Here is a 114,639-nt window from a genome sequence, read left to right on the forward strand (position 1 = left end):
GTCGGAGAACATCGTACGTTCAACTCACTTCAATTTTTCACTATGTGGGACGCAGGACGATTCTTTCACGTCTGTCGGTGATGATACGCGCCTTTACCCGGCGCGCCTTGCGCGGGCGCAAACACGCGAAAGCCCCGCCAGACGCCGGTTTCCGGCCTGTTGCGTAAACGAAACAAAGGGTGCCGCAAACCCGCGTAAAACCGGCCTTTTCCTTTGCCGGCCACAGTGAATTTGTTACATTACGTCCAACTTCTCGCGAAGTTGATTAGCAAGGACGTTATCACTAGTGACCTTGTTAAACAAATCTCACAATCCTTTGGAGATCACTCAATGAAAAAGTCGCTTCTCGCTCTGGGTGTGCTCGGCGCATTCGCTGGCGCTGCTCACGCACAAAGCAGCGTGACCCTGTACGGTATCATCGACGCTGGCCTGACGTACGTTAACAAGACGGGCGGCTCGCTGACCGGCACCGGCAACACCAGCAAGAACTTCTACTTCAACAACGGCAACCTGCAAGGTTCGCGTTGGGGCCTGAAGGGCGCTGAAGACCTCGGTGGCGGTCTGAAGGCAATCTTCGTGCTGGAAAACGGCTTCAACCTGGGTAACGGCACGCTGGGCCAAAACGGTCGCATGTTTGGTCGTCAAGCCTATGTGGGTCTGAGCAGCGCTACGGCCGGCACGGTGACGATCGGTCGTCAATACGACTCCGTGGTTGACTTCGTTGGCCCGTACGCTTCGGGTAGCCAATGGGCGACGTACGCAGGTGCTCACCCGTTCGATAACGACAACCTGAACAACTCGTTCCGGATCAACAACTCGATCAAGTACACGACCGCCAACTACAACGGCTTCAGCGCTGGCGCTCTGTATGGCTTCTCCAACTCGGCCAACAATGGTTCGACGGGTTCGGGCTTCGCAAACAACCGTGCATGGTCGTTTGGTTTGGGTTACGCCAACGGCCCGCTGTCGTTGGGCGCTGGCTACTTGTACCTCGGCTCGCCGGGCAGCAACTCCTCGGGCGTGATCGCAACGCCGCTCACCGGTTCGGCTGACACCACGACGGCTATGACGGCCGGTGGCGCTAGCGATAAGGCATGGATCGCCTCGGCAGGCGGTTCGTACGCGTTTGGTCCGGCAACGCTGGGTCTGGTGTACAGCCACAGCGCCTACAACTACGTTGGCGGCGGTAGCTGGAAGTTCGACAACGTCGAACTCAACGGCAAGTACATGCTGACGCCGGCCCTGCAACTGGGCGCATCGTACACGTACACTTGGTCGACCCTGAACGTGGCATCGGGCAACGCCTCGCCGAAGTACCACCAAGTCAACCTTGGCGTCGACTACTTCCTGTCGAAGCGCACGGATACGTACCTGGTGGGTCTGTGGCAACACGCCAACAACGATGCCCCGGGCGGCGCAAACCTGAACGGTGGTATCGGCTTCTCGAACAGCACGAATCAGTTCGCTGTTACGGCTGGTATCCGTCACAAGTTCTAAGCTGACAGCTCCTGTCACTTAGGCTTTGACGAAAGGGCACCTTCGGGTGCCCTTTTTTATTGGTCGGACGACTTTGCCATTAGCGATTGGAGTGCGTCGTAAGCTAGACGGCCAGCTCGTAGCTCCCCCATCTTGACCCGATGTTTATTTCAAACCTAAAATTTCCATATTGTAAATTTCCATTGCACCGACCATGAGCCTCACCGACTCGGATTCTCTCGATCTCGAAACGCGCGCCCACGATCGTGAGCACGACGCGCTGCGCCTGTGGCTGCGGCTGCTCACCTGCACCACCATGATCGAGACAGACATCCGCTCGCGGTTGCGCCAGGAGTTCGATTGCACGCTGCCGCGCTTCGATTTGCTCGCGCAGCTCGACCGCCATCCCGAAGGGTTGAAGATGGGTGAGTTGAGCAAGCGGATGATGGTCACCGGTGGGAACGTGACGGGCATCACCGATCAGTTGGAGAAGGAAGGCTGGGTGACGCGCGAGACAGTCGTCAACGATCGGCGCGCCTTTCTCATCAAGCTCACGCCGCGCGGCAAGAAGGCATTTTCCAATATGGCTCAGGCCCACGAGCAGTGGATCGAGCAGCGGTTCGGGCAGTTGCCGGAAGACAGACGGCAGCAGCTTTACGGTTTGCTGGGCGATCTCAAATCGGTGATCGGCTGAGATAACCCTATCCGGTCCAAGCGCAGTAAACACAGCCGGCTGGGAATGTCCGCCGTGAGGCAAGGGTTGCGACGGACGTGACGGCGTCAGACTATGTCACAGGTCAGTGCAGGGTGACACCCGCTCGCCCATTCTCAGTCCCGCATTTCTCGCTTTCAGCGATTCTCCTCAAGGTGCCCGTCCCACTGGCCCAACTAGCCCCCCCCTAGTCTTGCTTCCCCCTGCCACCGCTCGTTATCGTCCAGCCTGTATCGGCGTATCGAGCTGCGCTCTTGCCGCCAACGCCGCTGGCGTTCGATCCAACGCGGTGAGTGCGGCGTTGCGCTCGGCTTCCGGTCGTTTCGACATGGCTTTGACCGCGACATAGAATTTTGGCAAATCGTCGTGCTCCTGCGCGAGCAGCGCCATGAACGCAGGGACCCACCGGTTATAGGCCACGAAAGAGCCGATTTTCGCGTTATTCAGGTCACTGGCGAACCATGGATCGAAGCCCTTGTATCCTCCCCACGATGCCTTTATGGCGTCGTAGTCCGCGCGCATCGCGGCGAACAAGGCATCTTTCTGCGCGATCTTGTCGGCATCCGGCACGGCGCTGGCGTACAGCGCTTCCAGACGTTTCCGATAGCCGTCGACCAGCTTGCGGAATTGCCGCCGATGCGCATCGTAACGCCCATACTCGATGGCGGCGTCGGGATGCTCGCTTAACCAACGACGCACGCCCACGGTCTCCACTGTCACGGCAAACGACTCGTTGAACGCAGTGTCTCCCCGGACGAACAGAATCTGATGCGCGAGTTCGTGGAAGATCATGCGGGCAACTTCCGCGCGCGGGAGATAGATAAAGGTATTGAGCAGCGGATCGTCGAAATATCCGAGCGTCGAATAGGCAGGTATACCTGCGACAAACGTCTCCCACCCGTCGCGATGCAACTCCGCGGCGTATGCATCGGCCGATTCACGCGAGTAGTACCCACGATATTCGACGCAACCGACTACCAGAAAGCACGACTCATGGAGCTTGAGGGATAGCGGAGGCGCGGCAAACACGTTGTAGACGACGAAGGGCCGTTTCAGGTCAGCATAGCTGCGGTAGCTGCCATTGTCCGGTTCGCCAAGCGCCGATACGGCATAGCTTCGGATCTGCTCGGCCTCGACGAGACGCATGCGCAGACGCGGATCGAGCGACGGGTCGGCCAGCAGGTCGGACACCGGCTGCGCCTCATGCAGCATCGTGAAGTGCCCGTTGATGGACTGCGCGTAGTATCCGATCTGGCTGCAGCCGGCAACGCCAAGCAACAGCGCACCGGTCGCCATCGCTGTGAGCACGCGACGCAGCCGCCGCTCCAGAGGCGCGGAGATCACCGACATCATGGACGGAAGGGCCATCACGAACGCCTCCGGCGCAATTTCCAGGTGTTGGCCGACTTATGGCCCGTGCCGGCCCGAGTTAGCGCATGTCGGCTATAACGGTGCCACGTCGACGAGACAGTCATAGAAAGTCGGGGCGCGCCCAAGGTCGGTGAGTTGCTGACTCGTGACCTCATTGGCGTTCTTGCCGTCCGGCGCAAGCTTCTTCCACCAGATCGACAGGCCGACGACCACGCCCTCCCGCGCCCGCTCCGTGACCCGAGCCTTCGCATTCAACGTGCCCCGGTCGTTGAAGATCCGCACGCCCGCGCCATCCGCAATACCGCGCGGGGCGGCGTCCGACGGATGGATGTCCAGCGTCGGCTCGCCAACGGAGGCACGCAGACTATCGACGTTCACGAAGCTCGAATTGAGGAAGTTGCGCGCCGGCGGCGAAATCATCGCCAACGGGTAACGCTCGGCCAACGTTGGATTGCTGGCGGCAGACTCGTAGGGCGGCACCCAGTCCGGCAACGGATCGAAGCCTTCCTCCAGCATCCGCTCGGAATAGAACTCGCACTTTCCCGAAGGTGTGTAGAACTGACCGTTCGCAAACGGCGCCTCGGGAAGATCATAACGAATCCAGCCGTCGCGCTTCAATTGCTCCCAACTACTGCCGGCCATGCGGGCGTCGTTCCAGCGGATGGACTGGGCCGCGAGCTCGTCATCGGTGTCGGAGAAGCATGGCTCTTGCCAGCCCATCCGCTTCGCCAGCAGACGGAAGATTTCCGAATTGGGTTTCGCCTCGCCCAGCGGGGCGATAGCCGGGTTGTTGGCAAGCAGATAGGTGTGACCGTACGCCTTGTGGATGTCGAGATGCTCGAGTTGCGTCGTGGCCGGCAGCACGAAATCGGCATAGTCGGCGGTATCGGTCTGGAAGTGCTCCAGCACCACCGTGAACAAATCCTCGCGCCCGAAGCCGGCGGCGACTTTGCCCGACTCGGGGGCGACGGCGACCGGGTTGCTGTTATAGACAACCAGCGCCTCGATCTTCGGTCCGAAGGTTCCGTCACCAGGATGGCACAGTGCATCCCCAATAGCACTCATGTTGACCACGCGCGCCGGCCGGTCCTGCCTCGGGCGCAAATCCGGACGCGCTTGCGCCACGGCGTCAACCGGCGCAAAACCCGACGTCGACATCAGCAATCCGCCCGCCGGATCGCGCCAGGCACCGATCAGCGCAGGCAGGCAAGCGATCGCACGCGTCGCCTGGCCACCACCCCGGACACGCTGCATGCCGTAATTGAGCCGGATCGCAGCAGGTTTGGCGCTGGCGTATTCCCGGGCAAGCGCGATGATCGTTTCCTCACCGATCCCGCAGATCTCCGCGACGCGCGAAGGGGTATAGCGTCGCACGCGCTCCTTGAGTTGCGCATACCCCACCGTGTGGCGTGCAATGTACTCGTGATCGACCAGATCTTCGGAGATCAGAACGTGCATCATGCCAAGCGCGAGTGCGGCATCGGTGCCCGGGAGCAACGCAATGTGTTGATGGCACTTTTCCGCGGTCAGCGAACGATAGGGATCGATGGCGATGAGCTTCGCGCCGCGGCGCTTCGCCTCCTGCGCAATCGCCCAGAAATGCACGCTCGAAGTGATCGGATTGCTGCCCCAGATCAGAATCAGCTTGCTGTCGACGAAATGCTCGACGTGCATGCCCACGCCTGCACCGTACGTGTAACGCATGCCGGCCGCGCCAGCGCTCGCACAGATCGTACGATCGAGATCCGACGCACCGATCCTGTTGAAGAATCGCGCCGCCATCGACTCGCCTTGCACAAACCCCATCGTGCCAGCGTAGCTGTACGGCAGGATCGCCTCGGGCTCGCGTGCCGCGATGGCGCCCAGCCGAGTCGCGATCTCGTCGAGGGCTTCGTCCCAACTCACCCGCACGAATTGGCCGCTCCCTTTCGGACCGACGCGCTTGAGTGGATGCAGCAGACGATCCCGGTGATAAGTTCGTTCGGTGTAGCGCGCGACTTTCGTGCACAACACGCCCTTGGTCGTCGGATGGTCAGGATCCCCCTGAACCTTGATCGCAACGCCGTTCTCCACCGTGACGTGCAGCGCGCACGTATCCGGACAGTCATGCGGGCAAGCGGCCCGGACGACGTGGGCATCGGTCGTCATCAACGACTCCTTTTCTCTACGGAAATATGACGTCCGGGGACAATGGGACGTTGGCGCTATTGTATTACGTTCGTTCGCGCCCTACCCCGCCACACTTGACGTCAGCGCGTTTTTTTAGGCAGATTCCTGAGTGCGGCTCGACCGATTCGACCGATTCCTACTGGAGTGCCAGACCTGCCCATTAGAGGTAAGATGAGCCATTGCGCTCCGCAGGAAACCCCGTCATGAAGCTCATTCCAGAAATCGACGCCGCTCGCGGCGAAATTCAATCCATCCGACGTGACATTCATGCTCATCCGGAACTCTGCTTCGAAGAGAAACGGACGTCAGACGTCGTTGCCGATACGCTCACCAAGTGGGGTATCCCCATCCACCGCGGACTCGGGACGACCGGCGTCGTCGGCATTATCAAGAATGGCACCAGCGACCGCGCGATTGGACTTCGCGCCGACATGGACGCGCTGCCTATCCACGAAGCCAATACGTTCGAACACGCGTCGAAGCATGAGGGCAAGATGCACGCATGCGGCCACGACGGACACACGGCCATGCTGCTTGCTGCGGCGCAATATCTTCAGAAGCATCGCAATTTCGACGGGACCGTCTATCTGATCTTCCAACCGGCGGAAGAAGGCGGTGGCGGTGCACGCGAAATGATCAAGGATGGCCTGTTCGAGCGCTTCCCGATGCAGGCCGTTTTCGGCATGCACAACTGGCCAGGCGTGCCGAGCGGCACATTCGCCGTGACGCCCGGTCCGATGATGGCGTCGAGCAACGAATTCAAGATCACGCTGCGCGGTAAGGGGACCCATGCGGGCATTCCGCATGCCGGCATCGATCCCGTGATCGCGGCAGTGCAGGTAGCACAGGCGCTGCAGAGCATCATCACGCGTAACAAGCGTCCGATCGATGCGGCCGTGCTATCCATTACCCAGATCCACGCCGGCGACACGACCAATGTCGTGCCCGACGAAGCCTGGCTCGGGGGCACGATTCGCACGTTCTCGATCGAGGTGCTGGACCTGATCGAGTCGCGGCTGCGCGAAGTTTCGGAATTCGTGGCAAAGGGCCTCGGTTGCACGGCTAACATCGAATTCCACCGCAATTACCCTCCGACCATCAACGATCCCGCCATGGCGGCCCTGTGTGCGGACGTCATGCGTGAAGTCGTGGGCGACGAGAACGTCAACGACAAAGTCGAGCCGACGATGGGCGCGGAAGACTTCTCGTTCATGCTGCTGGAAAAGCCCGGGGCATATGTTTTCATCGGTAACGGTGACGGTACGCACCGCGACAGCGGCCACGGTCTCGGTCCGTGCAACCTGCACAATGCGAGCTACGACTTCAACGATGACCTGCTGCCGCTCGGAGGCACTTATTGGGTCAAACTGGTCGAGACGTATTTCGGTCGGGATCGGTAAGGCGTTCGAACAACGTTTCAGCGAGTCGAATAAGAAAGCCGGCAAACGATTTGCCGGCTTTTTCGCTTCCGAACAACAAGTTAATAGCGAATAGACACTATTTCGCAGCCGTTGTTGTAGGGATTGCGTCAGCATCCAGGCGGATATCGCCATACCACGCCGTATATTTGGATCGAGTGTTATCACCATCACTCATGATCGCGATGCCGATCAGTCGTCCTGCCGGCTCACCGAAGGCTCTCTCATAGTCCTTGGCAATATCTCGCGAGTAGATCAGCCATTTGCCGAGATTTGCGTCGCCGCGCTCGACGACCACGGATCGGATACGCCCGGTATAGGGATTCGCGATGACCTCGTCCTTCGAGAACTGCCTGTCGCCCCAGGTATACACCAGCGTCGCATAAGGAAGTTCACGGCCACTCACCAGGCGAGCCAATTCGCGATGGAGATGATCCTGCATAGTCAACTTCGCAGGGTCTCCGTCAAAAGCGAGGGCGATGCGGACGGGAGCATCGTCGAAACGCTTCGTACGGATGTCCGCATCGGTGGGTAAAGCATCGGCACGCCAACGCCACGTCAGTTTTGCGCCGGTATGGATGGGGATATCCAGCTTTTGAGCAATGCCGGAAGCCGACTCATCGACTTGAGCATGAATGACGGCTATGCCATCGTCATCCGATATCTGCTCGTAGGTCGTCAGGCGCTTGTTGCGAGTGACAAGATAGGCTTCCCAATGCGGAGGCAGTCCATCAGGGGATACTGCGGCAGACAGTGGAGCGATATCGTCGTTGTGCGCAGACACGACTTTGGCAATCGTCTGGCTGTCCTTCGAACTCGGGGAAGCGCACCCGCCAATCCCCGCAGTCACCAAGGCGGCAATGACGTACATCTTGCCGGTACGCCACGTTGCATGGCGTTTGATTTGAATTGAATTCACCACCCGCTTTGCTCCACGAACTGCAACTAACCCCGTGGCCAAATGCTATGCGAGAAGCGAACGTCCATCTACGGGGGATTTCACTTCCTGACGGTGAAACAACACAAAATAGAACCACCTTTTTCGGCTGCACAAAGCAAAAACCCCTTACTACGCGTGTAGCAAGGGGTTTTTAAGGGGAGCCTGACGATTACCTACTTTCACACGGGAATCCGCACTATCATCGGCGTGGAGTCGTTTCACGGTCCTGTTCGGGATGGGAAGGGGTGGTTCCAACTCGCTATGGTCATCAGGCATAACTTGTATGTTCCGCTGAGGCGCTCAGCGAAACCAATTCGGAAGAAGCGTAGTACAACGTATTGGGTTGTGACTGGTATCGGCACAGCGATACTCACACCAGGAAAACACACTGGTTATAGGATCAAGCCTCACGGGCAATTAGTATCAGTTAGCTTAACGCATTACTGCGCTTCCACACCTGACCTATCAACGTCCTGGTCTTGAACGACCCTTAAGGGGAATCGAGTTCCCAGGGAAGTCTCATCTTAAGGCGAGTTTCCCGCTTAGATGCTTTCAGCGGTTATCTCTTCCGAACATAGCTACCCGGCGATGCCACTGGCGTGACAACCGGTACACCAGAGGTTCGTCCACTCCGGTCCTCTCGTACTAGGAGCAGCCCCCTTCAAACTTCCAACGCCCACGGCAGATAGGGACCAAACTGTCTCACGACGTTTTAAACCCAGCTCACGTACCTCTTTAAATGGCGAACAGCCATACCCTTGGGACCGGCTACAGCCCCAGGATGAGATGAGCCGACATCGAGGTGCCAAACACCGCCGTCGATATGAACTCTTGGGCGGTATCAGCCTGTTATCCCCAGAGTACCTTTTATCCGTTGAGCGATGGCCCTTCCATACAGAACCACCGGATCACTATGACCTGCTTTCGCACCTGCTCGACTTGTCAGTCTCGCAGTTAAGCACGCTTTTGCCATTGCACTATCAGCACGATTTCCGACCGTACCTAGCGTACCTTCGTACTCCTCCGTTACACTTTGGGAGGAGACCGCCCCAGTCAAACTGCCTACCATGCACTGTCCCCGATCCGGATCACGGACCTAGGTTAGAACCTCAAACAAGCCAGGGTGGTATTTCAAGGACGGCTCCACAGAAACTAGCGTTCCTGCTTCAAAGCCTCCCACCTATCCTACACAGACCGGTTCAAAGTCCAATGCAAAGCTACAGTAAAGGTTCATGGGGTCTTTCCGTCTAGCCGCGGGTAGATTGCATCATCACAAACACTTCAACTTCGCTGAGTCTCGGGAGGAGACAGTGTGGCCATCGTTACGCCATTCGTGCAGGTCGGAACTTACCCGACAAGGAATTTCGCTACCTTAGGACCGTTATAGTTACGGCCGCCGTTTACCGGGACTTCAATCAAGAGCTTGCACCCCATCATTTAATCTTCCGGCACCGGGCAGGCGTCACACCCTATACGTCCACTTTCGTGTTTGCAGAGTGCTGTGTTTTTATTAAACAGTCGCAGCCACCAGTTTATTGCAACCCCTTCACCCTTCTGGCGCAGGCCAGTCAAGCTACAAGGGCGTACCTTATCCCGAAGTTACGGTACCAATTTGCCGAGTTCCTTCTCCCGAGTTCTCTCAAGCGCCTTAGAATACTCATCTCGCCCACCTGTGTCGGTTTGCGGTACGGTCTCGTATGACTGAAGCTTAGAGGCTTTTCTTGGAACCACTTCCAATTGCTTCGCGAACTAGTTCGCTCGCCCCACAGCCTTGAATTACGCGCCCGGATTTGCCTAAGCGCCTTCTCCACTGCAGGGACCGGGACTTCCAACACCCGGACAACCTTCCGCGATCCGTCCCCCCATCGCATCATACGACGGTGCAGGAATATTAACCTGCTTCCCATCAGCTACGCATCTCTGCCTCGCCTTAGGGGCCGACTCACCCTACGCCGATGAACGTTGCGTAGGAAACCTTGGGCTTACGGCGAGGGGGCCTTTCACCCCCTTTATCGCTACTCATGTCAGCATTCGCACTTCTGATACCTCCAGCAACCTTTACAAGTCACCTTCACAGGCTTACAGAACGCTCTCCTACCATGCGAGCAAGCTCGCATCCGCAGCTTCGGTATATTGCTTAGCCCCGTTACATCTTCCGCGCAGGACGACTCGATCAGTGAGCTATTACGCTTTCTTTAAAGGGTGGCTGCTTCTAAGCCAACCTCCTGACTGTTTTAGCCTTCCCACTTCGTTTCCCACTTAGCAATATTTAGGGACCTTAGCTGGCGGTCTGGGTTGTTTCCCTCTTGACACCGGACGTTAGCACCCGATGTCTGTCTCCCGTGATTGCACTCTTCGGTATTCGGAGTTTGCTATGGCGAGGTAATCCGCAATGGACCCCTCAACCATGACAGTGCTCTACCCCCGAAGGTGATACACGAGGCACTACCTAAATAGTTTTCGGAGAGAACCAGCTATTTCCAAGTTTGTTTAGCCTTTCACCCCTATCCACAGCTCATCCCCTAACTTTTCAACGTTAGTGGGTTCGGTCCTCCAGTACGTGTTACCGCACCTTCAACCTGGCCATGGATAGATCACTTGGTTTCGGGTCTACACCCAGCGACTGAACGCCCTATTCGGACTCGCTTTCGCTACGCCTTCCCTATTCGGTTAAGCTCGCCACTGAATGTAAGTCGCTGACCCATTATACAAAAGGTACGCCGTCACCCCTTACGAGGCTCCGACTGTTTGTATGCATGCGGTTTCAGGATCTATTTCACTCCCCTCCCGGGGTTCTTTTCGCCTTTCCCTCACGGTACTGGTTCACTATCGGTCGATTACGAGTATTTAGCCTTGGAGGATGGTCCCCCCATCTTCAGACAGGATTTCACGTGTCCCGCCCTACTTTTCTCAAGCTTAGTTCCACACCAGGGTTTTCTCATACGGGGCTATCACCCACTATGGCCGGACTTTCCATTCCGTTCTGATAACACCGGTGCTAAATCTTGAAGGCTGGTCCCATTTCGCTCGCCACTACTTTGGGAATCTCGGTTGATTTCTTTTCCTGCAGCTACTTAGATGTTTCAGTTCGCCGCGTTCGCTTCGCTAGACCTATGGATTCAGTCTAGGATGACCCAAAGGGCCGGGTTTCCCCATTCGGACATTTGTGGATCAATGCTTATTTGCCAGCTCCCCACAACTTTTCGCAGGCTATCGCGTCCTTCGTCGCCTGTAATCGCCAAGGCATCCACCACATGCACTTATTCGCTTGACCCTATAACGAGTGTGTCTTGCTGTGCAGGACATTCGCTATAGGCTGAGTTTTCGCGTTGTGCCGTATTCCAAGTCATCTTTCGATCACTTAAATACTGGTTGATACAATCACAACCCGTACAATTTCCACGCGCCATCTCTAACGCGCTTCCGTTGTACTACTTCTTCTTCCAAATTGTTAAAGAGCAAATACTGCATGACATAACTGTCATTCAAAAACATTCACGTGAAATCTCTTGGGGATTTACTACAGACGTAAAAGCTTTTGACTGACATCGATGCGATCTAAGATTTTGGTGGAGGATGACGGGATCGAACCGACGACCCCCTGCTTGCAAAGCAGGTGCTCTCCCAGCTGAGCTAATCCCCCAATCAAGCCGATTACCACTACTCGACTTGGTCAGGCGGTGGTGTAAAGCTTGGTGGGTCTGGAAGGACTTGAACCTTCGACCCCCGCCTTATCAAGACGGTGCTCTAACCACCTGAGCTACAGACCCGACTTAGATCTACGCAGTCAACAACCGATAAGCGTGAACACTCAACTTCCAGTGCATGCTCTAGAAAGGAGGTGATCCAGCCGCAGGTTCCCCTACGGCTACCTTGTTACGACTTCACCCCAGTCATGAATCCTGCCGTGGTAAGCGCCCTCCTTGCGGTTAGGCTACCTACTTCTGGCAAAACCCACTCCCATGGTGTGACGGGCGGTGTGTACAAGACCCGGGAACGTATTCACCGCGACATGCTGATCCGCGATTACTAGCGATTCCAGCTTCACGCAGTCGAGTTGCAGACTGCGATCCGGACTACGATCGGTTTTCTGGGGTTAGCTCCACCTCGCGGTTTGGCAGCCCTCTGTACCGACCATTGTATGACGTGTGAAGCCCTACCCATAAGGGCCATGAGGACTTGACGTCATCCCCACCTTCCTCCGGTTTGTCACCGGCAGTCTCCTTAGAGTGCTCTTGCGTAGCAACTAAGGACAAGGGTTGCGCTCGTTGCGGGACTTAACCCAACATCTCACGACACGAGCTGACGACAGCCATGCAGCACCTGTGTTACGGCTCTCTTTCGAGCACTCCCACCTCTCAGCAGGATTCCGTACATGTCAAGGGTAGGTAAGGTTTTTCGCGTTGCATCGAATTAATCCACATCATCCACCGCTTGTGCGGGTCCCCGTCAATTCCTTTGAGTTTTAATCTTGCGACCGTACTCCCCAGGCGGTCAACTTCACGCGTTAGCTACGTTACTAAGGAAATGAATCCCCAACAACTAGTTGACATCGTTTAGGGCGTGGACTACCAGGGTATCTAATCCTGTTTGCTCCCCACGCTTTCGTGCATGAGCGTCAGTATTGGCCCAGGGGGCTGCCTTCGCCATCGGTATTCCTCCACATCTCTACGCATTTCACTGCTACACGTGGAATTCTACCCCCCTCTGCCATACTCTAGCCTTGCAGTCACGAATGCAGTTCCCAGGTTAAGCCCGGGGATTTCACATCCGTCTTACAAAACCGCCTGCGCACGCTTTACGCCCAGTAATTCCGATTAACGCTCGCACCCTACGTATTACCGCGGCTGCTGGCACGTAGTTAGCCGGTGCTTATTCTTCCGGTACCGTCATCCCCCCGAGGTATTAACCCAGAGGTTTTCTTTCCGGACAAAAGTGCTTTACAACCCGAAGGCCTTCTTCACACACGCGGCATTGCTGGATCAGGCTTGCGCCCATTGTCCAAAATTCCCCACTGCTGCCTCCCGTAGGAGTCTGGGCCGTGTCTCAGTCCCAGTGTGGCTGGTCGTCCTCTCAGACCAGCTACAGATCGTCGCCTTGGTAGGCTTTTACCCCACCAACTAGCTAATCTGACATCGGCCGCTCTTGTAGCGCGAGGCCCGAAGGTCCCCCGCTTTCCTCCTCAGAGCGTATGCGGTATTAATCCGGCTTTCGCCGAGCTATCCCCCACTACAAGGTACGTTCCGATGTATTACTCACCCGTTCGCCACTCGCCACCAGGTGCAAGCACCCGTGCTGCCGTTCGACTTGCATGTGTAAGGCATGCCGCCAGCGTTCAATCTGAGCCAGGATCAAACTCTTCAGTTCAAACCTGTTACTGTTTTCGGTTTTTCGCGATAAATCGCTAGAACCGGTCGCTCTCAAAGTAGGCTGACAAGTTAATTGCTCAACTTACCTTTTACTATGTGAGCCTCAATAAATTTAAAGCTGATCTGCCGAAGCAGACGCACCATTCATCGAGTGCCCACACTTATCGGTTGTTCAATTTTTAAAGATCAATCGCAGCCACTTTGCGAGTCGCCAACTTACCGCGCCATCGCTTCGTTTTCTGCGTCGCTGCATCAGCAGCAGAGAAGTGAGATTATGTCGCACATCCTCGTCGTCGTCAACAGTTTTTTTCGCGCTTTCCGTTCGTCGCCGTAGCCACTCACCCGCTCAAAATCCTGCAACCACCGGGCTTTTCAGCCCATTCGCTTCAACCGCCCCACCGCTTGCGCTGCGGCGCCGTCGTTGCGAGAGACGAGATATTAGTGAAAACCCCGAAGCCGCGCAAGCCCTTTGTGAAACTATTTTGAAAACCCATGAAAAAACCCCGTCGAGACGGGGCTTTTTCGCTACCACACCGGTCGTTCGCCACGCTTACTTCTTGCCGAAGTAGCGCTCGTAGATGGTGTCGTACGTGCCGTCGGCCTTGATCGCATCGATCCCCTTGTTGATCTTCGCGAGCAGTTCGGCATCCCCCTTGCGCACGGCGATGCCGTAGTACTCCTTCGGGAAGTTGCTGTCCGCAACCGTACGAAGCTTGGCGTTCGGATTATTCGCGATGAAGTTCACCACCACGCCGTTGTCGGCCACCACGGCGTCGACGCCTCCTGCCTCGAGCTCCTTCATCGCGAGCGGCGTGCCTTCGAAGCGCTTCACGGCCGGATTGTTCTTGCCCATGAGCTTCTGCACGACTTCGTCACCCGTCGTCGCCGTCTGCACACCGACCTTCAGCGACTTCAGGTCATCGAACTTCTGCACGGTCGAGTTGACCGGTACGGCGATGAGCTGCGACGCCTCGAAGTAAGGTGTCGAGAAATCCATTTGCTTGCTACGCTCATCCGTGATGGTGATCGCGGAAATCAGAATATCCCTGTCGCCCTGCACCAGCGAGTTGAAGATTCCCTCGAAAGGCGTATTGATGAACCGGATGGAGATGCCCGCCTTATCGGCGACGGCCTTCATCACATCGATATCGAAACCGGCGATCTGACGGGTATCGGTTTCGAACTCGAACGGCGCGTAGGCAGCGTCCGAGCCGACGACGTACACAGGTTGCGAGCCCTGGGGCCCGACCGACCGGCCTGCAGCCGATTCTTCATTCTTCCCGCAGGCACCCAACAGCAGCCCGGAGGCCACTACCAAGGCCAGCGCAAATGCACGTCGGTTGATCGACATCGTTTCGCCCCTTGCTGAAAAAACCGGCAGACTATCACAGGACGGCCTCCAAAAAGGAGGCCACCGCAGTTTTTCACCACCGCATCAGCGATGCTTGAAGACCGGCTTGCGCTTTTCGACGAACGCCGCCATGCCTTCCTTCTGATCTTCCAGCGCGAACAGCGAATGGAACAGACGACGCTCGAACTGCACGCCCTCGTCGAGCGTCGATTCGAAGGCGCGATTGACCGCTTCCTTGGCCGCCATGACGACCGGCAGCGAGTATTCGCAGATGGTATTGGCTGCACCGATGGCTTCGTCGAGCAGCGTGTCGAGCGGTACCACGCGCGACACCAGTCCGGCACGCTCGGCTTCGGAGGCATCCATGAAGCGGGCCGTCAGGCACATGTCCATGGCCTTGGCCTTCGACACCGCACGCGTCAGACGCTGCGTGCCGCCCGCACCCGGAATCACGCCGAGCTTGATTTCCGGCTGGCCGAACTTCGCGTTGTCCGCCGCGATGATGAAATCGCACATCATCGCCAGCTCACAGCCGCCGCCCAGCGCAAAACCCGACACGGCCGCGATCACCGGCTTGCGGATGCGGCGCACCGTCTCCCAGTTGCGCGTGATGTAGTCGCCCTTGAACACGTCGGCGAAGGTGTACTTCGACATCATGCCGATGTCGGCACCCGCGGCAAACGCCTTCTCGCTGCCGGTGATCACCATGCAGCCGATGGCCTCGTCGGCGTCGAACGCCGTAAGCGCCGCCCCCAGTTCGTCCATGAGGGCATCGTTCAGCGCATTGAGTGCTTTCGGACGATTCAGCGTGATCAGACCGACGCGGCCGCGCGTCTCCACCAGAATGTTCTCGTACGTCATCCTCTTCTTCCTCCAGTCAAAGTCTCGTCTTGTGGTTAGGGGCTGATGCCCGCGCGGACACGACGTCCGCGCGTTCACCGAAAACAGGCATAAGGCGATGGACATGTCACCGGTTCGCGATGACGTTGCGGCGCATGCGACAAGCCTTGGGTAGGTGGCTCGCCGGGCGTCGACTGTAGTGGTTAGGCATGATGCCATCGATCCCCCGGGGACGCATCTCTCGTTCCGCCACGCAAACGGCCCCGCCTCACCCTCCGCCGCGCGGCGCCGGGCCGTCGGGGAAAACCCGGCGTCATCGCACGCCACGCCGGAAAGATTTGGTGCTATATTAACAAACCAACCGGTCGGTTAATTAATATCGATGCGCGACATCGACGACGACCGCCGGGGCCGTCCCAGCGTCTTGCCGCGCGCGTCCCCCACAAACGTGCCCGTCGGCAGACAACGAACCCGCCAGCCGCATCCCGACACGGACAGATCCAGCCATGACTCATTCCCTCTTCGCCAAACACCAAGAGACCCTCGAGCGCGCTCTGCAGGCCATCGCCACGCGTGGTTACTGGAGCCCGTTTACCGAAATGCCGAGCCCGCGTGCCTACGGCGAAACGGCCGCCGCCGATGGCGAAGCCGCCTTCAAGCAATATCTGAATGCCGCATTCCCGCTCACGCAGCGCGCCAGCACGGGCAGCGTCGGCCAGGAAGTCTCGCCATTCGGCTTCCCGTTGGGCACGACCTACCCCGGATTCGAGATCGACGCGTTGCTCGCACGCGTAAGCGATGCCCACAAGACCTGGCGCGCCGCATCGCCGCAGGCTTGGGTGGGCGTGTCGCTGGAAATCCTCAAGCGACTGAACGAACGCAGCTTCGAGATGGCCAACGCCGTCATGCACACCACGGGTCAGGCTTTCATGATGGCCTTCCAGGCCGGCGGCCCGCACGCGCAGGATCGCGGTCTCGAAGCCGTGGCCTACGCGTGGGACGAACTGCGCCGCATTCCGGACTCTGCCTACTGGGAAAAGCCGCAAGGTAAGAACCCGCCGCTGGCGATGGAGAAGCGTTACACCGTCGTGCCACGCGGCGTGGCGCTGGTGCTCGGCTGCTGCACGTTCCCGACGTGGAACGGCTACCCGGGCCTGTTCGCGAGCCTCGCGACCGGCAACGCCGTGATCGTCAAGCCGCATCCGGGCGCGATCCTGCCGCTCGCCATCACCGTGAAGATCGCCCGTGAAGTGCTCGAGGAAGCCGGTTTCGATCCGGACGTCGTGACGCTCGCCGCCACCAATCCGAACGACGGCGCCATCGTCCAGCAACTGGCCAAGCGCGACGAAGTGCGCGTGATCGACTTCACCGGCAGCACCGCCAACGGCGACTGGCTGGAGACCAACGCCCGTCAGGCACAGGTCTACACCGAGAAGGCCGGCGTGAACCAGATCGTGATCGACTCGACGGACGACCTCAAGGGCATGGCCCGCAACATCGGTTTCTCGCTGGCGTTGTACTCAGGCCAGATGTGCACCGCGCCACAGAACATCTACATCCCGCGTGACGGCATCCAGACGCCGGACGGCAAGGTCTCGTTCGACGAAGTCGTCGCCGCCATTGCCGGCAGCGTCCAGAAGACCTGCGGCGACCCGGCCAAAGCCGTGGAGCTGCTCGGCGCCATCCAGAACGAAGGCGTCCTCGCGCGCATCGACGAGGCCCGCAAGGTCGGTCGTGTCGTGCTCGACAGCCAGTCGCTGCAACACCCTGCCTTTGCCGACGCCCGCGTGCGCACGCCGCTCATCGTGGCGCTCGACGTGGCCGACGAAACGACCTACACGCGCGAATGGTTCGGCCCGATCACCTTCGTGATCGCCGTGGACAGCAGCGCCCAGGCCTTCGCACTGGCCGGTCGCACCGCCGCCAAACACGGCGCGCTCACGCTGTCGGCCTACACGACGAGCGCCGAAGGCGAAGCCCTGGCGCTCGACGCCGCGCTCGAAGGCCGCGTCGCGCTGTCGCTGAACCTGACCGGCGGCGTCTTCGTCAACCAATCGGCCGCCTACTCGGACTACCATGGCACGGGCGGCAACCCGGCCGCGAACGCCAGCCTGGCGGACGCCGCTTTCGTCGCCAATCGTTTCCGCGTCGTGCAAAGCCGCCACCACGTGGCCGCCAAGTCCGAAGCGGGCGCCGCCTGAACGACACACGACATCTATATATAGAAAGAGGACACGGGGCGAAGTCACCGCACACGCGCCAACGCGACGGGAAGTCACTACCATAGTCACTCGCCGTCGCGTGGCCCGTGCTGCGCGGGTCACCGCCCCCAGCCCCTCCATCGCCTCACGACAAGACAGGAACGAGACATCATGACCGAAGCCTTCATCTGCGACGCGATCCGCACGCCCATCGGCCGTTACGGCGGCGCCCTGAAGGACGTGCGTGCCGATAATCTCGGCGCGATCCCGCTCAAGGCGCTCATGGCGCGCAACCCGAACGTCGACTGGACGCTGATCGACGACGCCATCTACGGCTGCGCGAACCAGGCCGGCGAAGACAACCGCAACGTGGCGCGCATGGCCGCGCTGCTCGCCGAACTGCCGGTCGATGTACCGGGCGCCACGCTCAACCGCCTGTGCGGCTCGGGCATGGACGCCATCGGCACCGCGGCGCGCGCCATCAAGGCGGGCGAAGCCGGTCTGATGATCGCCGGCGGCGTGGAGTCGATGACGCGCGCACCGTTCGTGATGGGCAAGGCCGACAGCGCGTTCGCGCGTCAGGCGGCGATTTTCGACACGACCATCGGCTGGCGTTTCATCAATCCGCTGATGAAGGCGCAGTACGGCGTGGACTCGATGCCGGAGACGGCCGAAAACGTGGCCGACGACTTCAAGATCAACCGCGAAGACCAGGACCGTTTCGCGCTGCGCAGCCAGGAGAAGGCCGCACGCGCCCAAGCCGACGGCACGCTCGCGCAGGAAATCACGCCGGTGTCGATCCCGCAGAAAAAGGGCGACGCCGTCGTCGTGGAGCGTGACGAACATCCGCGCGCCACGAGCCTCGAAGCGCTGGCCAAGCTCAAGGGCGTGGTGCGCCCGGACGGCACCGTGACGGCCGGCAATGCCTCGGGCGTGAACGACGGCGCCTGCGCCCTGCTGCTCGCGAGCGAGAGCGCCGCCAAGCTGCACGGCCTCACGCCACGCGCCCGCGTGCTCGGCATGGCCACTGCCGGTGTCGCTCCGCGCATCATGGGCATCGGCCCGGCGCCGGCGACCGTCAAGCTGCTCAGGCAATTGAACATGACGCTGGACCAGTTCGACGTGATCGAACTCAACGAAGCCTTCGCCAGCCAGGGTCTGGCCGTGCTGCGTCAGCTCGGCATTGCCGACGACGACGCACGCGTGAACCCGAACGGCGGCGCGATCGCCCTGGGCCATCCGCTGGGCGCCTCGGGTGCGCGCCTGGTGACCACCGCGATGTACCAGTTGCACCGCACGGGTGGCCGCTACGCGCTGTGCACGATGTGCATCGGCGTGGGCCAAGGCATTGCGATCGCGATCGAGCGCGTCTGATTTCACGCACCGTCCGTCAAAACAAGACCTCCGGAGGAAGACACCGATGACCGCCACGGTTCAACTGACGCTGCAAGCCAACGTCGCGACGATCACGCTCAACCGCCCCGAGAAGCTCAACAGCTTCACGCGGCAGATGCACGCCGAACTGCGCGACGCGCTCGACGCCGCGCAGGCGCAAGGCGCGCGAGCCATTGTCCTCACGGGGGCCGGCCGCGGCTTCTGCGCGGGGCAGGATCTGGCGGACCTCGACTTCACGCCGGGCGCCTCGACCGACCTCGGCGCACTGATCGACGAGAACTTCAACCCGCTCGTGCGCAAGCTGCGCGCGATGCCCCTGCCGATCGTCGCGGCCGTGAACGGCATCGCCGCCGGCGCGGGCGCGAACCTGGCGCTCGCATGCGACATCGTGCTCGCGGGGGCTTCGGTGAACTTCCTGCAGGCCTTCGTGAAGATCGGCCTGCTGCCGGACACGGGCGGCACGTGGTTCCTGCCGCAGCGCGTCGGCATGGCGCGCGCCATGGGCCTGGCCATGCTCGGCGACAAGCTCTCGGCGGAGCAGGCGGAGCAATGGGGCCTGATCTGGCGCTGTGTCGACGACGACGCGCTGATGCCGGAGGCGCAGAAGCTCGCCGCCCATCTGGCTGCGCAGCCCACCCGTGCGCTCGCGACCATCAAGGAAGCGCTGTACGCCTCGGCGACCAACACGCTCGATCAGCAGCTCGATCTGGAGCGCGACGGACAGCGTGCGCTGGGCGCGTCGTACGACTACGCCGAAGGCGTGAACGCATTCCTCGAAAAACGCGCTCCGAAGTTCGAGGGACGTTGAGCCGGGCAGGACATCACAGCAACGACGGTAACCCCGCAACACCCGCGACGCACCGAACGCCAAAACCACACGCGCCGCGCGAGAGACCATAACAAAAGCAGCACAACGAGACGAGAGACACGATGAGCCCGAGCACCCCCGCTACGACGGCGATCGCCGAAATGACCCCGGAAGCACTGGCCCGCGCCACGGGCGACGCCATGTACCGCAGCGACCGTGCGAGCCAATGGCTGGGCATGGAACTGCAGGAAGTGCGTCCGGGTTATGCTCGCATGACGATGTACGTGCGCGACGAATTCCTCAACGGCCACGCCATCTGCCACGGCGGCCTGATGTTCACACTGGCCGACTCGACCTTCGCGTTCGCGTGCAACAGCTACAACGTCAACGCGGTGGCGGCCGGTTGCAGCATCGAATTCCTGAAGCCGGTCTCGGGCGGGGACACGCTCACGGCCGAAGCCCAGGAACAGGTGCTCTCGGGACGCCATGGCATCTACGACATTCGCGTGACGAACGCCGCCGGCGACGTGGTGGCGATGTTCCGCGGCAAGTCCGCGCAGATCAAGGGCACCGTCATCTGACCGCCCGGCAGTACGCGGGTCCGGCCACTGACGTGGCCGCGGACGCGCGAGACACACGTATCAGAGAGCACTAGTAAGTTGCAAGTCCCAAGGAGACAGTCATGACCACCGCCTTGCCGCTCGAGCCGATCGAGAAAGCGAGCCTCGACGAACTGCGCGCCCTTCAGCTCGAACGTCTGAAGACAACGTTGCGGCATGCCTACGACAACTCGCCGGTCTATCGTCGGAAGTTCGACGAAGCCGGCGTCCACCCGGACGATCTGGGTTCGCTGGCCGATCTGGCCAAATTCCCGTTCACGACGAAGCAGGATCTGCGCGACAGCTATCCGTTCGGCATGTTCGCCGTGCCGATGGAACAGGTCTCGCGCGTGCATGCGTCCTCCGGCACCACGGGCAAGCCGACGGTCGTGGGCTACACCGCCAACGATATCAGCACGTGGGCCGATCTGGTGGCGCGCTCGATCCGCGCGTCCGGTGCGCGACGTGGCGACAAGGTGCACATCAGCTACGGCTACGGGTTGTTCACGGGCGGACTGGGGGCTCACTACGGCGCCGAGCGCGCGGGCCTCACCGTGATTCCGTTCGGCGGCGGCCAGACCGAGAAGCAGGTGCAACTGATCCAGGACTTCAAGCCGGACATCATCATGGTCACGCCGAGCTACATGCTCGCGATTGCCGACGAACTCGAACGTCAGGGCATCGTGGCCGCCGAGTCGTCGCTGCGCATCGGCATCTTCGGCGCCGAGCCGTGGACCAACGACATGCGCTCGGCCATCGAGAAGCGCATGGGCATCGACGCGGTCGACATCTACGGCCTGTCCGAAGTGATGGGCCCGGGCGTGGCCTGCGAATGCGCCGAGACCAAGGATGGTCCGACGATCTGGGAAGATCACTTCTATCCCGAGATCATCGATCCGGAGACGGGCGAAGTGCTGCCCGACGGCGAGTTCGGCGAACTGGTGTTCACCTCGCTCACCAAGGAAGCGCTGCCGATCATCCGCTACCGCACGCGCGACCTCACGCGTCTGCTGCCCGGCACGGCGCGCACCATGCGCCGCATGGAGAAGATCACCGGCCGCTCGGACGACATGATGATCATCCGCGGCGTGAACGTCTTCCCGTCGCAGATCGAGGAACTGCTGCTGCGTCAGCCGGTGCTCTCCCCGCACTACCAGATCATTCTGGACAAGGAAGGCCCGATGGACACGATGGCCGTGGAAGTCGAAGCGGCCGTGGGCTGCGACGACGCCTCCGCGCTCCAGACGGCAGGCGGCGAGCTCAAGCGCGACATCAAGACGCTGATCGGCGTGTCGTGCGCGGTTCGGGTCAAACCCGTGGGCGGCATCGAGCGCTCGGTCGGCAAGGCGCGCCGTGTGATCGACAAGCGTCCGCGTTAAGTCGCGCTCGCGCACGTCGCCATGAAAAAGCCCGCGAAATTCGCGGGCTTTTTTGCGTCGACGCGGCCGTTGCCGCTTACTGATTCGGCAGGAACACCCACATGCGGCCGCTTTGCCGCATGCGTCCGGCCAGATCGCCGGCGTCGTCGCCGAGGCCCCAGAAGAAGTCGGCGCGCACGCCGCCCTTGATGGCGCTGCCGGTGTCCTGCGCGAACATCAGCCGGTTGATCGGGGCGTTCGCCTGTGCGCCGAAGGGCGGACGCGTCGTCGAGAGGAACACCGGGCTGCCGAGCGGAATCGACGCCGGGTCCACCGCGATGGAGCGCTCCGCCGTGAGCGGCACGCCCAGCGCGCCGATCGGGCCTTCGATGCCGCCCACGCCGTGGTTGGGCATCTCGCGGAAGAAGACGAAGCGCGGATTCACATCGAGCAAGGCGTCGACGCGCGACGGATTGGCCCGCGCCCAGGCGCGAATGCCCTGCATCGTCGCCTGTGCGGCCGTGATCTCTCCCCGGTCGATCAACCAGCGGCCGATGGACTTGTACGGCTGATCGTTGCTGCCCGCATACCCCACGCGCATCACGGTGCCGTCGTCGAGCAGCACCTGCCCCGAGCCTTGCACCTGCAGGAAGAACGCCTCGATGGGATCGTCGACATACACCAGTTCGTTGCCGCGCAGGATGCCGCTGCGATTGAGTTCGGCCCGGGACGGCAGCGAACCGGCCTTGCGTCCGGCGGGCCACTTGTAGAGCGGTGTCTGGTACACCCCGCCGCGAACGCGGGAACCATGCAGCAGCGGCTCGTAGTAGCCGGTGATCAGGCCGGTCTGGGAGCCGTCGGAGTTGGCAATCCGAAACGGCGTAAAGTATTGTTCGAAGAACTGTCGCACGGCGGCCGGATCGAGATCGTCAAGACGCTCGGACGCGCGGCACGCCGGCAGCCAGGACGGCTGACGGCTCAGCTTGACGCAGCTCTGCGCGAGCGCGAGACGTGCGCCGATGAGCGAATCGTCCTGCCAGCCCTCGACCTGCGACCACGACACGGCCTGCATGCGGCCTGCGCCGGAAGGTGGCGTCGCCACGTTCGACGGCGGTGTGCCTGTACCCGTGCCTGGACGACCGGCGCCCGACGGGGGCACACTGGAACAACCATAGAGCAATGCGGCAAGCGCGGCGAGCGCCAGGCCCCGGCCGGCACGCCACCGCCCGAACACATTCAGGAAAAGCGTCATGGGTAATCTGTTCGATGAATATCCGGCCTTGCTGGTCCTGCCGGAGGTATTGCTGGCGATCGTGATCGTCGCCGCTATCGTGATCATGCGTCGCAAACCGTCGCCCAAGCGCCGCAGGCGCCACGCGCGCGCGGTACGACCGATGCCGAGCGACACCGTCGAAGGCATCGACCCGCTCGAAGCCAATCCGGCCGCGCGCTCGACGTCCGGCGATCCGCTCAAACGGGAAGACTGGTCCGACGACCGTCGCTGAGGTGCGATGTCCGCTGCGCGCATGCCCGTGGCTCAGTGCAGCGTTCGCGGCATGGTGAGCGCGAATTCGGCGATCGGCGCTTCGAAGCGCGTGCCGTCTTCCGCCACACAGAAGTACTCGCCACGCATGGTGCCCACGGGTGTGGCGACCATGGCCCAGCTCGTGTATTCGAACTGCTCGCCCGGCTGCAGGAAAGGCTGATGTCCGACCACGCCGAGGCCGTTGACCTCCTGCACGTGGTTATCGCCGTCGGTGATGACCCAATGGCGTGAAATCAACTGCGCCGGCACTTCCCCGCTGTTGCGAATCGTGATCGTGTAGGCGAAGGCGAACTGCCGACGGTCCGGTTCCGATTGCTCCGGGAGATACTGCGGGCGCACCGTGACGGTAAATTCGTACTGGCTCATCGTGTGTTCCTGTTGCGCATGCGTGCTCTCTGATGGCGTTCTGGTCTGGCGGCTCGCACCGCTCGTTCTGTAACGGCTTGGCGGGTACGGGCACACGTGCCGTCCCGTTTTGCAAGGCATTCTGCGGCAAGTCGTCGCGGGTCGCAACCGCTGGCCGCCTCACCCCGACGCCCCACTCGCGTCCCTCCTGCTGCCGCCCCGCCCGGCGTTGCCACGGCGGCGGCCCGGTGCGGGATCGGCTCACTATTCGTTCGCTATCCGCACACTGCCGGCAGGCGTCATGCGAAAGCTTTAAAATATCGCTTTTGACGCTACTCCCCAGCCTGCCATGACGCAATTCTGTATCGCCCCCAGCATCCTGTCCGCCGACTTTGCCCGGCTGGGCGAAGAAGTCCGTAACGTCGTGGCGGCGGGCGCCGACTGGATCCACTTCGACGTCATGGACAACCATTACGTTCCCAATCTGACCATCGGCCCGATGGTCTGCGAAGCGATCCGCCCGCACGTGGACGTGCCCATCGACGTGCACCTGATGGTACGTCCGGTCGATCGCATCGTGCCGGATTTCGCCAAGGCCGGCGCGAACCTCATCACGTTCCACCCGGAAGCGTCGGAGCACGTCGATCGCACGCTCGGCCTGATCCGCGACAACGGCTGCAAGGCCGGGCTGGTGTTCAATCCCGGCACGCCACTGCATTACCTCGATCACGTGATGGATCGCCTCGACATGGTGCTGATCATGTCAGTGAACCCCGGTTTCGGCGGCCAATCGTTCATTCCGGAAGCGCTCAACAAGCTGCGCGCCGTACGCGCACGCATCGACGCTTACACCGCCGAGACCGGTCGTGAAATCCGTCTGGAAATCGACGGCGGGGTGAAGGTCGACAACATTGCCGAGATCGCCGCCGCCGGCGCCGATACCTTCGTTGCCGGTTCGGCCATCTTCGGCAAACCCGACTACAAGGCGGTGATCGACCAGATGCGCGCCCAACTGGCGAGCGTGGCATGACGCAGTCGCAAACCACACCGCGGCTGGACGGCATTCGCGCAGTCCTGATCGACCTCGACGGCACGCTCGTCGACACCGCCGGCGACTTCGGCGTGGCGCTCAACGCCATGCTGACCGACCTGGGCGCCGAGCCGGTGCCGACCGAGCGTCTGATGACCTTCGTCGGCAAAGGTACCGCCAATCTGGTGCGCAAGACATTGGCCGAGCGCTTCCCCGAGCCGGAAATCGACGCCCTGTTCGAGCGCGCGCAAGCCAGGTACGAAGCGGTCTACACGTCGATCAACGGCGAGCACACGGTGCTTTATCCGGAAGTGCGCGAAGGCCTCGCGGCGCTGCGGGCGGCCGGGTTGCCCGTCGCGTGCATCACCAACAAGCAACATCGTTTTGCCGTCGACCTGCTGGCGCACTACGGCCTGTCGGACCAGTTCGACCTGGTGTACGGCGGCGATTCTTGGCCCCGGCGCAAACCTGACCCGATGCCGCTCGTCAAGGCGTGCGAGGCGTTCGGCGTTGCGCCGTCGCAGGCGGTGCTCGTGGGCGATTCGGGCAACGACGCGCAGGCCGCGCGCGCGGCGGGCTGCCGCTCGCTCACGGTGCCGTACGGCTACAACCATGGCGAATCTATACAAACGATCGACACGGATGGTATAGTCGCCTCAATTCTGGGCGCGGCCCGGGCGATCCTGCCCGATGCAACGCCCACGCTGGCGAGTTGAATTCGTCATCTTCCACACTGCATTCAAACGCATGTTCCTGAACAAGAAACGGAGTCTGAGCGTGATCGACCGGGGGGCCTGGCCCTGGCGACGCTGGTCCTGCTAAACCCTCCCAAGGGGTGGCCGGGACCGCTGAAGTTCGTCTTCGGCAACCCGTTTCTTGCATCGTTGTAGTTCCCAAGATTCAATGCATCGGCGCGCCGTGTTTACGGTGCGCGTGTTCGTCGAGGCCGGTCGAAGTTCGCCGCAAGGCGACTTCCGCCGTCGCCCAAGCGCGTGACGTTGCGCGCCTGCGCCCCCATGCGCCTCGATGTACGCCCTCGCACGCGGCATCTCGCCGCGATACGCGCGGCCGGTGCGGGTAACGACGCAAGCCATTATCCGGCCCGGCGGCACGCATCGATCTTCCCGGGCAGGCCACCCCGCAAGCGACTCAGGTATTCTCAACGCCAACCACGCCGATTCCGCGGGACCGCCCGCCGGCAAACCCGCAGGCAGAGTGCAACATGACCGAACTCGAATTCAAATCGCTGGCCAATCAGGGCTACAACCGCATCCCGCTGATCGCCGAGGCGTTCGCCGACCTCGACACGCCGCTCTCGCTCTACCTGAAGCTCGCGCTGGGCGACCGTCGCGGCGCCAACACCTTCCTGCTCGAATCGGTGGTGGGCGGTGAGCGCTTCGGGCGATACTCGTTCATCGGCCTGTCCGCGCACACGCTGCTGCGCAGCTTCGGCCCGAAGACCGAAGTCGTGCGCGACGGCACCGTCGTCGAGACCCACGAAGGCGATCCGCTCGACTTCATCACCCGGGTCCAGGCGCGCTTCAAGGTGGCGCTGCGCCCGGGCATGCCGCGCTTCTGCGGCGGTCTGGCCGGCTACTTCGGCTACGACGCCGTGCGCTACATCGAGAAAAAGCTCGCGCGCACCACGCCGCGCGACGATCTGCACCTGCCCGACATCCAGTTGCTGCTCACCGAAGAGCTAGCCGTGATCGACAACCTGACGGGCAAGCTCTACCTCATCGTCTACGCCGACCCCACGCAGCCCGAAGCCTATTCGAAGGCGCGTCTGCGTCTGCGCGAACTGCGCGCACGTCTGAAGGCGCCGGTCGATGCACCGGTGACCTCGGGCAGCGTGCGCACCGAGACGTTCCGCGAATTCGCCAAGCCCGACTATCTCGCAGCCGTCGCCAAGGCGAAGGAAGCGATTGCCGCCGGCGAGCTCATGCAGGTGCAGGTCGGCCAACGGCTCATCAAGCCTTACCGCGACGCCCCGCTCTCACTCTATCGCGCGCTGCGCTCGCTCAACCCGTCGCCGTACATGTACTTCTACAACTTCGGCGACTTCCAGGTCGTGGGCGCCTCACCTGAAATCCTCGTGCGCCAGGAGCGCCGCCAGACGCCGGACGGCGAGCACGAGATCGTGACGATCCGCCCGCTGGCCGGCACGCGTCCGCGCGGCGCCACGCCGGAGCGCGACGCCGAGCTCGCCACCGAGCTGCTTGGCGATCCGAAGGAAGTTGCCGAACACGTCATGCTCATCGATCTCGCACGCAACGACGTGGGCCGCATCGCACAGACGGGCACCGTCGAAGTCACCGACAAGATGGTCATCGAGAAGTACTCGCACGTTCAGCACATCGTGAGTTCGGTGGAAGGCCGACTGCAACCGGGCTTGTCGAACATCGACGTGCTGCGCGCCACCTTCCCGGCCGGCACGCTCACCGGCGCGCCGAAGGTGCGGGCGATGGAGCTGATCGACGAGCTCGAGCCAGTCAAGCGGGGCCTGTACGGCGGCGCCGTGGGCTACCTGTCGTTCGGCGGCGAAATGGACGTGGCCATCGCGATCCGCACCGGCGTCATCAAGGACGGCAACCTGTACGTGCAGGCCGCTGCCGGCATCGTGGCCGACTCGGTGCCCGAATCGGAATGGCAGGAAACGGAGAACAAGGCGCGCGCCGTGCTGCGTGCGGCCGAGCAGGTGCAGGACGGACTGGACGCCGAGTCCTGAGCGAACCAGCGGGCGGTCGTCGCAGAATCGTCGAGCGACCAAGGCCGTCCGCGCAAATTCTTGCGAAAAAGGCCAAGAAGACGCCTGAAACGCCTCGATTGACCGCTTTTTACGACGCCCCGCCCACGGCACCCCATGGTTACTGCTACAATCGACGCCACTATGAAGTCGTACCTGTCTTCCCCCCTCCTCTGGTCGCCCCTGACCGCCGCCCTGCGCTGGTGGCGGTAACCCGCCACGTCCATCTCATCCCCATAGCGTCCTCCCCCGCGGACACGCCAACTCGATGTGGGGGCACGTTCAGGGGGAATTCGCAAATCTCATGCGTTCGACAATCCTTTGTCACCAGACGAACAGGGACCATCATGCTGCTGATGATCGACAACTACGACTCGTTTACCTACAACATCGTCCAGTACTTCGGTGAATTGGGCGAAGACGTGCGCGTCTTCCGCAACGACGAGATCACGCTCGACGCGATCGCCGAACTCTCTCCCGAGCGCATCTGCCTCTCGCCCGGCCCGAGTTGCCCGGCCAACGCAGGCATCACGCTCGACGTGCTCAAGCGCTTCGCCGGCCAGATTCCGATTCTCGGCGTCTGCCTCGGCCATCAGGCCATCGGCGAGGCGTTCGGCGGCAAGGTCGTGCGCGCCCAACAGATCATGCACGGCAAGGTAAGCGAGATCGAAACCACGCAACAAGGCGTGTTCGCCCACCTGCCCAAGCGCTTCACCGTCACGCGCTATCACTCGCTCGCCATCGAGCGCGCGACGCTGCCCGACTGTCTCGAGATCACCGCGTGGACGGACGACGGCGAAATCATGGGCGTGCGCCACAAGACGCTCGATGTCGAAGGCGTGCAATTCCACCCCGAGTCGATCCTGTCGGAGCATGGTCACGCCGTGCTGCGCAATTTCCTGCAAGCCGCGCCGCGCGCCGCGCAAGCTGCCTGACCCCACGCACGCCACACCGGGCCAGGAACCCCGGGACAGAGGAGAACCGCATTCCATGATTACCGCACAAGAAGCCCTGCAGCGCACCATCGAACACCGTGAGATCTTCCACGACGAGATGCTCCATCTGATGCGTCTCATCATGAAGGGCGAGATTTCGCCGGTCATGTCGGCGGCCATCATCACCGGCCTGCGCGTGAAGAAGGAAACCATCGGCGAGATCGCCGCGGCCGCGCAAGTCATGCGCGAATTCGCCAATCATGTCGAGGCGCCGGCCGACCAGCACTTCGTCGACATCGTGGGCACCGGCGGCGACGTCTCGCACACGTTCAACATCTCCACGGCATCGATGTTCGTGGCTGCCGGCGCCGGCGCGAAAGTCGCCAAGCACGGCAACCGCGGCGTGAGCTCGAAATCGGGTAGCGCCGACGTGCTCGAAGCGCTGGGCGTGAACATCATGCTCTCGCCGGAGCAGGTCGCCGAATGCCTGCGCGAAGTCGGCATCGGCTTCATGTTCGCGCCGAATCATCATCCGGCCATGAAGAACGTCGCCGCGATCCGCAAGGAAATGGGCGTGCGCACGATCTTCAACATCCTCGGCCCGCTCACCAATCCGGCCGGCGCGCCGAACCAGCTGATGGGCGTGTTCCACCCCGATCTGGTCGGTATCCAGGTGCGCGTGATGCAGCGTCTCGGCGCGGAGCACGTGCTCGTCGTGTACGGCAAGGACGGCATGGACGAAGTCTCGCTCGGCGCGTCCACGCTGGTCGGCGAATTGAAGGACGGCAAGGTCACCGAGTACGAGATCCATCCGGAGGACTTCGGTCTGCAGATGGTGAGCAACCGCAGCCTGAAGGTCGGCAGCGCCGAAGAATCGAAGACCATGCTGATCGAAGCTCTCGACGACACGCCCGGCACCGCGCGCGAAATCGTGGCGCTCAACGCGGGCACGGCGCTGTATGCGGCGAACCGCGCGGCCTCGATCGGCGACGGCATCAAGATGGCGCGCGAGTCCATCGCGAGCGGCGCCGCGCGCGCGAAGCTCGACGAGTTCGTCACGTTCACGCAACGCTTCAAGGCTTGACGTCATCGCGCGCGCGAGCGCGGCTGGTGCCGCGCTTCACGGCGCCGGCCCCTTTGGCGCGCTGACGCACACTGACGCGCACCACCCGACACATTAACGAAGTCCGAATTTCCCGATTGCCATGTCCACCGTTCTCGACAAGATCCTGGCCGTGAAGGCCGAAGAAGTCGCTGCTGCGAAGCGCGTCCGTGACCTCGCGAGCCTACGCCGCGACGCCGAAGCGAGCGTTGGCGACAGCGCGCTTCGCACGCGTGATTTCGTGGGCGCGCTGCGCACGAAGGTCGACGGCGGCCTGCCCGGCGTGATCGCCGAAATCAAGAAGGCCAGCCCGTCGAAAGGCGTGATTCGCGAGAACTTCGTGCCGCCACAGATCGCCGAGTCGTATCAGCGCGGCGGCGCCGCTTGCCTGTCGGTGCTCACCGACGTGCAGTTCTTCCAGGGCTCGCCCGAGTATCTGAAGGCGGCGCGCGCCGCGTGCGACCTGCCGGTGCTGCGCAAGGACTTCATGATCGACGCCTACCAGGTGTACGAGGCGCGCGACATGGGCGCCGACTGCATTCTGCTCATCGCGGCCGCGCTGGAGCTCGTGCACATGCGCGAACTCGAAGCGCAGGCGCACGAGCTCGGCATGGCGGTGCTCGTCGAAGTGCACAACGGCCGCGAACTGGATGCCGGACTGGAGCTGCGCACGCCGCTGCTGGGCATCAACAACCGCAATCTGCATGACTTCGAAGTCACGCTGGACACGACGCTGGACCTGCTCAAGCACATCCCGGGCGATCGCCTGGTGGTGACCGAGTCGGGTATCCTGTCGCGTGACGACGTGACGCGCATGCGCGCGGCCAACGTCAATGCCTTTCTCGTCGGCGAAGCCTTCATGCGCGCGCCCGAGCCGGGCGACGCCCTCGCCACGCTGTTCGACATGCCTCGCTGACTCGCCGACGCGAGCCACGCCAAGCGATCGATGGCGCGGCGTCCCGCCCGGGATGCCGCCCGCTGCCGCAGCCGGCAAGGCGCGTCGCACCGGCGCGGTATCGCGCCGGCTTGACCGTCCGACGCCCCTCACAGGAGCGGCCCGTGGCCATCGAACGCGAACTCAAACTTGCCCTGCCGGGCGACCTTCCCATTCAGCGCACCGATGCGCTGATCGCTCATCTCGACCGTCTGCCCGGTGCGCAGGCCCGCGGCGAGCGCCATCTCGTCAATCGCTACTTCGATACGCCAATGCTGGCGCTCTCGCACGCCAAGGCCGCGCTGCGCCTGCGCTATGTCGCCCGCGACGGCCACCCGGGACAATGGCTGCAGACGCTCAAGTCGGTGGGAGAGGCGCGCGACGGATTGCACGTCCGTCATGAATGGGAGCAGGCGGTCAAGGGCGAAGCGCTGGAGCTGCCGCAACTGATCGCGGCGTGCGACGTGCCCGCCACGGCGGACATCCTGCGCGCCGAGGGCGCAAACGTGGTGGCGCAGTTCGAAACCAATTTCGTGCGTCGTCTGTGGCGCTACGTGGCAGGCGACGGCACGGTCGTGGAAATTGCGTTTGACCGGGGCGACGTCACCGTCGAAGCCGATGGCCGGCGACACACCGAACCGCTGCTGGAAGTGGAACTCGAACTGCTCGACGCCCCAGACGACGACCGCAACGGCCAGGGCGAGCGCATTCTCCAGGCGCTGGCGCAGGATCTGCGGCAGGTGCTGCCGGAGTTGCGCAGCGACGACGTCAGCAAAGCGCAACGCGGTTACCGGCTGCATCAGAAGGTGTTCGGCGGATGAGCGTTGTCGTGCGCAAGGTGTTGCCCTGAGCACTCCGCCGACAGTCTTGTCGGTCTTTCGCCAAACGCCCCGCACACGCCATCGACGGATTTTTCCGCAGCGAACTTCATTCACCGACTTCATCCGAGCAACGCATGGCAACACGTTCAGGCAAGCCTTCTTCGAAGACCCCGTCGGCAAATCCCGACGAACGGCAACGCTCGCTTTTCGACGACCCCGCACCGGCATCGCCCTCCGTGAGCGATAGCGATCCGGCAAGCTCGCCCGCGACGGCCCCCCGCAAACGCGGACGTCCGCCGAAATCGGGCGCGACGCCAGCATCGCCCACTCGAACGACCAGACCGCGGCGTGTCGCGGCGGACGACACCGCCGGCAAGCACGAAACTCGCGTCGAGGGTGCGCTCGAGGGACGCGTCGAAGACCAGTTCGAAACGCTGCCCGCCGCGTGGCAATCGCTGATCGCCCCGTTCGTGGCAAGCGACGCCTACGCGCCGCTGTGCCGCTACGTCGATGCGGAGGTCGCGGCGGGCAAGACCGTCTATCCGGCGGACATCTTCCACGCGTTGCGCATGACGTCGCCCAAAGACGTGAAGGTCGTCATCCTCGGACAGGATCCCTATCACGGCGACGACAATGGGATCGCGCAGGCGCACGGCCTGGCGTTCTCGGTGCAGCGCGGTGTGCGTGTGCCGCCGTCGCTGCGCAACATCTACAAGGAAATCGAGCGGGATCTGGGGATCGCGCCGCCGTCGCATGGCAATCTCGACGCGTGGGCGAAGCAGGGCGTGCTTCTGCTCAACACGACGCTGACCGTCGAAGCCGGCAACGCCGCGAGCCACGCCAAGCCGTTCAGGACGGGAGGATGGCAGGCCTGCACCGACACGCTGCTGTCGGGACTCGCCGCGCAGCAGGGGCCGCTGGTGTTCATGCTGTGGGGCAGCCATGCGCAGGCAAAGACGCCGCTGCTCGCGGGTCACGGCCATCTGCTGCTCGAAGCGCCGCATCCGTCGCCGCTATCGGCGCATCGCGGCTTTCTCGGCTGCGGCCACTTCAGCGCCGCCAATGCGTTCCTGGAACAGCACGGCAAGACGCCGGTCGACTGGCGCGTGCCTGAGTGATTTCGCGTCGGCGCGTGCAGCGCGTCGGCATGTCCGCCGGTGTGTGGCCGACGCCATCGTTGATCGGCGAACCCGGCAGGTCCCGATCACTCGCCCGGGCACGTCAGCGTGCCCATGGCGCCTTGCTGATAGCGACGCGTGAGCGCGACGAGTTCGCTCTCGTCACGCGCGGCAAAGTTACCGCGATAGACCACCGGCTCGCCGAGCGGCTCGCCACCGGCGAGCATCAGGCGGGCGCCGGCGCGTCCGGCCAGTTGCCATTCGCCGGGGGGGAGGAGCAACGCTTGTGCTGCGCCGCCTTCCGCGCGCAACGCGTGGCTGGCCAGTGCCGCATCGCCACACACCATCATCGCGATCCAGCGACGCCCGTCGCACGGTATCGCCAGCGTGCGCAGATCGTCCTTGCGCCAATCGAGCTGCAGCAGTGTCGTGCGCTCGCGTTGCTCACCTTGCTCGTCTTCGTCGCGCACCACGCGGCGCTCATCCCACTCGCCGCAAATCAGTGTCATGTCCAACGCGCCTTCCCGCCAACGCGGCATCGCATCGGCACGCACCACCGTCTGCACGGGCGCGCCGTGCGCGTGACGTCCCGCACGATTGACGATCATGCGCACGCCGCGCGCGACCGCGCTGGCGTGCTCGGGCAGTTCTTCGTGCACCGTGCCGCAGTTCGTGTCGAGCCAGAGCAGATCGCCGGGGCGCACGACATCGTCGCCGCCGTGTGCGTGACGACATCGCATCGCCGTCGTCGCATCGGGAAAGAGGTAGGTCGCCACGGCGCAACCCGCATGAGGATGCGGAGGAATGCAGGCGCCCTGGCGGCGGAAGACGTCGATCGACAGAAACGGATCGGTCTCGTCGACCTGATCGAAAACGCCCGCTCCCGCGGCCGCGGCACAGCGGCCGGGACGGGAGACAGTAAGCACGCGCGGCATGGCCTTCGCGTCGGCATGGGCGGCCGGACGCGTCGGACGCGAATGCTGGGGCGTCGGATAGGCCATGGGGAGCGCCTGCGCGTGCGGGAGACTTCGTATGAACCGGTCGTGCAGCCTGCGACTTACAGCGCGGCGATGGCTTCACGCGCCGTCGCGAAGCCGGCAGCCGCCGATTCCGGACCGCGGGCCAGACCTTCGGCGAAGATGAACGTCACGTCCGTCATGCCGAGGAAGCCGAGAATCGTCTTGAGGTACGGCGTCTGGCTGTCGGCCGGCGTGTCCTTGTAGTTGCCGCCGCGGGCGAACGCCACGATCACCTTCTTGCCCTGGATCAGGCCTTCCACGCTGCCGTCTTCGCGATAGCGGAAGGTCACGCGGGCGCGGGTGATCCAGTCGAAGTACGCCTTCAGTTGCGTCGGCACCTGGAAGTTGTACAGCGGCACGCCGAACACGACATAGTCGGCTGCCTGGATTTCGGCGATGAGCGCATCGCTGCGGGCGATGATGGCGTTCTGTTCCGGCGAACGCTGCTCTTCCGGCGTGAAGAAGGCGCCGATCACGGCTTCGTCCAGGTGCGGCACGCCGTCGGCGAGCAGATCGCGCACGACGACCTTGGCGCCAGGGTTCTTGGCCACCAGTTGGGCAACCGTTTCGTTGGCGAGCGTGGTCGAATTGGCGCCTTGCGAGCGGGCGGCGGAATTGATTTGGAGAATCGTGGTCATTTCGGTGGCTCCTGAGCCTGGGGGTTCGAAAATCCGTGCGCATCGGTGCCCGTCTCGGGATCGCCATCAGTTGCGCGTCGGCTTGGAATGAATTCTAGTTACCCCCAAAAATGAAACAAGCCGGTAAAATCGAATTGTTTGTTCCCTTTTTGGAACAATGGTTTTCCCGTCTCTTTCCCCCCTTTCCCGCCTTTTGGCGGTGCCGCATGCCCGCGTCACCGAGGAGCGCCTGCGATGATTGACGACCTGAACGACATGCTGATCTTCGCCGAGGTGGTGCGCTCCGGCAGCATCACACGCGCGGGCGAGCGGCTCGATCTGCCCAAGGCTACGGTCAGCAGACGGCTCTCGCGGCTCGAGGCACGCCTTGGCACCAAGCTGCTGCACAAGACCACGCGGCGCCTCGAACTGACGGAAGTCGGCGAGGCCTATTACGAACGGTGTCTGCCGATTCTCGAAGAGGTGGAGGAGACGCGCGACTTCGCATCGCAACTGTCGAGCAAACCGCGCGGACGCCTGCGCATCACCGCGCCGGCGGACTTCGCGGCGCAATGGCTCGCCGTGCCGCTCGCGACGTTCTGCGCGGCGTATCCCGAAATCGCGGTCGACGTGGATCTGAGCTCACGCCACGTGGACCTGATCGCCGAACGGGTCGACGTCGCCATTCGCGCGGGGCAGCTCTCGGATTCCACACTGGTGGCGCGGCCGCTGCTCAAGCTCACGCGCAGTCTCTATGCGAGTCCGTTGTATCTGAGTGCGACGGGGCTGCCCGCCGCGCCCGACGAACTCGAGGGCCATCGCTTCGTGATGCTGCAAGGCGCGCGACGCCTGTTCAACAGCGACACGCTGCACAAGGGACGCCAGCGCGTGGACATCGCCATGCACGGGGCGATCCAGGTCAACAGCATGGGGATGGTCAAGGAGATGGCGCTCGCGGGCAGCGGCATCGCCGCCCTCACGGATATTTTGGCCGAGGATGCGTTGCGCACCGGCCGTCTCGTCAAGGTCCTGCCGGAGTGGTCGCTGCCGACGAGCCCGGTGCATCTCGTCACACCCTCGCGGCGCTTCCTGCCGCGCAAGACGCAGGCGTTCATCGAGCATATGCTTGCCGTCGCGAGAACCTGTCCCGAAGAAAATCGCGACCCGAGCGTGCCCGGCCCTTCGGATGGCGAAACGCCTCGCATTTAGCGAGGCGTTTACATGACGCATCGTCAAACGCGGGCAGCGATCGGCCGCCGCCCGACCCGCGCGTTCGCTCTCTCAGGCACTCAACCACTTCTCGCGACGCTGTGCAGCCGCACGGTCACGCGACTCCGCAATGCGGTACTGCGAGATCTCCGGCGCGTCCAACGTGAGCGGCGTCTCGCGCAGCTCGTCGCGACGGAACGCATGCACCGTCACGCGATCACCGGGACGATAGCGTCCGAGCAGCTTGTCGAGATTGCCTGAGGTCACACGCAGGCCGTCGATGGCGATGAGCGTGTCGCCCGCCGACAGGCCGGCCGCTTGTGCCGCACCGCCGTCGAGCACCTGCGCCAGCGTGAGTTCGTCGCCGCGTTTCGTCGTCTTCGCGCCCAGGGCCGGGCGCCCGTTCTCGGGCGTCACCGGCTCCAGCGTCAGCCCCACGCGCGCGAGCAGCGCGGCGAGCGGCAAGTCGCGCGTGCCGTTGATCGCCGTGGCGAAGAACTCAGACAGATCGAGCCCCGAGACTTCCTCGAAGAGCGGTTGCACGGCGTCTTCTTCGATGCCGACCGGCGTGCCGCGATAGAAGTCGCGGCCGTAGCGCTGCCACAGTGCGCGCATGATGTCGTCCAGCGACTTCTGCCCGCGCGTCTGCGAACGGATCGTCAGATCGAGCGCCAACGCAACGAGCGAGCCCTTGGTGTAGTAGCTGACGATGGCATTCGGCGCATTTTCATCCTGACGGTAATACTTCGTCCAGGCGTCGAACGAGCTCTCGGCCACGGTCTGCTTGAGACGGCCGCTGCCGCGCAGCACGTTCGCCACCGTCTTGGCGACGAGCTCGTAGTACGCGCCCGGTTCGATCACGCCGCTACGCACGAGCATCAGATCGTCGTAATACGACGTGAAACCCTCGAACAACCACAGCAGACGCGTGTAATTCTCCGCGTCCAGCGCATACGGTGCGAACGCCGCCGGCTTGATGCGCTTGACGTTCCACGTGTGGAAATACTCGTGGCTCACCAGGCCGAGAAAACCGCGATAGGCGTCGCTCATGCGCGCCTGGCCCTGTACCGGCAGATCGTTGCGGCTTGCAAGCAATGCCGTGGACGCGCGATGCTCCAGACCGCCGTAGCCGTCGCCGGCGGTCATCAGCAGGAACACATAACGCGACATCGGCACGCGCGAGCGTGCGCTTGCGCCCGGCTCGAACAGACGGATCTGCGCCTCGCAGATCTTCTTCATGTCGCGCAGCAGCCGGTCCAGATCCAGATTCGGCACCGGGCCGGTGATCGCGACCTCGTGCGTCACGCCGCAGGCCTTGAACGTGCCGTGTACGAACGTCCCCATCTCGACCGGCGAATCGATGAGCTCGTCGTAGTCGACGGCCAGATAGCGGCCGAAATCGAGCGCCGCCGTGCCTTCGGCCGGGGCCAGCGCGGTGGCCACGCGCCACGCCTTGAAGGCGGCGCCGCGCGGGCGCAGGATGTCGACCTCGCAAGGCGAACGCTCCTGCCCTTCGACGCGCAGGAACACGCTCGTGCCGTTGAAGAAGCCGTGCGTGTCGTCCAGATGGGCGGCGCGCACCGACAGGTCCCAGGCATACACCTCGTACGTCACGATCAGCGTGCCCTTGCACGGCGCGGCCTGCCACGTGTGCTTGTCGAGCTTGTCGAGGGCGACCTTGCGGCCGCGGCACGTCGCGCCGATGGTCACGATGTTGCGTGCGAACTCGCGCACCATGTAGCTGCCCGGTATCCACGCGGGCAGCGTGAAGCGCTGACCTTCGGGTGCGGGATTCGAGACCGTCACCGTCACTTCGAACAGGTGGGCGGCGGGCGACTTCGGAACGATCGCATACCGGATCGCGGACGGGGCGGGTGCGGCGGAGGGGGCTTTCATGACGTGGCGGCTTCTTGTTGTTGCGGGATGGCTCGGGCGCGGCTCGGCTGCCGGTTACTTGACGTTACTTGAGCGCGGCCAGTGCCTTCTCCAGCTCTTCGGCGGGCACGGCGCCCGGCAGGCGACGACCGTCCGTCAGAATGATCGTCGGCGTGCCCGTCACGTTGTACTGGCGGCCCAGCGCGACGTTCTGCTGGACGGCGGCGTCGTCGCACTTGGCGCCGGCGGTCGGCGGGGCCTTCTTGTCGAGCATCCAGTCATGCCATGCCTTGAGCTGATCGGGTGCGCACCAGATCTGCTTCGACTTGGTCTCCGAGTCCGGGCCGAGCACCGGGTACAGGAAGGTATAGACGGTGATGTTGTCGAGCTTCGACGTCTTGAGCGTCTCTTCGAAGCGCTTGCAGTACGGACAGTTGGGATCCGAGAACACGGCGATCTTGCGCGCGCCGTTGCCCTTCACGTACTTGATCGCACGGTCGAATGGCAGCTTCGCGAAGTCGACCTTGTTGAGCTCCGATTGACGCGCTTCGGTCAGGTTCTGGCGCGTCTTTGTATTGATGAGGTTGCCGAGGAGCACGTATTGCGCCTTCTCGTCGGTGTAGACGATCTCGCCGCCCACGGCCACTTCGAACAGCCCCGGCACGGGCGTACGCGCCACCGACTTGATCGGGGCGTCGTCGCCGAGGGTCTTCTGCGCGGCGGCCTTCACGCGGTCGAGCGTGGCGTCGGACTTGTTCTGCGCGACGGCGGACGTCGTGGAGGTCGCGAAACAGACGGCCGCCAGACCCAGCGCCGTGAGCCCGGTAAGCGTGGTAAGCGCCACGGCGCGATAACGTTGCAACATCGAATATCTCCGGAAGTGAATCGATCGAGAGGCGCGAGACGCGTTTGCAATGCAGGCCGCAAACCCGGCAACGTCGCCCTGTGAGTCAGCCCAGGGCGCGGCCGATCAGGAACTTCTTGACGAATGGCAGCATGTTCACGCTGTCGAGGCCCGCGTTGCGCACGAACTTCGCGAGTGGACTGTTCATCGAGAACAGCTTGTGCAGTCCGTCGGTGGTGAGCGCCATGCTGCCGATGTCCTCCTTGCGAGCGCGCTCGTAGCGTCGCAGCACAGCCGCATCGCCGCAATCGCGGAACGATTCGCGCCCGGCCAGTGCGTCGCCGAGCGCGGCGACATCGCGCAGGCCGAGGTTCATGCCCTGCCCCGCGAGCGGATGCACGACATGGGCGGCATCGCCGACGAGCGCCACGCGCGGCGCAATCAGGCGCTTGGCGTGTGCGAGCACCAGCGGAAAACCCTGGGCGCGCTGTGAGACAGGCGTCAACGCGCCGAGTTCACCGCGCGAGAACGTGCCGACGCGCTCGGCGAGGTCTTTGGGATCGAGCGCAAGCAGTTGCTTGGCGTGCGCATCGGCGGCCGACCACACCAGCGAAACGTGCTGATCGGGCAGCGGCAGCAGCGCGATGATTTCCCCGTCGTGGAACCATTGAAAAGCGGTGTCGCGATGGGCCCGTTCGGCGCGGAAGTTGCACACCACGCCCAACTGTTCGTAGGAACGCACCGATCCGTCGAGCCCTGCCGTGCTGCGCACCCACGAGTGCGCGCCGTCGGCGCCGACCACGAGCGAGGCGCGCAGCGTCTTGCCGTCCGACAGACGCACCGAGGCGGCCGCGGCATCGACTTCGAGCGCTTCGGCGCGCGCGTCGATCCATTGCACCTGCGGCGAGAAGCGCAGCGCGGCATCGAGCGCGCGTTCGAGGTTGGACGATTCCGCGATCCAGGCCAGTTGAGGCACGGCGGCCTGGTAGGCGGAGAAGTGCAGGCTGCCGCGCTCGTCGCCGAACACTTCCATGTCGTAGACGGGGCACACGCGCGCCGGATCGACGGCCTGCCACACGCGCATGCGCTCGAACAGCGCCTGCGAGCTGGCCGAGAGCGAGTAGATGCGGGCGTCCCACTTGTCGGCGCCCGCGCCCGGGGCGGCGGCGGCCGGCTGGGCGAGCAATGCGACGGACAGGCGGGCCTGCGAGAGCAGGAGGGCGGCGGCCTTGCCGACCAGGCCGCCACCGACCACGATGACGTCGTGCGTTTGGCTGGGGGGTTGCGTGAATGACATGCGGCGAATGCAGCGCCAGCGCCGGAATCGCGCGAGGCCGCTGGTTCAGGAAACGAGATGGCGTATTGTCGCACGCCTGTCGTGCCTACGACGCCTTCCCGCCCGGCGCGCTGCTGCGACGCAGCGTCGCGTGTCACGGCCCGGCGCTATACTTCCGCGCAGAGTGAAATCAGATACAGGGAGCCGTCCAATGCGCCTCGATAACGAGTCCGAAAGCCAGAACGTCGAAGATCGCCGGGGCGGCGGTTTCGGCGGCCGCACCACCATCGGCATCGGCACGATCGTGGTGGCGCTCGCCGCCTCCTACTTCTTCGGCATCGATCCGCGCGTGATCATCCAGGGCTCGCAGATGATGCAGGGGCAGACGCCCTCGCAACCCGCCCCGAACGCGGCGCCGGCCAACGATCCCAAGACCGTCTTCACCCGCAAGGTGCTCGGCAACATCGAGCGCACCTGGACGACGGTGTTCCCGCAGCAGCTCAACCGCCAGTATGTGGCGCCGAAGCTCGTGCTCTTCACGGGTGCGACGCCCACGGCCTGCGGCACGGGCCAGACGGCGATGGGGCCGTTCTACTGCCCGGGCGACAGCAAGGTGTACATCGACCTGGCGTTTTACGACGAATTGCGGCAGCGCTTCGGGGCGGGCGGCGACTTCGCCCAGGCCTACGTCATCGCCCACGAGGTGGGCCATCACGTCCAGAATCTGCTGGGCATTTCGGAGAAATTCGACGAATTGCGGCGCCGCATGAGCGAGACGCAGGCCAATGCGATGTCGGTGCGGCTGGAGTTGCAGGCGGACTGTTTCGCGGGGGTTTGGGCGAACAATGCGGCGAAGGCGAACGATCAGTTGCTGGAGCCGGGCGACATCGAGCAGGGTCTGAAGACGGCCGCGGCCATTGGCGACGATCGTTTGCAGCAACAGGCGCAGGGCCGGGTCGTGCCGGAGTCGTTCACGCACGGCACGAGTGCGCAACGCGTCTACTGGCTGCGCCAGGGCCTGCAACATGGCGATGTGCGCAAGTGCGACACGTTTTCGGCCAAGCAGTTGAGCTGAGTCAGGCTGGCGCTCGCCTGCGGGGCGCCCAAGGGTTCGGGGGACGGAACGGGTACAATAGCGGACTTTGCGCGACGCAGATCACCGGCGCGACGACCCGACGCCCGCCGCGGCATATACGGCGGTACGCGGTGCAATCATCGGATTAGACAGGATTTAGCATGAGCCTCAAATGCGGCATCGTCGGTTTGCCCAACGTGGGTAAGTCGACCCTTTTCAACGCACTGACCAAAGCGGGCATCGCCGCCGAGAACTACCCGTTCTGCACCATCGAGCCGAACGTGGGCGTGGTGGAAGTGCCGGATCCGCGTCTGGCCAAGCTCGCGGAGATCGTGAAGCCGGAGCGCATTCTGCCGGCGACGGTCGAATTCGTGGACATCGCCGGTCTGGTGGCGGGCGCCTCGAAGGGTGAAGGGCTGGGCAACCAGTTCCTCGCGAACATCCGCGAGACGGACGCCATCACGCACGTGGTGCGCTGCTTCGAGGATGAAAACGTCATCCACGTCGCGGGCAAGGTGAACCCGATCTCCGACATCGAGGTCATCAATACCGAACTCGCGCTGGCCGATCTGGGCACGGTCGAGAAGGCGTTGCAGCGTTACACGAAGGCGGCCAGGTCGGGCAATGACAAGGAAGCGGCGAAGCTCGTGGCCGTGCTCGAGAAAGTCGCGCCGGTGCTCAACGAGGCGCGTCCGGTGCGCTCGCTCAAGCTCTCGGACGACGAACTCGCGCTCATCAAGCCGTTCTGTCTGATCACGGCCAAGCCGACGATGTATGTGGCCAACGTGAAGGACGACGGCTTCGAGAACAACCCGCATCTGGATGCGGTTCGCAAGTACGCGGAAGCGGAGAATGCGCCGGTGGTGGCCGTGTGCGCGGCGATCGAAGCGGAAATCGCTGACATGGACGACGCTGACAAGGCGGAGTTCCTGGCGGACATGGGCATGGAAGAGCCGGGCCTGGATCGCGTGATTCGTGCGGGCTTCAAGCTGCTGGGTCTGCAGACGTACTTCACGGCGGGCGTGAAGGAAGTGCGCGCGTGGACGATCCACGTGGGCGACACCGCCCCGCAGGCGGCGGGCGTGATCCACACCGATTTCGAACGCGGCTTCATCCGCGCGCAGACCATCGCGTTCGACGACTACATCCAGTACAAGGGTGAACAGGGCGCGAAGGAAGCCGGCAAGATGCGCGCCGAAGGCAAGGAATACGTCGTGCACGATGGCGACGTGATGAACTTCCTGTTCAACGTCTGACGGATTTTTCGGAACTCAGGAGCGTTCGGTAGCGCTTGGTGGATTGAGCGAGTCTTTTAAAAACAAGGATTTGCGAAACAATACGGTCTGCTGAGCGTTCCTATTGTTCATCGAAGTCCAGAAAATTCGGGGGTAGCGTTGGGGGTACTCGTGTTCAACCGTGGGGGTACATCTCCCCGCAGTGGAGTCCAACGATGCCCGAAAACCTACTCACCGACCTCAAGGTCAGGTCGGCCAAATCGACTGTTCGAGATTGGAAACTTTCAGACGGCGGGGGCTTGTTCCTGCTGGTCAAGCCCGCCGGCGGCAAGCTCTGGCGGTGGAAGTACCGCCTGCAAGGCAAGGAGAACCTCTTTGCCATTGGCGGCTTTCCTCAAGTAAGCCTTGCGGAGGCGCGCGCGGTTCGAGAGAAAGCGCGTGCCTTGGTCAAGCAAGGCATCCATCCTGCCCATGAGCGGCAACAGGTCAAGCAGCGCCACCTGGAAGCACTGGAGGAACGCAAACGCGCTCGTGAAAGCTCGTTTGCCAAGGTGGCACAAGCGTACCTGGCCGAGATCAAGCCAGTCTTTGCGCTCAGTTCCTACCGCACGAAAGAATCCCGCATCAGGAAGTACCTGTCGCCCAAGTTTGATGGGATGCCGATGAGCGACATCGGCGTGAAGCAGAGCGGATACCGGCCTGATGCAATTGAACGGCAGCTTGCCCACGTGGAAAGCAACAAGGTGCGGGCGACGTACAACAAGGCGCTGCTGTTGGATCAGAGAAGGACTCTGTTGCAGGACTGGGCGGACTATCTGAGTGCGGCGGAAGGCGGCGTCACGGCATAGGGTCGATTTGGCTGGGTGTTGCGGAGCGAATCCACAGGGGCGGCCTTTCCTTTTCTGGATAGGCCTGTTGCCCTTGAGTGCCGTTCCCTTGCCATTTGCCTTGCCCTAGGTTGAACCTGGAAACGGGGTAAACAATAGAATAAATGGGGTAATTTATAATTTACTACCCCATTATAGTTCGTGTTGTCTATCTCCTTCCCGGTCAGCCATGCTGGCCCCTCACGACCGCTCTTGTGTTCGGGAAATGGGGTAGTCAAACACCGTTAATGAGGCATTCTTAGAGACAATACCCCATTTAATGGCTATGATTACCCCATTTAGATAGCCTAGGCTTACATTTCCATGCACTCGCTCACACCCGAGTACCTTGCCGCGCTTCGCTTCGATGGCACCCAGGCCGCCACGTTGCGCACACTTGGCGAGTACCAGGGTAAGCAGCAACTCTACGCTGCGCAGTCGCCCGAAGCCCTCAAGGGGCTACGCCAGATCGCGGTGGTGGAGTCCACCGAGTCATCCAACCGGCTGGAAGGTGTCGTCGTCGCACCCTCGCGGTTGAAGTCTCTGGTCATCCGCAACGCAACGCCAAAGAGCCGCTCCGAACAGGAGATCGCCGGCTACCGTGATGCTCTGGCACTGATCCACGAGTCTGCCGCGCACATGCTTTTCAGTGAAGGCGTAGTGCTGCAACTGCACACCCTGCTGTACCGCTACATGCCGCAGGCGGGCGGGCGCTGGAAAGCCACCAACAACGACATCATCGAGCGTCACCCAGACGGCACCTCACGTCTACGCTTCCAGCCGGTCGCTGCGCACCTGACGCCCATGGCTATGACCGACCTGACCGGGCGCTATGCCTCCGCGCTGGACCAGCACCTGGCGGACCCACTGGTCCTGGTGCCACTGGCGATGCTCGACTTCCTATGCATCCATCCTTTCCCGGACGGTAACGGCCGTATGTCACGCTTGTTGACCCTGCTGTTGCTCTATCACTTTGACTATGCCGTTGGCCGCTACATCAGCTTGGAACGCATCTTCGAGGAAACCAAGGAAGGCTATTACGAGACGCTCGAAGCCAGCTCGCAGGGATGGCACCAGGGACAGCACGACGTTAAGCCCTGGCTCGACTACTTCTGGGGTGCCTTGCTGCGGGCTTATCGTGAGTTCGAGGAGCGTGTCGGCACCATCGAGCGTGGCCGTGGCAGTAAAGGCGACCGGGTGCGGGCGGAAGTCCTGGGGCGCAGTCTGCCGTTCTCGATTTCCGAAATTGAAGAAGCTTGCCCAGGCGTGAGCCGGGACATGGTACGGCTGGTGCTGCGGGCGATGAAATCGGAAGGGTTGATCGAATCAACGGGCAAGGGACGAGGGGCGAAATGGAAGCGCATTACGGCAGCCGGCCCTGATAGCACGATCAACGAAGATCAATAGAGGACGAGACGATGGATGTTTTCTCACTCAGAAGCCAGTTGATCGAGGACTATAGCCAGTTCGCGAGTTCTTTCACTTCCATTCGGGCGGAAGATATCCGCTCGGGCGTTCATGCGGCCTATGACGGCGGTCGTTACTGGCCGGAGCCGCTGATACAGATCAATCCGCGCTATCGCCAGGGGCGTTCGACACAACAGCTTGCCGCCACGAACGAATTGTTGGCGGCAACGGCCGCCCTGTTTCCCATTGACCTCTACAGGCGATCGCGTTCTCCGCCCGAGGCGAGAGTTACGTAGTGACCACAGGAACCGGCTCGGGCAAGTCGTTGTGCTTCTTCATCCCGATCGTAGATGCGGTGCTGCGCGCCAAGGCCCACGACAGCATGCCCAGAACGCGCGCTATCGTGATCTACCCAATGAACGCTCTGGCCACCCGATCCACCTGGTTGTTTTCGTGGCCGATAGACCCTTGCAGAAGCGCGGACAGACTGGCATCGAGTGCGCAGGCTTGTTGAAAGTCCAGGGCGCTTTCGTGAACCTGATACAGCTCGCTGAGCACATGACCGGTCAGAGGGTCGCGGTGCTGCCCCACCAGACTGATCCACCCCGTCAGCCGAAGCACGACGAGGACACGCCGGGCCGTTTCGTACCCGGCTCGCTGCCCCAGCGGGGTAGAGGTGAGATAGCGGCGCAACTGCCCCAGATTCGCCAGCGGGCTGATGCCCTCGGCAGAGCGCAGCATGCGCAGAACCTGCCAACCATTGCGCTCCAATGGCGTGAGGCGGGCATCGAGCATGAGCGAGGCCGGCGTAGTGAACAGGGCGTCTTGGCCCAGCGGGTTATGGCGGGTGTGATGGTCTGCCATGAGCGTTCTCCAAGGTCTGGGCCACAGCGGCCCGTTCCCCTGCATCTCATCGCGTACCGTTCCATGCGTCAGCCAACAATGCGGTCTGCGCCACAACCGTTTTATCCGGCAGGCGCAGCGCTGGCACCGGCTTCCAGACTGATCTATCATCCCGATACCCCCTTGGGGGTACAACTGGGGGTACTTCCAGCGATTCCCGCAAAGGCCGTGGCGCGATTTCCCCGCGAAACCTAGCGTTCACGGACCTTTGCCAACCGATCAACGTTTAAACGTGTGATCAACGTCTGACTTTGGCGGTGAGGGCGCCGTCGGTCAACTCGTATCGGACAAAACAGGCGTTCATCCGAAAAGACAGTCTGCTGGGGTAAGGGCAGCACAAGTACTTTTTTGTTGGACACTGCCCCTCGGGTACGCCGGCCCAACGAGGCCTCGCGGACCGTCATACGTTTCGGGAATTAGGTAGTCAACCGATAACAGTGAGGTATTTTTGGGCTACCTGAAGATCGTTGGCTGAAAGCTCTTGGTTGGATGCGAGAGAATGGTTTTGTGCCCAAAGGAGTGACATTGCCATGACTGACGAGCCAGCCTCCCTCTCTCCAGTTCCGCAAGGCTACGCCGACTGGCTGGCTGAACTGAAAGGCCGTATCCATACGGCGCAGCAGCGGGCCACGCTGGCGGTCAACCGTGAATTGGTGCTGCTTTACTGGCAGATCGGTCGAGACGTTCTCGCGCGGCAAGTCGAGCAGGGTTGGGGCGCCAAGGTGATCGACCGGCTGGCGCATGACCTGCGTACCACCTTCCCGGGAATGAAGGGCTTTTCGCCGCGCAACCTCAAATATATGCGGGCGTTTGCCGAGGCCTGGCCAGACGAATCATTTGTGCAAGCGGTACTTGCACAATTGCCGTGGTACCACCATCTGGCACTCCTGGACAAACTGTCTGGCCCCGAAACCCGCAAGTGGTACATTGCCAAAGCCATCGAGCACAATTGGTCGCGCAATGTGCTGGTGATGCAGATCGAGTCCCGGCTACTGGAACGAAGCGGCCATGCGGTCACCAACTTCCCGGCTACGCTGCCTGCGCCGCAATCCGACTTAGCGCGAGAGTCGATCAAAGATCCTTATCGTTTCGATTTCCTTGGCCTGACCGACGAGGCGCAGGAGAGGGAGATCGAGGGCGCGCTGGTCAGGCATGTCACCGAGTTCTTGCTGGAACTGGGCGCAGGTTTCGCCTTCGTGGGCCGTCAAGTGTTGCTGAACGTCGGTGGTGACGAGTTCTTCATCGACTTGCTGTTCTACCATCTCAAACTGCGCTGCTACGTGGTGATTGAACTCAAAGGCGGCAAGTTCAAGCCTGAGCACCTGGGGCAATTGGGCTTCTACTTGACGGCGGTCGACACACAGGTGAAGCATCTAGACGACGGCCCGACCATTGGTTTGCTGTTGTGCAAAGGCAAAAACAAAGTGGTGGCCGAGTACGCCTTGCGCAACAACGCCCAGCCACTGGGGGTGGCTGAGTACCAATTGGTCGAATCCCTGCCCGCCGAGTTGCAGACCAGCTTGCCCAGCATCGAACAGATCGAGCGGGAACTGGGCAACCCTACAGATGATGGCGTCGAGGAGTACAAGTAATGCGATGCCCCCTCCTATCCCCCACCTCTCACGAATGATCCGCGCGATCCGCTCCCCCGTCGCGCGATTGTGCGCCTGTACCAGCGCAACGGCGCCCGCGTCGTCGCCCTCGGCACACAAGCGCAGCAGTTCGCGGTGCTCTTCGTGCGAGCACTCGGCATTGCCGGCCGTCTGCCAGGAGAGAAACAGTACCGCCCGAGATTCAGGCGCGCCGTCGCCACCGCCCGCTGAAAGTACGGACGCTCCGCCTTCGCGTAGACTCGCCCTCCACTACAAAACACCCCGGTCATATGCCGGGGTGTTTGCTTTGGAGGCTGGTGAGTCAGCGGCTCAGCAATCGGTTCTCTAGCAGCGTTTGCATGTCCCTTCGCCCGTCGGCGATCAGGAAAATGACAACTTGTTTGCTCAGAATGCGATATATGACCCGATAGGGTTTAAATGCAACTTGGCAGTATTCCTTGATCCCAAGGGATGACAGTTCTCTCGGATAGTTTCCACGCTCGGGCCATTGCGACAGGCCAGACACGGCCTTCATCAGTTGAACCAGCACATGGTCCGCACTCTGCTCACAGTCGAATTCCGAGATGTAGTCGTAAATCGCTTCAAGGTCCCCCTGCGCACCGTCGGTCAGCATCACTTCGTACTTGACCACGATACCCGTCACTCCTCGCCCTTTCGCTTTTTGCGGAGACGTTTGACAACATCTGCTACTGGCGTCACCTTCCCGGCAGCCACGTCCTGATTCCCGAGCGCAAGCAATTTGAGCAATGCCAGCGTCTCCTGGGTTTCCTCATACGAGGCGACGTCCTGGAGCACGGCTTTTGCCTCGCCATTCTGCGTGATGACCAATGGCGATCGCTGCTGCGCCAGCGTCGCGAGGACTTCGGCCGCATTTGCCTTCAGAAAACTGATGGGTTTGACTTGCGTCGAGTAGCGCATTTCCATAATTCCGATTCCCGAATAGGACCAAATATAGTCCTTTTATAGTCCCCGTTCAATGCCAGGGGGCTCCGCCAAATCGAAAGTATGACTATTGGCTCACACTGCGGAGCGAAGGCCATGCTCGAAGACCGCGACGACTTCGTGGAACCACATGAAAACAGATCGATAGCGCAGCATCGGCAAGTGACACGTATCTCAATTATCGGAAGGCACCCGCCCTTGCCTGACGTAACGAGAGGTTACCCGGCCCACCTCGTCGCCCAGCGGTTCTCCCGCGGTCTCCCCCTCTCTATCCCCCCACCCCTCACGAATGATCCGCGCGATCCGCTCCCCCGTCGCACGGTTGTGCGCCTGTACCAGCGCGACGGCGCCCGCGTCGTCGCCCTCGGCACACAAGCGCAGCAGTTCGCGGTGCTCCTCGTGCGAGCGCTCGGCATTGCCGGCCGTCTGCCAGGAGAGGAACAGATACCGCCCGAGATTCAGGCGCGCCGTCGCCACCGCCCGCTGAAAGTACGGACGCTCCGCCTTCGCGTAGAGCATCGCGTGAAACGCCGCATTGCGCGCCACGATGTCGGCCAGTTCGGTTGCCGCCTCCAGCGCGTCGAGCGCCGCCTGCGCCCGCGCGATATCCGCGCGCGAAAGATTCGGCATCGCCAACGCCATCAGCCGACCTTCCAGCAGCGCCCGATAATCGGCCAATTCCAACGCGTCGTCCTCCGTCAACGCCGACACCACCGTGCCGCGATTCATCCGGCTCACCGCGAGCCCGTCCGCCGCCAGCATCGTCAATGCCTCGCGAACCGGCACATGGCTCACGCCCAACACCGCCGCCAGATGGTCCTGACGCAACGCCTCGCCCGGCTTCAACTCACCGCGTCCGATCTGCTCCCGCAACGCCTCGTAGGCGCGCTCCACCGCCGTGCCCGTCCCGGATTCATGACGCATTTCTCACCTCGCCATCAATTTATATATAATTTCGCAAAATTATATATTATTTAAAGACAGGTGACGTCCATGACCCCGGCAAGCCCCTCCTCGCCCCCCTCCCCCGCGTCATCCGCCCCATCCTCCCCTGCTTCGCACCCCACGGCCCCCGACGCCTTCGCGCCCGGCCAACGCTGGCGTCACGTCCTGCTCGTCGGCGTCGGCATCGCGGCGGGATTCGCCTTGCATGCGGCGGGACTGCGCGGCGACACGCTCACTGTCGCCGTCGTCGTACTGGTCTGCCTCGGCTATTGGGCCACCGGCTGGCTGCCAGACATCCTCGTCTCGCTGTTGCTGATGTTTCTGCTCGCCGCCGGCACTTCGCTTGGCGCGAACGTCGTGTTCTCGGGCTTCACATCCAGCGCGTTCTGGCTCGTCTTCAGCGGGGCCGTCGTCGGCATGGCGCTGACGGCGACGGGGCTCGGCGAGCGCGTCGCTTCGCGGCTGGCGAACCACTGCGGGCATGCCTACGGCGTCGCCTTGACCGGCTTCGTGGCCATCGCCTTCGCGCTCGCCGTGGTGATGCCGTCGACGCTCGGACGCATCGCCATCCTCATGCCGATCGTGCTGAGCTTCTGCGAACGCGTCGGGCTCACGTCTGACCGCCCGGGGCGCACCGGCCTGCTCCTCGCCACCGCCCTGGCCAGTTGCGAGCTGTCCACCGCGATCCTGCCCGCCAACCTGCCGAACCTCGTCATGGCAGGCACGGCGGAGACCGTGCTCGGACTGCGTCTGGGCTACGGCGAATACGCGCTCGCGCTCGTCCCCGCACTCGCCATCGTGCGCGGCGCCGTCCTCGTCGCCGTGGCCGCATGGCTCTTCCCGGACCGTCTGTCGCCCCTCGATCGCGCTACGCCCGACAGCGGCGCGCCCCCTACTCACCTGCAGCGCGACGAATGGCGCCTGCTCGCCGCGCTTGCGCTCATGCTCGGCCTCTGGCTCGCGGAGCCGTGGCATCGCGTGGCATCCGGCTGGATCGGCCTCGGTATCGCGCTGCTGTGTCTCGGGCCGTTGCGCCTGGTGAATCCGGACGCGTTCCTGAAGCAGGTCAAACTCGCGCCGCTCTGGTTCGTTGCCGCCATCATCGGCCTGACGGCAGCCGTCGATCACGCGGGACTCGCCGATGCACTGCGCCCCATGCTCGCCCGTCTCGATCTCGCGCAGATGTCGTCGACGACCGCATTGATGGTCCTCGTCGCGCTGTCGATCGCGCTGACCTTCGCCGTCACCTCGAATGCAGCCCCGGCCCTCTATACGCCGTTGATTCCGGCGCTGGCGGCAGGCGCCCCGCTCGGCGTCAAGACGATCCTGCTCGCGCAAGCCGTCGGCGTCTCCACGATCGTCCTGCCGTATCAGGCGCCGCCACTGGTGCTGGCCATGGCGCTCGCCGGCATCGGCATACGCGACGCCACCCGATACTGCGTGGCGACAACACTCGTCGCACTGGTCACGGTCGTCCCCGTCAACGCGCTGTGGTGGCACGTCGTCGGTCTACTGCACCTGACCTGAAACTGCGCGGCAACGACGCTCGCCGCGCCACGGCGGTATATCGTCATGTCGTCGTATTACCGGCCTGCCCCACAGAATCCGGACGACCGACGAACACACCGCACAGCCCTGCCATCGCCCGCACGCGCAGTCACCCGACAAACGCTTTCAAACGCCGGTTTGCCACAACCGCCCTCGTCTCCCATCGGACGTAATGTTTTCGGACAGCGTCTCGTCTAATATGGAATTGCGGTGCGGCGGGGCGCGATATCTCGACATTCGAATCACTACGCCAATACGTCACGACATCACCGCCGCTCACGTCACACCGGGAATGCCCTGCTTGAGACTGCCCCGCGCCGCCCGCGACAATCGATCAAAAGACAAACCGCATCACGCCGTCGCTGTGCAGTCGCCGTAGTCGAATCGCCGTTTGCATGCCGACAGGGGGAGGTTCGTGCATGACATCGAAGTCACCGGCTGCCGTTAAAGGAACGCCGCGCGAACACCGGCACTGGTCTGACGACCGGGCACGCATCCGCCTTTACAGCGGCGCCGGCGTGCTTTGCCTCGTCGGCGTGATCGTCGTGTGGTGGTATCTGCACTTCGTCGTCGCCAACCCGAAGATCGGCCCCATCGGCCTCGACTTTCTGCCGTTCTGGGGTGCCTCCCACTTCGTATTGCAAGGCCACCCGCTCGACGCCTACAACGTCGAGATCATGTCCCGCGCGCAAATCGCCGCATTTCCCTACGCCGGAAAGATGGGCGGCTACATGCCGTGGCTGTACCCGCCGGTCATGATGTTGTTTCTCGCGCCGATCGCGCTGCTGCCCTTCGCTTACGCGTATCTGGTCTACGCCTGCATCGGCTACGGCGTCTATTACGCGGCGCTGCGGCGCACCGCCCCGTGGGGCGACGCCCGCCTGCCCACGCTCGGCTTCCCCGGCGCATTCATCGTCCTCCTCGCCGGACAGATCGCGCTCTACACTACGGCCATCGCCGGCGTCTCGCTGGTGCTGCTGCGCAGACGGCCGGTGTTGTCCGGCATCTTCGCCGGCCTGCTCTTCGTCAAGCCGCACGTCGCCGTACTGTTCCCGCTCGCGCTGCTGTGCGCGCGTCAGTGGCGCGCACTCGCCGCCTGCATCGCAACGGTGATGTTCACCACGGCGCTTGCCGCCGTGGTCTTCGGCATCGAGGTGTATCCGGTCTTCCTGCATGCGGCGGACTTCGCGCGTCAGAACGTCGTCACGGGCAACGCACAGATCGCGCGCATGCCGACGTTCTTCATCACGGCACGCATGCTCGGCGCGCCCGTGGTGGTCGCAGCCATCATCCACGGCATCGTCGCGATCGGCGCCGTGGCGGTGACGATCGACTTCTGGCGGCGGCCCGGCGTCTTCGCGCTGCGCGCCGCCACGCTCGTGTGCGCGAGCACGCTCGTGAGTCCGTACCTCTACGACTACGACCTCGCGCTGCTCGCGCTGGTCATCGCCTGGTATGTCCGCGACGGCCTCGCGCGCGGCTGGCTGCGCGGCGAACGCGAGTGGCTCGTCGTGCTCTGGCTCACCCCGCTGTTCGGTCTGTTCGGGGTGTTGCACATCGGCTTCCAGTTCATGCCATTCATCACGTTGACCACGCTGATCATGCTGTGCCGCCGGCGTCGGCGTCTTGCGCATATGCCGGACCGCTCCGACAGGTTCGACATCCACGCCGACGATGCCGCCGCCCGCCCTCCGACCGGCACCACACCTGCGTTCACGAGGTAATCGCCATGCCCCGCGCCGCCGATCTCCGTCATTCGTCCGGCAAGCCCGGCACGCCGCTCATCTCGCTCGTGGTGCCCTGCCACAACGAGGCGCCGGCGCTCGACAGGTTCCACCGAGCCGTGGCGCCCGTGCTCGACTCGATCGCCGACGCGCGTTTCGAGATCGTGTGCGTGAACGATGGCAGCACCGACGCCACCCTCGACACGCTGCTGGCACTGCGCCGGGCCGACGCCCGCATCCGCGTCATCGACTTCACGCGCAACTTCGGCAAGGAAGCCGCACTGAGCGCGGGCATCGACGAAGCGCTGGGCGACGCCGTCATTCCCATCGATGCCGACCTGCAGGATCCCCCCGCGCTCATTCCCGTGATGATCGAGCGCTGGCGGCATGGCGCGGAAGTCGTGCTCGCCAAACGCACGAACCGGGCGAGCGACAGCTTCGCGAAGCGTGTCGCCGCCGGTCTGTATTACCGCATTCACAACCACCTGTCGGAGGTGAAGCTGCCGGAGAACGTCGGCGACTTTCGACTGATCGACCGGCGGGTGGTCACGGCGCTCAAGCGAATGCCCGAGCGTCATCGCTTCATGAAGGGACTCTTTGCGTGGGTCGGCTTCCGCACGGAGATCGTCGAATACGTGCGCGAACCGCGCAGTGCGGGCGAATCGAAGTTCTCGGGCTGGCGTCTGTGGAATTTCGCGCTCGAAGGCATCACCAGCTTCAGCACGGTGCCGCTGCGCTGCTGGACGTATATCGGTGTCTCGCTCGCGCTCCTCTCGCTCGCCTATGGCAGCTACATCACCTTGCGCACAATCATTCACGGGGTCGATGTGCCCGGCTACGCCTCGTTGCTCGTCGGCATGCTGTTCCTCGGCGGCATTCAGCTCGTCGGTATCGGCGTGGTCGGCGAATATGTGGGCCGGATCTACTACGAATCGAAGGGACGGCCGCTGTATCTCGTGCGTCGTCGCTACCAGTCGAGCGTCAAGGTGAGCCATCTGCCGACACACGCAGGCGCCCGCATGCATCGCCACCTGCACGAGACCGGTGCGACGCTCCCGTCCCCCCGCAAGGCAATGCGCACGCAGGCAAACGGCGGCAAGTCGTTCGCGGCCCGCGCCCATCGATTCATTTCGCGCTGAGGCAGAGGGCAGGTACCCGCCTCAATGCTCAATCGTTCCTGTAGGTCCAGTAGCGATGCAGCAGGAAAGTCGTCGGCGGCACGATCAACACCACCGCCGCGATGCCCATCCAGTGATTGCCTCCCAACCACTCCACCGTGCGCGCCACGGCAGTGGTCAGCAACAGGCCGAAGACCGAGACCGACACGAAGCGCGCCAGGCTCGTGCGGTGCACGCGCGCGGAAAAACTCCACAACGTGTTGAGCAGGTAGGCACACGGCGTGGCCGTGCAGAAGGCAATGGCGTTCGCGAGCACGGACCCCGCGCCCAACGCTTCGATCAGCGTGATCGCCACGATTACGTGCACCGCCGTCGAAATCACGCCCGACACGCCGAAGCGCACGAGCGGCACCACGAGCGCGCGCACGTGCGGCGACGCTCGCAAGCGTCGCATGGCGGAGGACGAAGGGCGCGGATCGGACATCGCGGAAGCTCGTGAAAGACGGCAGTTGGTTTGCCTGACGATACAGACGGCCGCGCTCGCCACGGATCGCCGGCCCGCCGCCAGACCCCAATGAACATGAATTTATTCCATTTCCCGGAATATGGGTTGCGCGCCAACGGGATGCGTCTAGGATTGCGGGGTACTCCGCAGCAACGATATCCCTCAACAAGAACAGGAGGAAGACAATGCAACGCCCCAACGCCATCCACGCCGCCAGCATGCTGGCCTTCGCCGTCGCGACGTGGAGCGCCACCGTGCAGGCTGCCGACACCGCATCCGCGGCCGCATCTCCCGCATCGCAAACGCTCACGGTCGCCGGTCTTTCGCAACCGGCCGACATCCTGATCGACCACAACGGCGTGCCGCACATCTTCGCGGCGAACGAGCGCGACGGCTTCTTCGTGCAGGGCTTCAACGCCGCACGCGACCGGCTGTTCCAGATCGACCTGTGGCGACGCCGGGGTCTCGGTCAGCTCTCGGAAGTCTTCGGCCGCGCCTATGTCGCGCAGGACGACGCCGCGCGCCGCTTCGTCTACCGCGGCGACATGGCGACCGAATGGCGCCGCTACGGGCCGGACGCCAAGCCCGCCGCCGAGGCATTCGCCGCCGGCGTGAACGCCTACATCGGCTGGCTCGCGGCGCATCCCGACCAGATGCCCTACGAGTTTCGCAAGGTCGGCTACTGGCCGGCGAAGTGGACGGCGGAAGACATCGTGCGCATTCGCAGCCACGGTCTCACGCGCAACCTCAAGAGCGAAGTCGCGCGCGCGAAGGTCGTGTGCAAGGCGTCGCTCGACGCCGACAGCGTGCGCGTCGGTCTGCAGCCCGCATGGAAGACGCAGGTGCCCGAGGGGCTCGACCCCTGCCTGCCCGACGATCTGCTCAAGGTCTTCGATCTGGCCACGCAAGGCGTGAAGATCACCAGGGAGTCGTTGCAGAAGGCCGACGCCGACATCGTGCAGCTCGCCGAGAACGGCCCGTACGACGTTTCGACGGAATCGGCCGAAGGCAGCAACAACTGGGTGATCGCGCCGCAGAAGTCGGCCACGGGCCGCGCCATCATGGCCAACGATCCGCATCGCGCCTACGCCGCCCCGAGCCTGCGCTACATCGTGCAGGTGAGCACGCCCACGCTCGATCTGATCGGCGCGGGCGAGCCCGCCATTCCGGGCGTTGCCATCGGACACAACGGCACCATCGCGTTCGGCCTCACGATCTTCAACATCGACCAGGAAGATCTCTACGTCTACGAACTGAATCCGGCCAATCCCGACCAGTATCGGTATCGCGGCAAGTGGGTGCCCATGCGCACGGTGCAAGAGACGATCGCCGTGCGCGACGGCGACCCGGTGCGCACGGATCTGAAGTTCACGAAGCACGGCCCGGTGATCTACGTCGATGCCGCGAAGCATCGCGCGTATGCCGTGCGCACGGCGTGGCTCGAGCCCGGCATGTCGCCCTACTTCGACGCCATGCGCTACATGCGCGCGAAGAACTACGCGCAGTTCCAGAAGGCGCTCGACACGTGGGGCGCGCCGACCGTCAACCAGGTCTACGCCGACACGTCCGGCAACATCGGCTGGGTGCCGAGCGGCATGGCACCGATCCGCCCGAACTGGGACGGCCTGATGCCCGTGCCCGGCGACGGCCGCTACGAGTGGGCGGGATTCTGGCGACGCGATCAACTGCCCTCGGCGTACAACCCCGCGTCGGGCTACTTCACGACGTCCAACGAAATGAACATGCCCGCCGGCTATCCCTATGCCGAGCGCAAGCTGGGCTTCGAGTGGACCAACGGCTCGCGGCACGCCCGCATCGACGAAGTCCTGCGCGCGAAGGACAAGGTCTCCATCGAGGACTCGGAGCGCCTGCAGAACGACATCGTGTCGATTCCGGCGCGGCGTCTCACGGCACTGCTCGCACCGCTCTCGAGCGACGATCCGCAAACGGCCGCCGCGCTGCGCCTGCTCAAGGGCTGGAACGCCGAAGTGCGCGCCGACTCGGCGCAAGCGGCGCTGGAGGAGGTCTGGTTCAGCCGCCATCTGGGCCGTGCGTACAAGAACGCCGTGCTGCCCAAGGCGGCGGCCGAGAGCTTCGGCGCCCCCGACCCGGCCCCCATGCTCGACGCCCTCGAACGGCCTGCCGCCCGCTTCGGAGAGAACGCCACCGCCAAGCGCGACGCCGTGCTGCTCACGAGTCTGGGCGAAGCCTGGGGCGAGATGGTCAAGCTCCAGGGCGCCGACCCCGGCGCGTGGCAGTGGGGCAAGCTCCAGACCAACCTCAACGCCCATCCGCTCGCCGACGCCGTGGATGCCGACATGCGCGCCAAGCTCAACGTCGGTCCACTGCCCAAGGGCGGCAGCGCGTTCACGCCGAACCAGTCCACGTACCGCGTGAGCGACTTCCGCCAGACCAACGGCCCGTCGTTCCGGATCGTGGTCGACGTCGGCAACTGGGACAACACGCGCGCGGTGAACCTGCCGGGCGAATCGGGCAATCCGGACAGCCCGCACTATCGCGATCTCGCGCAGAAGTGGCTCGACGGCCAGTACTTCAAGCTGCCTTACTCGCGCACGGCCGTCGAGGCCGAAACGGAGACGCGGCTGCATCTGGTGCCAGAGGCGTCGCGCTAGGCAGACAACCTCGTAGTCATGCATGAAACACGGCCGGCGGGAAATCCCGACCGGCCGTGTTTTTCGTGAATGGCCCCGCGCGGACGCCTCGATCGGTCAATGCCCGCCGGCCGCGAACTCCGGCTTCTCGCGCTTGGCGCCGCGCGTGCGATCGACGGCGTTCGTCGGCACCAGCAACAGCAGCAGCACGACGCCAACCGAGATCGCCAGGATCGACAGGAAGGTGAGGTGCAGCGAATGCTGCAGCACCGCGCGGATCGCCTCTTCGGCGACGCTCGATACCCCGCGGTCTTCCAGCACATGACGCAGTTGGTCCGAGGTCACCGGACCCAGCCCGCTCGAATGCGTCAGACCGAAGTTGAGCACGGCGCCGAAGAGCGTCGCGCCGAGCGTGCTGCCCAGATTGCGCGAGAAGATGTTCGACGCCGTGGCGCTGCCGCGCTGCGACGGATCGACGAGTTCCTGAATCAACACGAGCGCACTCACGCTGCCGGTGCCCATCGAGAAGCCCATCAGAAATGAGCCGAAACCGGCGAGCAGCGGCGAACTGCTCGGGCCGAGCAACGAGAACACGATGCCTCCCAACGGCATGAGCAGGCTGCCGCCCACGAGAATGCGGCGCAGGCCGAACCGGGTGAACGTCTTGGCCGCGATCGTCGAGCCGATGGGCCAGCCGACCATGATCATCGTGAGCGCCATGCCGGCGACGACCGGCGTCTGACGCAACACCCCTTGGGCATACATCGGCAGAAACGTCGTCAGGCCCATGAGCACCATGCCGGAGAGCAGCGTCGCCGCGTTGGCCGCCGCAATCGGGCGACGGCTCCACAGCGCGAACGAAATCATCGGGTCCTTGGCGCGGCGTTCCTGCCAGACGAACAGCGTCGAGGCGACGACGCAAACCAGCACGCCCGACCACACGTGCGTATCGCTGAAGGCGTTCGCATCGGTGAGCGCGATCATCAGCGCCGCCACGGCGATCGTGAACAACCCGGCGCCGAGCACATCGATGCTCGGTTGCTGGCGCGGCGCCTCCTCGTGCAGATAGGCGACGAAGCCCGCCGCCGCCAACAGGCCGATCGGGATGTTGATCCAGAAGATCCACGCCCACGACAGCTCGCGAATGATCAGACCGCCGAGCATCGGCCCGAGCACCGCCGAGATGGCCCACACGCTCGCCAGGTAGCCCTGCACCTTGCCGCGCTCGCTGATGGGGTAGTAGTCGGCAATGATCGTCAGACTGACCGGCTGGATACAGGCCGCGCCCACGCCCTGCAACAGGCGGAACGCGATCATCGCGGGCATCGACCATGCGAGCCCGCCGCCGAGCGAGGCGATCAGGAACACGGCGATGCCCACGAGGATGACCGGCTTGCGGCCGTAGAGATCGGCCAGCTTGCCGAACACCACCGTCATGGCCGTTTGCGCGAGCAAAAAAGCGGAGAAGACCCAACTGTAGAGATTCAGACCACCGAGTTGGGCAACGATTTGCGGCATGGCCGTCGAGATGATGGTGGCCTCGATGGCCACCATCGACGTGGCCGCCATCACGGATGCCACGATGAACGGCCGCACGGAATTGCGTGTCGCAGACATGTGTTTTTTGATTTTGGGGGATGAAGCGCAACAACTTGCGGGGACCGCCGTCCTCCTGTCGGAGGCAGCAGCTACGCCGGGAAGCGGAAGACGGAGATCGAACGCAGCGGCAGATGCCGCGCGCGTAGTCGAGACGACTTGGGCCAGGCGATGCAATAAAGCATAGCCGAATGCGGAAAAACGCGTATGAAGCGGTCCGTCGCGAGCGGGGGGCGCCCGGGAAACCTTACGCCACGCGGCTTCGCGCCAGCGATAACCCTGCCCGGAGGTGGGGTTTGGAAGGTTTCGACGCGCAAAAAACGGCGTGAGCGCCGGTAGCGGCGACAAATGATGCGTCGCCGCACACGTTGCCCGCACGCGACACCGGACGTCCCGATTTCCAGGACGCCGATGCGGCCTATCGTCGCACCAGACGCAGCACCACGAGCAGCACGATGGCGCCGATGGTGGCCGTGATGATGCGCCCGAGCATCCCCTGCGCGAGGGCGACGCCGAGATGGTGCAGCAACCACCCGCCGATGAACGCCCCGATCACGCCGACGATCATGTCGCCCACGAGACCGTAACGGCCACCGACCACCAGCCCGGCGAGCCAGCCCGCCACGAGCCCTACAAGCAGGAACACGATAATGTCCATGATTGAACCCCCGTTCGCGTCAGGCAGCGCGGTTGCGCTTGACGATGCCGTAGATCACCAGCAGGACGATGGCGCCGAGGATCGAGGCGATCCAGCCGGCCGACTGGCCTTCGGCGTAGATGTGGAGAAACTGACCGACATATTTGGCGAGCAGCGCGCCGGCAATGCCGAGGATGATGGTCATGACGATGCCCATGTTATCCCTGCCGGGATGTAGGGCGCGAGCGATGAGGCCGACGATCAGACCAACGACGATGGTGCCGATAATGCCCATGACGTGTCTCCAAGGACGGGAACCCGAACGCAGTATAGCGTCGAATCCCACCGTTTCGGCAACTATCCCGTTGCGCCCCACCGGACGGGCTTCCCGCCCGCATTCGAGCCCCTCCGGCACGACCGGACGCGCTATGCCGGTTATAAGCGATGCCTATTTGTCAAAAACGCGCCGCTGCGCGATGATGAGGCACGGTAGCCAATCTGCGGGGCCGCAGCGTCCGTATAGCCTTGAGGCCGTTGGCAATGAGGCAACGAAACGGACGTCGCGTCGACGCGTTATAATCCGGGGCTATCAGATCCCCCACATCATGCAACTGCTCGCTCTCGGCCTGAATCACCACACGGCGCCCGTTTCGCTGCGCGAACGGGTGGCGTTTCCGTTCGAGCGAATCGAGCCGGCGCTGGCGGCCCTCAAGGGCTTGTGGACCGGCAGCGGCAATTCGAGCGCCCCCGAGGCCGCCATCCTGTCGACGTGCAACCGCACCGAGATCTACTGCGTGACCGACGACGCCGCCGCCCGCGAGCGCGCGGTGCACTGGCTGTCCCAGTTCCACAACATTCCCGCGAGCGACCTCGCCCCCCATCTGTACGCCCTGCCCCAGTCGGACGCCGTGCGTCACGCGTTCCGCGTGGCGAGTGGCCTGGATTCGATGGTGCTCGGCGAGACGCAGATTCTCGGGCAGTTGAAGGACGCCGTGCGCACCGCCGCCGAGGCCGGTGCACTGGGCACGTATCTGAACCAGCTTTTCCAGCGCACGTTCGCGGTGGCCAAGGAAGTGCGCGGCCAGACCGAGATCGGCGCGCACTCGGTGTCGATGGCCGCCGCGGCGGTGCGTCTCGCCCAGCGCATTTTCGAAAGCCTCAGCACGCAGAAGGTGCTGTTCATCGGCGCGGGCGAGATGATCGACCTGTGCGCGACGCACTTCGCCGCGCAGAATCCGAAAGCCCTGTACATCGCAAACCGTACCGCCGAGCGCGGCGAGAAGCTCGCCGAGCGTCTGGGCGGCACCGCCATCCGTCTGTCGGAGCTGCCGCAGCGCCTGCATGAGTTCGACATCGTCGTGTCGTGCACGGCGAGCACGCTGCCGCTGATCGGACTGGGTGCGGTGGAGCGCGCCATCAAGGCCCGCAAGCACAAGCCGATGTTCATGGTCGATCTGGCCGTGCCGCGCGACATCGAGCCGGAAGTCGGGCGTCTCACCGACGTCTTCCTGTACACGGTGGACGATCTTGGCGCGGTCGTGCGCGAAGGCAACGCGCTGCGTCAGGCCGCGGTCGCGCAGGCCGAAGCGATCATCGAGACGCGCGTGCAGCACTTCATGCAATGGCTCGATGCGCGCAGCGTCGTGCCGGTCATCCGGGACATCCACGGCGCAGCCGAGGCCATGCGCATGGCCGAGCTAGAACGTGCCCAGCGCATGCTCGCGCGCGGCGACGATCCTGCCGCCGTGCTCGATGCCCTGTCCCAATCCCTCACGAAGAAATTCCTGCACGGTCCGACCCACGCGCTGAACACGGCGCGCGGCGAATCGCGCGAGCAGATCCTTCACCTCATTCCCGAACTGTTCCGCGCCTCGGGATCCGTCGACAAATAGATGAAAGCGAGCATGCAAGCCAAGCTCGACCAATTGACGCAACGTCTGGTCGAGCTTGATGGGCTATTGAGCCAGGGCGACGTTACCCGCGATCTGGACAACTACCGCAAGCTCACGCGCGAACACGCCGAGCTCGCACCGGTCGTCGCGCAATACCAGCAATATCGTCAAGCCCAGAACGATGTCGCGGCAGCGCAGGAGATGGCCGCCGACCCGGAAATGCGCGAATTCGCCGAGACCGAGGCCGCGGACGCCCGCGCCCGCATGGACGACATGGAAGGCACGCTGCAACGCATGCTGCTGCCGCGCGACCCGAACGACGATCGCAACATCTACCTGGAAATCCGCGCGGGCACCGGCGGCGACGAGTCGGCGCTCTTCGCGGGCGACCTGCTGCGCATGTACACCCGCTACGCCGAACGTCAGCGCTGGCAGATCGAGATCATGTCGGCGAGCGAGTCTGACCTGGGTGGCTACAAGGAAGTGATCGTTCGTCTGGTCGGTCAGGGCGCCTATTCGCGCCTGAAGTTCGAATCGGGCGGCCATCGCGTGCAGCGCGTGCCGGCCACGGAAACGCAGGGCCGCATCCACACGTCGGCCTGCACGGTGGCGGTGATGCCGGAGGCCGACGATGTCGCCGACGTCGAAATCAATCCGGCCGACATTCGCATCGATACGTTCCGCGCCTCGGGCGCGGGCGGCCAGCACGTCAACAAGACGGACTCGGCCGTGCGCATCACGCACCTGCCCACGGGCATCGTCGTCGAATGTCAGGACGACCGCTCGCAGCATCGCAACAAGGACAAGGCGCTCAAGGTGCTGGCCGCGCGCATCAAGGACGCGCAGTTGCGCGCCCAGCAAGCCAAGGAAGCCGCCACACGCAAGAGCCTGATCGGCTCGGGCGACCGCTCGGAGCGCATCCGGACCTACAACTTTCCGCAGGGCCGGATGACGGATCACCGCATCAACCTCACGCTCTACAAGCTCGAATACATCATGGACGGCGATCTCGACGAGATGATCAACGCGCTGGTGACCGAGCATCAGGCGGAACTGCTGGCGTCGCTGGGCGAGGCGGCGTGATGCCGCACGGTGCGGGTGAGGACGCCACGGCGCATGCACCGGCGACGGTCGCGTCGCTGCTGCGCGAACCCGGCCTGCCACCGCTGGAGACGCGTGTACTGCTCGCCCACGTGTTGGGCTGGAGCCGTACCCAGCTCATCACGCGCGACCGCGAGCCGCTCGCGCCCGACACGGTCGCGGTCTATCGTGCGCTGCATGCCCGCCGTGTCGCAGGCGAGCCGATTGCCTATCTGGTCGGCACACGCGAGTTCTTCGGACTGACGCTCTCGGTCAACCCCGCCGTCCTCATTCCCCGCCCCGAAACCGAATTGCTGGTGGAACTGGCGCTCGACCGTCTGGCCGGGTGCAAGGCGCCGCGCGTGCTCGATCTCGGCACCGGCAGTGGCGCCATCGCACTGGCCATCGCCCATGCACGTCCCGACGCCAAGGTCACCGCGCTCGACCGTTCGGGCGATGCGCTCGAGGTCGCCCGCGAGAACGCCGGGCAGCTCGGCCTGTCGCGCGTGCAGTTCCTCGCGAGCGACTGGTACGCGGCGCTGCCGGCGGACACCACGCCGTTCGACGTCATCGTCTCGAATCCACCGTACATCGTGGCAGGCGACGAGCATCTGGCCCAAGGCGATCTGCGCTTCGAACCGGTCGACGCGCTCACCGACCACGCCGACGGCCTCGCCGCCCTGCGCGCGATCGTGAAAGGGGCGCCGGCACGACTCGTCGCCGGTGGCTGGCTGCTGTGCGAGCACGGCTATCACCAGGCGGCCGACGTGCGCGCGCTTTGCACCGCGGCAGGCTTCGCCGACGTGTTCTCCGAACGCGATCTGGCCGGCATCGAGCGCACGACGGGCGGACGCCGCCCCGAGACGGCTCCGACGGCCACGGCGGAAAACCGCTAAAATGGCGGATACGCCGATTTTCCGGCATCCCCTCGGGCTTTCCACCATGACTACCCAGCAACGTATCCAGCAAATCGTCGCCGACCACCCGGTCGTGCTCTTCATGAAGGGCAATGCGCAGTTCCCGATGTGCGGCTTCTCGGGCCGTGCCGTGCAGATCCTGAAGGCGTGCGGCGTCGACAATCTGTTCACGGTGGACGTGCTGCAGGACGAGGAAATCCGTCAGGGCGTGAAGGAATTCGCCAACTGGCCCACCATTCCCCAGCTCTACATCAACGGCGAATTCATCGGCGGCTCGGACATCATGATGGAGATGTACCAGAGCGGCGAACTCAAGCAGATCCTCGCCGAACTCGCGTAATTCCGCACCCATGACGCGCTCGACGGGAACGGCGGCGCCCACGCGTCTGATCGTCGCCATCACGGGGGCGACCGGCGCCGTCTACGGAGTGCGTCTGCTCGAGCGCCTGCGCGCGATGGGCGGCGTCGAGACGCACCTGCTCGTCTCGAGCGCCGGCTGGCTGACCCTGCGCCATGAGCTCGGACTCGAGCGAGGCGACGTGCAGGCGCTGGCCGATCAGTACCACAGCGTGCGTGAGATCGGCGCGAACATCGCCAGTGGTTCGTTCGCCACGACGGGCATGATCGTCGCGCCGTGCTCGATGAAAACGCTCGCGAGCGTGGCGCACGGCCTGTCCGACAATCTCATCTCGCGTGCGGCCGACGTCACGCTCAAGGAGCGGCGCCGTCTCGTGCTGATGGTGCGCGAAACGCCGCTCAATCTCGCGCATCTGCGCAACATGACTGCCGTCACCGAGATGGGCGGCATCGTCTACCCGCCGCTTCCCGCCTTCTACAATCATCCGGCATCGCTCGACGCCATGGTCGACGACACCGTCGCACGCGTCATCGATCTGTTCGGCATCGCACCGCCCGTCTCCACGAGTTGGGACGGCCTCGGCAAGGACGCCGAAGCCTGAGGCCTGTGGCATCCGTCGGCAGTGCGGCACAGCCCGGGGCTAGCGCACGCCGTCGACCCAACGCTGTAACGTTTCGAGCGCACCCTGCAGCTGGCCGGCGGCCGACTCCGGCGTCTGCACGCACAGCTCCAGCATGACTTCGTTCGGATCGAGCAGATAGAGATGTTCGCCGTCGCCATGCCGCTCGACGGCGAACGGCACTTCGTAGGCGTTGAGCCGCGCCTTCCAGCGCTCGATGCCTTCGCGATCCCGCACGCGCAGCGCCACGTGGTGGATCTGTGCCTCGGGCGTGTCGTGACGATCGGCGGGAGCGAGCCCGTCGCAATTGAAGAAGGCAAGCGCCGCGCCGGGAGCCAGTTCATAGCTCACGAGCAGGTAGGGCTTACCCCAAAGACGGCTCATGCCGGTCTGCGCACCTGCCAGCCGGAAGCCCATGACGTCGACGTAGAAGCGGTGAGTGAGAGTCGCGTCGTAGCTCGGGTGCGCGACATGATCGATGGCCACGGGGGTCACCGGTGCCGACGAGTCGACGGCGAAGGTGGGGTCAAGCACGGCCTGAGTCATCAGGATCCCTCGGGCAGCGAAGTGGCGAAGCACGCCGGCGGGCCGCCGCGCGGACGCGACGGCATTCGGGAAACTGCGTTTGTAGTGTAGTCTCGCAACTCGCGTGTCGGCAACCGAGTGTCAGCAGGAGCCGCATGGACTATAGTAAAAACGCCACACTTCGCGTGCCAGGCCGCACACCCCCTGTATGTGACATGTTCGCGACCGGAGTTTGTCATGGAGACCACCCTCTCGCCTGTTGTCGTCTACACCGTTGTGACGCTCGTGTTCGTCATGCTCGTTCTCGTCGTGCCGGCGGGCGCCCGCTGGCGCGCCGTGGCATGGCCCGCGTCGGCGCCACCGCTCTCGCCGCATCGGCCAGGCGATCTGCTCGGCACGCCGCGTACGCCCTATTGGCGCTCCCCTGACGCAACGCAGGACCTTCGGCGCCCGTCGTATTTCGCGACTTCGGCCCGGCGCGGCCGACGCCCAGCGAGCTTTCTCGCCCCGCGGGACCACGAACGACGCTGATCGTACGCAGGTCCGCGTCCGCCTCGGAACGTCGCAGGCTTCCTTACGCCTTGTTACATCTGTAGTGCCGCCGTAGCACCGGCCGGTGTCCGCGCTCCGTAGAATCGGGGCTCATGATTCGCGCGCCTGCACACGGACAGACGCCGACGACGAGGTCGACGTGACCTCGTCCGAGCAGAGAGCGCGTCGCCAACAAGGAGAACAGATGAAAGGACAGTACTGGATCGCCGCTGCCGGTATCGCAGCCGCGCTCGCCTCGGGCAGCGCCCTCGCGCGCACCGACGTCTCGATCAACATTGGCATCCCCGGTCCGGCCATCGTGGCGCCGGGTCCGGTGTACGCTCCGCCGCCCGTCTACGCGGCGCCCGCACCGATGATCGTGACACCGCCTCCTCCGGTGATCTATGCGCCGCGTCCGCATTACTGGCGCGGACCGCCCCCGGGACATTGGCGTCACGACCGCGACTGGGATCGCCGTGGTTGGGACCGTCGTGGCTGGGATCGCCGCGACGGCCACTACCATCGCTGATCGCAACGCACGAAGAGAAAGACAAAGCCCCGCAAGGTGAAGACCTTGCGGGGCTTTGCTTTGATTCGCGTCGACTCGCCTTTTTGACGGCGCAGCGTCGCGCCTCGCCGCCTCGTTCACCTCCCGACTTTCCTGTGGACCGGATTCCCGCTTTGCGTTGTGGCATCCAGGGAGGATCAATAGCGATAGCAGCAGGGGTGCCCGTAATACCCGCCGTAATATCCTCCGTAATACGGCCGGGCCGGCACGACGACGCATCCGGCAAGGGTGACGGCCAGCAAGGCAGCAACGACTAACTTCATGGTCTGACTCCTGATAAAGGAAACGCGCATCCGTTCGCTTCCTTTATATCGTCGTGCCGAAGCCAGTCCCATCACGCGTCTGTAAGCCGTGTAAGCGAAGGTTGCCAAACGAGGAACGTGTCGCACTTTGTTACGTAACACGCCCCGGCAAGGCCGCAACACCGGCACGCGATCCATCTCGCGAAAGCTTCGCCGCACACGCGACGCATTGGCCGCGATCAGACGGTCTCGTGGCGATGAATGTCGTGCGTGACGAAGCCCGTCGTGTCGCTCGGCATGGCGAGCCAGTCGGGATGCGCGAGGGTGCGGCGCATGTCGTCGAGGCCGCTCGACCAGTGATCGAGCATCGCGGCCAGTCCGAACTGATAGTCCTTGTAGTGCCCCTCGTACTCCTTGTTTCGGTAAATGAGCTGAATCACGTTGTAGCGTTTGCTGCACGCGATTTCCTGCGCCGCGTGGCACCACGGATCGTGCGCCCGCACGTCGGCGGGCACGCGCTCGAGCACTTCGCGCAGCACGCGACGATAGTGCTGCGCGCGCTGCAGGTGGTCCGTGACGAGACGCGTGCGGCTCGAGAACTGGATGTCCTTCTGCCGGTCGGCCACATCGTTGAGGTTATCCGGCAGCGGACCGCGCGCGCTCCACAGATCGACCTGGAACGCGATCGTGTCGCGACGCGGCGACGTGCCGAGCACTTCCGAGAGCGGCGTGTTCGACACCAGGCCGCCATCCCAGAAATACTGCCCGTCGATCTCCACGGCGGGAAAGCCCGGCGGCAGCGCGCCGGACGCCATGAAATGCTCCGGGCGCAGCACCTCGCGCGTGTTGTCGAAGTAGACGAAGTTGCCCGTATGCACGTTGACCGCGCCGACGGACACGCGAATCTCGCGCGAATTGATGCGATCGAAGTCGGCGAACCGTTCCAGCGTGCCGCGCAGGGCGGACGTGTCGTAATAGCTCGCATGCGCGGGATCACCCATGGCGGTGGGCAACGGCTGCGGCCAGCGCGGCGTGAAGAAGCCCTTCTGCCCTTCGACCATCGCGCGCCAGGCCTGCCACGCGCTGTAGGCGATGCGTCCCGATTCCGGACCGTTGAGAATGGCGGCCTCGAACGGCGCAGGCAGCGGCGGGAGTAGCGCGGGCTCGCAGATTGTGCACCAGAACGCTTCGAGCTGCGCGACGCGGCGCTCGGGCGCATTGCCGGCGATGATCGCCGTATTGAGCGCGCCGATGGAAATGCCCGCGATCCAGTTCGGCTCGATTCTGGCTTCATACAGACCGGCATACACGCCCGCCTGATAGGCCCCGAGCGCCCCGCCACCCTGCAAGACGAGCGCCACCGTCTCGTAGGGCGGCAGATCGATGGCCCGCTTGGGGACTTTCGGCGGATTGGCCGTCATGACCGTTCTCCTGAAACTTCCTGACACTGACGAATCACGGCGGGGCGCGACCGACTCGCGTGCGCCGCGCCGTGCGCGTGAGTTACTGCATGAACCAGCCGTGGCTCACCACGAACGACTGCCCCGTGAAGGCCGCCGTCGGGAACGTGGACAGGAACAGCGCGGTCTGCGCGACATCGTCGACCGAGGTGAATACGCCGTCGACCGTGCCGCCGAGCATGACTTTCTTGATGACCTCGTCTTCCGAAATGCCGAGTTCCTTGGCCTGCTCCGGAATCTGCTTGTCCACGAGCGGCGTGCGCACGAAGCCCGGGCAGATGACGTGCGAGCGCACGTTGTGCTTCGCACCTTCCTTGGCAAGCACTCGCGCCAGCCCGAGCAGCGCATGCTTGGCGGCCACGTAGGCGGACTTCAGCGGCGAAGCCTCGTGCGAGTGCACCGAACCCATGTAGATGACGATGCCGCCGCGGTCGTCCTTGTACATGTGCTTGAGCGCCGCCTTCGTGGTGAGGAAGGCGCCGTCCACGTGGATGGCCTGCATCTTCTTCCAGTCGGCGAACGAATAGTTCTCGATCGGATTGACGATCTGGATACCGGCGTTGGAAATCAGGATGTCGATCGAACCGAACGTTTCGGCGACCTTGTCGATGCCGCTGTTGACCGCGTCTTCGCTGGTCACGTCCATCGCCACGCCGATGCCGCTTGCCGCCCCCGTGACCACGGCGACTTTCCCATTCAACGGATTCACTGACTGGCTCATTTGCACTCTCCCGATTCGTCAAGATGGCGGGTCATGCGGCACAGGACGCACCGGCATGGCTCGTCGGACTCACTGCATTCAAACAGAAAAGGCGCCTTGCGGCGCCTTTTCCTGCATTACCGCGCGATCGGCTTGTAGCGGATTCGCTTCGGTTTTGCCGCCTCCTCGCCGAGGCGCTTCTTCTTGTCGGCCTCGTACTCCTGGTAGTTGCCCGGGAAGAACTCGACGTGCGAGTCGCCTTCGAAGGCCAGAATATGCGTGGCGATACGATCGAGGAACCAGCGATCGTGCGAGATCACCATCACGCAGCCGGCGAATTCGAGCAGTGCGTCCTCGAGTGCGCGCAGCGTCTCGACGTCCAGGTCGTTCGACGGTTCGTCGAGCAGCAGCACGTTGCCGCCGGAGATCAGCGTCTTGGCCATGTGCAGACGGCCGCGCTCGCCGCCCGAGAGCGAACCGACCTGCTTCTGCTGGTCCGAGCCCTTGAAGTTGAAGCGGCCGATGTAGGCGCGCGACGGCGTTTCGTACTTGCCCACCGTCAGCACGTCGGCGCCGCCCGAAATCTCTTCGAACACGGTCTTGTTGCCGTCGAGCGCATCGCGGCTCTGATCGACGTAGGCCATCTTCACCGTCGGCCCGACCTTGATCTCGCCGCTGTCCGGCTGCTCGCGTCCCGTGAGCATCTTGAAGAAGGTCGACTTGCCGGCCCCGTTCGGGCCGATGATGCCGACGATGGCGCCCGGCGGCACCGTGAAGCTCAGGTCGTCGATCAGCAGACGATCGCCGAAGGCCTTCGACACGTTCTTGAACTCGATGACTTCGTTGCCCAGGCGCTCACCCACGGGGATGAAGATCTCCTGGGTTTCGTTGCGCTTCTGGTATTCCTGGCTGTTGAGCTCGTCGAAACGGGCCAGACGCGCCTTCGATTTGGCCTGACGGCCCTTCGGGTTCTGACGCACCCACTCCAGTTCCTTCTTCAGCGCCTTCTGGCGCGCCGACTCGCTGGCCTCTTCCTGCTTCAGGCGTTGCTCCTTCTGGTCGAGCCACGAGCTGTAGTTGCCCTTCCAGGGAATGCCGTGTCCGCGGTCGAGTTCGAGAATCCATTCGGCCGCGTTGTCGAGGAAGTAGCGATCGTGGGTCACGGCCACGACGGTGCCCGGGAAGCGCGTGAGGAACTGTTCGAGCCAGTCGACCGATTCGGCGTCCAGGTGGTTGGTCGGCTCGTCGAGCAGCAGCATGTCCGGCTTCGAGAGCAGCAGACGGGCCAGTGCCACGCGACGCTTTTCCCCCCCCGAGAGCACGCCGATCTTGGCGTCCCATGCCGGCAGGCGAAGCGCGTCGGCCGCGACTTCCAGCGTCTGCTCGATGTTGTTGCCATCGCTCGCGGCGAGGATGGCTTCGTACTTGGCTTGTTCGGCGGCCAGCGCGTCGAAGTCCGCGTCCGGCTCCGCGTAGGCGGCATAGATTTCGTCGAGCTTCGTGCGGGCTTCCATGATTTCGCCCATGCCGCCTTCGACGGCTTCACGCACGGTCTGTTCGGGATCGAGCTGCGGCTCCTGCGGCAGATAGCCGATGTTCAGGTTCGCCATCGGGATCGCTTCGCCCTCGATCTCCTTGTCGACGCCGGCCATGATCTTGAGCAGCGTCGATTTGCCCGAGCCGTTCAGGCCCAGCACGCCGATCTTGGCGCCAGGGAAGAACGACAGGGAGATGTCCTTGAGGATGTGACGCTTGGGCGGCACGATCTTGCCCACGCGGTTCATGCTGAATACGTACTGTGCCATTCGGCTTTCCTGATCCTGAAACGGTTATGACGGCTCTCGGGCGAGCGCCAGACAGCGGCCAGTTTAACAAAGGGCGACACGCACGGCATCGGGCGCGTCGATGACGAGCTCGCCGCGCGCATAGGCGCAACAAGGCAGCAGCCAGCCCTCGGCCTTCTCCTCACGCGACAGGCCCGGCCACTCGATGCGGTACGTCACCGGCGCCGGCGTGCCGCCCGTTTGCGCCTGGCACAGACACGCCCGGCATGTGCCGTTGCGGCACAGGCTCGGCAACTTGACGCCTGCCGCCTGCGCGGCCAGCAGGATCGGCGTGTCGGCCGGGACGTCGAATTGCCAGCCCGATGGCGCAAGCGTGACGCGGTAGGTCGGCGCGGCCGGCGTGCCGGCGTCTTCCGCCACATCGGCGGAGGCGGCGGAGGTGGCGGAGACGACAGGAGAATCCGGGGGCAGGCGGTTCAAGGCAAAGGCGCTCGGTGGGCATCGAAACGGTGCACGGCGCATCTTGCGCCAACGCGCTACCATAACCCGTTCCCGCGACCTTTTGTCGCGTCGACGGTGCGTCGCTTGCGCTGCTGCCCGTCCGCCATCGCAAACCGGCCGCCTTGCAACATTGGCGCTCACCGCCCGCCGCGATCTCCATTACCGTTTTTGCTCATGTCCGCTGCCTCCGAAAACACGCCCGCACACGCACCCGCCCCCACGACCGGCGTCGAGGTCGCCAACGCGCGACTCATCGACACGTCCGGCCTCGAAACCGCCCTGTATGCCTTTGCCGACGCACGCGACTGGCACCGCCACCACACGCCGAAGAACCTTGCCATGGCGTTGTCCGTCGAAGTTGCGGAACTGGTCGAAATCTTCCAGTGGCACACCGACGCCGAAGCCAAGGCCGTCATGCAGACGAACGAGGCGCGGCACGTGGAGCAGGAATTGGCCGATATCGCCATGTACCTTGTGCGGCTCTCGTCGGTGCTCGGTGTCGATCTGAATCGCGCCGTGTGCGAGAAGCTCGTCATGAACGCGCGGAAGTATCCGGCGCCGCCGGCGTGACGCACGCCTTGCAATTTCGGCCGACGCCCGCATAACCGACACGCCGGACGCGCGCACCGCAGGCGGTCCGCCCCGAATTTCGAAGAGATCAACGCTATGTCGCAGCCATCCCAGGCTTCTCAGGCTTCCCCGGCGCCGCAGTCGTCCTCCGGCGCGGCGCATGCGCACGGCAAACCGTCCCGACGCACTCTGCCCGCACGGCCGCGCTGGCTGATGCTCGCCCTCATCGCACTGCTGCACGCGTACATCGGCTGGCGTCTGCTCACGCCGCTGCCGGTCGCGCTCGGCTGGAAGGTGCTCGGCGGCCTGTGGCTCGTGGCGTCGACGGTGCTCATCCCGCTCGGCCTCATGAGCCGCGCCATCCAGCGCGAACCACTGGCGACGCTGCTGACCTGGACCGGCATGACGGCCATCGGCATCTTCTCGTCGCTGTTCGTGCTCACGGTCGTGCGCGACGTGGTGTTGGGCGTGGCGCTGGCCATCTCCGAATTCGACGCGCAACTCGTCACCCGTTCGGCCGTCATCGTGCTGGTGCTCACCGCCGTGGCGACGCTGCTCGGCTTCTATAACGCGCGACGCCTCGCTCGCGTGGTCGAGGTCGAGGTGCCCATCGCCGACCTGCCGCCCGAGCTCAAGGGATTCACCATCGTGCAGTTGAGCGACATTCATGTGAGCTCGACGATCCGACGCCGTTACATCGAGGCCATCGTCGAAGCATCGAATGAACTCAAGCCCGATCTGGTGGCCATCACCGGCGATCTGGTCGACGGCGGCGTGCCCGCGCTGCGCGAGCACATTGCCCCGCTCGGCCGATTGGCCTCGCGCCACGGCACTTACGTCTGTACCGGCAACCACGAGTACTACTCGGGCGCACCGGCGTGGGTGGAAGAGCTGCGCCGCATCGGGCTGACCGTGCTGGAAAACGAACACGTGGTGCTCGATCACGAAGGCGCGGCGCTGACCATCGCCGGGGTGACCGACTTCACCGCCCATCACTTCGATCCCGAAAAGCGCAGCGATCCGGCGGCGGCGGCCGCGGGCTCGCCCGAAGGTGTTCCGCGCGTGCTGTTGGCGCATCAGCCGCGCAGCGCTCCCGCAGCCGAGGAAGCCGGCTTCGATCTGCAACTCTCCGGTCACACGCATGGTGGACAATTCTGGCCGTGGATGTATTTCGTGCCGCTGCAGCAGCCGTTCGTGCATGGGTTGCACCGCCTGGGGCGTCTTGCCGTGTACGTGAGCCGTGGCACCGGTTACTGGGGCCCGCCCAAGCGCTTCGGCGCACCCTCGGAAATCACGCGAATCCGGCTGGTTCCTGGGAACGCCTGATGCCGCGTCAGATCCGTGCGGTATTGGCCGCCGGGCCTCCCCGGGCGAGCCGTATTCGATGACGCTACAATCGCCTTTCCCTGAACGTCCGGTCCGTGCCGTCCCGCTGCCGTCATGAAGTCACTGCCACCCGCCTCTCCGCTCGAAACCGTTGCCGTACGTCTGCGTGGCAAGATCACCGGCGTCGGCTATCGTCAGGCCGCCGTGCGCGAGGGGCACCTGATCGGCGTGCGCGGCTGGGTGCAGGCGCTGCCCGAGGGCGACGTCGTCGCCATGGTGCAGGGCACGCCCGATCAGGTCGACAAGATGCTGGAATGGATGCGGCATGGCCCGCCCGGCGCACGCGTGACCGATTTCGAGAGCGAAGTCGAGTACACGGGCCGGCGTTTCGACCGTTTCGAACAACTCTGACATGACGCCGCCCGTGACGCCTCGCACACGCCTTGCCATCGACGATGACGCACCGCGCATCGTGACGCTGCTCTCGCAGCTCGGCTACGATACGCCGCTGGAGATCGTCCGGCGCAATATCGCGCTATCCGCCGCACAAGGCGACGACGCCGCGTTCGTCGCACTCGACGCCGACGGGCAGATCGTGGGATGTATCGGATTGCACGCGCTCACCATGTTCCATCTGGCGGGGCGGCTGGGGCGCATTACGGCGCTGGTGGTGGAGGAGAATGTGCGGGGTTCGGGCGTCGGGCACGCGCTGATGGCGACCGCGCACGCGTGGTTCCGCGAACGGGGATGCGAGAAATTCGAAGTGACGAGCAGCGACCATCGGGTCGCCGCGCATCGCTTCTATGCGCGCCATGGCTATGCCCGCGACGGGCAGCGACTGGCGCGCAGGAGTCAGACGACGTCGCTGACTTAGTTCTTGTGGCGGTAGTTGATGCGGCCCTTGCTCAGGTCGTAGGGCGACATCTCCAGCGTCACGCGATCACCCGCGAGAATGCGGATGCGGTTCTTCTGCATGCGGCCGCTCGCATATGCCACCACTTCCACGCCGTTCTCGAGCGTTACGCGAAAGCGATTGTCCGGCAACACATCCGAAACGTGTCCGCTGAATTCGATCAGTTCTTCCTTGGCCAATATCGTGTCCTCTTGAGGGCGCCGCTCGCGATGGGCGCGGCACCGGTGTTACAGAAGGTTCGTTCGCCAATACCTTCGCCGCACCCCTGTATTTGCCGGGGTGCACATCGAACGCCAAAAGGAGCCTACCCGGCGGACCGGCCATGACTGGCTTGGCGGCGCACCGAAACGCGGCGATGGTTCGAAGGAGCAAGGCACATTGCGGCAGTGCCGCAATGACGAGCAGTGCGTGTCGGGAGGGCGAAGACCGTGCGGTCCGCGTCATCGGCACAGCGAGTGATCCGGCTCGCAGGACATGGCTGTCAGCGGCGCCGATAAAGCATTTCGCGATCGTCAGGCGATGATCGGCGAAATTTCGCCGATCCCGCAAGCATACGCCTTTCTGCGTCGCTCGTGGGAAAAATGTGCTGCCGTCGCGCCATTCGAGGGGCTTTTCGCGGCGCTTCGTGGCGCATTGCATCATGGCCGGCGTCGGCGTCCGGCTTCCGCGGCCTGTCGGCACCCGGTTGACTCGGTGACAACGCGAGCATGACGTGCGGCGCGCCCTCAACTATGCTGTAAGTACCCGTAGCCCGCAGGAGCATTGAACATGAAAACCGTCGCTCAGATCCTGAAGTCCAAATCGGTGGACACGGTGTACAAGGTGCGCCCGTCCGATTCGGTGCTCGATGCACTGACGCTGATGGCCGAAGCGCGCATCGGCGCGGTGCTCGTCAGCGACGACGACCGCTCGATCGTCGGCATCTTCACCGAGCGCGATTACGCGCGCAAAGTGGCGCTCATGGGTCGTACGTCGGTCAACACGCCGGTGCGCGACGTGATGACCTCCGCGGTGCGCTACGTGAGCCCCGACCAGACCAACGAGGAATGCATGTCGCTGATGACGGAGCATCGCATCCGTCACCTGCCTGTCATGAAGGACGGCGAGCTCGTCGGCCTGCTCTCCATTGGCGACCTGGTCAAGGCGATCATCTCGGAGCAGCAATTCACCATCGACCAGCTCGAGAACTACATCATGGGGGGCGCTGCCGTCATGGCGGGCCGCTCGCCTTCGCGGCCGAGCTGAATGGGCACGGCGTCCGTGTCGGCGCATGCGGCATGACGCCACCGCGGTGCGATCCGACGCGATCCGTCAAGTCGGCAGCGAAATCAGGGGCACGGCGCTTCGTTCGAAGCGCCGTTTTTCATTCGTGACGTCGCATCTAAGCCTTCTCCCTGGGCCCTGGTCTGCCCGAAGCGGCGCGTCGTGTCAGAATCCCGTCACCCCATCCCGGTGTCCGACTGACTCATGCGCCCTTGCCACGCCAATCGCCTCAACCTCCGCTGACCATTCCGCCGTCCGGCGACACTGCACTTCGTAGTTCACTGCCGGTTGCCGCCTTCGTCGCCTTCGCTGGTTCGCCTGCCCCGATTTCGCGCGAGCGTCTGCCTCGCAGCGTTCGCTGGGTCGTGCCTGCGGTCCTGATCGCTCATTTGCTGGCGTGGTTCGCCTTGCGGATCACGCCGACGGAAGTTCGCTTGCCGACGTCCTCTCGCGCCGTCACGCCCATTACGATCATCAAGCCGTCGTCAGCAGTGCGACGGCCCGTATCGCCGGCTCCTTCCATGGCGATCCCCGAACGCGAAACACCCGCGCCGCGGGCCAGCGCATCGCGAACGCCTCGCGCCGCGGCCTCCCCGCCGACAACGCCCGCACCGTCACAGCCATCCCAACCCGGTCCGACCCTCACGGCTCCCGCGGCCCCGCCGCCGCTGGACTGGCGGGCGGACATCGCGCGCGGCGCGCGGACCGCGCCATCCAGGACCGCTTCGTCTCCCACGGCGAGCGCGGAGCGAGCAATCACGGATCAGTCGCAGCGCGCCGCCGATCCTCGCGACGAAGCACGCGCGCCCGCGCCGGGCAATGCGGCACGCCGGGCCTTCGAGCGGGAATTCGGACCGGGGCAAGCGTCGGTGAGCGGGCCCAAGGCCACACGCGAAGGGGGCAACCCGCTGGGCACGCGCGAATGCATCGAAATGGACGGCAAGAAGGTATGCGCCCGCCAGCGCAACCGGGCAAGCGACATCGATCCGTTCATCACCCGCGAGCGCGTTTTCTCTCCCGACGCACGCTGAAAAAACAATGCCGTGGTGACGCGAAGCGTCATCACGGCAACGGTACCGGCGCGAGGACATTTCTCCGCCGCCCCGGCACGACTGCCCCGCTCGTCGGCGGGGCACACGTCAGAAGTCTTCGGCGTCGACGTCGTAGTTCGACGGTTCCCAGCGAATCGCGAGCAGCGCCAGCAGACCGATGGCCGGCGCAACGGCGATCACCCAGAACACCTTTGTCGCGAGCGCGGCGGCCAGCACCGGGAACAGGAACAGCGAGACGGTCGAGCTCGCGCGCATGAGCGTCTGGTTGAAACCAACGCCCACGCCGCGCAGCGACGTCGGATAGCTCAACGAAGCGAACGTCATCGAGTGCGCGCCCGGACCGAACCCCTGGCCCAGCAGGAACAACGCGAGAAAGCCGAGTGCCCAGGCGACCTGCACGCCACCGGCCGGCTTGCCCACAAGTGCCAGACCGACAAGCGCGCTCAGCTGGAAAGCATAGCCGAGCACCGTGAGCTTCCAGGCGCCGACCTTCGGCACCAGACGCACGCCGATCAACCCGCCTGTGAACGCGAACAACAGGTTCAGCGCGAGTGACATCAGAATCGTGGTGAGCATCGACTGCGCGAGGAAGCTGGCGATGATCACGGGCAGCCCGAACGCCACGGCGTTGTATGCGAAGGACGACGCCACCGCGATGATGGTCGCGAGCGTCGTACGACGCAAATACACACCCTGGAGCAACTTGCCATAGTTGCTCCACGCCGCCGGACGCTTGGGCGCCGCGCGCTCGGCGTCGGCAGCCACGACCGCATCGATGCCGTACGAGCGCTTCAGGATCTTCGCGGCGCCTTCGAGATCGCCCTGGTTGGCGGCCCACACCGGCGACTCGCTCATGTAACGGCTGCGCACGGCAATGATCGCCAGCGCGGGAATGGCGCCGAAGCCCAGAATGATCCGCCACAGCAGCGCACTGTGCGAAGACGGCAGCGCGGCGTAGCACAGCAGCACGAGCAAATATGACGCGCAGATCGCCGCGTACCACGTCGGGCACCACATCGCGACCCGCGCCGCTTTGTTGCCCCGCCCCTTGAGCTTCGAGAACTCGGCGAGGAACGCCATGGCAACGGGTAGATCGATGCCGACGCCCAGCCCCATCACGAAGCGCGCGCCGGCGAGCACATATTCGTTGGGCGCGAGCGCGCATGCGATGGCGGCAATGACGAAGCACAGCATGTCGGCCATGAACACGCGATAGCGTCCGATGCGATCGGTGAAGTAACCACCGAGGAACGCACCGACGATCGCGCCGAACGTGATCGCCGAGGCCACCATGCCGGTACCGGCCGGCGTGAGGTTGAATTCGCGGGCGACGTCCTTCAAACCGAAGGCCAGCGCGCCGAGGTCGTAGGCGTCGAGGAACACGCCGCCCAGCGCGATCGCCACGATCCAGCGCGCATTCGAGACGCGCGCGCCACCTTCGTTGACGAGTTGCGCGACATCGGCCGCGGAACGGATGATCGCCGGCGAGGCGGCACGCGCGGCGGACTGCGCAGAACCGGCGTGAGCGAGCGCGGCGGGAGACAAAGAAACATCGACGGACATGATGCGCAACCGAGGGAAACGAAAAGTGAGAAGGCGGAGGGACGGTGGCGGGTCGCCCACCCGAACCCGGGCGGCAGACGGTTCCGAACCATCGCCAAAGGTCGCGATGTTACCGCTTGGTACCCATACGACCAAGTGCTTTATCGTTATATGCTTAGACGATTCCCGCGTCAGACAAAGGGTTTTCGCGCAAAAACAACAATAATCCGTTTCATTCTGACAATTTGATAGCGCATTCCCCTTTTACGCTAAGCATTTACAGGGAATGATCCCACGTCTCACCTGATGGGAATATCATGAGTGAGCGTTCCGTGGAGGAGGCGATGTGGCGATGGGGTCACATGCCGCGCGAACGCCGGGACCGATGCCATTACAAATGCTTACCGTTTCTTACAGCAAAAAGGGCTGCGGAACCCTACATTCCGCGTCGTGGTCGCAGTAGACACGCCACACGGTGCGCAGCGCCACCTTTCCTTGCGGTGGCAGCGCATTCACCTCACGCTCACGAGGACAACGGAAAATGAACATCAAAGCACTTACGGGAATCAGCGCGGCACTGGCCGCCGTCATGCTGGCCGGTTGCGTTGCGCCGGGGCCGCAATACGGTTACCAGCAGCAGGGCTACCAACAGGGGTACCAGCCGGGATATGAGCAAGGCTATCAGCAGCCGGGTTATCAACAGGGCTACCAGCAACCCCAGATGCAGGGCGCGCTTTATGGCCGCGTGGAATCGATCGAGCAAGTCAACGGTCCCAATAACAGCCCGAACATTCTCGGTACGGTTCTGGGCGGCGCCGCCGGCGGCCTGCTCGGCAACACGATGGGCGGTGGCCGCGGACGCACCGCCACCACCATCGCAGGCGCCGTCCTCGGCGGTCTCGCGGGCAACCGGATCGAGAACAGCATGGGCGAACCGAATGTGCTCTACCGCATTACCGTGCGTCTGGACGACGGTCGTGTAGCGACGGTCACGCAAGCGCCGCCGCTGCGTGTGCAGCAAGGCCAACGCGCCGCCGTCGCCAACGATACGGTCTACCCGTATTGATCGCCATGCGCTGAACACTGAGTCGCAAGCGCTTCGCGCGTCAGCAGCATCAACGGAGAACGCCCGCCGGTCATTGGAACCGGCGGGCGTTTTCATTTCCGGCGCCACCACGCGCGCAAGACACGGGAATCGACGTGGGAGCGCCATACGCAAAGGCTATTTGTCCTGATAAGATACGCGCGACCATCGGAGGGCCGCACGCCGTTCCGGAACTTTGTCGAGTCCGTCAGTTACCGTTACGCTACCCTTCGCATCTGTCATGTCGACCCAGACGACCTACCACCATCGGCTTTTCATGGCGATGGTCGGCGGCATCAGCGCAGTCCTCAATGCCGGCGCATTCTTCGCAGTCCTGTGTTTGAACGGACAGAATCCCTACACGCCATACGGCCTCACGCTCGTGAGTGCGCTGGGCGTCACCGCCTTCATCGTCTTCACCCGTTTCCACCTGTTCGCAAGCGCACGCAGTGCCCGCTGGATGCTCGGGCGTGGCGCCATGCGCTGGTGCCGGGTGCTGGTCACGATGATCGTGCTGCTGTTTCTCACGTACGACCGCCCGGAAGACGTGCGCGCGATGCTCGCTGAATGGGCGGTGCTCGCCTTGCCGTTGCAGGTCCTCGGACTGGCGACGCTGCGCGGCGCGGCGCACAGCATCAACAATGCGCCCGGCAACCAGCGCCACGCGGCGTTCTTCGGTCTCGGTCCCGAGGCGCGCAAGCTGTACCTGCGCCTGCGCCGCTCGCCGATCCTCGGCATCCAGGTCGCCGGGTATTACAACGACACACCGGTGACGCCCGAAGACGGCGAAGCCCTGCCGCCCTATCTCGGCCGCTATGCCGACGCCGCGGCACAAATTCAGGCCAACGCGTACGGCGTCGTCTTCATCGCCATCGGTCAGCAGGACGACAAGGAACTCACGAGCGACATCATCCATCGACTGTACGATTCGACGGCGGCGATCTACCTGCTGCCCGAGTTCCGCTTCGCCGGCGATCTGTCGATGACGAGTACCGACCTGGCCGGGGTGCCGCTGCTCGCGCTGCACGACATCACCGTGCAGGGCGTGCTGCGCATGATCAAGCGCGGCATCGACGTCGTCGGCGCCACGATGCTGCTCGCCGTGCTGTGGCCGGTGTTGATCGCCGTCGCCATCGCGGTGCGACTCGATTCTCCGGGCCCTATCCTGTTCCGTCAGCGGCGCTACGGCGAGCGTGGTCAGCCGATCGTCGTGCACAAGTTCCGCTCGATGCGCGTCGCGCAGCCCGAGGACGCCGCCGGCGCGACCGGCGGCTTGCGTCAGGCCCATGCAGGCGACAGTCGCATCACGCCCATCGGTCGGTATCTGCGCCGCACGTCGCTCGACGAGCTGCCGCAACTCTTCGACGTGCTAAGCGGTGAGATGAGCCTCGTCGGTCCGCGCCCGCACGCGGAGGAGCACAACGAGATGTACCGACGTCTGATCCCGGGCTACATGCTGCGTCACAGCGTCAAGCCGGGAATTACGGGATGGGCGCAGATCAATGGTCTGCGCGGCGAGACCGACACGCCGGACAAGATGCAGCGGCGCGTGGAGTACGACCGCTACTACATCACCAATTGGTCGCTGTGGCTCGACATCAAGATCCTGCTCAAGACGATTCCCGTGATGATCACGGGGCGCAACGCGATCTGAAGGCAGCCTTGCGGCGCGCCGACGGTTGCCCGATCGCTGTCTGATGCTGGACTGACGGCCCGCTTGACGATCCACCCGACGACGATCCGTGCGCCATTCGAGCACGCAGCAACGCCGCGTCAGTCCCGACTTCAATCCGTCTCAGCGCGCGCCCCCGGCATGCGACGTGGCGCGCCAATGCCGCCAGCAGATGCCGATGAAGCGCCGATCGTCGACCAGGTAGCGCCGCCACATCCGCCCCGGATCCTGCAGGATTCGCCACACCCACTCGAGGCCCGTACGCTGCATCCAGCCGGGCGCGCGCCGCTGCATGCCGGCCGCGAACTCGATGGCCGCTCCCACGCACAACATCAACCCGCCCGGCATGTCGTGCGCATGCGCCATCGCCCAACGCTCCTGCTTCGGCATGCCGAGACACACGAAGATGAGATCGGGCGCAAGTTCGCGCACGCGCCGCGCAACAGCCTGTCCCTCGGGCCCGGTCGGGTCGAACGTCATCGACGGCGCGATCAGCGTGAAATCGAGTCCGGGAAAGCGGGCGGCAAGTCCGGCGGTGATCTGCGCCTCCTGTCCGGGACGCCCGCCGACGAACACGGCCCTGGCGCCCGTCGCGCGCGCGCGGTCGCACAGGGCGGGGAGCAGGTCGGCGCCCGTCACGCGTCCCGGCAGCGGTGTGCCGAACAGGCGGCTCGCCCAGACGATCGGCATGCCGTCGGCAAAGAGATAGTCGGCGGTGCGATACAAACGCTTGAACTCCGGCTGCGTGTCGAGCCGGACGATGTGATCGACGTTCGGCGTCACCACGATACGCGAGCGCCCTTCGCGCCGCGCGGCGGCCTGCGCGAGCACGTCGACGGCCGTGTCGAACGGCACCGCGGCAATGTCGAGCCCGAACAGGGCGACGCTGGGTGTGAAGACATCGCGCTCGCGCGCGGTCTGACGTGCATTCAGATCCGTGTCACTGGTCATGACGAGTCGTGTTCCTGTCGCCCGCCGAAGCCGGGCACATTCGATGGCAGGCACGATAGTATCAGCGCGGCAGGAAAAGTCGTCGTCTTGTCGCCGAGGATCGGCTACCATCGCAGCGGCTGTCCGTCCCGTTCGCTCATTGCCGAGCCCACGGCCCTGTCACCCGCTGCCGCAGACGATGATTCTCGACGCCCACGACATTCCTTCCGGCACCTGCCTGCAAGCCGATCTGTGCATTGCGGGCGCGGGCGCGGCCGGCATCACGCTGGCCCTGGCGCTCGAATCGAGCGGGCTCGACGTGATTCTGCTCGAGAGCGGCGCCGACGCGCCGGAAGCGGCGATCCAGCAACTCTATGCCGGCACGGTCGCCGACGCGCGGCTGCATCCGCCCACGGACAGCTACCGCGTGCGCCGCTTCGGCGGCTCGACCACGCTCTGGGGCGGGCGCTGCATGCCGCTCGACGCCATCGACTTCGAGGCGCGCGACTATATGCCGCACAGCGGCTGGCCGATCGCGATGGACGACCTGCTGCCGTGGTACGGCGAGGCCAACGCCCTGTGCGAGGCCGGCGAATTCGCCTACACGGCCGAGCAGGCGTTCACGCGGCCATCCCGTCCGATGATCGGCGACTTCGCGAGCGACGTCTTCTCGACGAACACGCTCGAACGATTCAGTTGCCCGACGGACTTCGGCAACCGGTATCGCGCACGCCTCGCCACGGGACGCGTGCGCGTCGTGCAGCACGCCAACCTGTGCCGCATGCCCATGCAACCCGGGGCGGCCCGACGGGTCGGGCCTGTCGAAGTGCGCACGTTCGACGGACAACATACCTTCACGGTCGCGGCGCGCGCCTACGTGCTTGCGGCCGGCGGCCTGGAAACCCCGCGGCTCCTGCTCAACAGCCCCGGCGCGAGCGGACGCGGCCTCGGCAACGCGCACGACGTCGTGGGCCGCTACTACATGAGCCATCTGGCGGGAACGATCGGCACGATCGATCTTTCGGGCGCGTCGTCGGTGTATCACGGCTACGAAGTGTCGGACGAGGGCGTCTACTGTCGCCGCCGCCTCGCGTTGCGCGCACCGGCCCAACGCGCATTGCGCGCGGGCAACTTCGTCGCGCGGCTGCACCATCCACGCATTCCGGACGCCGGGCACGGCAACGGCATCCTGTCCGCGCTGTATCTCGCGCGCCCCATCGTGCCTTACGAGTACGCCAAGCGACTGTACGGCGACACGCACGACCGCTCGCTCGGCAACTGGCTCGCGCACGTGCGCAACGTCATTGTCGATGCGCCGAACACGGCGCGCTTTCTGACGCACTGGCTGACGAAGCGCACGCTCGCCGCACGCAAATTCCCGTCGGTCATCGTGCGACCGGCCAATCTGCGCTTCAGCCTCGACTTCCATGCCGAGCAGGCGCCCAATCCCGACAGCCGCGTGACGCTGGGCGATGAGGTCGACGCGCTCGGTCTGCGCCGCATCCACGTGGACTGGCGTTACAGCGACGAAGACGTGGCGACCGTCACGCGCGCACTGGCCGCGCTGGCGACCGAGGTCGAGCGCGCGGGCGTCGGCCGCTTCTCGTACGACCCGGCCGAAGTGGAAGCCGAGATGACGCGCTACGGCGCCTACGGCGGCCATCACATCGGCACGGCGCGCATGGGCGACGATCCGCGCACGAGCGTGGTCGATGCCAACGCCCGCCTGCACGAAGCCGACAACGTCTTCATCGCCGGCGCGGCCGTCTTTCCGACCTCTGGCCAGGCCAACCCCACGCTCAGCCTCGTGGCCCTCGCGCTGCGACTCGCCAATCATCTTCGGACGCAGGCAGACGTGACCGCTCTTCCCGTCGCGACGACGCAGACCATGCCGGCCGAAATCGCCATGGCCCCCGCTGCCCCCAACACCATCCACACCACCTGACTCCGCCCCTATGAAAGCCCGCATTCTCGTTACCGGTGCGACCGGATTTATCGGCCGCCACGTCGTTCAGGCGCTCGCGGCCGCGGATTGGGCCGAGCCGGTTGCGGCGTCGCGTCGGGCGGGCCCAGGCTTGCGTGCAGTCGATGCCGTGGACGCCGACTCGCTGGGCGCCGCGCTGGCCGAAGCCGATGGCGTCGTGAATTGTGTCGCGGGATCGCCCGAGACGATCGTGGCCAATGCACGCGCACTGCGCGCTGCCCTCGACGCGCGCGCCACGGCGATGCCTGTCGTCCACTTCAGCTCGATGGCGGTGTACGGTGTGCTCCAGGGCAGGATCGACGAGACCGCGCCCATCGCGGGCGCGAGCCCGTACGGGACGGCAAAGGTCGAAGCGGAGCGGATGCTCGCGCGCATGCCCGGGGTGAGTCTGCTGCGTCCAGGATGCGTGTACGGCGGCGGGAGTCCGCAATGGTCGGCGCGCATTGCGCAGTTGCTGCGTGCCGGGCGTCTGGGCGACCTCGGCGCGGCAGGCGACGCGCACAGCAACCTGGTCCACGTCGACGACGTCGTGTCTGCCGCACTGAGCGCGCTGCGCATGCCGAATGCCGAAGGCTGCGCCTACAACCTCGCCATGGCCGACGCGCCGCGCTGGAACGAGTACTTCATCGCCTATGCGCTGGCGCTGGGTGCGACACCGGTCAAGCGCATCGGCGCGCGGCAGTTGAAGCTGGAAACGAAGCTGCTGGCGCCCGCGCTCAAGATCGCGGAAATTGCCGGTCGCAAGATCGGTGTGAAATCGTTGCCACCGCCGATTCCGCCCTCGCTCGCGCGCCTTTGGCGGCAGGACATCTGCCTCGATTCCGGACTCGCGGAACACGCGTTCGGAATCGCATGGAAGCCGTGGCGCGAGGCCGTGAAAGCCGAAGCGGCACGGTCGTGATCCGCCTCATGGCTTGCGGGAACGCCCCGCCATTCTGGCAATGGCATCGGTGATTGCGCGTCCCAACGCGCCAAGCGGCGACACGCCGAGCAAGCGATGCGCCGCCCACGTGGCGGCCGCGCCATTCACCGCAATCGCGAGCGACGCCGCGAACGACGCCCCGACACTCCCGCCCAGTGGCGCCAGCAGCGCGAGCCCGGCCAGCAGCACCACGACCGAAGCCGCGTTGATCCGGGTCAGCGCGCGCGTATGCGCCGTCATGCCGAGCAGTTCCGGCATGGCCGTGAAGCAGGCCGCCGCGATCTGCCCGAGCGCCAACACGCGCAACGCGCTGGCACCGTCGTCATAGCCGTGACCGAACAGGCCGAGCAGATGGCCGGGCACGATCAGCATGGCGGCCGTGACCGGCAGCGCCAGACAGAGCACCAACCCGATCGCCTGCGCCGCGCTGCGCTCCAGCCCCGCCGTATCGTGGCGCGCATGGAGACTGGCGAATCTCGGCGCCGCCATCCCCGTCACGCCGCTGATCAGCAGATTGATGACGAGCGCGAGACGCCACGCGAGTGCGAACAGGCCCGTCTCGCGCGACGATGCCACGATCCCGAGCACGATGGCCGGCGCCGACGTGATCAGCAGCTTGGTGAGTTCGAGCGAGAACAGCGACAGCCCCGGCTTCAGCAGTCCAGGCGCCGGGCCGTGCGCGACGGCCGACCGCGGCACTTCGTGCAGGAAGCGCCGCAGCAGCACGGCCCCGGCCACTGCCGTCAGCGTGAAGCTCGCGGCGATGAGCAGTAGTGCGGTCGTCACCGTCAGACTGCCCGTGACGACCAGCGGGATCACGGCCACGCAGAAGATCGCGGGCCACAGCCACGAGTAGATCATCTGACTGAACCCCACGCGCTGCAGGCCGGCGAGCGCGCCCGCGAGCGCCGCGCCAACGTTCTGCGGAATGAACGAGAGCGCCCCGAGCATGAGCGGGACGGCCAGACCAGGCTTGCTGAGCACGTCGTCGGCGAACACGGCGGCGCCCGCGGCAAGCAGCACGGACACCGCGCCCGACGCCAGCAGCACCAGCCACAGCGCACGCCGGATCGTCGGGCGCACCGCATCGGACCTGCCGGAGGCCACGTCCATGGCGAGTTGCCGCGTGAGCGCCTGGTCGATGCCGAGACGGCCGAATCCGGCGAGCGCCACCATCGTGCTGAACACGATATAGAAATTGCCGGTCTCGACGACACCCAGCGCCGCCGCGATCAGCAAGTGGAATCCGTAGCGGCTGGGCAGATCCAGCAGGCGCACGCCGAGGCTGATCACGCTGCCGCGAAGCATCGACGCGCCGGCCCGGGTGGTCGAAGGAGGGATGTCGCTCATGTCAGTTCACCGCCGCCGACGATTTCGCGGGTACAGCGGTTTGCGCCGTCGCGCCGCGCACCACGAAGAGCGTCACGCTCTGCGGCGGCAGTTCGGCGTGCAGGATGCCGTCCGAGAACGGCGCGTCCGGCCGCCGGGCCAGTTCGTTGTTCGCCAGTTGCCAGACTTCGCTCACGCCCGCGCCGGCGAAGTTGGCCAGCGAGATCGTGGCCTTCGCGGCACGGTCCAGTTGCTTGTTGACGACGACGACCGTCATCGCGCCATCGCCCCCGCGCAATGCGGCAAAGGCAGACACCGTGTCGGGATCGGGGACCTTCGCCGCGATGCTGGTCGAACCGAACTCGCCGCCCTGGCCGTCGTAATTCCGATAGAGCTTGATGGCCTTGTAGACCGGCATCGACGGATCGAGCGTGCCCCAGCGGGTCGCCATGTCCAGCCTTTCACGGCCGAAGATGCCGAGGATGTCCGCCTGGGCGGTCGCGCCGTTCATGCGCGTGTCCGCGCCCCAGTTGTACTCGGTGATCGCGATCGGCGTGCCCGGGTGGTAGTAGGTGTCCACCCACTGACGCATCTTCGGAATCAGCGCCACCACGTCGTTGATCCACGTCGGATCCTTGTAGTCGGGGTCCCAGAGATTGCGGGTCGAGCGATTGCGCATGAGCGCGATGGCGGGCGAATTGGCGGTGGCTGGCTCCTCGTACTCGCCGCTTTGCGGATAGAAGTGCAGGCTGAAGACATCGACCGGATGGCCTGCCTGCTTCCATTGCGCGAGCAGCCAGGGCACGTACGGCATGCCGCCGGTCTCCCGCAGACGGTCGGGCGCCTGCGCATACCCGTGCTTGACCGAGTGCTGCTGATCGAAGCCGCTGTAGAGATAGCCGTTCCAGCCCCACTCCTCCGGCGCGATGACCTTTGCGTCCGGGTCGGCCGCCTTCACCGCGCGCGAGTAAGCGATCACCTTGGCGGCAATCTCGCTGGCGTGCGCCCCCGTCGGATGCACGTCGTTGTGAATCAGTTGCCAGAGGCTCGGCTCGTTGTCCATGGCGTAGTAGCGCACGCCACCGGCGCGCGCCGGACCGAATTGCTGCACGAGGGCGGCCACGCGCGCCTGCTGGCTGGCCGGATCGTCGGGCACCGTCGCGTCGTCCGGATCGTTCACGACCGGCGTGCCGTTGCGCAGAATACCGTTGCCGGCGTCGGTCATGCCGTCCACATCATGGTTCTGCTGCGGCCCGTACTTCGCGATCGAGAAGCTCGCAAGCCGCTCGCGGGCGCGCGAGAGCGTGGCGACCCGGCCGAGCATCGAAATCGTGACGATCGGCGTGGCGCCGCCGGCCTGCGTGAGCGCCACGAACCGGTCGCCGAACTGATCGTTGATGTCCGCCGGGTTGACCGGCAGGCTCTCGTAGTACCAATCGCGCCCGGCGTTGCGCGCGTCGAGCCGCCAGTTATAGGCCGACGCGCTGTTGCCCCCGGAACGGTTCAGCGGCACGCGCAGGTCCTGCAGCATGGCCGTCGTGCCGAAGTTGATGCCGTAGATGTACGGATTGATCGGATGCCGGTTGGCGGCCGCGTCGACGGAAATGGCGACCGGCAGCGCGCCGCCGGGCGTCGCTTCGGTGCACGCGGCGGCCGACAGCATCAACGCGGCGCCGGCCAGTTGGATCAGACGGACGCACGAATTACGGTGCCGCGATACGCGCATGGAAACTCCGGGGATCGGCACGGTGATCGAAGCCGCCGGCGCGCCAGATGTAGACGAAGACCGCCAGAATGACGGCCGTCTCGCCCGGCGCAAGCGTCGGCGGATAGAAGAACGAAGCGAGCAGGACAAAGATCAGGTAGTCGAACAGCGCGCCCAGAAAATCGTCTTCGACTTCGGCACGCAGCCGTCGGTAGAAAAACAGGCCGCGCAGTTGCAGGCACAGGACGATGAGCGCGCCGATCAGGCCGTACTCGAACACGATCCCGAGCCAGGTGATGTCCGCCAGGAAGAAGAAGTGGTGGAAGTAGCCCGTGAGACTCTCGCCGCTTGCCGGACTGATCGTGCCCACGCCGAACAGCCACCGCATCGGTTCGTTGCCGAGAAAGCGCGTGGCGAGCGCGGCCGAGATCCGACGGGTGTCGAAGCCGGTTTCCGACCCAGCGCTGAAGATGGTCGCCAGATACCCCATCGAGAAGACCGACGCCAGCGCGATCGGCGCGATCAGCAGCAGTCCGATGCGCGCGCGAGGCCGCGCCCACGCGAACGTGTTGATGACCAGCACCCCCATGATGCCGATGGCGAGCGCGCGCGACTTCACGATCAGCAGCGCCACCGCGAGCGCCACGAGCACGCCGGCGAGATAGCCCAGGTGCCGCTCGAAGAAGGCGCGCCGGTAGCAGAAGAACAGCAGGATGAACGGGAAATACATCGACATCCGGATGCGATGCCCGCGGCTGTCGCTCGTGAAGAACGGCGCCTGCCCGAACACGTACGTCTCCTTGTACCAGCCGGCGGGCACGACCGCCCACAGGAAGATCAGCGTGCCGACGACGATCGCGCCCAGGATCACGAAGCTGCGCCCCAGCTCGCTCAGCGTCGGCTTGAGCATGAGCAGCAGCGCGAGGAAGGAAAAGAAATACAGGATGGGCAGCAGCTTCACCTGCGCGGTGATGCTCGTGAAGAAGCTCTCGTCGAAGTAGATGACGGCGGCGAAGCTCGGCATCAACACCAGCCACGCGAAGCTCAGCAGCACCTGCCGTGTCATGGGGAAGCGCGGTTGACTGCCCAGGCGCAGCGCCAGCGGCAGCGTGAGCACCGGAAACGCCTTCGAGAGCGCCCACAGCGGATACAGCGCCGAAATGTAGTGGAACGTCTGCCCGAACAGCGGCAGAAGCAGCACCAGGCACCACATGACGCGGGGGCGCGACGCGCCGCCCCGGAACACGGGAGGCAGTGCTTGCGCCGGCGCGTCGGCGCCGGCATCGGTCATGTCGAGGGAAGAGGTCCCGGCTGTCACGAAGCGGTTGAAATCGGTGGATAGACTTGGGCGATCCCGGCGGCGCGCCGCTGCGCGGCCGGCCGGTCATGGACGTCGTTGGCGATCAGAAGGAGCGTGCGCCGTTGATGTCGTAGTTCACGTTCTTCTGGAACGGCAGTGCCTTGTTGATGTACTGGTCGATCCACAGATCCACCTCGGCAATCGACGACTTGGGCACGAAGATGGTGTCGTTGGACTGCAACACCACGTCCTGCGCCGGATCGCCTTGCTGGGTAAGCGCCTTGACGTCGATCGTGCGCAGCATCGGGCGGCCGTCCGGGCTGCGACGGATCAGCACCACCTCGCCGGTGCGAGCCGTATCGAGCAGGCCCTGCGCGGTGATGATCGCCTGCATCACGCTCATGCCGGGCGTGAGCGCCAGTTCGCCGGGCTTGCCGACCTCGCCGCCGACGAAGACGTGCGCGGCCGTCTGCGTGACGGATACCAGCGCATGGGCGTTGGCCGTCATGCCGGCGGTGGCCAGCGCGCGGTTGACCGTCTCGCCGAACTGGGTGAGCGTCTGGCCGGCGGCGGGCAGTGTGCCGGCGAAAGGCATGGCGACGGTGCCGTCGGGGGCGACGCGCCCCTTGTAGTTGAGTTCGACGTTAAAAGGCAGGACGACCGAAATATCGTCGCCGGGCAACAGACGGTAAGGGCTCGGGGCGGCGTCCACCCAGGTCGCGAAATTAGTGGGTTGCTGGTATTTCGTGTCGACCCAGGTGTGGGTGCAGGCGGTCAGCGTCATCAGCGCCAGAACGCAGGCCGGGCGGAGCATGTTCATCGGAAAATTGGCAAAAAGCCGAGGTTTGACGGTTTGGATCGTACTCTAGAGCACTTGGCCGTTCTCGCCAAGCACGAAGAAAGTGCGTCAGATTTAGGGGAAAGTCGCTGTAGGGCCGACCGCCCGGGTAGTTTCTTCCGTAATATATGCGCCTTGAAACCACACTTGTTGGCCCGGCAACGCTTCCGCTTCTCGCATCCCGATTCTTGCTCCCTATGGCAATTACGACCAGAACAAGGCCTGACCGGCACGCCGCCGTCGTCGATGTGACGATTCGAGACTATCTCAATACCCTTTTCTATTACCGCAGGATTGCGACAGCGGTATTTCTCGGCATCGTCGCCATCGGGATTCTGGTCGCCCTCTTCGTCCCCATCCCCTACAAGGCGCAAGCCACGCTGCTGGTCCTCAATGCCGGGTATTACGACCAGACCAACAACCCGAACGCGGGGGTGGCGCTGCAACCGCCGGTCGGTCAGTTGAACGGCGTGGAAGCGCAGATCCTGTCGAGCCCCGAGCTGCACCGCGAGGTCATCCTGTCCAAGCTCGGACCGGGCGCCACCGAGCGCGACATCGACCGCGAACTGCAGACCTTCGAGCGCCGCCTGCACATCGAGCAGAACGATCTGGCCAACACCATCACGCTCACCTATTCGGATTCCGATCCAAAGGCCGCCGCCGACGCGCTCGCGCGCCTGCTCGACAAGTACTTCCGCCAGCGCGCCTCGATCTTCACGTCCGGGCGCGTCGATCTGCTGGTGAGCCAGCGCGACGAGGTGGGCAAGCAACTGGACAAGGCCGACGCCGATCTGCTCGCGTTCCAGAAGAAGCACGGCATCGTCAAGATCGACGACCAGACTTCGCGCGCCGTGCTGCTCGAGAGCCAGCTGGTCCAGCGCAAGCTGGAAACCGAGGCCAAGCTGCTTCAGGACCGCAGCGAGCTCAAGTCGCTCCAGACGTCGACCAAGGACGTGCGTTCGACCATCCCGATCTACACCGACGACTCGGAAGCCAGCCGTGCGCTCAACGGCATGCAGGTCTCGTTGATGGAACTGGAGACCAAGCGCGCCGACTTCGCTTCGCGTTATCTGCCGACCTCGCCGTTCGTGCAGCAGCTCGACAAGCAGATTGCCGACATGCGCGCGAACATCGCGAGCCAGAAGCAGCAGATGACCACGGCGACGCGCCTCGGCCACAACAACTATTACGACGTGGTCCAGGAGCGTCTGGCCGTGCTCAACGCGAGCATCGCGGGCGGTCAGGCACAGGCGCAGGCGCTCGACGACCAGATCCGCGAGACCCGCAACAAGCTGCAGGGACTGAGCGACGTGTCCAGCCAGTTGAGCCAGTTGCAGGCGCGGCGCGACATCCTCGCCGACAGCTTCAAGGAGCGCTCGCGCCAGGTGGAACTCGCGCGGGTGCAGCAAGGCCAGGTCAGCCAGACCAACGGCACGAACGTGCGCGTGATCCAGGCGCCGTTCCCGCCGTCGCAGCGCAGCGTCTCGGCGAGCCTCCTGATCGCGGCGTCGATCGCGGCCGGTCTGCTGATTTCCGCACTCACCGTGCTGATCCTCGCCAGTCTGCGCGAGACCTTTCTCAGCCCGGAGCAGGTCGAGCGGGCGCTGCTGCTGCCGGTGGTCAATGCGCCGGTCATGCTCGGCGGCGACCGACGGCCCGGCGCGGCGGCAGGCGTTTCCACGGCAACCGCAGCCCCGGACCCCGTCGCAAGTCGGCCGGCCCATATGGCCTACGGCCGCATGATCGCCGCGATCAACAGCAGCACCGACGCACACGCCAAGGTCGTCATGGTGCTCTCCACCGGCAGGAACGACGGCCTGGCTTCGGTCATCCAGGGGCTGACCGTCGAGCTCGAGCACCGCTCGACCAAACCGATCGTCATCCTCGACATCGCCTCCACGCCGGACAACCCGCTGTACGGAAAACCCAACGCGCAGGGCTTGCTCGCATGGCCGGGAGGGCGCGGCGCGTCCACCGACGAGCCTGCAGCGCAGGATGACGGCGCCAGGCCGGACACGCTGGCGTTCACGCGTGTCGAGGGGCACAACATCGTGGTGGCGCAGCCGCGCAACGGGGCCATCCCGTCGTCGTGGCAGCAGGTCACGCAATTGTTCGACGCCCTGCGCGAGTCGCACGACTACATCGTGGTCCACGCGCCACCGTCGAGCCAGTCGTTCACCGGCATCGAAAACGCTTCGCTGGCGGACGCCACCGTGCTCGTGGTGCGCGCGGAAGCCACGCGCAAGCCGGTCATCGCCGGCCTGAAGTCGCAGGTCGAAGACGCGGGCGGCCGATTGATCGGCGTCGCACTGACGCACCGCCGCGGGTACATCCCGGCGTCCATCTACCGCTACTTCTAGCCGCCGGACCGGCCTGCCGACCATGCAACAAATCAGCGCGATCCTGCCGATCAAGACCCGGGGGCGTCACTACGCCGACAACATCGGTCGGTGCGACATCCTGTTCTCGTCGCTGCGCCACTTCACGACGCCGGACCTGTTCCATCGTTTCGTGATCATCGTGCCGCACGACGAGGTGGACGAAGTCAGGGGCTATGCAAAGGCCTGGTCGGACTTCCCCATCGAAGTGATCGACGAATCGCAATACATGGGCGTGTTCGCCGAGTTCTCGCAGCGCCACCAGATTCGCAACTGGCATCGCCAGCAGATCATCAAGATCAATGCGCCGGAGTGGATCGAGACCGAGTACTTCCTGATCTTCGACCCCGACTGCTTCGCCACGCACCCGTTCGACGTGAACTCCCTCATCGTCGACGGCCGCGCGATCACGCACCTGAAAGGGCGCAGCGTCGAGCCGTACTACTGGGAGGCGTCGGCGAAACTGCTCGACGTCGAGCCGCATCTGGAGCGCGACGGCGTCTGGTGGACGCCCGCCACGCTGTCGCGCTCGCTCTGCCTGTCGCTGCAAAAGCGCCTGGAAGCGGTGCACGGCACCGACTGGAAGCGGGTGCTGCTCGCCAACTACGCCGTGGACTGGACCGAATACACGCTGTACTGGCTCAACGCCGAGCACGAAGGACTGCTGGATCGCCATCACGCGCAGGCCGTGCCGCCGCAACGCACGCTGCATGCGAGCGAGAGCGTGTGGTTCGCCGAGAAGATGCAGGAGTGGGACGCCGCGCACTACTTCGCGCCGGACAGCGACGGGCTCTTCGCGGTCGTGCAAAGCAATACGAAGATTCCGCTCGACCAGGTGGTGACCAAGCTCTCGCCCTACTTCCCGATCACGATTCAGCCCTATGAGCGACATGTCGACCCCGTGCTCAAGGGGGCCGAGCTGTATTCCGCCGTAGTGCGCCGCGGGCTCAAGATGCTGCGCAAGCTGCGAGGGTAAGGGGAATCAGGGCAATGGGCAGTCGCCGTGACAAGCTGGTCGGCATCGAAATTCTGCGGTTCCTGAGCGCATTTGCCGTGCTCATCTGGCATTACCAGCATTTCTTCTTCCGCCCGGCGACGGCATCGATCGATGTCGTGCGCAGCGCCGAGCCGCTCTACGGCTGGCTGCATCCGTTCTATGACTTCGGCTGGCTTGGCGTCAACGTCTTCTGGACGATCTCCGGATTCATCTTCTTCAACCGGTATCTGGACAGGATCGCGGCGCGCACCGTATCGGGCGGCCTGTTTTTCCTGAACCGCTTCTCGCGGCTCTACCCGCTGCATATCGTCACGCTGATCGCCGTCGCGCTGCTGCAGTCGTATTACGTGCGCGGGAATCACGCGTTTTTCGTGTATCCGTACAACACGCCGTACGACTTCTTCGTCAACCTGATCTTCGCCTCGGGCTGGCTTACGCCCTATACCGACTCGTTCAACGGGCCGGTGTGGAGCGTGTCGACGGAAATCGTCATTTACGTGGCGTTCTTCCTGCTGGCGCGGTTTTTCCGCATCGGCCTGATCGCGACACTAGGTCTCATGGGGCTGGCCGCGGCCGCGGGCGGATGGTTGATCCATCATCAGATCAAGGGCAGCGAGTCGAACATCGTCTTCTGCGCCTTCTATTTCTTCATGGGTGGAGCCGTGCACCTGCTGTACCAACGGCTGCGCGAGTGGATCGAGACGCACCGTCTGGCAACGATCGTGCTGTGCTGCGCGGTGTACGCGGGCTTGATCGGATTCTGCGCGGTCTTCGGCGGCACGAAGTATCTGGCGGCGACCGTCATCGCGCCGGTGTCGATCGTGCTGCTGCAGGTCGTCGATCCCTGGATTCCGGAGCGGCTGGCGGTGCCCATCGTCAATCTGGGCAACACGACCTACTCCAGCTATCTGATCCACTTTCCGCTGCAGCTCACGACCGTGATCGTCCTGCGGCAATGGGGCATCGACAGTGCGTCGGTGGCCATGAACGCGTGGTTCCTGGCGGCTTATCTGGTGGTGGTGTTCGTACTGGCCCGTCTGGTTTATCGCGGGTTCGAAGCGCCGGCCCAGACGCTCGTCCGCCGTCGCATGGCCTGGCTGGGTGGGCGAGCGCCCGTCAAGACGGCCAATTGACGGCGTACCGATGGGGGACGGACCGGGGACGCATCGCAGGCACGATGCGTGTTTTGCCGATCAATGCTGGTGATGGTGGCGATGCGACCAGAGCGGGTCCATCGAGTCGACGAACGACGCCACCGCCTCCTTGTCGCCCGTCGCGTGACGCATCAGTTGACCGCATTTGCACCACCCCTGATAGGGCGTGATGTGCGAGCAGGCGGAGGTCTTCTGCAGATAGAGCGTGACGGGCTTGGCGCACTTCGTGCACTTGAACTTGAGAGTGAGGGCGAGTTTGCTCATGATGAATTCGCGGCAACACGGGCACTGCGACGCAGGGGACGACGTGCTGTACAGCGCGGAAATCGCGCGGAAAAGCGCCATTGTACCGGGAGTGTCCCCTCGCTCGCCGACGCGCCGCCGGCTGCTGCAGGCGGCTGCGCTGGCTGCGTGCCTGCCGCTTGCCGCCTGTACGCCGCCGCCCGAGATCGGCGGCAGCTTCGTGCAGCTGTGGCTCAGCCATCTGGAATGGACGCGCAAGCAATGGCGCGAGCGGCTCGTCACCACGCATGCGCTGGGCTGCAAGGAGATTTTCGTGCAATGGGTCGGCATCGACGGCGAGCCGGACAAGACCTGGATGGCCCCCGATTCGCTGATCCGCACGCTGCTCGACGAAAGCGCCGCTCTTGGCATGGGCGTGCACCTGGGCCTGCCCTACGACGAACGCTGGTGGACCGCTATCGGCACCACCGACGAGGCCCCGCTCGACGCCTACCTGCAACGCACGGGGCAGCGCGTGGCGCGCTACATGCAGAAGGCCGCGTGGCCCCGGCACCGTGCGTTTCGCGGCTGGTACTTCCCCTACGAACTGGAACAATACGACTGGGCCCTGCCCGCGCGGCAGGACAAACTCGCGGCGTGGCTCGGCAGCATGTCGGCCGTGGCCGTCGCCACGAGCGGGCAGACGCCGACCATCTCCACCTACTACAGCCGGCTGCCGACCACCGGCACGCTCGCGGGCTTGTGGCGTACGCTGCTCGACCGCGTCGCCCTGCATCCGATGATCCAGGATGGCGTTGGCGTCGCGGGCCTGTCGAACTACGATTCGCTCGCCCCGCTGCACGACATGCTGCGCTCGCGAGGCGCGCCGTTCGATCTCGTGATCGAACTCTTCGAAGAGCTACCCTCCGAGAAAAACGACGGCACCGACTTCAACGCGAAAGCCGCGACCTTCTCCCGTGTGAAGCGCCAATGGGAGATCGCGCGCAACTACGGTGCGACGCGGCTCGTCGCGTTCGCCATCGATCCATGGGCGCTCGACGACACCCCGGAATCGAAAGCGCTGCTGCGCGAATGGCGGGCGGCCCTGTCCTGACCCGCCCGTCCGGTCCGCGCGACGGCGCGGGGCGGACCTGCTGCCGCCATCGCGGCCCTTATCGCTGATACGGATCCGTCGCGCTCAGTTGACCGCGCAGCACGGGCGCCGCGTCCGTGCCTACGAGGAACAGGCTGTAGTGGTCGCCCGGCTCGAGCGCAGGCAGCGCCAACGTCTTCGTCGCGACCGTCCCGCACGCCGAGACCAGCGTCGCCTTGACCGGATTGATGGCGCGCGCCACCGATACGCCCTGCGCCACGCCGTCGAAGAGCGTCGGACCGGACGGGCTCACGCTCAACTGGCCCGCCGCGCACTTGGCGCTCAGGTTGTAGAAGCGCAATTCCGCCTTGAGACCGTCCTGCGTACCGCCCGTGTCGGCGAGCACGGTGAACGCCACCTTGCCTCCATCACGTCGCGGCACCAGCGTATTGAACGTGTCGGGCGCGACCTGCACCGAACCCGCCGGCTTGCCGTCGATGACGATCGGAAACGTTTCGTTGCCCTTCACGATGGCGTACGTGCTCGCCACCTTCTCGCCCGAGAGCGTTTGTGCGGGACCGCCCGCGACCTGCGCGCGCATCGGCGCGGTGCCCGGATTGACCACGCGCACAAACGAGGAGCCCGCCGGCGGGCGCGCGGCATACAGCCGCGAGAAGATCCCTTCCGCGTTCGCCACGTCCGTCCCGGCAGCGCTCAGCGCCAGTACGAATGCCAGATTTCGCCACGTTCTCATGCTTACGACTCCGCTTTTCCTGTCGTGCCCGGACGCGTACGCGTCTCCAGGTACATTCGTTCCAATTGCTTTCGGTCCGCCTTGTCGCTGTTCGTGGTCGGAAAACCGTGACACACGAGCAGTTCGGACGGAATCATGTACGGCGGCAGACGCCGACCGAGCAGCGTCTTCCAGTCGGACAACCCTTGCGGCACGGCATGCAGGCCCGGGGGCCCGCTCGTCTCCGGTTCGACGAAACCGATCATGCGCACGATCGCGCCGTCGGGACGCCGCAACGCCACCGCCGCGCCTGCGCGAATGCCTGGCAACGTCGCAAGCGACGCATCGACTTCCGCGAGCTCGATGCGATAGCCGTGCATCTTGATCTGATCGTCGCGGCGACCCCGGAACGTCACCAGTCCCTGCGCATCGATCTCGCCGAGATCGCCGCTGCGGTAGGCGCGTTTGCCGTTGCGCTCGAACAGACGCGTGGCGTTCAGATCCGGACGGTTCAGGTAGCCGCGCATGACGTGGTCGCCCGCCATGCAGATTTCGCCGTCGTCGATGAACACTTCGGCGTACGGCTTGGCGCGCCCGATCGGAAACGGCAACGGCGCCGCCGCGCGCAGTACCGGATCGATCTCGACCCACGTCGTGGAGCACGTCGCCTCGGTCGGTCCGTAGGAGTTGACGATGCGCACGTCCGGGAAGCGCTGCCACAGGGCCTCCGCGACCGTCGGCGTGAGCGATTCGGCGCCGAACACGAACATGCGCAGATCCGGCAGATGTGCGTGATCGAACGCCGGGTCCAGCAACTGCTGACGCACGAACGACGGCGTGGAAGCCCACACGTTCACGTGCGTCGCGGCGAGATAGGCGGCAAAGGCGTCGCGCTCGGCAATGATCTCGCGCGGACACAGCACGCAACAACCGCCGGTGGCCAATGCGCCTGCCCAGTTGAACAGCGAGAAGTCGAAACTGAACAGCATCTGGTCCATGAACGCCGGCGCAGGGCCCGGCTTCACGTCGTCGCGAACCCATCCGGCGAACAGCGCCACGCTCTCGCGGCCGATCTGCACCCCCTTCGGGTCGCCGGTGCTACCCGAGGTGAACATGATGTAGGCGAGTCCGCGCTCGGTCAGCTCGGCCCCCGGTTGGCCCGTCGGCACGAAAGCGTCGGCCTGTGCGTCGTAACGCAAGGCCGCCTGCACCAGTTCACCGATGCGCGTGATGCGCTGCGCCGGGTTGATCACGTCCACCGGCACGAACGGCACACCCAGACGCAGGCAGCCGAGGATCGCGACGAGAAACGCCGACTCCTTGTGGCCGGAGATGACGAGCGGCACGTCGGACAGCGCGCCCGCGGCCGTGGCCTGCGCCATCCATCGGTCCGTCGCGGCGTGCAGTTGCGCCCAGGTGAGCGTGCCGTTCGCGTCGACGACGGCGGGTGCGTCGGGCACGTGCGTGATGTCGGCGAATGCCAGACGATCGAAATCGAAATACATGGTCGAAGCCCTCCGACTCGGCGGCCGGCGCTCAGGCGCCCTTCTGTTCGGCGATGAAGGCGGCGAGCGTGCTCACCGACACGAGATAGACGTCGATTTCCGACGGCGGCACCTTCACGCCGAACTCCCGCTCCACGGCAAGCACCACATCGACGGCCGACAGCGAGTCGACCAGTCCCGAGTCGATCAGCAGCGTGTCGGGCTCGACCTGGGTGAGAACGATGTTGCCGACGATCTCGGCGACCTTGCTTTCGATGTCATTGAGGTTCATGAAACGACTCCCGCGAACGATCCGCAATCAGAATTGGAAATAGAGGAAACGAGTTTCCTTGTGAAGATTCACCAGGCAAAGGAACAACAGCGCGAGCGTAACCGACAGCCACGCCGTGTTGGGCTGCCAGCGCATGAAACGCTGGGCGGCTTCCTGAACCTTGAACAGCGCGGGCGAATAGCGTCCCATCATCTGGTGTGCGTTCGGTGTGAACCAGACGATGCCGAGCAGCACCACCACATACACGAGCTGCAGATGATGCCCGATCAGCAAGCGCCACCCATCGCCGAAACCGGCGCCGGCCAGATAGCCGAACGATGGCCACGCCTCGAAGCCGTGCACCCCTGTCATGCCGCCGAGCAGCGCCAACGCGTCATGCACGCCGTTGGCGCGAAAGAACGCCTGTGCGACGAGCACCGCGACGAACGTCAGCGCCACCGAAGCCACATGCGCGAACCACTTGGGCTTGTGCGTGGCCGGCCGACGCCCGATCACGAAGATGCGCCAGCCATGATTGACGGACAGGTACGCCGCGTGCAGCAGCCCGAACACGAGAAACTGGAAGCCTGCCCCGTGCCATACGCCGGCCAGGCCCATCGTGAAGACCGTCGGCACGACGATGGCACCCAGGAAACCCGACGGGGTACGCGCGCCTTCCGAGCCGACCGGCAGACCGCGTGCGCTGCGGCGCCGCGAAATGGCCATCGTCACCGGATAGAACAGATAGGACGTCAGATAGCGTGTGAGCGTGATGTGCCAGCGCGCCCAGAAATCGATGACGCTGGTGGCCTTGTACGGCGAGTTGAAGTTCAGCGGGAAGCGAATGCCGAACATCTTCGCGAGGCCCAACGCCATATCGGAGTAGCCCGAGAAATCGAAGTACACCTGCAGCGCGTAGCTCAGGCTGGTGCCCCACGCGGCCCAGAACTGCAGATCGCCCGGCGCGGCGAAGCCGGCGTCGGCGTACGGCGCCATCGCGTCGGCCAGCAGCACCTTCTTCGCCAGACCGATCACGAACAGGATGCCGCCGATCGAGAGATTCTCCGCCTTGAAGCGGTAATTCTCCCGCTGCGCGAACTGCGGCATCATTTCCTTGTGATGCAGGATCGGCCCCGCGATCAGATGCGGGAAGAAGGTGACGAACAGCACGTAGCTCAGCAAGCTGCGCTCCTTGACCAGCCCGGCGCGGCAGTCGAGCAGAAAGCCGATCTGCGTGAACGTGAAGAACGAGATGCCGAGCGGCAGCACCAGCGTGTCGACGCTCGAGTGCGTGAGCCCCAGATCGTGCAGGAATCCGAGCAGCGCCGCGAAGTACTTGTAGTGAAACAGCACGACGAGATCGACGCCCACGCCGACGGCGACGATCGCGTTCTGCAGGCGCGCGCGTCCCGCATAGCGCAGCACGCCCTGGCTCACGAGATAGTTGAACGCGATGGAAATCGCGAGCAACACCACGAATTGCGGGTTCCACCAGCCGTAGAACACGAACGACGTCAGGCACAGCCAGAAAGCGGCCAGCCGCAGATTGATGGCGCCGCTGAGGTAGTGCCCGGCGAGCGCCACCGGCAGGAACAGCAGCAGGAAGAGATATGAGTTGAACAGCATCGGGTGTCGCGTGTCTTGTCGTGTCGTTTCTTGTCGGCGGACGTGGCGTGTTGGCGCGTCGGTACGTCAGGGCAATCGGGCCAGCACGGCCTTCTCGTCGTCGCTCAACGGCAGCGACAGCGCGTTCTCCGAGAACTCCCAGATCACCAGCTTCAGACTCCGGGGCCACTGCGCACGCTGCTTGAGCGCCACGGTAAGCGCACCGGCGAAGTCGCCACCGTCCATGCTCATGTTCCAGACCTCGCGTCCCAGGTCGACGCCGAGCCATTCCGCAAAATTGCTCCGGCGGCCGTGCGAACTGCCGGCGAGCATCACCTCGACCGGCGGCGTATCGTCGAGCAAGCCACCGCTGCGCTCCGGCGCGATGTGCTGCGCCGCCGCCAGATCGGGGCGTGGACGCCAGCCGTCGGGCGCATCGGCCAGTCCCGACAGCGTGAGCAGATCCCCCACGCGCGGCTGCGGTGCGGCGGGCTGGCCCACGTCGAACGCCTGCGGGCCTTTGCCAGGCAGCAACGCGAGTCCCGTCTGCGCCACCGTGGTGGCGGCGGCCTTGGCCCCTTCGGCATTCATGTGCACGTCCGTGCGGAAGAACATCGGACGGTCGCGATCCGCGAGCGTATCGCGCAAATCGACGAACGGTACGCCCTCGCGATGCAGCGACGACTTCACGACATCCATGCGGGCAAGCATCTCGGCCGACACTTGTCGCCCGCACAGGTGCGCGGCCTCGATGCGCGCCTTGTCCGGCACCGCGACCACCATGACGTTCACGCCCTGCGCACGCACCTGACCGAGCCAGTAATGCATGAGGCGCAGACGATCCTCGAACACGGTGCGCGCCGTGCCGGGCCGCGGCCGCATGCCATCGCGATAGAACATCCATTGCGGGCAGCCCATGGCGACCTGTTCGCCGACGTCGCCCAGCACGCGGTAGCGCACGGCGGCGTTCCACGTCTCGACCGTGGCCTGGCCGGGCAGCCGCAGCGACTTGTTCAGCGCCGCCCCCTCCGTGCCGTCGAGCCAGGCCTGCAGGCTCACCTGATCGCGCTCGAGCCGTGCGTGCGCGAGCGTCCACAGGCCCCATGCGAGGCCGCAGGCGAGCAGCACCGCCATGACGACGGCCGTCAGGCGGTGCGATGGCGGTTGAGGAGAATTGATATCCGGCACGTCGTCAATTTCCCAGTGCGGTCTTCAGGCGCTTGCGCCAGACGTCCGGCGTCATGATCGAGGCGTTGTCCCACAGACCGGCGGCGTCCGGGCCTTGCGAATACGCAGGCTCGAAGATCTGCCAGACGAGCACCTGCGGCTTGGTTTGCTTGAACGCCGGCGACTCGAGGTATTCGAGCAACATCACCCACTGGCCGACGTTCCCCGGCTTCCAGTTCACCGAGACCGGACGGTCGAGCAGGTTCGACAGCTTCTGCGGGAAACCGAAGTACGGCTGCATCATGCTGTGCCCGGTGATGTGAACGGGGGCGGGGGCGTCGTCGAGCAGATCCTGCCCTTCCGACGGACGGCGCACGGTGAAAATCTCCCGGCCGATCTTCTTGCGCTCGTCGGCAGTCAGGAACAGGTCCGCCAGATCGCCGTAGCGGCGGTCGTTGACCATGCCGCCCAGCGGCATGCCGGTACCCGGCTTGCCGGAGAGCGTGGGCACGTCCTTGCGAATCATGTCGGCGGTGGCTTGCGCGGTGGCGTCGGCGGCGACCTGCGTCCAGTGCTGGTCGGTGCGGTAGTACACGTCCTGGCCACTGTCCTTGATGCGACGCAGGATCACCTCGTCGTCGAACGTGCTGATGTCTGCCGCCTGGAGCTTGCCGAGGATCGTCTTGTAGCGCGCCTTGACCTCGGGGCTCATCACTTTGCCGTCCGGCAGCTTGTCCTGATAGAACAGCGACTTGTCGGGCAGCAGCAGCACTTCGAGCTTGATGTTCTTCGCGGCGAGCGCATCGCGCGCCTCGCGAACCAGCGCCGTGTTCGCGTCGATGCCGCGCGTGTCGACCTGCGTGAGACTGCCCCAGCCCGGGAAGAGCCAGTTGTCCTTGCCGCGAATGATCAGCGTCGACGCGTCCTGCGCCTGCGCGGCGCCCATGGCGAGCGTCAGCGCGCACGCCGTCAGGCAGCGCACGAGACCGCGGCGAATGTCGCGATGAATGCCACGCGATGCATGGGTTTCGGAAGCAAACGGGGTCATGCTGCAACTCCTCGATATCGATGAAAACGTGTCACGCGTCATGTCCGCGCTCAGTACGACAGCGTGAAGGTCAGGAACAGCCCCTTCGCGCGATCCGCCTGCCCGCCGCCGACGTTGAAGCGGTACTGCGTGGCGAAGTCCACATAGGAGCGCGCCGTATTGTAGTGGTCCGAACGGAAGTAGTAGCGGACGTTGAAGCCGACACCGGCCCCCAGCGACCACGACGACGCGTTGCCGAGCAGCTCGTAGTTGTCCACGCCGGAGATCGGCAGCCCCTCCACCCGATCGGCGGTCTTGAGCCAGTCGCCGCCAAGAACCGCGTACGGATAGAGCACGAGGTGCTCGCTGATCTGATCCATGCGGAAGCTCTCGCCCGCCCGCACTTCGAAGGCGGCGAAGTACTGGCGACGCTTGACCTTGCCGGAGGTGCGGGTATTCGTGGCGCCGGTGGTGTTGTCCGTCGTCCAGAGATCGGACGGCATGTCCTGCCACGCGTAGCCGGCCTGCACGTAGCTCTCGAGCGTGAACCAGCTCGGCTGGTCCATGCGCAGCTCGCTGCCGATGTAGTAGCCATAGGTCATGTACGCCTGCCAGCCGCCGTTGCCGGCGTTGGAGCGGTAGTTGCCCGTCTCGTTGCGCTGGTTGAGCGCGCACTGCAGATCCTGGCGCTTGGGCTGGAACGTGCCCGTGCGGGTCGCGGTGCCCAGGTTGAACAGGCGCTCGATGCCGAAGGTCAGGCCGAGCTCGGTGGACGGCGTGAAGCGCACGCCGAGGATGCCCTGCGTCGTCGGAATGCCGGCAATCCCGCGGTTGGACGTCGGGTCGATGTTGATCGGCGCCTGACTGCAGGGATCGAGGCCGGTTTGCGCGAGCGTGCGTCCGCCGCCGTCGTACAGCGTGTTCGACACTTGGGCGTAGGCTTCGAAGGCGCGATTGTTGGCGTTCAGCCAGCCGCGCGGCCGCCAGAACACTTCGGCGGTGCTGAACACGGCGTTGCCGGGCACCGAGATCGCCGCGCCGCCGAGCGCGCCACCGGCGGGCCTCGCCCCGCGATAGCCGACCGACACCGTTGCCCCCCACTGCCGCGATACGTCCGCGATCGCGCCGCGCGTGTCGTACAGCTGTTCGGGCGTGAGCGGCAGGCGCTTCGCGTCGTACTCGTCGATGGCGTTGCGGAACGTCGTTTCGGCCTCGTCCTTCTTTCCGGCGGCGGCCAGTGCATAGCCCTCGGCCAGAACGATGTCCGGCGGCGCCTTGCCGGTCGCGCGAGCGGCGCGGAAATCCTCGACCGCCAGCGCCGGCTCGTCGAGCCGTTGGCGCAGGTAGCCGCGCTGCACCAGCAGATCGGGATCGTTCGGTTTCTCGGCGAGCGCCTTCTCGATGCGCTCGCCCGCTTCCTTGGCTTGCGCCGCGTTGCCGGCAGCCAGCGCCGACGTCAGCAGGCTCTGGTAGATCGGACTCTTCGGCTCCAGCTCGACCGCACGGCGCGCCTGCTTGATCGCTTCCTGGTAGTCCTCGCGGTCGTACGCCGCATAGGCTTGCGCCGACGGGCCGCCATACCCGACCGTGTCGTACGGCAGCAATTCGTAGACCGTGCCGTAAGGCGTCTCGCGCGGATCCTGGATCGGCGCGGGGAAATTGACCTGCGTGAGCACCGTCGGCGGACGCTTGCCGGCGCGCGCCAGCTTCAGGCGCTTCTTCACGAGATCGTCCTTGGCTTCCTTGCCGTCCTTTTCGGCCAGCGGGGCGAGCAGTGCGAGCGCGCGCGCGTGATCGCCGCCGGCGAGCGCCGCATCGACGGCGATCAGACGCACGTTGCGCTGCTGGCCCTCGTCGAGCCAGTCCTGCTTGAGCGCTTCGTCGAAGTCGGCGTCGGCCAGCGACTTCTTGCCCTGCAACTGGCGCAGATACCCACGCATCTCCAGCGCCACGGTGTTCTCGTCGTTCTGCTTGATCGCGTCCGTCGCCGCATCTTCCGCCTCGGGCAGTTGCTGGTCGAGCATCAGCGCCGAGATCAACAGCAAGCGGTAGCTGTCGTCGTCGGGCGCGAGCCGCACCGCTTCGCGCGCGAACGGAATCGCGTCGTTCGGCTTGTTGTCGATGATCGCCTGGTAGCCCTGGCTTGCCGGCTCGATCGCCATGCGCGCGCGCAGCACCTGGATGCGCGCCTTCAGGTCCGAGGTGTTGGGCGCGCCCAGCGAGATCGCCGTGTTGGCAGCCGCCACGCCCTCCTCGAATTTTTCCTGCGCTTCAAGCCCGGCGATCCACAGCAGCGCCCATGCGCCTTGCGTCGGGTCGATGCGGAAGGCCTGCTCCGCATGCGCGGCGGATTCCGCGTATTGTTGCGCGTTGGCTTCCGAATAAGCCTGCGTGGCGATCGGAAAACCACGACGGAAGGCTTCCGTCGGCGGCGGTCCGCCCGCCTGCGCCTGGCTGAGGTTCGTGCTCGCGTCGCGCAACGCGGGCGAATCCAGGCCGTACTTGATGGCGTCCTCGACGGCCTTGCGGGCCTCGTCGAGCTTGCCCGCACGCTGCAGCGAGTACACCAGCAGCATGCGCAGACGCAGCACGTCCGGGCGCAGGCGCACGGCGGACGCGGCCGCGCTGGCCGCCTGCGCGAAGCGCCCTGCCTGGTAGTGCTTGTAGGCCTGGTCGGCGAACTTCCACGCCTGTCCGGAAAGCGGCGCGTCGCCGGTGGGCCGCGCCGCGCGCGGCTGGGTCTGGGCCGTCGCCTGTGCGGCGGGCCAGCAGCAGGCCATGGCCGTGACGAGAAGGAGCGTACGGAAGGGCGGCATCATGTCGCGACGGAAGGAGAATCGTTGGGCTGCAATGCCGGCACAGGCACACCCTGTTGAAACGAAATGGCTTCGTGCAGCGTGGCTTCGTCGAGCCAGCCCATTTGCATCAGGATTTCGCCGAGCGGGCGCTTCTCGCGCTCCTGCGTCTGCAGTGCGAAGGAGAGTTTGCTCTCGTCGATAGCCTGCCACGACAGCAGCAGCTCGCCCAGACGCTGACGCTGTTGCGTGAGCTGATCGGTCGACGGGAAGTCGTGCATCGTCTTGTCCCACACCAGGCGCTTGCCCGTCACCAGGTGCACGATGAACAGGCGCCACGCGCGCGCGGCCGCCATCGCGTTGATGAAGTTGCCGATCACCATGCGCGGCGCGGCGAGCAATGCGTGCTCCCAACCGTACATGTGATAGACGAAGATGCTGCGCTGCAGGACCCGCAGCGCCAGCGCCACGGCGTTCACGCCCATGAGCGTCATGACCCAGCCGTTCGGCGGGAAGAGCGACGGGTAATAGGTCGTCCACCAGCCCATGCGATCGGCGAACAGGAACAGCACGAAGTTCACCAGCAGCACATAGGCGATGATGGCGACGAACGACGTCGCCAGCCCCTTGCGGTCGCGAAACAGCAGGTACTTCGTCGCGAGCGAGCCCGCCCATCCGACCTGTATCCAGCCCTGCAGGCCAATGCCCAGAGTCCAGCGCGCCTTCTGCCGATAGGCGGTCTTGAAGGTGTTCGGGAAATACTCCCGAATGCCCAGCGGCATGCGGATCGTCGAGACCTTTTCCTTGCCGAAGCCGAACAGGCCCGAACGTTTGATCACGTACTCGACCGGGAACTTGCCGAAGATCTGCTTCATGCCCTTGCGCGCGAGCCGCGCGCCGATGTCGTAGTCCTCGGTCAGCGTGTCGGTGTTGAACGGCTGGTTGTTCGTCTCGGCGGCCAGTTCTTCGAGCGCGCGGCGAGAGAAACACGTCCCCACGCCGGCCGAGGGCACCATCTTCGACAGGCTCTCGCGCACCACCAGATCCTTGGTGTGCCATTCGGCGAACTCGTCCATGTAGGTGCCCGCCACGAGTTCGTACCACTCTCGCTCGAGCGAAGTCACCGGCAGTTGGATAAAGTCGATGCGCGGCAACAGATAGTTGTAGTACTTGAGCTCGAGCGGGTGAAGCACGTCCTCGCTGTCGTGAAGGATCACGCCGGCGAACGGTTCGGCCTGCTGCTGGTTCTGCTTGAAGATGGCCTGCACGATCCAGTTCAGACAGTCCGCCTTGCAGGTCGGCCCGTCGTGCGGCACTTCCACGCGGACCAACTGGCGATAGCGGCGACGCATGCGCTCGACTTCGGTCTTGGTCTTCTCGTCGTTGCGATAGGTGCCGACGAAGATCATGTAGTTCTTGTACTCGAGCGTGCCGACCATGCTCTCCAGCATGGCGGCGATCACGTCGTACTCCAGCCAGGCGGGCACCATGATCGCCAGCGGCTGTTCGCGCACGGCGCGCAACTGCGACGCCTGCAACGGCGTATAGCGGCGCTTGATGAACAGCGCGCGATAGAGCTGGCGTCCCCAGTACCAGCCATCGACGAAGAGATCGTCGATGGCCGAGAGCAGGATGATGAGACCGACCACCGCGCTGGCCACTTCCAGCACGTGATAGTAGTCGGCCACCAGATAGGGCCAGTAGAGCGAGGAGATCACGGCGTCACGCCCCGGCCGCTCAATGACCGCTCTGCTTCTTGCGTCCGGCGCGCAGCGCCAGCACGAGCACCAGCAGCATCACCAGCAACGCGATGGCGATCGCCGGCACGCCCCACGACACGTAGCGGCGCCATTCGTAGAACGCACTCTCCCCCGCGCCCGGCGGCTGGCTGGCGTCCGGATTGCTGCTGTCGATCCAGGCGACGGGGCCGGCCGGTCCGATGATCGCGAGATTGCCGCGATTGAGCAGGAACGGCTCGCCGACGTCCGCTTTCGACTCGCCGACGGCGTACCACAGCAGGCCGTCTTCGCCGCCACCGCGCACGACTTCCGCCGTCGACAGGTTATTCAGCCCGGTGATGTCGAGCCACTTGGCGTCCTTGCCGCCGATCTCCAGACGCTTGCGATCGGACACGCTCACCGTCGGCTTGGCGCCATCGACCGACACTTCCATCGCCACGAAGGGTTTGGACGGCTTCACGCTCTTGCCACCGGCGGCAACCGTGAGTTCGGTGCGCGACGGGGCCAGACCGCTCGCGGCCGCAATGCCGATCACGCGACGGATGTTCGCGGGGGCGTCCTGGAGGTAGCGATCCGGCACGATGAGCTGCGGGTTGCCGGCCATGAGCGGCAGCAAGCCGACGAACGTGCCGTCCGGCTCGGCCTTGCCCGGGCGGATGTAGCTCGCCGCCGGCAGGACATTGACCGGATAGGCCTGCGGAATCTCATCGCAGTTCGCCGAGTACGGTTGGCGCTGCACCGACACGCGCAGCGTATTGTTCACGCCGAGAACATAGCCCGGCACGCGGGCCTTGAGCTGCTCGGGGCGGCCGTTCGCGTCGAGTTGCTTCGCCGCGAGGAGAATGCCGTTCCAGAACACCGTCGCCACCGGCTTGGACGCCGCCGGGCCGGGCGCTGCCGACAGGTACAGCGAAATCTCACCCGGCATGCGACCGTCGGAGGCAACCGCGCCCAGCGGGAAGCTCACCGTCCAGTCGCCGCGGGCGAGCACGTCGAAGCTGTCCGACGAGCCGCCCAGGCTCGACAGGCGTACGACCTGCTTGTCGGCGATGTCCGGCGTACGCGCGATCGGCGCGGTGATGTTGTTCGAGAGCAGCAGGCGGCGCAGCGAGTTGTCGAAAAGACCGGCGGCCTGCGCCCCGGCGTCTCCCGCCACGGCGATCACCGACTGGTTGCCCATCGACAGCAGACGGATCTGCTTGGCGGCGAGTGCGTCGTTGGCCAGCGGTGCGCGTTGGGCGCGCCAGGTCTTGAACGCCTCGGCGGCGTCCGCGTCGGAAGCGAGCTGACCTTGGAGCGCGTCGAAGGCGGCGGCCAGACGCGCGCGCATGGCCGCATCGGCCACCACGACGTCGCCGCTTACCGATGCGGCGTTCACGGCCAGCAGCGCGCCGAGTTCGGCGTCGTTGGCCAGCTTGTGCGTCGCGCTGTTGTCGCGCAGCGCGGCGAATGCCGGCACGCCGGCGAGGCCCGCCGGCACATTGATACCGCGCGTATCGACGACGTCGCCCACGGCCGGCAGCGCGCGCACGACCACGCGCTTGCCGCTGCGCTCCAGCGCCACGCCGATTCGCCAGGCGCTGTCGAACGCGTCCTGACCGAGCGTCTTCGAAGCCACGAGCAGCGACGGTGCGCCGGGCAGCGTGCCCCACGCGTCGTCAAGGCTCGACACCGACTTCTGATCGATGCGATACGTCAGGCGTGTCTGCGGCGTGATCGTCACCGAATTGGCCAGCGAGCGGTCCGGCTCGCAGCGGTAGTCGCCCGTGCGCGAGTGCCAGTTCACCGAGAAGCGCACGAAGCCCGAATCGCGCGCACGCGGCGAGACGGAGAGATTGCGCTGCAACGGACCGTCGCCGTCGGGCAGCGACTGCGACGTCATCGGCTGGCCGTCGATGGACAGCACCACCGACGCCGCGCCACGTTCGCCCTTCAGATAGCGGCCGTCGAACGCGATCGACGCGTCGGCAAGCGGCAGACCCTTGGGCACCGGCAGATAGAAATCCTGGCTCGCGTCGCCCGACAGCACGATCGGCGCCGTGATGCCCAGATCCGCCAGCGCGATGCTGCGCTGCAGGTTCGTACCAGCGCCGAGCGCACGCACGCCGTCGCCGAGCGAGCTGGCGTGCGAGAGGGCCGGCGCGAAAGCGCCGAGCGCGGCGAAGGCGGCGAAGGTGGAGAAAGCGCCGGCGGCGACCAGACGCGTGCGGCACAGCGGCGACCGCGGCAGCAGGGATGATGTTCTGGACAGCATGTCGTGGGCCTTGCGACCGCGCGGGGCGGACGTCGCAGGCAACAGGTTGGGCAGCGGCATGGTGGTTCCGTGAGTAGGCGCGTCGCTCGCACGAGCGATCGGGTCAGAGTGGGTTGACATCGGCAGGGTGGACAGGACAGTCATCGTGAATCGCTCCGGCATCGGGTCAGAGTGCATGGCCGAGCGCGGCGGCGTCCGGATCGAATTCGCTGACCGTGCGCCCGCACAGGGCGTCGACGATGCGTTGCGAGGCATGACCGTCACCGTACGGATTGAGGCGGCGCGAGAACGACGTGTGATACGCGAGGTCGTCGAGCAGGCGCGACACGCCCGCCACGATACGCTCGCGATTCGCGCCGACGAGCGCCACCGTCCCGGCGGCAACGGCTTCCGGACGTTCGGTCACATCGCGCATGACCAGCACCGGCTTGCCGAGATACGGCGCCTCTTCCTGCACGCCGCCGGAGTCGGTGAGGATGACGTAGGCGCGCTGCATGAACCACACGAAATCGACGTAATCGAGCGGATCGATGAGGTGCACGTTACTGAAGCCGGACAGCTCGGTCATCACAACTTCGCGCACGGCCGGATTCAGGTGCACCGGGTAGACGATCTGGATGTCGTCGCAGCGCGCCAGATCCGAGAGCGCGGCGCAGATGTTGCGAAAGCCGTCGCCGAAGCTCTCGCGACGGTGCCCCGTCACGAGCACCATGCGGCGCGAGCTGTCGAGCCACGGATAGCGTGCGGCGACGCCGCGCGCGAGCGGCGAATCGTCGCGCAGGCGCGCGGTGAGCGTGGCCAGCGCGTCGATCACGGTGTTGCCGGTCACGGCGATGCGGCCCTGCAGGTTTTCGCGCAGCAGGTTCTCGCGGGACGTGGCCGTCGGCGCGAACAGCCAGTCGCCCACGGCGTCGACCACGCGACGGTTCATTTCTTCCGGGAACGGCTTACCCAGGTCGCCCGTGCGCAAGCCCGCCTCCACGTGCCCGATCGGAATGCGGCGGTGGAACGCGGCGAGCGCGCACGCCGACGCAGTGCTCGTATCGCCGTGCACCAGCACGTAGTCGGGCTTCTCTTCTTCGAGCACGGCGTCCACGCGGGCAATGGCGCGCGAGAACAGCCCGTTGAGCGTCTGGTTGGGCACCATGACTTCGAGGTCGTACCTGGCCGTCAGCCCGAAGAGCGACATGACTTGGTCGAGCATCTGGCGATGCTGGCCGGTCACGCAAACCACACTGTCGATGCCCGGCTCACGGTCGAGCGCGGTCACGAGGGGCGCCATCTTGATCGCTTCGGGGCGCGTGCCGAAGATTGACAGAACTTTCATCGTTATTTCTTCTGAACGGCGTCTGCTCGCGCCATACGGGCGCGCAGGCTTATCTCGCCCCGGGACATCGGACAGGGGCTGGCTCAGACATGAGGACGGAATGGCTGCAGCGACGCTCCGACTATTGTGTCGGTATCCGATATATTGACATCGGTCGTCTGCGCGACGAAGACCCACTGACGATACCGACCGACGAGGTCGGGATCGAACTACCCCCTCTTGCCACCTCATTCTTCGCTGCAAATCACGCGTTTTTTCGTGGCAGCACAAACTAGGTTGGGCGAATGGTATAGACCCACCGTCCCCATACAGTCCCCCCAGGGGGGACGAAAGGAACATTGTGGCGTACGAACAACAACGAAAAGCCGATGAAATCGTGGGCTCGGCCTGCGCGGCGTCGAGGGAAGCGCCCCGGGGAAGAAGGTTCGGAATGCGCGGAAGTCTTGAGCTGCAACGCTTCAGCGGCGAAAGAGGGGGATCTTGTCAGAATGGCATCGCATCATGCGAACGATGTAGTTCCGCAGCGTTGCGTCGTGCGGCGCGAGTCGATGGGAATGCCATCGTGGATGGCTGTCACATCCACGACATTTTGTGTGCGCAGGTGGGCCGTGATCGCGAAAGTGGCTTCGCATCGCGTGAGAATTCCGGTCGGCGGCGCCAACCGGCGAATCGAGGCCTGACCCGGAAGGTAAACGCAAAAGGCCGGATGTCGTGAAGACATCCGGCCTTTGTGTGCGTTTTGCGTGCGTTTTTGTGCGTTTTGCCGAATCCGACGCCGGCCGGCCGCGATGTGTCGATGTCACACCGATGCCGTTGTGATGGCGTCCCCTAGGGGATTCGAACCCCTGTACTCACCGTGAAAGGGTGATGTCCTAGGCCTCTAGACGAAGGGGACGGAAACCGTCATTCGTTTGGTGGAGGTAAGCGGGATCGAACCGCTGACCTCTTGCATGCCATGCAAGCGCTCTCCCAGCTGAGCTATACCCCCCGCGCGAAGAGGCGTGACTATAGCGTGTTTGACAGCGGCGGGCAACCGCTTTCTGGCGGCGCGGGCCCGCCGCGGCCATCACAGGAATTTCGTCGGCCAGATGATCGTGCGCCACATGTGCGCCGAGGGCGAGCCGTCGAATCCCAACCCTTCCTTCGGCTGCTTGAAATGGCGGCCGATGATGTCGATGAACGGGTCCCAGCTCACCTGCGCGTTCGGATCGAACGAATAGATGTCGTTGAGCGTGATGAGCCGACTCGTCATGTACCACTTGTGGTTGCGCGCGTACTCCCAGTCGGCCTTGACGTAGTCCTCCGGCGCGTAGTCCGCGCCGAAGTAGCGGATGTACGCCTCGGGATAGTCGTAACCGACCGAGGCGTCCGGGAAGAAGCGCAACGCCTGGTGATAGCGGATCGCCCAGCTGACCTCTTCGTCGACGTATGGCGCGATCAGTTGCGCGCCCCAGTAGCCGTGGTCGGCGCGAATGAAGCCGGACACGCTGATGTCGTGCAGCAGGCAGGCGAGGATCGTCTTCTCGTCGTGCCCGGCCTTGAGCGCATGTGTGGCGCTTTGCAGCAGATGGTTCGCCGGCGCGAAACGGTGGCGGAAGAAGTCGAGCAGCGTGGGGCGCTCCGGCATCTTCCGCAGGCGCGGATCGTCGCCCATCAGGAAATGCCGGGGATCGGGCTTGCCGCCGGACGGCGGCATGATCGGTGCGGTCGGATCGCGATCGCCGGACGTGAACAGCACCGAGCGCACGATCTTGCGGTCGAGCTCCTCGATCATCCGGTGTTCCAGCGCGTCGGCGCGCGCCGACAGGCTCATGCCGGGATGCCCCGGCGCATTCGTGGTGGACATGTCCTCTCCTGAACGAATCGTGCAGACGGCGCTCAGCGCCGCGGGGCGCCGGCGAGCGTGGCGGCAGGCCCCATCGGTCCCATCGGCGGCAGCACAGGCACGCTCACGGCGCGCGTCTCGGTGTAATGCTTCAGGCCTTGCGCGCCGTATTCCCGGCCGATGCCCGACTCCTTCGTGCCGCCGAACGGCACGTCGTACTCCACGCCGACGTGGTGATTGATCCAGGCCGTGCCCACTTCAAGCCGCTGCGCGATCGCGCGCGCACGCGCCGGATCGGCGCTCCAGACCGAACCCGACAGCCCGAAGCGCGTGTCGTTGGCGCGGCGCACGACGTCGTCCACGTCGCTGAACCGGATCACCGGCAGCACCGGACCGAACGGCTCCTCGTCCACGAGTCGCGTGCCCTCGGCGATGTCGGCGACGATGGTCGGCGCGATGAAGTAGCCCGGGCGCGGCAGGGCTTCGCCGCCACACAGGATGCGCGCGTTCTGACGGCGCGTGTCCTCGATCAGCTCCAGCACGCGTTCGTACTGCATGCGGTTCTGCACCGGCCCCATGAGCACGCCGTCCTCGAAGCCCTCGCCGACCTTCACCTTGCGCGCGATCTCGACGAGCGCGTCGCACACCGCGTCGTAGACCTTCTCATGCACGTAAAGCCGCTTGATCGCCATGCAGATCTGGCCGCTGTTGCCGAAGCACGCCCAGAACAGGCGCGGCGCCAGGGCCTTGACGTCGATGTCATCGAGCACGATGGCCGCGTCGTTGCCGCCGAGCTCCAGCGTCACGCGCTTGAGCGTGCCGGCCGCGCTGGCCATGACGCGCTTGCCGGTCGCGACCGAGCCGGTAAATGAAATCTTGTCGATGCCGGGATGCTCGGTCATCCACGCGCCGAGATCGTTGCCCCCGGCGACGACGTTCACCACCCCCGGCGGGAAGTGCTCGCGCGCGATCTCGCCGATCAGCAGTGTCGTGAGCGGCGTGTAGGGCGACGGCTTTAGCACGAGGGTGTTGCCCGTGTAGAGCGACTGCGTGATCTTCGGCAACGCAAGCAGCACCGGCACGTTCCACGGCGTGATCGCGCCGACCACGCCGAGCGGGTGGTATTGCAGTTCGACGTGGCCGCGTTCGTTGTCGCGCAACAGTTCGGGCTTCAACTCGATGGCGAGCAGCCCCTCCAGATTGGCAAATGCGCGATTGAGTTCGTCGTGCGCTCGGGCGAACGGCTTGCCCTGCTCGCGGGTGAGCAGCGTGGCGATCTCGTTGCTGCGCGCCTTGAGCGCCTGCGCGAAACCGCGCAGGCGTTCGCGTCGCTCGGCCGTCGTCGTCTCGCGCCAACTGCCGAACGCACGACGCGCCGCGGCCACGGCGCGGTCCAATTGCTCGCGCGACGCATCCGGGCACGCGGCAAACGGTGCGCCCGTGCCCGGGTTGATGACCTCGAACGAGGCGTCGCTCGGCTCGCCGCGACCGTCGATGGTATGGGTGAAACCGCTTTGCATGTCGTCTCCTCCAGCGTCCTGTGCCGGACGCATTGATAGTGATAGGCGTTGCTACAAATCCAGCACCAGCCGGTCGCCCTTGCAACCGGAGCAGCAGATCATGACGGTGCGGCCGCCGGCCCGCTCGTCCTGGCTCAACACGAGATCGCGATGCTCCGGCGTGCCTTCGAGCACGGCGACTTCGCACGTCCCGCAAACGCCTTCGCGACAAGAATACGGGGCGTCCACGCCGGCGTCGAGCAACGCGTCGAGCATCGTCTGGCCCGGCCTGACCACGACGATCCTGTCGCTGCGCGCCAGCACCACCTCGTATTGCCCGGCGGAACCTTCCGGCGCGCCGGCGCCGCCGAAATACTCGACGTGACCGTGACAGTCCGCGCGGCGCGCCACCTGCGCTTCGAACGCTTTCAACATCGGCGCAGGCCCGCAGCAATACAGGTGCGTGCCCGCGGGCGCCTCGTCCACGAGACGGCCGAGGTCGAGCGCCCCCTGGCCCGGCGCATGGTCGAAGTGCCACTCGACGCGCCCGTACGAGAAGTCACCGCCCTCAAGCCGATCCACGAAGGCAGCGCTCTCGCGATTGCGCGCGCAGTAGTGCAGCGTCCAGGGGCGCCGCAGTGCTTCGAGGCGGGCGGCCATCGACAGCAACGGCGTGACGCCGATGCCGCCGGCGACGAGCACGGTATGGCCCACCCCCGCCGCCGCTTCGTCGAGCGGGAAGTGATTGCGCGGCGTGCCGATCTTCAGCGTCGCGCCTTCGCGCAGGTGCTCGTGAACGAACGCGGAACCGCCCCGGCTCGCCGCATCGCGGTTCACGCCGATGACGTAGCGATGCCGCTCCGCCGGGTCGTTGAGCAGCGAATAGCATCGCGACAACCCGTGGCGCAGGAACAGCTCGATGTGAGCCCCCGCGGTGAAGGGCGGCAGCGTGCCGTCGTCGGGCGCGCGCAGCTCGAACACGGCAATGGCAGCCGTGTGCTGCTCGCGCCGCGCGACGTTGACGATCAGCGTGTCGGTGAAGTCGGACAGGTTCATGAGGCTTCGTGCGTCGGTGTCAGGGGCCGGCAATGCCGCGTCGCAGGTCGACTGTCATGCCGCGGCCTTCGCCGGCAGACGGAAGACGTGACGCGCGTTGTCCTCGAAGATCTTGCGGCGATCGTCCGCGCTCAGCCAGTCGAGGTTGTCGATGAGCGAGCGCACGTCGTCCATCGAACGCCCCGTTGCCGGGTTCACGGCCGAGCCCACCCCTGGGCATTCCGTGCCGAACAGGCAACGGTCGACGCCCACGGTCTTGATCAGCAGCGCCAGCGCCTCTTCAGTGTAGAGCACCGTGTCGAAGTAGAGATTGCGCAGACGCTCCGAGAAGCGCTGGCCATTCGGGCGGCGCAGCGTCGGTGCATCGAAGCGACCGATCTGGTACGGGACCGCACCGCCGCCGTGGCTCACCACGATTTTCAGGTTCGGGAAGTCCTTGAAGACATCCGAGTTCACCAGGCCGAATACGGCGATCGTTTCCTCGTTGATGAAGTGCAGCGAGTACGGCACGCGCTCCGAGCGCGAGCCCGTGCCGTGGATGTGCGCGGGCACGTCGAGCTCGCACAGCTTCTCGTAGAGCGGATACCAGTAGCGATCGCCCAGCGGCGGCGCCTCGGCCACACCGTTCTCGAACGGATCGGGATTGAGCAGGCACCCGGCGAACCCCAGTTCGTTGATGCAGCGCTCGAGCTCCGGCAGCGCCTGCTCGATCGGGTCGCCTGCGGTTTGCGGCAGCCCCGCCACGCCGGCAAACGTGTGCGGAAACAGTTGCGTCTGTCGATAGATGATGTTGTTGCACTCTTCGGTGAACCAGTGCACCAGCTTCGCGGGCTTCTCGGACTGCATCAACTGGAACGGACGCGGCGACACCAGTTGCAGATCGGTGCCATGGTCGCGGATGTAGTCGAGATGTCCCTTGGGCCAGGTTTCCGCGCGGTTGGCGGCGGCGCGAATCTCGTCGTCGGACACGTTGATGCGCCCGCGTCCGTGCGAGCCGCGGCTCGCCAGCAGGCTGGCCTTGTAGGCCCACAGTTCGGTCGGTGCGCTCACGTGGGCATGGCAATCGATGATCATGCTGAACTCCGGTGTCGGGTTGAGACTGGGTTGCGATGGAAAGGATGGAAAAGGAAAGGAGACGTCACGACGGTTGCGTCGGTGCGCCCCGCATGAGCGCGGCGGCGCCGTCGAGCACCGGCACGTCCCGCGGCAACAGCATCGAGACGGGACGCACGTTGTAGCGCGCGCCGTCGTTCGCGCATGCGGGTGCCTGCCCCTGCTCGAGCTCGCGCGCGAGCTTGAGCATCAGCCGGCGAAAACGCACGATGCCGCGGTCGGACGCGCCCAGACGCTCCTGCGAGCGGTCCACGATCGGTCCCATGCTCTCCTGCACGGCGGCATCCTGATTCGGGATGCCTTCGATGCCGGTGAAGTTGGACGTGCGTTGCCGGGCGCGATCGATGCCATAGTCGTTGTCACGGTGCAGCAACGGCCGGTAGCCTTCGTCGACCGGCCCCCAGAATCCCTGGCGGCCGCCGCGAAACGCCATTTCCTCGTCGCGATAGACGCGCGCGGGACTCGCGCTGAACGACCAGGTCCACGTGGTTTCGTCGTCGATCGGCACCCAGGCGTGGCCGTCGTACGGCTCCTGGCTCGACTCGGTGAAATTGCCCACGGGCGGAATCATCGTGTAGCAAGGCAGCAGGAATTGCGTGACGCGCCAGTAGTACGTGCCGGGCTCGGCATGGCGACGCGCGGCGATCACCAGACCGTGCTCGGCGTCGCTCACTTCGAACACCGGATGGCGGTCGGAAGCGTGATAGCGATTGCTCGGTGCGCCGGCAACCGGTTCGGTGCGGCTGTGCAGGAACGAGATATGGCTCGAATCGATGCCGCCTTCGACGGCCTGCGCCCAGTTGCACGACTGCAGACGCTTGGTGGCCGTGTGCTGGCGCTCGGGCAGACGCGACCATTCGAAGTCGGGCAGCGCCGGCACCGACTCGCGCGGTCCCATGTAGACCCACACCACGCCGTTGCGCTCGGCGGTGAGATACGCCTTGATGCGAACGCTATGCGTTTGCGGGTTGTCGTGCGGCTCCGACGGCATCTCCACGCACTGGCCGTTCACGTCGAACTTCCAGCCGTGATAGACGCAGCGCAGGCCGCAGTCTTCGTTGCGGCCGAAGAAAAGCCCGGCGCGGCGATGCGCGCAGTACGCGTCCACGATGCCCACGCGCCCTTCGGTATCGCGAAACGCGA

The 114,639-nt window shown here is 64.6% G+C and carries 101 protein-coding genes, 4 tRNA genes, 3 rRNA genes and 1 pseudogene (2 of these 109 cut by a window edge); 50 read left to right on the forward strand and 59 right to left on the reverse strand.

Annotation, left to right across the window (positions count from 1 at the left end; genetic code table 11):
* A protein-coding gene (gene coq7 / locus RO07_RS22520; RefSeq protein WP_039406043.1) for a 2-polyprenyl-3-methyl-6-methoxy-1,4-benzoquinone monooxygenase crosses the window boundary here: on the reverse strand, window positions 1-12 show its 5' portion. It extends 645 nt beyond the left edge of the window; 12 of the gene's 657 nt are visible here — the first part of the coding sequence; the start codon lies at window positions 10-12; its stop codon lies off the left edge, out of view.
* Between the two features lie 318 nt (window positions 13-330).
* Here coq7 and RO07_RS22525 point away from each other — a divergent pair, with 318 nt between their 5' ends.
* Together RO07_RS22525 and RO07_RS22530 are read left to right on the forward strand one after the other, a co-directional pair.
* A complete protein-coding gene (locus RO07_RS22525) occupies window positions 331-1,497 on the forward strand; it encodes a porin (RefSeq protein WP_039406046.1) in 1,167 nt (388 codons plus the stop codon).
* A 193-nt stretch (window positions 1,498-1,690) separates the two neighbouring features.
* Window positions 1,691-2,170, forward strand: coding sequence for a MarR family winged helix-turn-helix transcriptional regulator (locus tag RO07_RS22530; RefSeq protein ID WP_039406049.1), 480 nt, complete (start codon window positions 1,691-1,693; stop codon window positions 2,168-2,170).
* 234 nt (window positions 2,171-2,404) lie between these two features.
* On the opposite strand, the gene RO07_RS22535 is transcribed toward RO07_RS22530, so the two are convergent.
* Together RO07_RS22535 and RO07_RS22540 are read right to left on the reverse strand one after the other, a co-directional pair.
* Window positions 2,405-3,484 carry an aminopeptidase gene (locus tag RO07_RS22535; RefSeq protein ID WP_039413329.1) on the reverse strand — a complete coding sequence of 360 codons (1,080 nt, stop codon included), beginning with the start codon at window positions 3,482-3,484 and terminating at the stop codon, window positions 2,405-2,407.
* Between the two features lie 147 nt (window positions 3,485-3,631).
* Window positions 3,632-5,707: a molybdopterin-containing oxidoreductase family protein gene (locus RO07_RS22540; RefSeq protein WP_039406051.1), complete on the reverse strand. Its 2,076-nt coding sequence runs from the start codon at window positions 5,705-5,707 to the stop codon at window positions 3,632-3,634.
* A 224-nt stretch (window positions 5,708-5,931) separates the two neighbouring features.
* On the opposite strand from RO07_RS22540, the gene RO07_RS22545 reads away from it, so the two are divergent.
* Entirely contained in the window at window positions 5,932-7,128 is a 1,197-nt protein-coding gene (locus RO07_RS22545) for a M20 aminoacylase family protein (RefSeq protein WP_039406059.1), read from the forward strand.
* A 97-nt stretch (window positions 7,129-7,225) separates the two neighbouring features.
* On the opposite strand, the gene RO07_RS22550 is transcribed toward RO07_RS22545, so the two are convergent.
* The 8 genes from RO07_RS22550 to RO07_RS22585 form a co-directional block, all read right to left on the reverse strand.
* Window positions 7,226-8,065 carry a DUF3047 domain-containing protein gene (locus tag RO07_RS22550; RefSeq protein ID WP_147284592.1) on the reverse strand — a complete coding sequence of 280 codons (840 nt, stop codon included), beginning with the start codon at window positions 8,063-8,065 and terminating at the stop codon, window positions 7,226-7,228.
* Window positions 8,066-8,246: 181 nt separating this feature from the next.
* Window positions 8,247-8,359, reverse strand: a 5S ribosomal RNA gene (rrf, locus tag RO07_RS22555).
* A 123-nt stretch (window positions 8,360-8,482) separates the two neighbouring features.
* Window positions 8,483-11,360 (reverse strand): 23S ribosomal RNA (locus tag RO07_RS22560).
* Window positions 11,361-11,653: 293 nt separating this feature from the next.
* Window positions 11,654-11,729 (reverse strand) — tRNA-Ala (locus tag RO07_RS22565).
* Between the two features lie 50 nt (window positions 11,730-11,779).
* Window positions 11,780-11,856, reverse strand: a tRNA-Ile gene (locus tag RO07_RS22570).
* A 64-nt stretch (window positions 11,857-11,920) separates the two neighbouring features.
* Window positions 11,921-13,453, reverse strand: a 16S ribosomal RNA gene (locus RO07_RS22575).
* Together the 16S, 23S and 5S rRNA genes with 2 tRNA genes alongside form the textbook arrangement of a ribosomal RNA operon.
* A 552-nt stretch (window positions 13,454-14,005) precedes the next feature.
* Window positions 14,006-14,806, reverse strand: coding sequence for a basic amino acid ABC transporter substrate-binding protein (locus RO07_RS22580; RefSeq protein WP_039406062.1), 801 nt, complete (start codon window positions 14,804-14,806; stop codon window positions 14,006-14,008).
* An 84-nt stretch (window positions 14,807-14,890) separates the two neighbouring features.
* Window positions 14,891-15,667 carry an enoyl-CoA hydratase gene (locus RO07_RS22585; protein ID WP_039406064.1) on the reverse strand — a complete coding sequence of 259 codons (777 nt, stop codon included), beginning with the start codon at window positions 15,665-15,667 and terminating at the stop codon, window positions 14,891-14,893.
* Between the two features lie 485 nt (window positions 15,668-16,152).
* On the opposite strand from RO07_RS22585, the gene paaN reads away from it, so the two are divergent.
* The 5 genes from paaN (at window position 16,153) to paaK (ending at window position 22,028) form a co-directional block, all read left to right on the forward strand.
* Window positions 16,153-17,847: a phenylacetic acid degradation protein PaaN gene (gene paaN / locus RO07_RS22590; protein ID WP_039406070.1), complete on the forward strand. Its 1,695-nt coding sequence runs from the start codon at window positions 16,153-16,155 to the stop codon at window positions 17,845-17,847.
* A 171-nt stretch (window positions 17,848-18,018) separates the two neighbouring features.
* A complete protein-coding gene (gene pcaF / locus RO07_RS22595; protein ID WP_039406072.1) occupies window positions 18,019-19,221 on the forward strand; it encodes a 3-oxoadipyl-CoA thiolase in 1,203 nt (400 codons plus the stop codon).
* A 46-nt stretch (window positions 19,222-19,267) separates the two neighbouring features.
* Complete coding sequence (gene paaG, locus RO07_RS22600; protein ID WP_039406074.1) at window positions 19,268-20,050, forward strand: 2-(1,2-epoxy-1,2-dihydrophenyl)acetyl-CoA isomerase PaaG; 783 nt, start codon at window positions 19,268-19,270, stop codon at window positions 20,048-20,050.
* A gap of 122 nt (window positions 20,051-20,172) precedes the next feature.
* The gene (gene paaI, locus RO07_RS22605; protein ID WP_174234875.1) at window positions 20,173-20,631 is read left to right on the forward strand and encodes a hydroxyphenylacetyl-CoA thioesterase PaaI; all 459 of its coding nucleotides are present in this window, start codon (window positions 20,173-20,175) and stop codon (window positions 20,629-20,631) included.
* A gap of 101 nt (window positions 20,632-20,732) precedes the next feature.
* Complete coding sequence (paaK, locus tag RO07_RS22610) at window positions 20,733-22,028, forward strand: phenylacetate--CoA ligase PaaK (RefSeq protein ID WP_039406076.1); 1,296 nt, start codon at window positions 20,733-20,735, stop codon at window positions 22,026-22,028.
* A gap of 76 nt (window positions 22,029-22,104) precedes the next feature.
* On the opposite strand, the gene mltA is transcribed toward paaK, so the two are convergent.
* Window positions 22,105-23,346 carry a murein transglycosylase A gene (gene mltA / locus RO07_RS22615; protein ID WP_072637231.1) on the reverse strand — a complete coding sequence of 414 codons (1,242 nt, stop codon included), beginning with the start codon at window positions 23,344-23,346 and terminating at the stop codon, window positions 22,105-22,107.
* Between mltA and RO07_RS26195 the strand changes: the two genes are divergently transcribed.
* On the forward strand, window positions 23,258-23,512 hold the full coding sequence (locus RO07_RS26195; protein WP_039406077.1) for a hypothetical protein: 255 nt from the start codon (window positions 23,258-23,260) through the stop codon (window positions 23,510-23,512). The genes mltA and RO07_RS26195 overlap by 89 nt on opposite strands.
* A 32-nt stretch (window positions 23,513-23,544) precedes the next feature.
* Here the strand turns inward: RO07_RS26195 and apaG are convergent, their stop codons facing one another.
* Entirely contained in the window at window positions 23,545-23,919 is a 375-nt protein-coding gene (apaG, locus tag RO07_RS22620; protein WP_039375444.1) for a Co2+/Mg2+ efflux protein ApaG, read from the reverse strand.
* 328 nt (window positions 23,920-24,247) lie between these two features.
* Here apaG and rpe point away from each other — a divergent pair, with 328 nt between their 5' ends.
* The 8 genes from rpe (at window position 24,248) to RO07_RS22660 (ending at window position 32,584) form a co-directional block, all read left to right on the forward strand.
* The gene (gene rpe / locus RO07_RS22625; RefSeq protein WP_039406078.1) at window positions 24,248-24,928 is read left to right on the forward strand and encodes a ribulose-phosphate 3-epimerase; all 681 of its coding nucleotides are present in this window, start codon (window positions 24,248-24,250) and stop codon (window positions 24,926-24,928) included.
* Window positions 24,925-25,644 carry a phosphoglycolate phosphatase gene (locus tag RO07_RS22630; RefSeq protein WP_039406080.1) on the forward strand — a complete coding sequence of 240 codons (720 nt, stop codon included), beginning with the start codon at window positions 24,925-24,927 and terminating at the stop codon, window positions 25,642-25,644. Before rpe ends, RO07_RS22630 begins: the two co-directional genes overlap by 4 nt.
* A gap of 506 nt (window positions 25,645-26,150) precedes the next feature.
* Window positions 26,151-27,656 carry an anthranilate synthase component I gene (gene trpE / locus RO07_RS22635; RefSeq protein ID WP_039406081.1) on the forward strand — a complete coding sequence of 502 codons (1,506 nt, stop codon included), beginning with the start codon at window positions 26,151-26,153 and terminating at the stop codon, window positions 27,654-27,656.
* A 365-nt stretch (window positions 27,657-28,021) separates the two neighbouring features.
* Window positions 28,022-28,609: an anthranilate synthase component II gene (locus RO07_RS22640; RefSeq protein ID WP_039406084.1), complete on the forward strand. Its 588-nt coding sequence runs from the start codon at window positions 28,022-28,024 to the stop codon at window positions 28,607-28,609.
* Window positions 28,610-28,664: 55 nt separating this feature from the next.
* A complete protein-coding gene (gene trpD, locus RO07_RS22645) occupies window positions 28,665-29,693 on the forward strand; it encodes an anthranilate phosphoribosyltransferase (RefSeq protein WP_039406087.1) in 1,029 nt (342 codons plus the stop codon).
* Between the two features lie 121 nt (window positions 29,694-29,814).
* On the forward strand, window positions 29,815-30,627 hold the full coding sequence (gene trpC, locus RO07_RS22650) for an indole-3-glycerol phosphate synthase TrpC (protein ID WP_039406089.1): 813 nt from the start codon (window positions 29,815-29,817) through the stop codon (window positions 30,625-30,627).
* 143 nt (window positions 30,628-30,770) lie between these two features.
* Complete coding sequence (locus RO07_RS22655; RefSeq protein WP_039406091.1) at window positions 30,771-31,466, forward strand: CYTH domain-containing protein; 696 nt, start codon at window positions 30,771-30,773, stop codon at window positions 31,464-31,466.
* Window positions 31,467-31,600: 134 nt separating this feature from the next.
* Window positions 31,601-32,584 carry a uracil-DNA glycosylase gene (locus tag RO07_RS22660; RefSeq protein ID WP_039406093.1) on the forward strand — a complete coding sequence of 328 codons (984 nt, stop codon included), beginning with the start codon at window positions 31,601-31,603 and terminating at the stop codon, window positions 32,582-32,584.
* A gap of 86 nt (window positions 32,585-32,670) precedes the next feature.
* Here the strand turns inward: RO07_RS22660 and RO07_RS22665 are convergent, their stop codons facing one another.
* Window positions 32,671-33,585 carry a pirin-like C-terminal cupin domain-containing protein gene (locus RO07_RS22665; protein WP_039406094.1) on the reverse strand — a complete coding sequence of 305 codons (915 nt, stop codon included), beginning with the start codon at window positions 33,583-33,585 and terminating at the stop codon, window positions 32,671-32,673.
* Between the two features lie 56 nt (window positions 33,586-33,641).
* A complete protein-coding gene (locus RO07_RS22670) occupies window positions 33,642-34,241 on the reverse strand; it encodes an FMN-dependent NADH-azoreductase (RefSeq protein ID WP_039406096.1) in 600 nt (199 codons plus the stop codon).
* 234 nt (window positions 34,242-34,475) lie between these two features.
* On the opposite strand from RO07_RS22670, the gene RO07_RS22675 reads away from it, so the two are divergent.
* The gene (locus tag RO07_RS22675) at window positions 34,476-35,429 is read left to right on the forward strand and encodes a LysR family transcriptional regulator (protein WP_052266811.1); all 954 of its coding nucleotides are present in this window, start codon (window positions 34,476-34,478) and stop codon (window positions 35,427-35,429) included.
* 72 nt (window positions 35,430-35,501) lie between these two features.
* Here RO07_RS22675 and RO07_RS22680 read toward each other — a convergent pair whose 3' ends face one another.
* The 3 genes from RO07_RS22680 to RO07_RS22690 form a co-directional block, all read right to left on the reverse strand.
* Window positions 35,502-37,325, reverse strand: a complete 1,824-nt coding sequence (locus RO07_RS22680) for a M61 family metallopeptidase (RefSeq protein ID WP_052266812.1) — start codon at window positions 37,323-37,325, stop codon at window positions 35,502-35,504.
* A gap of 64 nt (window positions 37,326-37,389) precedes the next feature.
* Window positions 37,390-38,169 (reverse strand): DsbC family protein, encoded by a 780-nt coding sequence (locus tag RO07_RS22685; protein ID WP_052266813.1) that lies wholly within the window; start codon window positions 38,167-38,169, stop codon window positions 37,390-37,392.
* 85 nt (window positions 38,170-38,254) lie between these two features.
* The gene (locus RO07_RS22690) at window positions 38,255-39,445 is read right to left on the reverse strand and encodes a UbiH/UbiF family hydroxylase (protein WP_039406098.1); all 1,191 of its coding nucleotides are present in this window, start codon (window positions 39,443-39,445) and stop codon (window positions 38,255-38,257) included.
* Between the two features lie 190 nt (window positions 39,446-39,635).
* Here RO07_RS22690 and ypfJ point away from each other — a divergent pair, with 190 nt between their 5' ends.
* From ypfJ to RO07_RS26680, 6 genes are all read left to right on the forward strand, one after another.
* Complete coding sequence (gene ypfJ / locus RO07_RS22695) at window positions 39,636-40,499, forward strand: KPN_02809 family neutral zinc metallopeptidase (RefSeq protein ID WP_039406105.1); 864 nt, start codon at window positions 39,636-39,638, stop codon at window positions 40,497-40,499.
* 161 nt (window positions 40,500-40,660) lie between these two features.
* Window positions 40,661-41,755, forward strand: coding sequence for a redox-regulated ATPase YchF (ychF, locus tag RO07_RS22700; protein ID WP_039406106.1), 1,095 nt, complete (start codon window positions 40,661-40,663; stop codon window positions 41,753-41,755).
* 194 nt (window positions 41,756-41,949) lie between these two features.
* Window positions 41,950-42,582 (forward strand): integrase arm-type DNA-binding domain-containing protein, encoded by a 633-nt coding sequence (locus tag RO07_RS22705; RefSeq protein ID WP_039406108.1) that lies wholly within the window; start codon window positions 41,950-41,952, stop codon window positions 42,580-42,582.
* A 342-nt stretch (window positions 42,583-42,924) separates the two neighbouring features.
* A complete protein-coding gene (locus RO07_RS22710) occupies window positions 42,925-44,007 on the forward strand; it encodes a Fic family protein (RefSeq protein ID WP_039406115.1) in 1,083 nt (360 codons plus the stop codon).
* Between the two features lie 11 nt (window positions 44,008-44,018).
* Window positions 44,019-44,303, forward strand: a complete 285-nt coding sequence (locus tag RO07_RS22715; RefSeq protein WP_039406117.1) for a hypothetical protein — start codon at window positions 44,019-44,021, stop codon at window positions 44,301-44,303.
* The gene (locus tag RO07_RS26680; RefSeq protein WP_237171324.1) at window positions 44,303-44,521 is read left to right on the forward strand and encodes a DEAD/DEAH box helicase; all 219 of its coding nucleotides are present in this window, start codon (window positions 44,303-44,305) and stop codon (window positions 44,519-44,521) included. The genes RO07_RS22715 and RO07_RS26680 overlap by 1 nt, the downstream gene beginning before the upstream one ends.
* Here the strand turns inward: RO07_RS26680 and RO07_RS22720 are convergent.
* Window positions 44,416-44,871: an STY4528 family pathogenicity island replication protein gene (locus tag RO07_RS22720; protein WP_237171325.1), complete on the reverse strand. Its 456-nt coding sequence runs from the start codon at window positions 44,869-44,871 to the stop codon at window positions 44,416-44,418. The two genes, RO07_RS26680 and RO07_RS22720, sit on opposite strands and share 106 nt — an antisense overlap.
* A 569-nt stretch (window positions 44,872-45,440) precedes the next feature.
* On the opposite strand from RO07_RS22720, the gene RO07_RS22725 reads away from it, so the two are divergent.
* Window positions 45,441-46,502, forward strand: coding sequence for a PDDEXK nuclease domain-containing protein (locus RO07_RS22725; RefSeq protein WP_039406119.1), 1,062 nt, complete (start codon window positions 45,441-45,443; stop codon window positions 46,500-46,502).
* 126 nt (window positions 46,503-46,628) lie between these two features.
* On the opposite strand, the pseudogene RO07_RS26965 reads toward RO07_RS22725, so the two are convergent.
* From RO07_RS26965 to RO07_RS22740, 4 genes and pseudogenes are all read right to left on the reverse strand, one after another.
* A pseudogene (locus RO07_RS26965) lies at window positions 46,629-46,691 on the reverse strand (hypothetical protein); the annotation flags it as partial.
* 133 nt (window positions 46,692-46,824) lie between these two features.
* On the reverse strand, window positions 46,825-47,154 hold the full coding sequence (locus RO07_RS22730; protein ID WP_237171326.1) for a type II toxin-antitoxin system RelE/ParE family toxin: 330 nt from the start codon (window positions 47,152-47,154) through the stop codon (window positions 46,825-46,827).
* An 8-nt stretch (window positions 47,155-47,162) separates the two neighbouring features.
* Window positions 47,163-47,441 (reverse strand): type II toxin-antitoxin system Phd/YefM family antitoxin, encoded by a 279-nt coding sequence (locus tag RO07_RS22735; protein ID WP_039413356.1) that lies wholly within the window; start codon window positions 47,439-47,441, stop codon window positions 47,163-47,165.
* A gap of 198 nt (window positions 47,442-47,639) precedes the next feature.
* Window positions 47,640-48,389, reverse strand: a complete 750-nt coding sequence (locus RO07_RS22740; RefSeq protein WP_052266814.1) for a GntR family transcriptional regulator — start codon at window positions 48,387-48,389, stop codon at window positions 47,640-47,642.
* 69 nt (window positions 48,390-48,458) lie between these two features.
* Here RO07_RS22740 and RO07_RS22745 point away from each other — a divergent pair, with 69 nt between their 5' ends.
* From RO07_RS22745 to RO07_RS22755, 3 genes are all read left to right on the forward strand, one after another.
* A complete protein-coding gene (locus RO07_RS22745; protein WP_084072763.1) occupies window positions 48,459-49,937 on the forward strand; it encodes an SLC13 family permease in 1,479 nt (492 codons plus the stop codon).
* A 440-nt stretch (window positions 49,938-50,377) separates the two neighbouring features.
* Window positions 50,378-51,682, forward strand: a complete 1,305-nt coding sequence (locus tag RO07_RS22750; protein WP_084072764.1) for a glycosyltransferase family 87 protein — start codon at window positions 50,378-50,380, stop codon at window positions 51,680-51,682.
* A gap of 5 nt (window positions 51,683-51,687) precedes the next feature.
* Window positions 51,688-52,821, forward strand: coding sequence for a glycosyltransferase family 2 protein (locus tag RO07_RS22755; protein WP_052266817.1), 1,134 nt, complete (start codon window positions 51,688-51,690; stop codon window positions 52,819-52,821).
* 28 nt (window positions 52,822-52,849) lie between these two features.
* On the opposite strand, the gene RO07_RS22760 is transcribed toward RO07_RS22755, so the two are convergent.
* Window positions 52,850-53,284, reverse strand: coding sequence for a GtrA family protein (locus RO07_RS22760; protein WP_072637134.1), 435 nt, complete (start codon window positions 53,282-53,284; stop codon window positions 52,850-52,852).
* A 206-nt stretch (window positions 53,285-53,490) separates the two neighbouring features.
* Here RO07_RS22760 and RO07_RS22765 point away from each other — a divergent pair, with 206 nt between their 5' ends.
* A complete protein-coding gene (locus RO07_RS22765; RefSeq protein WP_039406120.1) occupies window positions 53,491-55,938 on the forward strand; it encodes a penicillin acylase family protein in 2,448 nt (815 codons plus the stop codon).
* 96 nt (window positions 55,939-56,034) lie between these two features.
* On the opposite strand, the gene RO07_RS22770 is transcribed toward RO07_RS22765, so the two are convergent.
* The 3 genes from RO07_RS22770 to RO07_RS22780 form a co-directional block, all read right to left on the reverse strand.
* Window positions 56,035-57,534, reverse strand: a complete 1,500-nt coding sequence (locus tag RO07_RS22770) for an MDR family MFS transporter (protein ID WP_052266818.1) — start codon at window positions 57,532-57,534, stop codon at window positions 56,035-56,037.
* Between the two features lie 397 nt (window positions 57,535-57,931).
* The gene (locus RO07_RS22775; RefSeq protein WP_039406126.1) at window positions 57,932-58,171 is read right to left on the reverse strand and encodes a GlsB/YeaQ/YmgE family stress response membrane protein; all 240 of its coding nucleotides are present in this window, start codon (window positions 58,169-58,171) and stop codon (window positions 57,932-57,934) included.
* A 19-nt stretch (window positions 58,172-58,190) separates the two neighbouring features.
* Window positions 58,191-58,445 (reverse strand): GlsB/YeaQ/YmgE family stress response membrane protein, encoded by a 255-nt coding sequence (locus tag RO07_RS22780; protein WP_039406128.1) that lies wholly within the window; start codon window positions 58,443-58,445, stop codon window positions 58,191-58,193.
* 310 nt (window positions 58,446-58,755) lie between these two features.
* Here RO07_RS22780 and hemA point away from each other — a divergent pair, with 310 nt between their 5' ends.
* Genes hemA through RO07_RS22805 form a run of 5 tightly spaced genes read left to right on the forward strand, consistent with a single transcriptional unit; the run spans window position 58,756 to window position 62,998 of the window.
* Complete coding sequence (hemA, locus tag RO07_RS22785; protein WP_039406129.1) at window positions 58,756-60,042, forward strand: glutamyl-tRNA reductase; 1,287 nt, start codon at window positions 58,756-58,758, stop codon at window positions 60,040-60,042.
* Window positions 60,043-61,125 carry a peptide chain release factor 1 gene (gene prfA, locus RO07_RS22790; protein WP_039406130.1) on the forward strand — a complete coding sequence of 361 codons (1,083 nt, stop codon included), beginning with the start codon at window positions 60,043-60,045 and terminating at the stop codon, window positions 61,123-61,125.
* Window positions 61,125-62,018 (forward strand): peptide chain release factor N(5)-glutamine methyltransferase, encoded by an 894-nt coding sequence (prmC, locus tag RO07_RS22795; protein ID WP_052266819.1) that lies wholly within the window; start codon window positions 61,125-61,127, stop codon window positions 62,016-62,018. The genes prfA and prmC overlap by 1 nt, the downstream gene beginning before the upstream one ends.
* Window positions 62,019-62,064: 46 nt before the next feature.
* Window positions 62,065-62,379 (forward strand): Grx4 family monothiol glutaredoxin, encoded by a 315-nt coding sequence (gene grxD, locus RO07_RS22800; RefSeq protein ID WP_039413376.1) that lies wholly within the window; start codon window positions 62,065-62,067, stop codon window positions 62,377-62,379.
* Between the two features lie 10 nt (window positions 62,380-62,389).
* Window positions 62,390-62,998, forward strand: coding sequence for a UbiX family flavin prenyltransferase (locus RO07_RS22805; protein WP_039406131.1), 609 nt, complete (start codon window positions 62,390-62,392; stop codon window positions 62,996-62,998).
* Between the two features lie 39 nt (window positions 62,999-63,037).
* Here the strand turns inward: RO07_RS22805 and RO07_RS22810 are convergent, their stop codons facing one another.
* Window positions 63,038-63,550 carry a VOC family protein gene (locus tag RO07_RS22810; protein WP_160118096.1) on the reverse strand — a complete coding sequence of 171 codons (513 nt, stop codon included), beginning with the start codon at window positions 63,548-63,550 and terminating at the stop codon, window positions 63,038-63,040.
* A 228-nt stretch (window positions 63,551-63,778) separates the two neighbouring features.
* Here RO07_RS22810 and RO07_RS22815 point away from each other — a divergent pair, with 228 nt between their 5' ends.
* Window positions 63,779-64,072 (forward strand): hypothetical protein, encoded by a 294-nt coding sequence (locus RO07_RS22815; protein ID WP_039406132.1) that lies wholly within the window; start codon window positions 63,779-63,781, stop codon window positions 64,070-64,072.
* A gap of 205 nt (window positions 64,073-64,277) precedes the next feature.
* Window positions 64,278-64,601, forward strand: coding sequence for a hypothetical protein (locus RO07_RS22820; RefSeq protein ID WP_039406133.1), 324 nt, complete (start codon window positions 64,278-64,280; stop codon window positions 64,599-64,601).
* A gap of 176 nt (window positions 64,602-64,777) precedes the next feature.
* Here the strand turns inward: RO07_RS22820 and RO07_RS26755 are convergent, their stop codons facing one another.
* The 5 genes from RO07_RS26755 to RO07_RS22840 form a co-directional block, all read right to left on the reverse strand.
* The gene (locus RO07_RS26755) at window positions 64,778-64,903 is read right to left on the reverse strand and encodes a hypothetical protein (RefSeq protein WP_257786852.1); all 126 of its coding nucleotides are present in this window, start codon (window positions 64,901-64,903) and stop codon (window positions 64,778-64,780) included.
* Window positions 64,904-65,121: 218 nt separating this feature from the next.
* Window positions 65,122-66,303, reverse strand: coding sequence for a DUF3734 domain-containing protein (locus tag RO07_RS22825; RefSeq protein WP_039406134.1), 1,182 nt, complete (start codon window positions 66,301-66,303; stop codon window positions 65,122-65,124).
* Window positions 66,304-66,385: 82 nt separating this feature from the next.
* Window positions 66,386-67,051: a 3-hydroxybutyrate dehydrogenase gene (locus RO07_RS22830; protein WP_174234892.1), complete on the reverse strand. Its 666-nt coding sequence runs from the start codon at window positions 67,049-67,051 to the stop codon at window positions 66,386-66,388.
* Window positions 67,052-67,179: 128 nt separating this feature from the next.
* On the reverse strand, window positions 67,180-68,847 hold the full coding sequence (ettA, locus tag RO07_RS22835; RefSeq protein WP_039406136.1) for an energy-dependent translational throttle protein EttA: 1,668 nt from the start codon (window positions 68,845-68,847) through the stop codon (window positions 67,180-67,182).
* Between the two features lie 63 nt (window positions 68,848-68,910).
* Window positions 68,911-69,306 (reverse strand): 2Fe-2S iron-sulfur cluster-binding protein, encoded by a 396-nt coding sequence (locus RO07_RS22840; protein WP_418303693.1) that lies wholly within the window; start codon window positions 69,304-69,306, stop codon window positions 68,911-68,913.
* Between the two features lie 195 nt (window positions 69,307-69,501).
* Between RO07_RS22840 and RO07_RS22845 the strand changes: the two genes are divergently transcribed.
* The 4 genes from RO07_RS22845 to RO07_RS22860 all read left to right on the forward strand — a co-directional run bounded on the left by RO07_RS22845 (window position 69,502) and on the right by RO07_RS22860 (window position 72,097).
* A complete protein-coding gene (locus tag RO07_RS22845; RefSeq protein ID WP_084072765.1) occupies window positions 69,502-69,897 on the forward strand; it encodes a nucleotide pyrophosphohydrolase in 396 nt (131 codons plus the stop codon).
* 213 nt (window positions 69,898-70,110) lie between these two features.
* Window positions 70,111-71,223, forward strand: coding sequence for a metallophosphoesterase (locus tag RO07_RS22850; protein ID WP_039406137.1), 1,113 nt, complete (start codon window positions 70,111-70,113; stop codon window positions 71,221-71,223).
* Window positions 71,224-71,337: 114 nt separating this feature from the next.
* Window positions 71,338-71,634 (forward strand): acylphosphatase, encoded by a 297-nt coding sequence (locus RO07_RS22855; protein ID WP_039406138.1) that lies wholly within the window; start codon window positions 71,338-71,340, stop codon window positions 71,632-71,634.
* Between the two features lies 1 nt (window position 71,635).
* Window positions 71,636-72,097, forward strand: a complete 462-nt coding sequence (locus RO07_RS22860; protein WP_039406139.1) for a GNAT family N-acetyltransferase — start codon at window positions 71,636-71,638, stop codon at window positions 72,095-72,097.
* On the opposite strand, the gene infA is transcribed toward RO07_RS22860, so the two are convergent.
* Window positions 72,094-72,315, reverse strand: coding sequence for a translation initiation factor IF-1 (infA, locus tag RO07_RS22865; RefSeq protein WP_039393473.1), 222 nt, complete (start codon window positions 72,313-72,315; stop codon window positions 72,094-72,096). The two genes, RO07_RS22860 and infA, sit on opposite strands and share 4 nt — an antisense overlap.
* 589 nt (window positions 72,316-72,904) lie before the next feature.
* On the opposite strand from infA, the gene RO07_RS22870 reads away from it, so the two are divergent.
* Window positions 72,905-73,381 (forward strand): CBS domain-containing protein, encoded by a 477-nt coding sequence (locus RO07_RS22870; RefSeq protein ID WP_039406140.1) that lies wholly within the window; start codon window positions 72,905-72,907, stop codon window positions 73,379-73,381.
* A gap of 403 nt (window positions 73,382-73,784) precedes the next feature.
* Here the strand turns inward: RO07_RS22870 and RO07_RS22875 are convergent, their stop codons facing one another.
* Window positions 73,785-74,159 (reverse strand): hypothetical protein, encoded by a 375-nt coding sequence (locus tag RO07_RS22875; RefSeq protein ID WP_039406141.1) that lies wholly within the window; start codon window positions 74,157-74,159, stop codon window positions 73,785-73,787.
* A gap of 109 nt (window positions 74,160-74,268) precedes the next feature.
* On the opposite strand from RO07_RS22875, the gene RO07_RS26200 reads away from it, so the two are divergent.
* Entirely contained in the window at window positions 74,269-74,430 is a 162-nt protein-coding gene (locus RO07_RS26200) for a hypothetical protein (RefSeq protein WP_157118225.1), read from the forward strand.
* A 108-nt stretch (window positions 74,431-74,538) separates the two neighbouring features.
* Here RO07_RS26200 and RO07_RS22880 read toward each other — a convergent pair whose 3' ends face one another.
* The gene (locus tag RO07_RS22880) at window positions 74,539-76,014 is read right to left on the reverse strand and encodes an MFS transporter (RefSeq protein WP_052266821.1); all 1,476 of its coding nucleotides are present in this window, start codon (window positions 76,012-76,014) and stop codon (window positions 74,539-74,541) included.
* A 520-nt stretch (window positions 76,015-76,534) separates the two neighbouring features.
* Between RO07_RS22880 and RO07_RS22885 the strand changes: the two genes are divergently transcribed.
* Both RO07_RS22885 and RO07_RS22890 read left to right on the forward strand, forming a co-directional pair.
* Window positions 76,535-77,059, forward strand: a complete 525-nt coding sequence (locus tag RO07_RS22885; protein ID WP_039406142.1) for an outer membrane lipoprotein — start codon at window positions 76,535-76,537, stop codon at window positions 77,057-77,059.
* 259 nt (window positions 77,060-77,318) lie between these two features.
* Window positions 77,319-78,731 carry an undecaprenyl-phosphate glucose phosphotransferase gene (locus RO07_RS22890; protein WP_237171327.1) on the forward strand — a complete coding sequence of 471 codons (1,413 nt, stop codon included), beginning with the start codon at window positions 77,319-77,321 and terminating at the stop codon, window positions 78,729-78,731.
* A 141-nt stretch (window positions 78,732-78,872) separates the two neighbouring features.
* Here RO07_RS22890 and RO07_RS22895 read toward each other — a convergent pair whose 3' ends face one another.
* Complete coding sequence (locus RO07_RS22895; RefSeq protein WP_084072766.1) at window positions 78,873-79,700, reverse strand: WecB/TagA/CpsF family glycosyltransferase; 828 nt, start codon at window positions 79,698-79,700, stop codon at window positions 78,873-78,875.
* Between the two features lie 178 nt (window positions 79,701-79,878).
* Here RO07_RS22895 and RO07_RS22900 point away from each other — a divergent pair, with 178 nt between their 5' ends.
* Complete coding sequence (locus RO07_RS22900) at window positions 79,879-81,624, forward strand: FAD-dependent oxidoreductase (protein WP_052266822.1); 1,746 nt, start codon at window positions 79,879-79,881, stop codon at window positions 81,622-81,624.
* A 10-nt stretch (window positions 81,625-81,634) separates the two neighbouring features.
* Window positions 81,635-82,564 carry an NAD-dependent epimerase/dehydratase family protein gene (locus tag RO07_RS22905; RefSeq protein ID WP_039406143.1) on the forward strand — a complete coding sequence of 310 codons (930 nt, stop codon included), beginning with the start codon at window positions 81,635-81,637 and terminating at the stop codon, window positions 82,562-82,564.
* Between the two features lie 6 nt (window positions 82,565-82,570).
* Here the strand turns inward: RO07_RS22905 and RO07_RS22910 are convergent, their stop codons facing one another.
* From RO07_RS22910 to RO07_RS22925, 4 genes are all read right to left on the reverse strand, one after another.
* On the reverse strand, window positions 82,571-83,935 hold the full coding sequence (locus RO07_RS22910; RefSeq protein ID WP_072637135.1) for a lipopolysaccharide biosynthesis protein: 1,365 nt from the start codon (window positions 83,933-83,935) through the stop codon (window positions 82,571-82,573).
* Between the two features lies 1 nt (window position 83,936).
* Window positions 83,937-85,640 (reverse strand): glycoside hydrolase family 44 protein, encoded by a 1,704-nt coding sequence (locus tag RO07_RS22915; RefSeq protein WP_052266823.1) that lies wholly within the window; start codon window positions 85,638-85,640, stop codon window positions 83,937-83,939.
* Entirely contained in the window at window positions 85,618-86,937 is a 1,320-nt protein-coding gene (locus tag RO07_RS22920; RefSeq protein ID WP_147284591.1) for a hypothetical protein, read from the reverse strand. The genes RO07_RS22915 and RO07_RS22920 overlap by 23 nt, the downstream gene beginning before the upstream one ends.
* 85 nt (window positions 86,938-87,022) lie before the next feature.
* Window positions 87,023-87,739, reverse strand: coding sequence for a polysaccharide biosynthesis/export family protein (locus RO07_RS22925; protein ID WP_052266825.1), 717 nt, complete (start codon window positions 87,737-87,739; stop codon window positions 87,023-87,025).
* Between the two features lie 215 nt (window positions 87,740-87,954).
* Here RO07_RS22925 and RO07_RS22930 point away from each other — a divergent pair, with 215 nt between their 5' ends.
* From RO07_RS22930 to RO07_RS22940, 3 genes are read left to right on the forward strand one after another with little or no spacing between them, the layout of a single operon-like run.
* Window positions 87,955-90,117 carry a GumC family protein gene (locus tag RO07_RS22930; protein ID WP_160118095.1) on the forward strand — a complete coding sequence of 721 codons (2,163 nt, stop codon included), beginning with the start codon at window positions 87,955-87,957 and terminating at the stop codon, window positions 90,115-90,117.
* Window positions 90,118-90,139: 22 nt separating this feature from the next.
* Window positions 90,140-91,111, forward strand: coding sequence for a DUF6492 family protein (locus RO07_RS22935; RefSeq protein ID WP_039406145.1), 972 nt, complete (start codon window positions 90,140-90,142; stop codon window positions 91,109-91,111).
* A 14-nt stretch (window positions 91,112-91,125) separates the two neighbouring features.
* Window positions 91,126-92,265 carry an acyltransferase family protein gene (locus RO07_RS22940; protein ID WP_052266826.1) on the forward strand — a complete coding sequence of 380 codons (1,140 nt, stop codon included), beginning with the start codon at window positions 91,126-91,128 and terminating at the stop codon, window positions 92,263-92,265.
* 60 nt (window positions 92,266-92,325) lie between these two features.
* Here RO07_RS22940 and RO07_RS22945 read toward each other — a convergent pair whose 3' ends face one another.
* Window positions 92,326-92,550, reverse strand: coding sequence for a hypothetical protein (locus tag RO07_RS22945; RefSeq protein WP_039406146.1), 225 nt, complete (start codon window positions 92,548-92,550; stop codon window positions 92,326-92,328).
* Between RO07_RS22945 and RO07_RS22950 the strand changes: the two genes are divergently transcribed.
* Complete coding sequence (locus tag RO07_RS22950; protein ID WP_237171328.1) at window positions 92,549-93,622, forward strand: DUF4434 domain-containing protein; 1,074 nt, start codon at window positions 92,549-92,551, stop codon at window positions 93,620-93,622. The genes RO07_RS22945 and RO07_RS22950 overlap by 2 nt on opposite strands.
* Window positions 93,623-93,680: 58 nt before the next feature.
* On the opposite strand, the gene RO07_RS22955 is transcribed toward RO07_RS22950, so the two are convergent.
* From RO07_RS22955 to RO07_RS23035, 17 genes are all read right to left on the reverse strand, one after another.
* Window positions 93,681-94,355: an alginate O-acetyltransferase AlgF gene (locus RO07_RS22955; protein ID WP_039406147.1), complete on the reverse strand. Its 675-nt coding sequence runs from the start codon at window positions 94,353-94,355 to the stop codon at window positions 93,681-93,683.
* Between the two features lie 2 nt (window positions 94,356-94,357).
* Window positions 94,358-95,839, reverse strand: a complete 1,482-nt coding sequence (locus RO07_RS22960; RefSeq protein WP_039406148.1) for an AMP-binding protein — start codon at window positions 95,837-95,839, stop codon at window positions 94,358-94,360.
* A 31-nt stretch (window positions 95,840-95,870) separates the two neighbouring features.
* Window positions 95,871-96,110, reverse strand: coding sequence for an acyl carrier protein (locus tag RO07_RS22965; RefSeq protein WP_039406149.1), 240 nt, complete (start codon window positions 96,108-96,110; stop codon window positions 95,871-95,873).
* Between the two features lie 27 nt (window positions 96,111-96,137).
* Entirely contained in the window at window positions 96,138-97,715 is a 1,578-nt protein-coding gene (locus RO07_RS22970) for an MBOAT family O-acyltransferase (RefSeq protein ID WP_039406150.1), read from the reverse strand.
* A 66-nt stretch (window positions 97,716-97,781) separates the two neighbouring features.
* Entirely contained in the window at window positions 97,782-98,882 is a 1,101-nt protein-coding gene (locus RO07_RS22975) for an alginate O-acetyltransferase AlgX-related protein (protein ID WP_039406152.1), read from the reverse strand.
* Between the two features lie 4 nt (window positions 98,883-98,886).
* On the reverse strand, window positions 98,887-99,909 hold the full coding sequence (locus RO07_RS22980; protein ID WP_052266828.1) for an alginate O-acetyltransferase AlgX-related protein: 1,023 nt from the start codon (window positions 99,907-99,909) through the stop codon (window positions 98,887-98,889).
* 50 nt (window positions 99,910-99,959) lie between these two features.
* Entirely contained in the window at window positions 99,960-102,707 is a 2,748-nt protein-coding gene (locus RO07_RS22985) for an NfrA family protein (protein WP_039406153.1), read from the reverse strand.
* Window positions 102,704-104,401, reverse strand: coding sequence for a glycosyl transferase family protein (locus tag RO07_RS22990; protein WP_052266829.1), 1,698 nt, complete (start codon window positions 104,399-104,401; stop codon window positions 102,704-102,706). The genes RO07_RS22985 and RO07_RS22990 overlap by 4 nt, the downstream gene beginning before the upstream one ends.
* Window positions 104,402-104,420: 19 nt before the next feature.
* Window positions 104,421-106,736, reverse strand: coding sequence for a cellulose biosynthesis cyclic di-GMP-binding regulatory protein BcsB (locus RO07_RS22995; RefSeq protein ID WP_237171329.1), 2,316 nt, complete (start codon window positions 106,734-106,736; stop codon window positions 104,421-104,423).
* A 106-nt stretch (window positions 106,737-106,842) separates the two neighbouring features.
* Window positions 106,843-108,003, reverse strand: a complete 1,161-nt coding sequence (gene wecB, locus RO07_RS23000; RefSeq protein ID WP_039406154.1) for a non-hydrolyzing UDP-N-acetylglucosamine 2-epimerase — start codon at window positions 108,001-108,003, stop codon at window positions 106,843-106,845.
* An 819-nt stretch (window positions 108,004-108,822) separates the two neighbouring features.
* A tRNA-Glu gene (locus RO07_RS23005) sits at window positions 108,823-108,898 on the reverse strand.
* A gap of 17 nt (window positions 108,899-108,915) precedes the next feature.
* A tRNA-Ala gene (locus tag RO07_RS23010) sits at window positions 108,916-108,991 on the reverse strand.
* 78 nt (window positions 108,992-109,069) lie between these two features.
* Complete coding sequence (locus RO07_RS23015) at window positions 109,070-109,849, reverse strand: HD domain-containing protein (RefSeq protein ID WP_218026554.1); 780 nt, start codon at window positions 109,847-109,849, stop codon at window positions 109,070-109,072.
* Window positions 109,850-109,881: 32 nt separating this feature from the next.
* Window positions 109,882-111,348 (reverse strand): aldehyde dehydrogenase family protein, encoded by a 1,467-nt coding sequence (locus tag RO07_RS23020; RefSeq protein ID WP_052266830.1) that lies wholly within the window; start codon window positions 111,346-111,348, stop codon window positions 109,882-109,884.
* 51 nt (window positions 111,349-111,399) lie between these two features.
* Complete coding sequence (locus tag RO07_RS23025; protein WP_084072769.1) at window positions 111,400-112,383, reverse strand: PDR/VanB family oxidoreductase; 984 nt, start codon at window positions 112,381-112,383, stop codon at window positions 111,400-111,402.
* A 54-nt stretch (window positions 112,384-112,437) separates the two neighbouring features.
* Window positions 112,438-113,457, reverse strand: a complete 1,020-nt coding sequence (locus RO07_RS23030) for an amidohydrolase family protein (RefSeq protein WP_039406156.1) — start codon at window positions 113,455-113,457, stop codon at window positions 112,438-112,440.
* 64 nt (window positions 113,458-113,521) lie between these two features.
* Window positions 113,522-114,639, reverse strand: the 3' portion of a protein-coding gene (locus RO07_RS23035; protein ID WP_039406158.1) for a Rieske 2Fe-2S domain-containing protein. Its footprint extends 160 nt past the window's final position; 1,118 of the gene's 1,278 nt are visible here — the last part of the coding sequence; the start codon falls outside the window, past its right edge; its stop codon occupies window positions 113,522-113,524.

The sequence above is a fragment of the Pandoraea pulmonicola genome (assembly GCF_000815105.2).
Taxonomy (GTDB): domain Bacteria; phylum Pseudomonadota; class Gammaproteobacteria; order Burkholderiales; family Burkholderiaceae; genus Pandoraea; species Pandoraea pulmonicola.

What these genes read in the sequence shown, in the direction of transcription:
- paaN (WP_039406070.1), top strand. Translation starts at nt 16,153, where the DNA reads ATGACTCATTCCCTCTTCGCCAAACACCAAGAGACCCTCGAGCGCGCT.
- RO07_RS22670 (WP_039406096.1), bottom strand. Translation starts at nt 34,241, where the DNA reads ATGACCACGATTCTCCAAATCAATTCCGCCGCCCGCTCGCAAGGCGCC.
- RO07_RS23015 (WP_218026554.1), bottom strand. Translation starts at nt 109,849, where the DNA reads ATGTCCACCACGAATGCGCCGGGGCATCCCGGCATGAGCCTGTCGGCG.
- RO07_RS22995 (WP_237171329.1), bottom strand. Translation starts at nt 106,736, where the DNA reads ATGCCGCTGCCCAACCTGTTGCCTGCGACGTCCGCCCCGCGCGGTCGC.
- RO07_RS22930 (WP_160118095.1), top strand. Translation starts at nt 87,955, where the DNA reads ATGGCAATTACGACCAGAACAAGGCCTGACCGGCACGCCGCCGTCGTC.
- RO07_RS22860 (WP_039406139.1), top strand. Translation starts at nt 71,636, where the DNA reads ATGACGCCGCCCGTGACGCCTCGCACACGCCTTGCCATCGACGATGAC.
- RO07_RS22760 (WP_072637134.1), bottom strand. Translation starts at nt 53,284, where the DNA reads ATGTCCGATCCGCGCCCTTCGTCCTCCGCCATGCGACGCTTGCGAGCG.
- RO07_RS22765 (WP_039406120.1), top strand. Translation starts at nt 53,491, where the DNA reads ATGCAACGCCCCAACGCCATCCACGCCGCCAGCATGCTGGCCTTCGCC.
- RO07_RS22585 (WP_039406064.1), bottom strand. Translation starts at nt 15,667, where the DNA reads ATGACGTACGAGAACATTCTGGTGGAGACGCGCGGCCGCGTCGGTCTG.
- RO07_RS22630 (WP_039406080.1), top strand. Translation starts at nt 24,925, where the DNA reads ATGACGCAGTCGCAAACCACACCGCGGCTGGACGGCATTCGCGCAGTC.
- paaG (WP_039406074.1), top strand. Translation starts at nt 19,268, where the DNA reads ATGACCGCCACGGTTCAACTGACGCTGCAAGCCAACGTCGCGACGATC.
- RO07_RS22825 (WP_039406134.1), bottom strand. Translation starts at nt 66,303, where the DNA reads ATGACGGCCAATCCGCCGAAAGTCCCCAAGCGGGCCATCGATCTGCCG.
- rpe (WP_039406078.1), top strand. Translation starts at nt 24,248, where the DNA reads ATGACGCAATTCTGTATCGCCCCCAGCATCCTGTCCGCCGACTTTGCC.
- RO07_RS22940 (WP_052266826.1), top strand. Translation starts at nt 91,126, where the DNA reads ATGGGCAGTCGCCGTGACAAGCTGGTCGGCATCGAAATTCTGCGGTTC.
- RO07_RS22720 (WP_237171325.1), bottom strand. Translation starts at nt 44,871, where the DNA reads ATGGCAGACCATCACACCCGCCATAACCCGCTGGGCCAAGACGCCCTG.
- RO07_RS22675 (WP_052266811.1), top strand. Translation starts at nt 34,476, where the DNA reads ATGATTGACGACCTGAACGACATGCTGATCTTCGCCGAGGTGGTGCGC.
- apaG (WP_039375444.1), bottom strand. Translation starts at nt 23,919, where the DNA reads ATGAGCCAGTACGAATTTACCGTCACGGTGCGCCCGCAGTATCTCCCG.
- RO07_RS22910 (WP_072637135.1), bottom strand. Translation starts at nt 83,935, where the DNA reads ATGAGCGACATCCCTCCTTCGACCACCCGGGCCGGCGCGTCGATGCTT.
- RO07_RS22845 (WP_084072765.1), top strand. Translation starts at nt 69,502, where the DNA reads ATGTCCGCTGCCTCCGAAAACACGCCCGCACACGCACCCGCCCCCACG.
- RO07_RS22745 (WP_084072763.1), top strand. Translation starts at nt 48,459, where the DNA reads ATGACCCCGGCAAGCCCCTCCTCGCCCCCCTCCCCCGCGTCATCCGCC.
- ypfJ (WP_039406105.1), top strand. Translation starts at nt 39,636, where the DNA reads ATGCGCCTCGATAACGAGTCCGAAAGCCAGAACGTCGAAGATCGCCGG.
- RO07_RS22850 (WP_039406137.1), top strand. Translation starts at nt 70,111, where the DNA reads ATGCTCGCCCTCATCGCACTGCTGCACGCGTACATCGGCTGGCGTCTG.
- RO07_RS22945 (WP_039406146.1), bottom strand. Translation starts at nt 92,550, where the DNA reads ATGAGCAAACTCGCCCTCACTCTCAAGTTCAAGTGCACGAAGTGCGCC.
- RO07_RS22665 (WP_039406094.1), bottom strand. Translation starts at nt 33,585, where the DNA reads ATGGCCTATCCGACGCCCCAGCATTCGCGTCCGACGCGTCCGGCCGCC.
- RO07_RS22530 (WP_039406049.1), top strand. Translation starts at nt 1,691, where the DNA reads ATGAGCCTCACCGACTCGGATTCTCTCGATCTCGAAACGCGCGCCCAC.
- RO07_RS22985 (WP_039406153.1), bottom strand. Translation starts at nt 102,707, where the DNA reads ATGATGCCGCCCTTCCGTACGCTCCTTCTCGTCACGGCCATGGCCTGC.
- RO07_RS22710 (WP_039406115.1), top strand. Translation starts at nt 42,925, where the DNA reads ATGCACTCGCTCACACCCGAGTACCTTGCCGCGCTTCGCTTCGATGGC.
- RO07_RS22525 (WP_039406046.1), top strand. Translation starts at nt 331, where the DNA reads ATGAAAAAGTCGCTTCTCGCTCTGGGTGTGCTCGGCGCATTCGCTGGC.
- RO07_RS22820 (WP_039406133.1), top strand. Translation starts at nt 64,278, where the DNA reads ATGAAAGGACAGTACTGGATCGCCGCTGCCGGTATCGCAGCCGCGCTC.
- RO07_RS22955 (WP_039406147.1), bottom strand. Translation starts at nt 94,355, where the DNA reads ATGAGAACGTGGCGAAATCTGGCATTCGTACTGGCGCTGAGCGCTGCC.
- RO07_RS22950 (WP_237171328.1), top strand. Translation starts at nt 92,549, where the DNA reads ATGATGAATTCGCGGCAACACGGGCACTGCGACGCAGGGGACGACGTG.
- prfA (WP_039406130.1), top strand. Translation starts at nt 60,043, where the DNA reads ATGAAAGCGAGCATGCAAGCCAAGCTCGACCAATTGACGCAACGTCTG.
- RO07_RS22895 (WP_084072766.1), bottom strand. Translation starts at nt 79,700, where the DNA reads ATGACCAGTGACACGGATCTGAATGCACGTCAGACCGCGCGCGAGCGC.
- trpC (WP_039406089.1), top strand. Translation starts at nt 29,815, where the DNA reads ATGTCCACCGTTCTCGACAAGATCCTGGCCGTGAAGGCCGAAGAAGTC.
- RO07_RS23025 (WP_084072769.1), bottom strand. Translation starts at nt 112,383, where the DNA reads ATGAACCTGTCCGACTTCACCGACACGCTGATCGTCAACGTCGCGCGG.
- RO07_RS26195 (WP_039406077.1), top strand. Translation starts at nt 23,258, where the DNA reads ATGGGTAATCTGTTCGATGAATATCCGGCCTTGCTGGTCCTGCCGGAG.
- RO07_RS22540 (WP_039406051.1), bottom strand. Translation starts at nt 5,707, where the DNA reads ATGACGACCGATGCCCACGTCGTCCGGGCCGCTTGCCCGCATGACTGT.
- RO07_RS22885 (WP_039406142.1), top strand. Translation starts at nt 76,535, where the DNA reads ATGAACATCAAAGCACTTACGGGAATCAGCGCGGCACTGGCCGCCGTC.
- RO07_RS22755 (WP_052266817.1), top strand. Translation starts at nt 51,688, where the DNA reads ATGCCCCGCGCCGCCGATCTCCGTCATTCGTCCGGCAAGCCCGGCACG.
- RO07_RS22960 (WP_039406148.1), bottom strand. Translation starts at nt 95,839, where the DNA reads ATGTATTTCGATTTCGATCGTCTGGCATTCGCCGACATCACGCACGTG.
- RO07_RS22980 (WP_052266828.1), bottom strand. Translation starts at nt 99,909, where the DNA reads ATGACCCCGTTTGCTTCCGAAACCCATGCATCGCGTGGCATTCATCGC.
- paaI (WP_174234875.1), top strand. Translation starts at nt 20,173, where the DNA reads ATGAGCCCGAGCACCCCCGCTACGACGGCGATCGCCGAAATGACCCCG.
- RO07_RS22780 (WP_039406128.1), bottom strand. Translation starts at nt 58,445, where the DNA reads ATGGGCATTATCGGCACCATCGTCGTTGGTCTGATCGTCGGCCTCATC.
- RO07_RS22535 (WP_039413329.1), bottom strand. Translation starts at nt 3,484, where the DNA reads ATGGCGACCGGTGCGCTGTTGCTTGGCGTTGCCGGCTGCAGCCAGATC.
- RO07_RS23020 (WP_052266830.1), bottom strand. Translation starts at nt 111,348, where the DNA reads ATGCAAAGCGGTTTCACCCATACCATCGACGGTCGCGGCGAGCCGAGC.
- RO07_RS22545 (WP_039406059.1), top strand. Translation starts at nt 5,932, where the DNA reads ATGAAGCTCATTCCAGAAATCGACGCCGCTCGCGGCGAAATTCAATCC.
- RO07_RS22740 (WP_052266814.1), bottom strand. Translation starts at nt 48,389, where the DNA reads ATGCGTCATGAATCCGGGACGGGCACGGCGGTGGAGCGCGCCTACGAG.
- RO07_RS22935 (WP_039406145.1), top strand. Translation starts at nt 90,140, where the DNA reads ATGCAACAAATCAGCGCGATCCTGCCGATCAAGACCCGGGGGCGTCAC.
- RO07_RS22640 (WP_039406084.1), top strand. Translation starts at nt 28,022, where the DNA reads ATGCTGCTGATGATCGACAACTACGACTCGTTTACCTACAACATCGTC.
- wecB (WP_039406154.1), bottom strand. Translation starts at nt 108,003, where the DNA reads ATGAAAGTTCTGTCAATCTTCGGCACGCGCCCCGAAGCGATCAAGATG.
- RO07_RS22815 (WP_039406132.1), top strand. Translation starts at nt 63,779, where the DNA reads ATGGAGACCACCCTCTCGCCTGTTGTCGTCTACACCGTTGTGACGCTC.
- RO07_RS22705 (WP_039406108.1), top strand. Translation starts at nt 41,950, where the DNA reads ATGCCCGAAAACCTACTCACCGACCTCAAGGTCAGGTCGGCCAAATCG.
- RO07_RS22970 (WP_039406150.1), bottom strand. Translation starts at nt 97,715, where the DNA reads ATGCTGTTCAACTCATATCTCTTCCTGCTGCTGTTCCTGCCGGTGGCG.
- hemA (WP_039406129.1), top strand. Translation starts at nt 58,756, where the DNA reads ATGCAACTGCTCGCTCTCGGCCTGAATCACCACACGGCGCCCGTTTCG.
- RO07_RS22660 (WP_039406093.1), top strand. Translation starts at nt 31,601, where the DNA reads ATGGCAACACGTTCAGGCAAGCCTTCTTCGAAGACCCCGTCGGCAAAT.
- RO07_RS22775 (WP_039406126.1), bottom strand. Translation starts at nt 58,171, where the DNA reads ATGGACATTATCGTGTTCCTGCTTGTAGGGCTCGTGGCGGGCTGGCTC.
- RO07_RS22750 (WP_084072764.1), top strand. Translation starts at nt 50,378, where the DNA reads ATGACATCGAAGTCACCGGCTGCCGTTAAAGGAACGCCGCGCGAACAC.
- trpD (WP_039406087.1), top strand. Translation starts at nt 28,665, where the DNA reads ATGATTACCGCACAAGAAGCCCTGCAGCGCACCATCGAACACCGTGAG.
- RO07_RS22905 (WP_039406143.1), top strand. Translation starts at nt 81,635, where the DNA reads ATGAAAGCCCGCATTCTCGTTACCGGTGCGACCGGATTTATCGGCCGC.
- RO07_RS22725 (WP_039406119.1), top strand. Translation starts at nt 45,441, where the DNA reads ATGACTGACGAGCCAGCCTCCCTCTCTCCAGTTCCGCAAGGCTACGCC.
- RO07_RS22805 (WP_039406131.1), top strand. Translation starts at nt 62,390, where the DNA reads ATGACGCGCTCGACGGGAACGGCGGCGCCCACGCGTCTGATCGTCGCC.
- RO07_RS22580 (WP_039406062.1), bottom strand. Translation starts at nt 14,806, where the DNA reads ATGTCGATCAACCGACGTGCATTTGCGCTGGCCTTGGTAGTGGCCTCC.
- RO07_RS22735 (WP_039413356.1), bottom strand. Translation starts at nt 47,441, where the DNA reads ATGCGCTACTCGACGCAAGTCAAACCCATCAGTTTTCTGAAGGCAAAT.
- RO07_RS22965 (WP_039406149.1), bottom strand. Translation starts at nt 96,110, where the DNA reads ATGAACCTCAATGACATCGAAAGCAAGGTCGCCGAGATCGTCGGCAAC.
- RO07_RS22915 (WP_052266823.1), bottom strand. Translation starts at nt 85,640, where the DNA reads ATGCGCGTATCGCGGCACCGTAATTCGTGCGTCCGTCTGATCCAACTG.
- RO07_RS22890 (WP_237171327.1), top strand. Translation starts at nt 77,319, where the DNA reads ATGTCGACCCAGACGACCTACCACCATCGGCTTTTCATGGCGATGGTC.
- RO07_RS22870 (WP_039406140.1), top strand. Translation starts at nt 72,905, where the DNA reads ATGAAAACCGTCGCTCAGATCCTGAAGTCCAAATCGGTGGACACGGTG.
- RO07_RS22715 (WP_039406117.1), top strand. Translation starts at nt 44,019, where the DNA reads ATGGATGTTTTCTCACTCAGAAGCCAGTTGATCGAGGACTATAGCCAG.
- RO07_RS22855 (WP_039406138.1), top strand. Translation starts at nt 71,338, where the DNA reads ATGAAGTCACTGCCACCCGCCTCTCCGCTCGAAACCGTTGCCGTACGT.
- RO07_RS23030 (WP_039406156.1), bottom strand. Translation starts at nt 113,457, where the DNA reads ATGATCATCGATTGCCATGCCCACGTGAGCGCACCGACCGAACTGTGG.
- RO07_RS22690 (WP_039406098.1), bottom strand. Translation starts at nt 39,445, where the DNA reads ATGTCATTCACGCAACCCCCCAGCCAAACGCACGACGTCATCGTGGTC.
- ychF (WP_039406106.1), top strand. Translation starts at nt 40,661, where the DNA reads ATGAGCCTCAAATGCGGCATCGTCGGTTTGCCCAACGTGGGTAAGTCG.
- RO07_RS22680 (WP_052266812.1), bottom strand. Translation starts at nt 37,325, where the DNA reads ATGAAAGCCCCCTCCGCCGCACCCGCCCCGTCCGCGATCCGGTATGCG.
- ettA (WP_039406136.1), bottom strand. Translation starts at nt 68,847, where the DNA reads ATGGCACAGTACGTATTCAGCATGAACCGCGTGGGCAAGATCGTGCCG.
- RO07_RS26755 (WP_257786852.1), bottom strand. Translation starts at nt 64,903, where the DNA reads ATGAAGTTAGTCGTTGCTGCCTTGCTGGCCGTCACCCTTGCCGGATGC.
- pcaF (WP_039406072.1), top strand. Translation starts at nt 18,019, where the DNA reads ATGACCGAAGCCTTCATCTGCGACGCGATCCGCACGCCCATCGGCCGT.
- RO07_RS22900 (WP_052266822.1), top strand. Translation starts at nt 79,879, where the DNA reads ATGATTCTCGACGCCCACGACATTCCTTCCGGCACCTGCCTGCAAGCC.
- grxD (WP_039413376.1), top strand. Translation starts at nt 62,065, where the DNA reads ATGACTACCCAGCAACGTATCCAGCAAATCGTCGCCGACCACCCGGTC.
- paaK (WP_039406076.1), top strand. Translation starts at nt 20,733, where the DNA reads ATGACCACCGCCTTGCCGCTCGAGCCGATCGAGAAAGCGAGCCTCGAC.
- RO07_RS22685 (WP_052266813.1), bottom strand. Translation starts at nt 38,169, where the DNA reads ATGTTGCAACGTTATCGCGCCGTGGCGCTTACCACGCTTACCGGGCTC.
- trpE (WP_039406081.1), top strand. Translation starts at nt 26,151, where the DNA reads ATGACCGAACTCGAATTCAAATCGCTGGCCAATCAGGGCTACAACCGC.
- mltA (WP_072637231.1), bottom strand. Translation starts at nt 23,346, where the DNA reads ATGATCACGATAGCGGCGACGATCACGATCGCCAGCAATACCTCCGGC.
- RO07_RS22880 (WP_052266821.1), bottom strand. Translation starts at nt 76,014, where the DNA reads ATGTCCGTCGATGTTTCTTTGTCTCCCGCCGCGCTCGCTCACGCCGGT.
- RO07_RS22925 (WP_052266825.1), bottom strand. Translation starts at nt 87,739, where the DNA reads ATGAACATGCTCCGCCCGGCCTGCGTTCTGGCGCTGATGACGCTGACC.
- prmC (WP_052266819.1), top strand. Translation starts at nt 61,125, where the DNA reads ATGCCGCACGGTGCGGGTGAGGACGCCACGGCGCATGCACCGGCGACG.
- RO07_RS22770 (WP_052266818.1), bottom strand. Translation starts at nt 57,534, where the DNA reads ATGTCTGCGACACGCAATTCCGTGCGGCCGTTCATCGTGGCATCCGTG.